The sequence below is a fragment of the Lacrimispora xylanolytica genome, from assembly GCF_026723765.1.
GTDB classification, from domain to species: domain Bacteria; phylum Bacillota; class Clostridia; order Lachnospirales; family Lachnospiraceae; genus Lacrimispora; species Lacrimispora xylanolytica.
Map to the genome: position 1 here is coordinate 1,664,729 of NZ_CP113524.1, position 115,343 is coordinate 1,780,071.

Sequence of the window (115,343 nt, forward strand, 5' to 3'; positions counted from 1 at the left end):
GCACAACACCGGCCATGCAGAAACAGTCAAGGTGGAGTATGAGGACACGGTAATAGGGCTTCCCTATATTTTAGAACTGTATTATGATGTGATCAATCCAGTCAGCATAAACCGCCAGGGCGGTGATGTTGGATCTCAATATCGAACCGGAATCTATTATACAGATGCAAAGGATGCACCTGTGATAGAAGAATCCATAAAAAAGCTCCAGAATCGTTATCAGGAGAAAATAGCCATTGAGCGGCTTCCTCTTGAAAATTATTATAAGGCAGAAGAGTATCATCAGAAATACTTAGATAAAAACCCAGGGGGATATTGCCACATAGGAGCAGATAAGTTTGAAAAGGCAAAAAAGGCAGTAGATAAGGATAAAAAGTTTGCAAAGAAACCGGAAAATGAACTAAAACAGGAGCTTACGAAAGAACAGTTTGAAGTAACTCAAAACAGTGCAACAGAGGCTCCTTTTCAAAATGAGTATTACAATGAATTCCGGGAAGGAATCTATGTGGATATTACCACTGGAGAACCTCTTTTTATGTCGGCGGACAAGTTTGATGCCGGCTGCGGATGGCCCAGTTTTTCAAAGCCAATAGAATCAGCGGCGATTAAAGAACTTCTTGATACCAGTTACGGTCGGATCCGAACAGAAGTAAGAAGCAGTCATGGGGATGCTCATCTTGGTCATGTGTTTACCGATGGCCCTAAGGAAACGGGCGGACTTCGTTATTGCATCAACAGTGCTTCCCTTCGGTTCATACCAAAAGAGAAGATGGAAGAAGAAGGCTACGGAGTGTATCTGGGATTGTTTTAAGTTTGTATAATTTAGAGAACCTGGAATATAATGTACTAAAATATTTCCAGGAGAAGTGAATGTTTCAAGGCGTAAATAGAAACAGAATTCATTCTTGCAATGATGATGATACTATGTTGGAGCGGTTTCTGGATCCATCCGATATCTATATCATAAGAGGCTACGGAGTGGAGGTTTTTATCAACAACTTAGATGCCCCCTCCAGCATGGTTTTCGACGAAGAAGGAAATATTTTTATCTCCGATTCCGGAAGGGCTACAGACCATCCCAGAATTCTTAAACTGGTGAACGGACAGTTTGAGACCATTGCAGATGATTTTGTTACTCCTATATCAGGAATCAATTATCTGCATGGGATTCTCTACGTATCTCACAGAGGCTTCATCACCAAAATATATAAAGACGGTACAAGACAGAATATTATTATGGGACTGCCCAGCAATGGGGACCATATAAACAGTCCGGTCGCTTTTTCTCCGGATAATAAACTATACTTTGGACAGGGTACTGTTACCAACAGCGGAGTGGTGGGTAATGACAATAAATGGGTGACCGTTTCTCCATTGTTATGTGATTATACAGGTGATTATGTCATGCTCTATGGCCAGAATTTCATGACAGATAATATACTAACAGAAGCTGTCACAGACGACCCTGCATTTACCGGTGCATTTTCCCCTTATGGGATTCCTAATATTGAATTTGAAATTAGAAAAAGATATATAAAGGCGTCAGGAAGCATCTTACGTGCCAATCTGGACGGTTCTAATTTAGAGCAGGTCGCATGGGGATTTCGTGATCCTGCGTTTTTAAGGTTTGATAACAGCGGGCAGCTCTACGTGGTGAATAACGGCTTTAATCCAGTCGGTTCCAGACCCATTGAGAATGCCAGCGAAGATTTTTACTATGTCACACCGGATCAGTGGTATGGCTGGCCTGATTATTCTGGTGGAGAACCTGTAGATTCTCCCAGGTATACCCCGGCAGGAGGAGTCCAGCCCACCCTGATTTTTAAAAACCAGCCCAATGTGCCGCCCAGACCTTTTGTGCGGTTTCCGCCTAGTTCCACCTTATCAGGCTTTGAATTTAATTATAATCGAGCCTTTGGTCCTTATGGAGATGTTTATGTGACCGAGTTTGGAAGCACCATTGACGGCCGTATGGGGGAAGGAACGTCATATGCAGGTTCTGGGCACCGGGTGTCCAGAATCGATATGAAAGCCAGAACCATCAGTACCTTTGCCATTAATAAAAACGGATTTCCCTCATCCATTGCAAGAAGTGGTGGATTTGAACGTCCGGTTCATCTTCTTTTCGGACCAGACGGAGCCATGTATATTGTTGATATGGGATATAATCTGGATGGGGATCCCAGCGTGTTTATACCAAAGACCGGTGTTGTATGGAGGGTTTACCGAACGGCAGAAGCCTTATGAAATTTTAAGGTTCCACAATTTAGCAGGAGATGAATCAACGATGATTGATGAGATACTTGAATATAATGAAGAATTTGTTAAGAATAAAGGATACGAACGGTATATAACAAACAAGTATCCCGATAAAAAAACAGCTATAGTATCCTGCATGGATACCAGACTGACGCAGCTCCTTCCAGCCGCACTGGGCATAAAAAATGGCGATGCCAAGATAATTAAAAATGCCGGGGGCATCATTTCCCATCCCTTTGGAAGCGCAATGCGAAGCCTTTTAATCGGTATTTATGAGCTGGGAGTGGATGAGATTCTTGTCATTGGACATACGGACTGTGGAGCCAGATATACGGACAGTCAGGGAATGATTCAGAAGATGAAGGCCAGAGGTGTGGAACAAAGAAATATTGATTTGATTAAATATTACGGCATTGATTTTGAAACCTGGCTGGGCGGTTTTTTAGACTTAGACCAGTCTATTACGAAATCCGTGGATATCATTCGTAATCACCCGCTGGTACCGGATACCATTAAGGTCTACGGTCTGGTGATTGATTCGGTAACAGGTGCACTGCGCCGTGTGGTGTAGGGCCGGGGTTTATGGACAAAGGAGAGATTCTGTATGAAGCTTGGTATTGCAGGAACAGGAATGATAGTAAAGGATTTTTTATCCGTCAGTGACCAGATAAAAGGTTTGCTTATAGGGGCAATTTTAAGCACTCCTAAAAGTGAAGCTTCGGCGAGAGAGCTTGCGGCTCAATATGGAATCGAGAAGGTGTACACCCAGTATGACCAGCTTTTAATTAGTGATGTGGACACGATTTATGTGGCATTGCCCAATCACCTTCATTTTCCGTTTGCCAAAGAGGCTTTAGAGGCAGGAAAACATGTAATTGTTGAAAAACCCTTTACTACCAATGTTTCAGAAGCTTTGATATTAAGTGATCTGGCTCGGGAAAAGGGTTTGTTTCTGATAGAAGCGGTTACCACGCTGTATCTCCCGAATTATAAAAAAATAAAAGAAATGCTGCCTGAGCTTGGAGATATAAAGATAGTACAATGTAATTTCTCTCAGTATTCTTCTCGTTATGATTCCTTTAAACAGGGCATGGTCCTTCCGGCCTTTGATCCCTGCTATTCCGGCGGTGCTCTCATGGATATTAATATCTATAACCTGCATTACGTGACCGGTTTATTTGGAGAGCCAAAAGGGGTAGAGTATTATCCCAACATCGAGAGGGGGATTGATACCTCAGGCATATTAATTCTCAGCTATTCTGGTTTTCAGTGTACCCTGACAGGTGCTAAGGACTGCTCCAGTCCGGCTGTATACAGAATACAGGGAGACAGAGGATATCTGTTTCAGGAGACAACAGCCAATGTATGCGGAGAAATAAATGTTGTGTCCAATGATGGGACAAGGGTAGTAATGAATGAAAACCACAGGAATCACCGCATGATAGATGAGTTTACAGAGTTTCAGGAAATGATAGATAATCACAGGCTTTTAAAGTGCTATGATCTTCTGGACCACACCCTTTTGGTCAGTAAAATTCAAACGGAGGCAAGAAAAAAGGCAGGAATTTATTTTTACGGGGAGAAAGAAAATTTATAATTGACAATTATTCCCCCCTGTGCTATGATTGCGGAAATAGTGAAAAGGCGATGAAGAGAAATAGTACATATTCGCGGAATTTCAGAGAGAAGATGGTTGGTGCGAATCTTCATTCCAAGGTATGGAAGCAGTCTCGGAGCTTTGGACCGAACGGTGATTTTTTCCTTAGTAGGCTCCAACGTATTCCCACGTTACAGGGACTCGGTATGATAGTACCGTAAGAGTGCAGAGAATTCTCTGAATTTAGGTGGTAACACGGATTGTATATTCGCCCTAAGCGTTTCGACGCTTAGGGCTTTTTTTTATTTCATATTACGCAGAAAAAGAAGGAGAGAAAATTATGAAGACATTTGAAAAATCTGCAAAACTGAACTACGTGTGTTATGATATCAGAGGGCCGGTTATGGATGAGGCCAACAAAATGATTGACCAGGGGATTGATATCCTGAAGTTGAATATAGGAAATCCTGCTCCCTTCGGATTTCGGGCGCCGGAAGAGCTGTTAAGACTTATGAATGAGAATCTATGCAACACAGAAGGCTATTCCGATTCCAAGGGTCTTTTATCTGCGAGAAAATCCATTGTGGAATATTGCAGAAAAAAAGGAATCCATCAGGTGACCACTGACGATGTCTATACAGGAAACGGAGTCAGCGAGCTGATTACCCTATCCATGCAGGGACTTTTAAATCCTGGTGATGAGATTTTAGTTCCCTCTCCGGATTACCCCTTGTGGACTGCTTCCGTCACACTTGCAGGCGGAAGTGCAGTTCATTATATCTGCGATGAGCAGTCAGAATGGTATCCGGATATTCAGGACATTAAAAGTAAGATTACAAGCAGAACAAAAGGCATTGTTGTCATTAACCCAAACAATCCAACAGGAGCCTTATATCCCAGGGAGCTTCTTTTGGAAATCACAGAGCTGTCCAGACAGAACGGACTGATCATCTTTGCCGATGAGATTTATGACAGACTGGTGCTTGATGAAGAGGAGCACGTATCCATCGCATCCCTTGCACCGGACCTTTTGACCATTACCTTTAACGGTCTGTCCAAATCCCATCTAATCGCAGGTTATCGCTGCGGCTGGATGTGCCTGTGCGGAGATAAATCCTTTGCGAAGGGATATGTGGAGGGAATCAATCTTTTATCCTCCATGAGGCTATGCTCCAATGTTCCTGCCCAGTCCGTCATCAGTGCTGCCCTTGACATGGAAGAGGAGACAAAACAGCTCCTTGTACCAGGGGGTAGGGTCTACGAGCAGAGAGAATACATATACCACGCATTGAATGCGATTCCAGGAATCTCTGTGGTAAAGCCGAAAGCTGCCTTTTATATGTTCCCGAAAATCGATACGAAACGGTTCCAGATTGAGGATGACGAAAGGTTTGTTTTAGACTTCTTAAAGGAGAAGCAGATCCTTCTGACCCATGGCGGCGGCTTTCATTGGGAAACGCCGGATCATTTCCGGGTGGTCTATCTGCCGGAGATCAATCAGCTGAAAACTGCCTGTGAAAAGCTGTCTGATTTCCTGTCTTATTACAAGCAGAAACACTGATTCAGGCAAAAGGAGGGCTATGAGATATAGAAAATTAGCAGTGCCGGTGATGTTAGTATCTCTGCCGGTGATTATGTTTGAAGGTCTTTTTCCGCTTTACACAAAACAGCTGGGTTACTCAACGTTTCAAATGACCATTTTTTATTCTGCCTTCGCTCTGGCAGGGCTTGTGATGAGGTTTTTCATGGGAAAGCTTTCTGATAAGTATACCCGGCGAAGGGTGTTCCTTTTCGCGGTCTTATTGTATGCAGCTGCCTATATATCCCTGTCCGGGGCGGTATCCATGCCTCATATCATGGCAGCAAGATTCATTCAGGGAGCCGCCGGCATTTTACTCACCCTTTCTGTGGTTGGAGTTATTACCGATGAAAATGATAAGTTCGCCCAGACCATGGGCCGGTTTGACAGTAACCGGAACCTGGGGGGAATGATTGGGGTAGGGCTTTGCTTTCTGATTTTCACCAATTACGATTTGCTCTCAGGCTGGAACATATTCTTTCTATGTTGTTTTGGAGCTTCCCTGTCCGCATATTTATATAGCCTTGTGAAAGTCAGAAAGCAGGAAAAAGCAAACGTCCCCCGGAAGGCTAAGGTTGTATTTTCAGTTGAAAAGAAGAAGCTATGGATATTTAACCTGTTTTTCTGCCTCTTTGCAAGCATGACCGGAGTTCTGCTGATTCCATATGTGACAGCAGCTTTTGACTTAGGAATGGAATCCCTAATATCTGTTTTCTTTTTTCCTATGGTTGTTTCTTCCTTTGCAGGCCCTCATCTTGGGCGGCTGGGAGATACCTTTGGCTACCGAAGGGTCATGATTTTATCTGCCTTTTTATTAGCCCTTATAGCTATTTTAGTTCCCATGATTCATACCCCTGACAGCTTTACCATCATCTGGACCCTTTATGTTTTATCCATCTCTGCGCTGGACTATTCCATGGATGCTTTGTTTGTTCAGGGAATAGAGGAACATGTGATAGGGGATTATTATGGAAAGTATGCCTTTGGCTCGAACATTGGTCATATTCTGGGACCATTGGCGGGAGGATACTTATTTGACCATCTGGGAATCAGCACTCCCTATATTACCTTTTCTGTGTGCATGTTATTCTTTGCAGCGGCGTGTATCCGGTATATGCCAAAAGGGAACAGAACTTAATCATCTAAGAGTGTTTTAACGCGATTGAAATAATATGCCTCATGGACCAGCATCTGATATCTGTTGGTCTGTGGGGCATTTTTAAACTTTTTAGGGAAGCATGGAAGAAAGGTATGAACAATATAAAAAAACCAACTTAATTAATAAAAAAGTAAACATACATGCATGGTATTATTTGTTATAATAAAGAAAATGTGTAAAGTTTACAGTGAAATAGGGAAGGCGTATGGCTAAGATGGGGATAGAAAGGAGGGCAGAAGCACATATCCCTGAAGATATATGATCCGTAACGAAATATAGAGAGGAGGGAGACCAGTTTCAATTATTTTAAGATAGCATTTGATAATGTTAGAAAAAATGGAGGGTGTTTATGAGTAAATTATGGAAGCTTTTAGGCTTAATGCTTGTTTTGCTAACGTGTTTTCCTTTTGTAAGCTATGGGGATAATCCCATAATTACTGATGTCTTTACCGCAGATCCGGCAACGCTTGTGTATGATGGAACCTGCTATGTATACGTTGGGCACGACGAGAATGATGCGCCCAATACGGGATATAAAATGGTGGACTGGAAAGTCTATTCCTCTACCGATATGGTAAATTGGACGGACAGGGGAACCGCTCTTACCGCCAAGACCTTCAGCTGGTCAGGCGGAGATGCCAATGCAGCCCAGTGTATCTATCGGAACGGAAAGTTTTACTGGTATGTCAGCACCCATGACAAAACCAATCCGGGAGTGGCTATCGGTGTTGCGGTATCCGATAGCCCCACAGGTCCTTTTAAGGATGCCTTAGGGCGTGCTCTCATTACCAATGATATGACCAAATATGCGTCTCACTCATGGGATGATCTGGACCCTACCGTATTTATTGACGATGATGGACAGGCATATTTATACTGGGGAAACAAAGCCTGCTATTGGGTTAAGCTGAATGATGATATGATTAGCTTAAAGGGGGCAATTACAGCCATTCCAATCACAAAAGAAGCCTTTGGACCAGGGTTTGAGGAGGCTCCCTGGCTGTATAAAAGGAATGGATTATACTATCTTTTATATGCCTCCGGATTTCCTGAGAGCATCGCATATTCTACCAGCAGCAGCCCTGCAGGTCCTTGGACTTACCGTGGGATTATTATGAAACCGACTCCTACAAGCACCACCATTCACCCGGCAATTGTAGATTATAAGGGAGCTTCTTACTTTTTATACCACAATGGATCATTGCCCGGAGGCGGGAGCTATAAGCGTTCCGTCTGTATACAGAAGTTTCAATATAATTCAGATGGGACCATACCCTTACTTACAGATACAACCACAGGCCTTAACGGGACCATGAGCCGTATGAAGTCCTATAATTTCCAGAATATGTACTGGAGGAATTCAGACTTTAACGTGAAAATAGAAGCAAACGTAACTCCGGCAACGGATCAATTCTGGCAGGTGGTACCTGGACTGGCAGATTCTACAGATGGCAATGTATCCTTCCGCTCGGTTTACTATCCTGGGTATTACTTAAGACAAAATAACAATGAACTGAAGCTGGAGAAACAGGACGGCAGTACAAAATTTTCAAAAGATGCCACCTTTAAGAAGGTTCCTGGTCTAAAAGATTCAAGCTGGTCATCCTTCCAGTCCTTTGCTGCACCTGATTTATATATCAGACATAGTAATTATACCTTGAGGATGAGTACTATAAGTACGGATCTGGACCGACAGGATGCCACCTTTCTAATCGGTAAGTAAAAGCTAATAAAAAAAGCCTTGTCTTTGATTCGTAAATAGCCCGTTTAAGGGCATATCAAACAATCAATGACAAGGCTTTTTCCTTTGACAGGGATAATAGCTAAAGCAACGGAAGTTACTTATGATACGCTTTGTTTAATGCATTCAGAATGTAATCAGGGCTTTGAGCACCAGATATTACATATTTGCCGTCAATAATAAAGTGGGGGATGCTGTTAATTCCAAGCTTTGCGGCTTCTTCTTCGTCTCTTTGTACCTGAGAGGATAGGGTACCATTCTCATACTGGGATTGGAAGTGGGTCAAATCCACGCCCAGGTCTTTGGTAAGCTGAAAGAGAACTTCTTTGTCTTCTAAGTGGAGTCCCTGAGTGAAGACCCCTTCAAACAGGCGGCGGATCAGTTCCAGATTCTTTCCCTGACCAGCAGCATAGTGTACCAATTCATGGGCCAGCCTGGTACGTTCCACTTGAAACAAGTCAAAGCGGATATTGAGTCCCACCTGTCTGCCTGCTTCTGTAATACTGTCATTGTTGGCTTTTGCCTGGGCATAGCTGACATGATACTTATCTGCAATAATCTGGTTAATGTCTTTGCCTTTGGTGGAATCGGATGCCATATTAAGCTCAAAGCTTTTGAAAATCAGTTCCACCTCATCACGGTGTTCAAATTTTTCCAGTGCAAGTTCCAGCTTCCGTTCTCCCAGATAGCAGTACGGGCAGACGAAATCAAACCATAGTTCAATTCTCATAAAACAAACTCCTTTCTATTCCAGAGGAATGGAGTGACATTGTTTAAGTGTAACTAATAAAATTACAGTTATTAATATCATTATAAAGTTCTATGAGAATTTTGTCAATACTGGAAGCTTAAATTAGGGGTTACTCTTGTTTGGTCAGCTTTTTATATGCCACCAGGTCCTGGTTCCAGGAATCATAGGTTTTGTCCTTACGGTGATCGGTCAGAATTCCTTGCTTCGATAAATAAGAACCGATATAGCCTGATATTTTAACACTGCCGAAGTAATTTGGATGATCTCCCTCATCTCTGGTATCCTTATTCCAGTCCATAGGAACTTCAGAAGTCATAAGATTAAGATCAAGGAAGGTAAGCTGGTTCTTTTCTGCAAGGGAAACTGCGGTATTGTGCTTGCCTGGAGTCCAGTTCTTAGGGGTAGGTACAGAGTAAAGAACCAGTTGAATGTTCTGTTCCCTGCAAAGCTCAATAATTTTATTAATATACTCCATAGGCTGGTCACCAATGGGATAAACGGAATCACTTTCCCTTATATAGGGTCCGCCTTTGTAGGGATTTATTACTGGTACATATTTAAAGCCCTTATAGGTGTTGACCGGTCCGTCAGCCGCCTTATTTTTTAAATTTCTCAACATATTTAAGTGGAAATATTTCCAGTTGCTGTGGAATTTGTAAACTGGGAACATATTCTTCATGTTCTCGTCCACCATATTATCCAGCGCACTTAGATATTCAAAATCCCTGTAAAATGCGTTTGTTTCCAGAAAAACAATTTTAGGGGTTTGCTTTTTTAAGACCTTCTCAAATAAGTAATAAGTATCCTGGAGCCGCTGTCCTGGTACTCCACAGTTATAACCTGTATAGCCGTAATCCTTCCAGATTTCCATGGGGGATATACTGGATACGGCTTCGCTGTCACCGATAACGATATAATCAATGGTATTTTCAGCCTCACTTGTAATGCTGTTTGTTTTTTTATATAAACCGCTGTCCATGGTGTTGTTTGGAAGGATCAGATACGATAATCCATACAGCAAAATAAAAAGTCCGGATAGAAAAAGAACTATTTTGACCTTGTTATTGATTTTCATTTCATCACCTCTTAAAATCCGGCATAAATTAATTTCACCGGTAAATATCCCTCGCCGTAAGCACCAAAAATAAGCACCACAAAAATTGCGGCATAAAGAAAGGCAAAACGGGCGGGCATGCGCCATGCAGAAACTTTATCACGAATGGAAATTCCCCGCTCATGAATCACTCCCACAATAAGAACCGTAAGGAGGCCAAAGAATGCGGCATAGAAATCCTGAATGGATACCCCTAGCTTAAGGAGAGAACCGTCAGTCAGTACCGACCAGTGAAAACCGGTAAAAATGGAAGCGAACATCTGAAACCCTAAGGTCAAGTTTCTTGCAGCAAAAAACAGCTCGCCGACGAATACAATGATGAGAAGCTTTATAGTCTGAAACACACGGTAGAGAATACCTTCCCTGTTCATGTGAAGGGCATTTGTCACTGTCACGACCCATGGTTCCATAAGATTTTCCAAAAGTATGATCACTAAATAATACATTCCAAAAAAGATGTAATGCCAACCAGTTCCATGCCAGAATCCATTGGCCAGCCAGACTCCCAGCAGTGGAAGTGCGGAAGATAATATCTGACCTAAGTGCTTTCCAAATCGTTCCCGGGATTTTTTTCCCAGCTTTTTTCCGAATTTTGTCAAAGAGATGGGATAGAACACGTAATCCTTTAACCAGGTGCCAAGGGTAATGTGCCACCTCCTCCAAAATTCAGACGCATTTTTTGCAAAAAAAGGCTGGCGGAAGTTTTCCGGTATAATAACACCAAAGATTTCTCCGGTACCAATGGTCATATCAATACAGCCTGAAAAGTCAGCATAGAGCTGGAACGTATATAAAACGGCACCAATAATAATCGTAATACCGCTGTAATTGCCAGGTGTATTAAAGATATTGTCCACAAGAGGATTTAATCGATCTGCGATGATAAGCTTTTTAAACAATCCCCAAAGAACTCTTTGAAGACCATAGGTGAGGTTTTTATAATCCAGAGGCTTTCCGCTATAGAGAGAATCTGCTGTCTGATTGTAACGGCAGATGGGTCCTTCCATTAAAGAAGGGAAGAAGGCAAGATAAAGGGCAAGCCGCTCTAAATTATCATCAGGCTTGATTTTTTCGTAATAAACATCAACCAGATAAGATACTGCCTGCAAGGTGTAAAATGAGATTCCAATGGGTACTACAAAATGCAAGGCAGGCACTACTTCTTTAAAAGAAAAGATATGAAGTATGCCATTGATGTTCTTCACAAAGAAATTAGAGTATTTCAGCACAAGTAAAATGCCAAGCTGAAAACCAATGGAAAGCCATAGAATGCGGCGGCGTTTCCTTGCATAGACTGCTTTCAATGCCTTTTTGTCCTGGGAAGCCAAAAGCTCCCGTTCCCCCTCTGCTTTGCAATAGCCAAGCCACAAACCACCATGATGGATGAGCAAGGTAGACAGCAGCAGGTATATCAGGAGCTTTCCACTGATGGAATAAAAGAAGATATAGCTGGCCAGTAAAAGGACCTTTGAACGGTGGCGCTGGGGGCAGAAATAGTATGCCGCCAGCACCAGTGGGAAAAATGCAAAAAGGTAAAGGGGGGAAGTATACGTCATCTTTTATTCCTCTTTCAGACGGGTGATCATACTCCAGATTGCATCTGCGGAATTAAAGTTTGCAGGGACCATTTCACCAGGGGTAATTTCAACGTCAAAGGCCTCTTCTAATTCAGGAATGAGAGAGAGGATGGAAAAAGAATCTAACAGTCCTCCGTCAATGAGTTTTGTCTCTGTTTCATAATCAATGCCTGGGTTAATTCCATTTAAAATTTCAAATAACTGTTCCATAAGTTTTCTCCTTTATGATTGAATATAATTGAATAAATTGGTTGGTGTAGAGGGTCTGGCTTCTATATACTGATCCTTCTCAGAATAGAGAAGAACGGTGGGTAAATCCCGGCTTAAGAATAATGACATTCCTTCTGTGACAGAATAAGCTCCAGTCTTTTCAAATGACAGATAATCTCCAGTCTTTAAGCCTGTAAGAGGATACTGCTTGACAAGCATGTCATTTACCGTGCAAAGAGAGCCGCAGATGGTCCACTCACCTTTTTCTCCATCCTTTTCTCCCAGATGCTTTATGAACGGCTTTTTCATGGCGAGCATCTGTCCGTAATAATTCACCTGATGACAGCCGCCGTCGACGATGCAGTAGGATTGGCCCTTGTTTGTTTTCATATCCACTACCTTTGTCACATAAGAACCGCAGCAGGCGGCCATAAAGCGGCCCATTTCCAGGGTGACAACTCCTCCAAAGGTCATTTCCTCAATGGCCTTTGACAGCTGATGGAGCATTTCATCCTCCTGATTTTCTTCCTCTTCAAAGTAGCAGACGGGGAGTCCTGGGCCATATTCGATTTTCTTAACAATAAAGCCGTATTTTTCTTTCCAGGCATCACAAAGACCATCAAGTCTTTTAAGCTCTTTAAAAAGTTTAGAAGAAGATTTCTTTTGAGTACCAGAAAAATACTGAATTCCTTCCATGGTGATCCACTCATAAGGACCTTTCCGGATCAGTTCCTCCAAAAGCTCCTCATCCATTCCAAACTGGTTTCCGCTGGTAAGCCTTAACAGTACATTCACATGGGTCTTGTACTTTTCTGCACAGGCTGTAATCATCTGCCAGTGGGAAAGAGACTCTACGGTATAGGTAATGCGTTCACCGAAGGTTTTTACGGCATGGTCTACGTCTGATATGTTCTTATGGACACCAGACATGACGATTTTTTCGCCGGGGACATTGGCTCTTTCGCAAATAGAAAATTCTCCGGGAGAGCAGACCTCAAAGAAATCCACCTGATCCACCAGGCTTTTTATGAGAAATGGATTGGCCTTCATGGCATAGCACAGCTCCACCTGATGGCCAAGGATTCCTCTTATTTTTTCAATCTGTCCGGCCAGGGTATCCAAATCAAACAAATAGAGAGGCGTTTGATAAGTGCGGACAGCGTTAGTTAAGGTTGTGTGATTGATTGAATTTTTCATATACACATCTCCAGTAATTTTTTTCTGTCAATTTTCCCATTAGGGGTAATGGGGAATTCGGTGAGAGAGTGAAAGCCAGTGGGTATCATATAGGAAGGAAGCGTGCTTCGCATCTTTTCAGAAAGTTCCTTTCCGTCCATGGTGCCTACATAAAAGGCTGTAATTCTGTTTCGTTTCTCATCGAATACACAGCAGGCCCGTTCCATGGAGGGGTAGCTGTTCATAGCCATTTCGATTTCTTCCAGCTCAATGCGGTGTCCCATATGCTTGATCTGAAAGTCTTTCCGTCCGGCAAAGCAAAGGTCCTTGTTTTCGTTATAAAAGGCCAGGTCTCCGGTTCGGTATATCAGCTCCAGATAATGATTGTTCAAAGGATTCTGGACAAAGGCACGCTTTGTCTGTTCCGGGTTATTATAGTAACCAAGGGCAAGGGCAGTACCAGCCACACAAAGCTCTCCGTTTATTCCCGGACCTGTCACCTGCTTATCCTCCTCATCAAGGAGAAATACCTTTTCATTGGGAAATGGTTTTCCAATGGGTATTTTTTCATCGGTCTGAAACTCCCGGTCTATCTCATAATACGTGCAGTTACAGGTGATTTCCGTGGGGCCGTAGAGGTTTACATACCTGGCATCAGGAAGATACTTCTTCCAGGTGTTCAGCTGCTTGACCGGCATGGCCTCTCCGCTGAATAACACCTTGTTAATCTGATCAGGTACCTTGTAGGTGAATCCCTTCAGCTGGGATACGAGGCAAAGTGCAGATACTGCCCAGATTAAGGTAGTCACCTTCTGCTCGCACAAATAATCCAGTAGCAGAGTGGGAATGGAAAACATTCTTTTTGGTATGATCACCATGGCAGCGCCCGTTTTTAACGTGGAATAAATGTCTTTTACGGATACATCAAAGTCAAAGGGTGCCTGATTTCCGATGATGTCCTCCTCTGTAATGTGGAAGAGATCAGGGAAATATTCCATGAAATCTATGACGGACCGATGGCTGACCAGGACGCCTTTTGGAATGCCGGTAGAGCCAGAGGTGAAGTTACAGTACAATGGATCCACATCAAGGGAATGATTACGAATTTCTCTTAAAGCCGTTTCCCTGATTTCGTGTTTCACCATCTCATGATAATCAAAGCATTTCCCCACATAACCGGCTTCCTTAAGAACGTTTCTATCCTCACCCAGGGTGATGACAGAGCCTGCATTGGAGGTTTCTAATATCTGACGGATTCGAACGGGCGGCTGGTCCATGTTGATGGAGATATAAAAGCAGCCTGCAGCCACAATTCCCATAAATGCGGTCAGTGCCTCCACACTTTTATCCATGAAAACGGCCACTGGACGCCTGGGAGCTTCCTGCTCCGATAAAAAGCTTCCGATGCGCCTGGCATTGTGTAACAGCTCTTCATAAGTAATACTTTTTTCTGGATCCAGGACTGCTGTTTTGTCAGGGTACAACTTAGCGGATTGTTCCAGGTATTCTAATACATTTTTCATACGTTACGCTTCCTTTCCTTGGGCTGACACTGGAAAGCTGGCCCTGGCTTCAAACCGAGTCCGGTTTTTTCTTATCTTAAAGGTCCCTTTCATCTGCTCTGTTATTTTGCGGCAGGTCTTAAGACCGATTCCAGTACTTTCCGCCAGAGAATCATCCTGTCGGATATCATTGCTGATGCTGATGATTATGTGTTGTCCATTGCATTCGGCATTCACAAGAACTGGCCCACTGGTGCTTGCATATTTTCTTACATTGGAAAACAGGTTATCAAAGAGACGCTTAAAGTATTGAATATCACCTGTCATCATACAGGACTGCTCCAAAAGCCCGGTCCTCACATCAAACCCCTGATTGCTTAAATCAAATACATGCTCGCTGATCAGCTGTTCTAAAAGGATGCGCGCATCAAAGGTCTCTTTCTTCATTAGTATGGTCTCCTTGCCAAATACAAGGAAGTATTGAAACAGCTTATCGGACAGCTCCTTAAGCTGCAGGGATTTTTCTTTGCAGCTTTTGATATATTTAGAAAGCTGTTCTTCTGAATGATATCCCTCCGTTTCCAGAATCTCCAGATAGCCGATGAGAGCCGTGAGAGGAGTTCTGATGTCATGGGACATGGAAGTAATCAGCTCGCTGTTAGCTTCCCATGCCTCCTTTTCGCTTTTGTAACGTGTAATAATGGAATTTCTCATATTGTCAGCATTTATGGCAAGTAGAGCTATCTCATCATTCCCTTTATGGTAAATGGGCTGTTCTAGATTTCCCTGTTCAATCAGGGAAACTTCTTTTGACAGGAGCATGATCCGGGCAATGATTTTGTGATTATAAAAGATCACAATGCCGAACAAAAACAAAAAGAAAACTCCAAGGGATATATAAAAAACAATGCTGTACCATTTGATTTCCGAGGAATCGATAATGGATACAGAATAGACCCCGTCGGTAAATGCAATGTTTCTAGTCAGCTGCTGGCTTTCTTCCAGGAAGGTTCCTGTGGACTCGTAATTGTAATAAGCATCGTTCCAGAAGCCGGATTCATATAAAATCTCATCGCCGCTGTAAATGGTCAAATACGTGTATTTATGGCTTTTGACCCATTTGGACAAAGCCCTTACATCTTTCACCGAAAGTTTATTTTTCCTGATATAAGCTTCCATGGAATTTTGATAGTTTTCCAGCCGTTTTGTGGAAGCATCTGCATTCAAATGATTCTTGGAAATCAGGTAATCTCCCAGAGACTGAGTCGCAAGATACATGAGAAAGCTGATCAAAAGACCTAAGGCCAATATATAGACCTGTTTGTAACGGAGGGAAGATCTTATACTAAACTTCATCAATCTGATAGCCCTTTCCCCAAACGGTGCGTATGATCGTTGGATTATTGGAATCAAGTTCCAGCTTCTTTCGCAGCTTCAAAATGTGAACCATTATGGTATTGGTAGAGGAGGGAAGAAACTTATCATTCCAAACGCCCTCGTAGATGGCTCTGGCATCCTTTGCACTGCCCCTGTTTTTTACAAGATACATGAGAACCTGAAACTCTGTATCCGTTAGGTCGATTTTTTGGTTCTCCCGGTACACCTGACGGCTTTGGGTATTAATAAGCACATCCTGAATCCGGATTTCTGAATTACTGATGTTTGGCTGGGATTTTCCTTTGTATATCACGTATCTTCTTAAGAGTGAATGAACCTTCATAAGAAGCTCCGACTGGGAAAATGGTTTTACCAGATAATCGTCCCCGCCAGTTTCATAAGCTTCTGTCTTATCACTTTCCTTTGATTTGGCGGTGAGAAAGAGTATGGGTGCGGAAGAGGTTTTTCTGATTTCCTTGCATACATCGATTCCGGACAGACCGGGCATCATGATATCAAGAATAATTAAATCAATGTCCTGATTTTTTGAAACGGTTTGAAGTGCTTCCTTACCGTTAGAGGCATCCCAGACAGAATAGCCTTTATTCTCCAAATGGATGCGGAGTACTTCCCGAATATCGGCATCGTCATCCACAATTAAAATCTGCTGTGCAGTCTCCATGGTCCGCGGCCTCCCTCTTAGTAATTTGAATATGAAAAATTATAACATTTGGGTCAAGAATAACAATGTGTTTTAGGAGGATTTAAGAATTATTAAGAAATGAAATACGGCTTTATTTCCTGTTATTTTCCCACCATACGATTCTCCTGCTTTCTACCGTATTAGCATGTCCATGATTCTTTTTGTTTTCTTAAATTTCACTGACAATATGAGAAAGATAAACGGAAACAAATCATAGGAATTGAATGTGAATTACATATATTTAACAAAAGATAAAAAATAAGGATTATTTCTCACTTATGGGGAAAGAAAGTCATAGGATATAATTAAGTAACACCTTTGGAGATAATAAATGAAAGAGTATGATTTTTCTGGAATGACCTCTGAACATTCTCCTTTTATGAATTTTACAGAAACCATTTACGATCAGAAATTTATGGATATGGACATATACAATTATCCGGAGAATCTTGCCAATGCCATGGAGCTGATGAAACAGGCATTGAATGGAGAAGTTGAAGATCAGATGTTTTATATGTGGCTGATCAGCAACGCTAAAACCGAAGAAGAAAGGCAGATTATTGGAAGCATCCGTGACGATGAAGTGGGACATTTTGAATTATTCCGTCAGATTTATTATGATCTGACCGGTATGGATCTGCGTCAGGTGTCAGAAGAGACATTTATACCACCGGAAAGCTATTGCGAAGGAATAGCCAGAGCGCTTTTAGGCGAGCAGAATGCAGTGCGGAACTACAGAAAGATTCTTTACGCCATGCAGTCCCGTATTCATATAAATATGCTCATTGATATTATTACCGATGAGATCAGACATGGGATTCTTTACAATTATCTGTTTAGTAGAAATGGCTGTTAAGGAAGCCAGATTGATGCGTAATGCATGCACATAGCAGGGCTTTTTTTACAGCCCTGTGTACATAAAATACGAAAGAAAACAGCACAATAAAAAGAAAAACATTCAGGAGGTACCTATGCCAAAAGACAGTCAGCCAGATAACAAAAAGGCCAGAATGGAAAAATGCAACGGACAAACACCCATTACAAGAGAGAATCAAAACAAGAACAAAAATGCCAAAAGAAAGTCCATTGAGCATAATGATGTATAAGCTTTATTCCCCTAAAAAGATATCAGAAGTGTCCCAAAAGGCCTTCTGGTATCTTTTTTATCATAAAGTTTCCTTAGGGAAATCCCACATTGACTCCCGTATGGTTCCTGTTATATAATGATAGTTAGTTATATCTAACTAAAGTGTAATTCGTTCAGAAATGTCGGTTGCAATAGCAGCTTGGAGGTAAATATGAAGGAAACCAGATGGGGGGGAACATTTGGCAGTTTTTATGGAGCCGTTTCAGAGGATGAAGTAAGGCAGTTTTCTCATGTTTTAAAGGAGTGCAGCTGTTTTGAAGGAATTCCGGAATCTAAATACACGGCAGTGTTATGCTGTCTGCGGGCCAGACATAAGACATTTTCAAAGGGCAGTATGATATTACAGGTCAGTGACCGGGAAAACCTTGCCGGGGTTGTATTAAAAGGAACTGCAGAGCTGACCTTATACAGTGAAAATGGAAGTCAGATCAATATCAACCACTGTTCCTGTGGGGATATGTTTGGAGAAGACCTTGCCTGCTCAAAATCCGCAGACAGCTCTATGCAGATCTGGGCGGTAACGGACTGTGAGATCCTTTTTCTGGACTTCGCCTCATTGTTTTCCATGGAAGGTGGAACCTGTCCCTTTAAAATGCGGGTATCCACCAATCTCCTTCGGGAATTTGCAGACAAAGCCAGATTTTTAAATGATAAGGTACGCATTCTGGCTCAAAAGCGGCTGCGGGATAAGTTAAAGGTTTATCTGCAGCTGCAAACAGGGAGCAGGGAAGGAAGGATTGAACTTCCATTCCGGAGAAATGAACTGGCTGAATTTCTTTGTGTGGATCGAAGTGCCTTATCCCGTGAACTATCAAGAATGCAGCAGGAAGGAATTCTATCCTATGAAGGAAGGAAGATTCACATACACGATCAAAGCTTTCTTAAATAGCAAATGACGCAGTAAGCGATTTTTAAAATTGAAACAGCCTTTGGAAAGAGCGCTTCCCTGGCTGTTTTTTTAATTACCAGATGATAGATGTGATTTTAAGGACAAACAGCTCCCATGAACGAATCTGTGGAAACGATAATATAGTGGTAGCGTAGGCTCTAAATCCTATAATTTTTTTTAGAAAGGTAAAGATATATGATGAAAAAATGGGAAACAATCACGGGAACGTCTATTTCTGCAAAGGCAGAGGGTATTTCACTGACAGAGAGCGGAGGCTGGTTTGAAAGCGCATATCTGAAATGGAAGCCTGTAGACAAAGCGGTATCTTACCAGGTTTTAGTAAAATCTGCTGGAGCAGGCGACCCGGCCTACGTGCAAATCGATGATACACTGATTCGTAAGTATCCCTCGTATTTCAGGGCGGATGCATTGGGGCTTTCTGCTGGTCAATACACTTTTAAGCTGGAAGTGAATTTTGCCAATGGTTCCAGCAAAACCATAGTCTCTGAACCAATCGCTGTAAAAGCAAACAGCAGGACCGGATTTGCTTTTTCTGGGGAATCTCCCTCCCAGACAGGGTCCGGCGCTTATGAGGAAAATGGAGCTTTAAAAAATGGGGCGCAGATTGTATATATCACGGCTGCAACGGCAAAAACCGTAACTCTTGATGTCATAATAAATAATTCTGGGAAAAAACAGACCGCAACTGGAATTGGGGAGATTATGACCCTGCGTCAAAAGGGCTATGATAAGACCCCTCTTATCATTCGTTTTATTGGTCAAATTACAGGAGAGGATATGTCCGGCCAGCTAAACAGCAGTGGATACCTTCAGGTAAAAGGCAAATCAGCCTATACAGAGATGAACATGACCTTAGAAGGCGTAGGAGATGATGCAACGGCATATGGCTGGGGCATTCTCGTTAGAAACTGTAAGAATCTGGAGATCAGAAATTTAGGCATTATGCTGTTTCCTGATGATGGAATCTCCCTTGATACGAGTAACTGCAATGTATGGATTCATCACAATGATATCTTCTACGGAGCAGCAGGTTCTGATGCGGACCAGGCAAAGGGGGATGGTTCTATTGATGTTAAAAATGCATCCACCTATGTCACCGTATCCTATAATCATTTCTGGGATTCCGGGAAGTGTTCTCTTTGCGGCATGAAGGACTCTGAAGAATTTTTCGTCACCTATCACCATAACTGGTATGATCATTCCGATTCCCGCCACCCAAGAATCCGGCAGGCATCGGTTCATATCTATAATAATTATTATGATGGTATCGCAAAATATGGAGTTGGTGTGACAAATGGAAGCTCTGCATTCGTAGAGGAAAACTATTTCAGGCATTGCAAATATCCAATGATGAGCTCTCTACAGGGCACAGATACCCTGGGGAAAGGAACCTTTTCCGGTGAGAACGGAGGAATAATAAAAGCTTATCATAACAGGATAGAACAGGCAGACAGCCTTATTTATGCCAATACCAACCATGGAACAACAAGTGGAAATGAAACCTCCTTTGATGCTTATGAAGCTTCCAAACGAGGTGAAATCGTTCCAGCCACCTATAAGACCATGGCAGGAAATACTTCCTATAATAATTTTGATACCTTAAAAGATCTGGGTGCTAATCAGGCAGACATTGACGATGTAACAGCAGTAGAAGGTATCGTAACTAAGGAAGCCGGCCGTATGAATCAAGGTGATTTTACCTGGAAGTTTAATAACGAAACCGATGATACTTCTTATGGTTTAAACAGTGAGCTCATGTCTAAAATAAGGAATTATAAGACCCAGCTTATATCTGTGGGAGTGAAATAAATTCCCTGAGAATCCGCATTAGAATCACTGGTTTCAACCTTAAAATGGAATTAAAAAGTCGTTAGAAAACTCTCTTTCAAGGTTTAATTACTGGTTATTTTGCTCTGAAGTTTGTATGAAAAGTAACAATAAAAACATCTGAAACCATAAAAAAGAACAGCCTGAGAAGATTTTATTTCTCAGGCTACTTTTTCGGTTCTCCAAAAAAATTAATGCAAACAACTCCTTTATGCCCCGTTTTTCAGTACAAATTCTTGCTATTTCAGGCACTCCAAGCAGGAAACAATGCCTATACTTTCTGTCTTTTTTTAAGTACAATCCTAATTTACGCAAAAATATGATCTTATATTGTCTAAAAGTTAACATGTCCTTGTATTTATTTTAGTACATATCTCTGCATTCTCATTTTTTTTATGAGAATTAGTTAAAAATTTGTCAAATACAGAGCTTTTGTGTAAAATGTACACATAATAAAACATTGACAAGAAATTTTAGTGTGATAGAATGAGAACATATAAATCGATAATGCGGTTGACATCGCTTGTTTGTACTATTTGAATAGCTTTATTGATGAAAACAAGGCTTGTTTTGGCAAATACTATAAAACAAAGATAAGGTGATGAATGTATGGTTGCAATTACTGTTTTCCTGTTGTTTCCTATGTTGGCTGCATTAGCTGTTTTTTTGGTTAAACATGATGCAGCAAGAAGTATGTTAGTCAGAATCAGTGCTGTCATAACAGCCCTTCTGACGCTGGCAGTGGTGGGAATCTTTTTTAAGGACGGAATCCGTATGGCTTGTCCATGGGAAGAAAAAATTGATCTCATCATTGTAGCAGCTGAAGTTATCATAGCTGCTTACATTATTACTCTTGGTATCCGTAACAAAAAGTACGTCATTTCTATTCTGTCATTTCTGCAGACAGCAGCAATTCTGGTTTTTGAGTTTGGGTTTAAAGAAGGAATCACCGTTCAGACAGCCATCGTTTTTGATAAGCTGACTGCGATTATGGCCTTGGTAATCGGACTGGTGGGAAGCCTTATTTGTATTTATGCGGTGGGATATATGAAGGATTATCATAACCATCACAAGGAATACAAAGAAAGGAAAAGCTTTTTCTTCTCCATCCTGTTTTTATTCCTTTCCGCCATGTTTGGAATCGTTTTGAGCAATAATCTCGTGTGGATGTATTTCTGTTGGGAGATTACGACTCTTTGCTCTTTCCTTTTAATCGGCTATACCCAGACAGAAGAAGCAAAGAACAATTCCCTACGTGCCCTTGTCATTAACTTAGGCGGCGGAGTTGCCTTTGCAGCTGCCATTATTTTCATCGGCATGTACTATCACACCCTGGAGCTTTCCGTGCTGATACAGAAGAATCCGGATGCAGTCATTATGATTCCGGTCTTCCTTCTGTCCATCGCAGCACTGACAAAATCTGCCCAGCTTCCCTTTTCCTCCTGGCTCCTTGGAGCTATGGTGGCACCGACGCCTACCTCTGCGCTGCTTCATTCCGCAACCATGGTTAAGGCTGGAGTCTATTTAATTATCCGGCTTGCCCCCTTATTAGGCCCTACCAGTGTCGGCAGAGTGGTAACCTTTGGCGGCGGTGTAACATTCCTTGCCTGCTCGCTGATGGCTATATCCCAAAGTGACGGAAAGAAGATTCTTGCCTATTCCACACTTGCAAACCTGGGACTGATTGTAATATGTGCCAGTGCCGGAACCCAGGAATCCTTATGGGCAGCAATTTTACTTATAATCTTCCACGCAGTATCCAAATCCCTCCTTTTCATATCCGTAGGATCTGCAGAACACCAGATCGGAAACCGAAATGTGGAAAATATGGATCTGTTAATGGGAGTGTCCAGTAAGCTGGCATTCTACATGATGATCGGTATTGCAGGCATGTTCCTTGCACCCTTTGGAATGCTGGTATCCAAATGGGTAGCCATGAAAGCCCTCATTGATTCCGATAATGTAATCATTGTTATTATCCTGGCTTACGGAAGTGCAGCGACCTTGTTTTATTGGGCTAAGTGGATGGGCAAACTGGTATCCAAGGTCAATATGGGCCACAAGAACCATCACGATTTATCCTTAGATGAAGAACTTCCCATTACAGTTTTGGCTGTCCTGGTGGTGATTTCCTGCTTTACCTTTCCTCTGGTTTCAAGGTATGCCCTGGAGCCGTATCTTACCGAAGTCTATAAAACCACAGCACTGATTCCTATTGAGACGAGTGACATTAAGCTGATGCTTTGTATGCTGAGCATGCTCATACTGCTCCCCATCAGCTTTATCCCCATCTATAAGAATGACAAGAGAAGAAAGGTTCCCATTTATATGGCGGGAGAAAACACAGGAGACAACCAGACGTTTTACGGAGCAATGGGCGTAAAACAAAAGGTGGAGATGCGCAACTGGTATATGGAAGAATTCTTTGGAGCCCATAAACTCACCTTCTTAAGCAACGCACTGTGTACAGCAATCCTGGTAGTGGGAGTCATACTGTTGATAGGAGGGTTGGCATAATATGAACATTGTTAAAATCATTGCAATTATTATATTCACACCTTTGGTTGGCGGACTTCTTACGGGAGTAGACCGTATCATATCCGCAAGACTTCAGGGAAGGCAGGGGCCGCCCCTGTTACAACCCTTTTATGATGTATTAAAGCTGACGGAAAAGGAATCCATAGAGGTCAATTCCATGCACCGTTTCTTTGTTTACGTGTCACTGGTATTTGCTGTATTTACGACCCTGATCCTGTTATCCGGCGGAGATATCCTTTTAGCTATCTTTGCCCTGACCCTTGGGTCCGTGTTCTTTGTGCTGGGCGGCTATGCTTCCAATTCCCCGTACAATACCATAGGATCGGAACGGGAACTTTTGCAGATTATGTCCTATGAGCCTATGGTTCTTCTTACCTGTATCGGCTTATATTATGCAGAGCACAGCTTTTTCATCCGGGATATCGTAGCGGCTGAGAAGCCCTCCATACTTTATCTTCCCGGAGTATTTATCGGTCTTGTATTTGTCCTTACCTTTAAGTTAAGAAAATCGCCCTTTGATTTAAGCATGTCCCATCACGGACATCAGGAGATTGTTAAAGGAATCACAACGGAGTATTCCGGCAAGGATTTAGCTGTGATTGAGGTGACCCACTGGTATGAGGTCATCATTTCCCTGACTTTAGTCTATGTGTTTTTTGCAACAGCAGCACCCATAAGCCGTGTTTTTGCAGTCATCGCCTGTCTGGTCGTCTATCTTTTTGAAATAATCGTAGACAATGGTTCTGCCCGGGTCAAATGGCAGCAGGCCTTAAAATCAGCCTGGGTCGTAACTGCAATTATGGGAACGGTTAATCTTTTGATCCTTTCCTACTTTTAACTGGGATTCATGAAAAGAAACCAAATTTTGCGGTATGGAGGATACTATGGATGGAATAAAAAAATCACCCTGGATTTTGCATTATGACGGCACCAGCTGCAATGGATGCGACATTGAGGTGCTGGCCTGTCTGACTCCCTTATATGATGTGGAGCGCTTTGGCATGATCAACACAGGAAATCCCAAGCACGCCGATGTTTTTTTAATTACCGGAAGTGTCAATGAACAGAATATTCCTGTAGTAAAGCAGCTTTACGAACAGATGCCTGATCCAAAGGTGGTCATAGCAGTAGGAATTTGTGCAACCTCAGGAGGAATCTTTGCCGAGTGCTACAATGTGGCAGGTGGAGTGGATAAGGTAATTCCAGTGGATGTATACGTACCGGGCTGTGCGGCCCGTCCGGAATCCATTATAGACGGCGTGGTAAAAGGTCTTGAGATTCTGGGAGAAAAGAAAAAGAAGGCCGGAAAAAAGCAATAAAACTGGCTAAGGAGGGAAAATATGGCGAGTGAAACCTTAAAGGAGATTTCCGCTTCTGATCTTCTGACGGAGACTCTAAAACTTAAAAATGCAGGATACCGGCTCGTTGCCATCAGCAGCACCTATAAAGAAGAGATGGAGCTGACCTATTCCTTTGATTTAAATTATGAACTGGTGAATCTAAGGCTTCATATTGATACGGAAGCAGAGCTTGACAGCATCAGCATTATTTATCCTTACTCCTTTTTATACGAAAATGAGATCAAGGAATTGTTTGGAATAAAAATAAATGGAATCACACCGGATTATAACAATTCCCTTTATAAGATTCCGGTCAAAGCGCCATTTGGTGTACAGGAGTAAAAAAGATGCTCTCACGCATCGGATTGGAGGTTACTTATGGGAAACAGGACAATTGTTCCTTTCGGTCCCCAGCATCCCGTCCTTCCCGAGCCCATTCATCTGGATCTGGTTCTGGAGGATGAAACGGTGGTGGAGGCGATTCCTAGAATCGGATATGTTCACAGAGGGTTAGAAAAGCTGGTAGAGAAAAGAGATTTTCAGCAGTATACATTTGTCGCAGAACGAATCTGCGGAATCTGTTCTTTTATGCACGGCATGGGATATTGCATGTCGGTGGAAAGTATTATGGGAGCAGAGATTCCCGATCGGGCTAAATTTTTAAGAACCATCTGGGCAGAATTTTCCAGACTCCACAGCCATCTTATGTGGCTGGGACTCTTAGCGGATGCCTTTGGATTTGAAAGTCTGTTTATGCAGTCCTGGAAATTAAGGGAAGAGGTTCTTGATGTATTTGAAGAGACCACCGGCGGCAGAGTTATTTTCTCTGTCTGTGATATTGGCGGTGTGAGAAAAGATATTAATAAAGAGACCCTTCATAAAATCCTTGAAGTCCTGGACCGTATGGAAAAGGAACTTAAGGAAATTGCAGCCGTATTTATCAATGATTCTACGGTAAAACTGCGGACACGGGGCGTTGGTAAATTATCAAAGCAGGCGGCCTTTGAGCTTGGGGCATTAGGTCCCATGGCAAGGGCGAGCGGCATCGAGATGGATATGAGGACTCAGGGCTATGCGGCTTACGGAAAACTGGACTTTAAGCCCATTATTGATGAAGAAGGCGATTGCTATGCAAGAACCAGGGTCCGTATCGGAGAGATGTTCCAGGCCATGGATTTGATTCGCCAGTGCATCAGGCTTATGCCGGAAGGAGACATCAAGGTAAAGGTGACCGGAAGTCCAAAGGGAGAGTATTTTACCCGTCTGGAACAGCCTAGAGGAGAGGTCCTTTATTACGTGAAAGCAAACGGAACAAAGTTTCTTGACCGGGTCAGAGTAAGAACGCCTACCTTTGCCAATGTACCGGCCCTGCTTGAAACTTTAAAGAACTGTTCCCTGGCCGATGTGCCCATACTGATACTTACCATTGATCCATGTATCAGTTGTACGGAACGGTAACCGTTTTACCTGCAGAAAGCCAGAGCTGCCATAAACAGCGGAATTGAGGGTGCTATGTCAATATTAAGAATGACAAAAACATTGATTAAAAATTTATTCCACGGTCCATTTACCGTATCCTATCCAATTGAGAAAAAGGAGACTTTTGACAGGACCAGAGGAAGTATCGGTATTTCCATCGATGACTGCATTTTCTGTGGCATGTGCGAGAGACGGTGTCCTACCAATGCCATTCATACGGATAAGGCGAGGACCTCCTGGAGCATTGAGCGGTTAAAATGCATTCAGTGCGGCTATTGCACGGAAGTCTGTCCGAAAAAATGCCTCATGATGGAGAACCACTATACGGAACCGTCGTTTGGAAATGTAAGGGATGTACACGTAAAATGCACGAATACCCAATCACCCAGCGAATCATAGAGATAGCCTGGGAATATGCAAAGGAACATCAGGCCGAAGAGATTAAGGTCATCAATCTGGTGGTAGGAGATTACTGCGGCTATGTGGCAAGCTCCATAGAGCTGTATTTTGGCCTGATTGCAGAAGGAACGCCCTGCGAACATGCAGAGCTTCATATGGAAAGGGTCATACCTAAGCTGAGATGCAAACGCTGTGGAGAATTATTTGTCCGCAAGCCCTTTCATTTTGAATGCCCCATCTGTAACGGTGATGGGGAACCCACAGAGATCGGACAGGAATTTTATATTAAATCCATAGAGATATAAAAAGAAGGACAAAAGGAATTAGCCTGAGGCGGAGGTACATATGTCTGAGAATAAAGAAATAGAGATCATGCAGTCTGTATACGATAAGAATGATGAGACTGCATCACGGATCAATGCGTCACTGACGGAAAAAGGGATTTTTGCCGTCAATGTAATGGGAGCTCCTGGAGCAGGAAAGACCACGTCTCTCATTCAGATCATCAAACAGCTTGACGGTATCAATTCTTATGTCATTGAGGGAGATATTGAGGCTGATTTTGATACAAAAAAACTATTGTCTCTTGGAGTGCAGGCCATTCAGATCAATACTGGTGGTGCCTGCCATCTGGATTCCCCTGTGATTGGGGAAGCAGTGGAAGAGATGGAGCTTCAAAAAGGAGTTCTTTTTATAGAGAATATTGGAAATCTGGTTTGTCCTGCTGAATTCATGATTGGGGAGCATGTAAAGATGCTGATATCCACAGTCACCGAGGGAAGTGATAAGCCATATAAATATCCCCTTGCGTTTGAAAAGGCGGATATCATTCTGATTAATAAATGTGATCTCATCCCATATCTTGATTTTGATGAGGACTTCTTTATGAAAGGAGTCCGTGCGTTAAACAAGTCAGCCCCTGTCATAAAAGTATCAGGAAAGACGGAAGAGGGCTATGATCAGGTAGCAGCATGGATCAGGGAAAAGATCAATCTATGACATTAAAAATATATGCTTACGGTATTGTTCAAGGGGTTGGTTTCCGACCCCTTGTTTATCATATGGCAAAGAACGAAGGAATCTCAGGAACGGTACGAAATGTAGGCGGATACGTGGAAATCATTGCTCAGGGGGAGAAGGGGGCAGTGGGCCGGTTCCTGACAGTACTTACGGAAACAAAAGACATGGGATATGAGATCATTAAGTTTGAGAAAGAGGAGATCTCTCCCCTTGCGCTTAATGATTTTGTCATCTTAAAAAGCGGTGCGCTTGGGGAGTCCTCTGTGATTCCGCCTGACCTTCCTGTCTGCCCTGCCTGCCAGAAGGAGCTTTTAAATGGAGGGGACAGGCGTTTTGGGAATCCGTTTATCAGCTGTATTTCCTGCGGTCCCAGATATACCATTATGGAGCGGCTTCCTTACGACAGGGATCACACAGCCATGATTGATTTTAAGATGTGTGAGGAATGTGAAAAAGAGTATACGTCTCCGGAAAGCAGACGTTTTCATGCCCAGACCATTTCCTGTAATGACTGCGGGCCTTATCTTATATACCGGGACAAAAAGAAAGAGGAAAAAGAGTGGCTGGAAGGAGAGGCACTGGATCAGGCAGCAGCGGCGCTTTTAGAAGGCGGGATTTTAGCTGTGAAAGGAATTGGAGGCTATCACCTTGTGTGCTCTCCCTTTCGGGAAGATACCGTAAACAGGCTTAGAATCTTAAAGGGCAGGGAAGAAAAGCCCTTTGCTGTTATGTTTTCTTCCATTGCCGAAATAAAAAAGTATTGTCATGTCTCTAAAGAAGAACGTTCTCTGTTAGAATCCAGGCCAAGGCCCATTGTGCTGTTGCGTCGGGAGGGAGATTACATGGCTCCTTCCACCAATAAAGGGAGCATGTACTGCGGAGCCTTTCTTCCTTATACTCCGCTTCAGATCTTGCTTACTGAAAAACTGGGACCTCTCATTATGACAAGTGCCAATATATCCGGTCAGCCAATCATTCGGGAAGATGAGCCTATGCTCTCTCTTTCTTCCAAAGAGCTAAGGGGCGTTCTCTATAATCATAGAAGAATACTCCGCTCCGTAGACGATTCGGTGGCAAAAATCGTGGATGGAAAGCCCCAGCTCATCAGAAGAAGCAGAGGCTATGTGCCTTATCCGGTTTTTCTCGCCACAGAGGTAAAAGAAAGTCATGGGGAGAAAGAGCCCTCTGTGTTTGCAGCTGGTGGAGATTTAAAGGCTTCCTTTTGCTTCTATAAGAATGGAAGCGCAGTGGTATCCCAGTATTTTGGTGATCTGGAGGAAAGTAAGGTGATGGAGGAGTATGAACGCTCCTTTGAGGATATGAAAAAGCTGTTTCGGTTCCAGCCAGAGCTAGTTGTCTGCGACCTCCACCCAAACTATCATTCAGCCCGGTATGCCAGCTCTCTTGGGCTTCCTCTCATAAAGGTGCAGCACCATCATGCCCATATAGCTTCTGTCATGGCGGAGCATCACCTGGAGGGGCCTGTCATAGGCGTTGCCATGGATGGAACCGGCTATGGAACCGATGGAACCATATGGGGAGGTGAATTCCTCATCTGCCAGGATAAGGAATGTAAGAGAGCCGGCCATTTAAGCCCCTTTCCCATTCTTGGAGGAGACCAGTCCATGCGGGAGGCATGGAAAACAGCCATTTGCTGCCTGATTCATTTTGGTCTCCAGGAGTATATCACGGATGAAAGAAGCGATCTCATAAAGGCGGCTCTTCGTCATCACATAAATGTAGTATCCTCCTCCAGTGCAGGACGTCTCTTTGACGCAGCATCTTCCGTTCTTTTAATCGCCCATGAAAATACATATGAAGGAGAATGCGCCTCCTTATTTGAAAAAAGCGGACTATCCGCCATGGAAAGACAGATAAAACCTGCCTCCGTGCCTTTTGAAGTTTCAGAAAGAAAGGGCATATGGGAGCTTGATCCAAAGAGTGCATTTGCTGCTCTATGTAAAGAGAGAGGAAAAGAAAATATCAGTGCTTTAGCTCTGGGATTTCACATAGGGTTTGCAAAAGGAATTGTTTCTATTTGCGAAAAGCTGAAAGATCAATACAAAATTTCAGATGTCTGTTTAAGCGGCGGTGTTTTTCAGAACACAGTCCTTACAGAACATGCGGCCAGATTTCTTAGAGAAAAAGGATTTAAAGTCTATATGAACTTGTCTGTTCCTCCCAATGACGGAGGAATCAGCCTTGGACAGGTGTACCTTGGACGGAAATATTTAAAAGCATTTTATCAGACAAAATAGAAAGGCGGGAGCTTATGTGTGTTGCAGTACCGGGAAAGATTGTTAAGATCGATGGGGACTATGCAAAGGTCAATGTATTAGAGAACCTGACCGATGTAAATATAAAGCTGGTAGAGGCCGGAGTAGGAGATTACGTGCTCATCCATGCCGGGTGTGCCATAGAGGTTTTAAAAGAGGACGCAGCAAAAGAAATCATTGATTTGTTTCAAGAGCTTCAGGAGGTCTTTGATGATGAAGCTTGAACAGGTGATAAAGGCGCTGAAAGAATATGACGGTGAGCCGGTAAAGATCATGGAGGTCTGCGGGACTCATACAAAAAGCATCTTCCAGCATGGAATCCGGTCCATTATCTCGCCAAAGATTCAGCTGATCTCAGGGCCGGGCTGTCCGGTCTGCGTTACCGCACCATCTTATATTGACCGTTTGGTGGAGCTTTCTCTAAAGGAAACGTATTGTGTCCTCACCTTTGGAGATATGATGAAGGTAAAGGGCACTCAGATGTCCTTAACAGAGGCAAAGGCAATGGGAGCGGAGGTAAAGGTGCTTTATTCTCCCTTGGGAGCCCTGAGTGAAGCGGAAAATCATAAGGATATCCAGTATGTATTTGCAGCAGTGGGATTTGAAACCACGACTCCCGTATACGCTCTGCTGCTTGATGAGATTCAGAAACGAAACATCAAAAACCTGAAATTAGCCACCTCCATTAAAACCATTCTGCCCGCTCTTTCCTTTATCTGTGAAAATGAGACCAGCATCGATGCCTTCTTAAGTCCCGGACATGTCAGTGTCATTACCGGAAGCAGGATTTATGAAGAGCTGGCAGCTGCATATAAAAAGCCTTTTGTGGTGGCTGGCTTTGAGGGAGAGCATATTCTGGCTGCCATCTATGAAATCATGACCCAGTTAAAAGGGAAACGGTATCAGGTCGCGAACTTATATTCCAATGCAGTGACAGAGGAAGGGAATCAAAAGGCGGAAGCACTCATTCACCAGTATTTTGAACCGGCAGATGATGCATGGAGAGGCATTGGGACCATAAAGCAATCGGCTCTTAAGCTGAAAGAGGAATATAAGGAATACGATGCAGGAGGAAGTCAGGAGGAAATCATAGAAACGCTTCCGCCAGGCTGTAAATGCACCGATGTGATTCTTGGCCGGATTCAGCCGATGGACTGCCCCTTGTTTCAGAAGGTGTGCACGCCTTTGCATGCGGTTGGGCCTTGTATGGTCTCTTCCGAAGGGGCTTGTGGAATCTGGTATCAGAATTCGTAAGGAAAGGGGCTTAAGTATATTATGAAAATAGATATGACATATGGAAGCGGAGGAAAGCAGACCGGCGACTTAATCAACCAGGTGTTTTTAAAGCATTTTTCCAATCCGGTCCTTAACCGGTTAGAGGATGCGGCTGTTCTTTCTATCTCTGGAAAGATTGCTTATACAACGGACTCCTTTGTGGTGACTCCTTTGTTCTTTCGAGGAGGTAATATTGGTAAGCTGGCAGTGTGCGGAACTGTCAATGATTTATCCATGATGGGGGCAGTTCCCAAATACCTTACCGCTGGATTTATCATTGAGGAGGGTGCGGAGCTTAAAGATGTGGAGACCATTGCAGAGACCATGGCACTTGCAGCCAAAGAAGCTGGTGTCAGTATTGTGGCTGGTGATACAAAGGTGGTGGAAGGTAGTGGTGGTATTTATATCAACACCTCTGGAATCGGAGAGATAAAAAAGGAGGGCATCACCATATCCGGATGCAAGCCTGGAGATGTCATCATTTTATCCGGCAATCTTGGGGATCATCATGCTGCCATTTTATCAGAGCGGATGGGGATTGAAAATGAGATTGCCAGCGACTGCGCCCCCCTTTGTACCATTGTGGCAAATTTATTCGAGGCTGACATCGACGTCCGTTGTATGAGAGATGTGACGAGAGGCGGGTTAGCTACGGTGTTAAATGAAGCCGCAGACCAGTCGGGATGCAGCGTGGAATTGTTAGAGGAAGCCATACCCGTCAGCAGGGAAGTAAAGGGCTTTTGCGATATTCTGGGGCTTGATCCTCTCTACATGGCAAATGAAGGGAAGATGATAGCCGTGGTACCAGAAGGACAGGCAGAAGAAGCCTTAAAGGCGGTAAAGAAAAGTCCTTATGGAACGAATGCCAGAATTATTGGAACCATCCTGGAAGGAAAGGGAGTCCGGATGAAAACAAAGTTTATGGGAAGCAGGACCATTGACGTTTTATATGGAGAGGGCTTACCAAGAATCTGCTGAAAAAGCAGGATAAATTCTAATAATATGTAGCATCCACCTGAAAGATGAATATATTTATTATAGTTGAGTAGGAAAGGAAATGCTTACATGGCTATTAAAATATTTATTGATCAGGGGCATAATCCAAGCGGGTCCTTTAACAGCGGCGCAGAAGCCAATGGACTTTATGAATCGGAAATTAACTATCAGGTAGGAATTTATCTTCAAAACTTATTAGAGAGTGATCCCAGATTTGAGGTTCGGGTATCAAGACCAGAGCCTTACACTACTTTAGGAACCAACAATACTACCAGTCTGGCCGCGAGAGTAGCCCTTGCCAACAACTGGCCGGCAGATTATTTCATCAGCATTCATTGTAATTCAAACCCCAACCCTGCCATTAATGGTACCGAGGTATACATCTATCAGTACAATACCCAGGCACAATGGCTGGCAGAGCAAATCATGGCAGGAATTACCCAGACGGTGGGAACAAGAAACAACGGAATCCGGGAAAATCCCTCTCTGTATGTGTTAAGGAATGCAAACATGCCTGCAAATCTGGTAGAGCTTGGATATATCACCAATCCGTCGGATGCCAATAAATTCAGAAATGATTTATATGGATTTGCTTATGGAATTTATCTTGGACTGTTAAGATACTTTGGATTTGTATAAACGGGACCACCTGGACTTTTCCATCGCCTCCATGATATAATGAATGATAATACTAGATTAGAGAAAAGATTTGAGGGAAAAGGATATGGCGTTGTTTTCCAATCAGGTACTGAGCCAGTTTGGCGAACTGGATTATGAAGTATATAACTTTATATTAAAGAACAGTGATAAGATTCCTTATATGACCATTAGGGAGGTGGCAAAGGAGGCCCATGTGTCAACTACCACCATAACCCGTTTTTGCAGGAAAGTACAATGCAGCGGTTTTTCGGAATTCAAGGTGCGTTTTAAGATGGAAAAGGAGAAAAAAACGGCAGCCAGCAAAACATACGACCACAGCTCAGTCTTTGAGTTCTTTCAGAGAGTGGAAACAGAAAGCTTTCAAAAGCAGCTGGAGGCCATTGCAGAAGTTATTGCCGGAAAGAAGCAGATCATATTTCTTGGAACGGGTAATTCTGGTATCATGGCAGAGTATGCCAGCCGTTATTTCTGCGATATCGGTATTTTTTCCACAGGAATTAATTCTCCTATGTTTCCCATTAATTTAGAGTTCCCGGAAGAAAGTATCATTATCATTCTTTCTGTAGAGGGAGAGACCGAAATACTCATTGACAATTCTTCAAAGTTAAAGGAAAGCAGCAGTACCGTTGTCTCCATTACCAACAGCAAGAACAGCACCCTTGCCAAGATTTCAGATTATAACATATCGTATTATATACAACGGGAGTTAAATGCCGTGGAAAAGATGAAGGTGGATATTACCTCTCAGATTCCGGCTGTGTACATTGTAGAGTCTTTAGCCAGACTCACTGTGCAAAAAAAACAGGGATAAGGCAATCTGCCATGAGACAGTATCAGAATACGATATTATTTATTGGTACCTGCCAGGTGAGACATCTAAAACAAGCGTATTGGGATTAGAACGATACGCTTGTTTTTTTGTCTAAACATGATTCATTATTTCAAAAAATCATAAATCTTGATATAATATTTGCAATGGGTATTTATGGTAATTACTTTTATTAGAGTCTGATATGAACGGTGTATTTAATATGATATTTGATACATTGGATAAAAAAGAGCAGACTGGGTTAAGCATTTGTTTTTCGTCTGTGATATATTGCTTTAGAGAGAGGGATTAATATGCACGCATGGGAAGCCATACAAAAAACTTTGGACCACATCGAAGAACATCTCGGTGAAGAGATCCACATCGAAGAACTGGCAGAAACTGCCGCACTTTCAGTGTTTTATTATCAGAGGTTATTCACACGGTTAGTAAAGACATCGGTTAGAGACTATATAAAATTACGCCGCTTGGCAAAATCTCTACCGATGCTGCGTGATAAAAAAAACCGGATTATTGACATAGCAATGGAATATGGTTTTGGCAGTCATGTAACATATACCCGAGCGTTTAAAGAAACCTATGGGATAACCCCTTCCCAATACCGGGATGAACTTATTGGCTTACAGAATTTTGTTAAACCTGATTTATTGCTCAGTTATATTGTGGTTGATGAAGGGGTACCACTGATTAGTGATGGACTGGTTTTGGAAATGAACCGAAAAACTCTTAAAGACCCCCTTCATTTTGCTGGTGTTGTAGGATATTATCCATTTAAATATGGTAAAATGTCTGGCGAAAGAACCGGTGTTGACAGAGTTGGTGAGATATGGGACAAGTTCTTTAAGGCCCTTCCAAATATCACTCACATTTCAGGGGGACGCTGGGCTGGCGTTTCTTATCACGGCGATGCAGCTGAAGGTTATTCCAGTTATTTTGTGGGTGCCGAAGTAGACAAAGACGAGAAAAACCAAGGATTTACAAATTGGCAGCTTCCTATACGGGAATATGTCGTTTGTGGCTTTGAATCGGAACATCACGAACACATGATCATTAATATGGGTAAGGCAATGAAATACACACGGTTTTGGCTTAAAGAACACAATTTGATTGCTGATGGATTTTTCCCTGAGCTGTACTATCAAAGTATGTCCGATGTCTCTTATGCAGAATTATGGATTCCTTTTATAAAAAGAGAAAACAAATAATAATTGGTGGAGGAAAAACAAATGAACAAGTATGAAGAAGGATTTAAATTAATCGAAGAGAAGTTCGGAAATGGCAAAGACAATGTGATTTCCCTGGCAACGATTGCGCGGGAACCTGGGGCTAACGGAGAGCCTCGCCCAGTTGTCCGCAGTGTAGACGCTTATTATGAAGATGGCGTTTTCTATGTTGTAACAAATGGAAAATCAAATAAAATGAAGCAAATCGCAGAGAATTCTCAGGTTTCGGTGGCTGGTTGTTTCGAGATGTTTACCGCCAATGGAGTAGGTGAAAACCTGGGCTGGGTTCTTGATCCAAAAAATGCAGAACTAAGAACCAAGCTTCGTACAGCTTTTTCAGAATGGTACGATTCTGCAAATAATGAAAAGGATGAAAATTGTTGTTTTTTAGCAATCCGTCTCACCAGGGGAACATTAAACATTAATCATTGGGAAAAGTTATATCATATGGATTTTGTGAATAAGACAGATATGGAAAATGGGGGCATTTATTAAACTGCCACTTAAAACACCCTGTTTTTTTTGTGGTACAATTGCCAAGAAGATCCCATTTGTCACCAAATAGGCTGAAGGTATATCCCTGCTCCTCTTTTTCTAGTATGATCGTATCATAGAGAAAAGAAGGAGGAAGGCTTATGAAAGGAAATATCAAAATCGTTACCATTGGAGGCGGCTCCAGCTATACTCCGGAGCTTATCGAGGGTTTTATAAAAAGAAAGGACCAGCTTCCCATCGGCGAAATCTGGCTTGTGGATATTGAGGAAGGAAAAGAAAAGCTTGATATTGTAGGAAATCTGGCAAAGCGAATGATTAAGAAAGCAGGACTTGACTGGAAGGTTCATTTGACTTTAGACAGGAGAGAGGCCCTAAAGGATGCAGATTTCGTATCCACCCAGTTTCGGGTTGGCCTTTTAGATGCCAGAATCAAGGATGAGAGAATTCCGCTGTCCCATGGTGTCATCGGCCAGGAGACCAATGGAGCAGGAGGCATGTTTAAGGCGTTTCGTACCATTCCTGTGATTCTTGATATCGTAGAGGATATGAAGGAGCTTTGCCCCAATGCCTGGCTTGTGAACTTCACAAATCCTTCCGGCATGGTGACAGAGGCTGTTATTCGCTACGGAAAATGGGATAAGGTAGTAGGTCTTTGTAACGTTCCCATTATGTGCCGGAAGATAGCTGCGGGCTCTCTTCAAACAGAGGAAGAGGATTTATTCTTCCGTTTTGGCGGACTCAATCATTTTCATTGGCACAGGGTATGGAATAAAGACGGGGAAGAAAAGACAGCAGAGGTCATTGAGAAGGTTTACGCCACAGAAGGTGGACTGAAAAAAGCAATGCAGGGGCTTAAAAGCTCCGGTGTCCAGAACATTCCAAACATTTCCTTTCTGGCAGGCCAGATCAGAAACTTAGGGATCATTCCCTGCATGTATCACCGGTATTATTACATCACCGATGACATGCTAAAGGAAGAGCTGGAGTCCTATGAAAAGGGTGAGACCAGAGCAGAGCTGGTGAAAAAGACGGAAGCCGAATTATTTGAACTTTATAAAGATCCGGATCTGAATGTAAAGCCCCCTCAGCTTGAGAAACGGGGAGGAGCATTTTATTCCGATGCTGCCTGTGAACTCATTTCTTCCATATATAATGATAAAAAGACCTATATGGTGGTCAGCACGAGGAATAATGGTGCAATCACAGACTTGCCTGATGATGTAGTGGTAGAGGTAAGCAGCATCATTACAGCCCATGGTCCCGTGCCCATTTCCTGGGGAAGCTTTGATGCTTCCAGCAGAGGTCTGTTACAGCTGATGAAGGATATGGAGCTGACTACCATAAAAGCAGCTGTAACAGGAGATTATGATACGGCTCTTCAGGCATTTACCTTAAATCCACTGGTTCCAAGCGGAGCCATCGCCCAGACCATTCTTGATGAGCTATTGGTGGCTCATAAAAAGCATCTGCCTCAGTTTAAAGAAAAAATTGAAGCTCTGGAGGCAAAATAGATTCAATGATACCGGTCGTTATCGATCGTGAGAGAGGACAAAGGAGCGTTTTAGCATAATAAGACGCTCCAATTGCTTTAGGATATAGAATAAGATGGCTCTAGCTTCAAATTCTTCCCGGCTGACAGGCAGCTCATGTTGCTTTAAATCAGAAAGCAGAAGGTTTAAATCCTGTAAAAGCCCTTCCCCTGTATTGTATCTGTGATAATTCTGTTCAATGTTCCAAAAGAGTTTTGCAACCTCTTCTCCCTGACGGGGAATCAGAGATATGTTTTTAATATTTTCATAGATTCCTTCTAAAACAATGCTTTGCTGCTGACGCATTTCAATGTAATCAATTTCATAGGTGTCCTTTTTCCAGATGGCATTGTTGTAATTGTTAAAGGCGCAGGCTCTGGCCAGATCAATTTTTTCTCTAAGACTGGCAATGCAGCTTAAATCAAATCCGCTTTTATCCTCAATGAGAAGCAGGTGAGCCATATGGTTTAAGATGGCTTTGGCTTTTTGGTCCACTTCATCGGAGAGCTTTTGAAACTCATCTCCACGTTTTCTTAAATGGAGGTTTACAAGCACTCCCACTGTGGTGCCGATGAAAAAGAGAGCAGCTTCGTTGCCGATGAGATGGAGAGACATGGATTTTTCTGTTAGAAAATGAGTAATCAGAACGGAATCCATGGCAATGGCTTCTCCCCAGCCTGCATACAGGCAAAGAAGAGAGAACAAAAGGAGATAAAGGGCAAAGCCTAGGAGGGTAAAGCCAAGAAAGTAGAATACAATACCCGAAAGGAGCAGAGCACCCAGGAAAGCAAAGGTCCTGTTTCCAGCACTTTTAAAGGTCTCCCGCTTTGTATTTTGTATGCTTAATACGGTAATAATTCCAGCCGTGGCAGAAAATTTGAGGCCAAGCTCTGCGGCAATGGCAATGGCTAAAACAGCAGCCAAGGCAATTTTTATACTTTTAATAATATTTTCGTGTTTCATAGGATTTGCCTCTTTGTTTTGATTTTTTCCTATCATATCATATTTGCTTTCTATTTTATACCCATAAAACATCCAAACTATAGGGAGAATATGTTGACAAGCTGGTGAAAAATGTGTATGTTATCCCTGATAAGGGTAAGCAGAAGGCTCATAAAAAGGAGAAAAGCGATGGAAAGAAGAATCACAGGAAAAACAGGATTAATGGGACTCATCGGCTCGCCGGTAGGACACTCCGGTTCCCCGGCTATGTACAATTACAGTTTTGAGAAATTAGGACTTGATTATGCCTATCTTGCTTTTGATATTAAGGTAGATGGAGTAGAAAAAGCAATTGAAGCTATGAAAACGTTCCAGATGAGAGGCTGCAATGTGACCATGCCCTGTAAAAATGAGGCGGTTAAGTATATGGATGAACTGTCACCAGCCGCCAGAATCATCGGTGCGGTCAATACCATTGTAAATGAAGACGGAAAACTCATTGGACATATCACAGATGGACAGGGCTTTGTAGACAGTCTGCGGGATCATGGAATTGATATTTTGGATAAGAAGATTACTGTCTGCGGAGGCGGCGGCGCAGCTACTGCTATTCAGGTGCAGTGCGCACTGGAAGGTGCCAGAGAGATATCCATTTTTAATATTAAGGATGAATTCTTTGAACGAACAGTCATGACCGCTGAAAAAATCAAAGAAGAAAAGCCTGGCTGTATCGTAAACGTGTTTGATATTTCGGATCAGCAAAAGATGAAGGAAGAGATGGATTCCAGTGATATCTTTACCAATGCCACGATCGTTGGTATGAAGCCCATGGATGGAGAAAGTGTGGTAAAGGATCCTGCCATGTTCCATGAGGGACTTGTGGTGGTGGATGCCGTTTATAATCCAAAAGAAACCAGAATGCTTAAGGAAGCAAAGGAAGCAGGCTGTATCTGCATCAATGGACAGGGCATGCTTTTATGGCAGGGAGCGGCTGCTTTTAAGCTGTATACCGGCCAGGAGATGCCAGTAGAAGAAGTAAAGGCTTTGTTTTTCAACTAGCCGGTCAAAACTCCTTTCGTGAGAGTTTGACGGCAGCTTAAAATAATCATGAGTAAGGAAAGGATTGATAACATGAGAAAAGATTTTTTATGGGGCGGTGCTACCGCTGCCAACCAGTGTGAGGGTGGTTTTAATGAAGGAAACAGAGGTCTTGGAACTGTAGATGTGATACCTTGGGGAGAAAACCGCTTCCCGGTCATGCTTGGAGATATGGATTATAAGAGCCTTCCCGAGGATTCCTATTTCCCCGGCAGAGAAGCCATTGATATGTATCATACTTATAAGGAAGACATTGCTCTTTTTGCTGAAATGGGTTTTAAGTGTTACCGCTTCTCCTTTTCCTGGTCCAGAATCTTTCCAACAGGAGAAGAGGAAAGGCCCAATGAAGAGGGACTTAAGTTCTATGAGGATTTTATTGATGAACTTTTAAAATATAACATTGAGCCTGTGGTCACCATCTGCCATTTCGACGTGCCTCTGGCTCTGGTAGAGAAATACGGTTCCTGGAAAAACAGAAAACTCATTGACTGCTACGTAGCTTACTGCGATGCCATTTTCCGTCGGTTTAAAGACAAGGTCAAATACTGGATCACCTTTAATGAGATCAATATTCTTCTTCATCTGCCATTTATGGGGGCAGGAATCCAGTTTAAGGAAGGCGAGAATAAGACTCAGGTAAAATACCAGGCAGCACACAATGAGCTGGTGGCTTCCGCCCGTGCAACCAAGCTTGCTCATGAGATCAATCCAGACTTTATGGTGGGCTGTATGCTGGCCGCCGGTAACTTCTATCCTTATAGCTGCAGGCCAGAGGATGTCTTTGATGCCATGAATAAGGATCGTGACAATTATTTCTTTATTGATGTTCAGGCAAGAGGCGAGTATCCAGCCTATGCCAGAAAGATGTTTGAACGGGAAGGAATCGTTCTGGAAACAGAGGAAGAGGACTTTACCATCTTAAAGGAGAATACGGTAGACTATATTACCTTCAGCTACTATTCTTCCCGCTGCACCACCACAGATCCGGAAGTGCTCGGTAAATCCACGGCAGGTAATGTGATGTCCAGTGTGAAAAATCCATACCTGAAGGCTTCTGAGTGGGGCTGGCAGATCGATCCTCTTGGTATCCGGATTACTCTTAATTCCCTATATGACCGGTATCAGAAGCCTTTATTTATCGTGGAAAATGGTTTAGGTGCCATTGATAAGGTAGAGGCAGACGGAAGTATCTCTGACGATTACCGAATCGATTATTTAAAGGAGCACATTCTTGCCATGATGGATGCGGTAGATGAGGATGGCGTAGACTTACTGGGCTATACCCCCTGGGGCTGTATTGACTTGGTCAGTGCTTCCACCGGTGAGATGAGCAAGCGGTACGGCTTTATCTACGTGGATAAAGACGATGCAGGAAAGGGAAGCTTAAAGCGGAGCCGGAAAAAATCCTTTGAATGGTATAAAAACGTGATTGAAACCAATGGAGAGGCATTAAAAAACCAGGCTTAGATTATCGCCACCCGGTTTCTTCCATCATTTTTTGCCTGATAGAGGGCAATATCGGAACGGTGCATTAAGGATTCCAAAGTATCTTCACCAGGACGGTATACCGTCAGGCCAATGCTGATATGAAGGGGGATTTTTTCCTCCCCTTCATGTCGCAAATTGATGTTTTCTACGCTATATCGGATGTCATCTGCAGCTTTTTTGTATTCCTCCTGGCTTTGGGCAAAGATGAGGGCACCAAATTCCTCGCCTCCGATCCGGCCAAAAAGATCTTTATGCTTGATCATCTTCTGGCACTGTCTTGCTACAATCTGAATGGCTTTATCCCCCGTAATATGACCGAAGGAATCATTGATATCCTTAAACCGGTCAATATCAATCATTAAAAAGACTGCTTTTTCTTGCAGCGTGTTCATTTCAGATAATCTTTTTTCTGCTTTTTCTATAAAATATCTTCGGTTCATCACCCCTGTAAGCATATCGGTTCTGGCCTGTATCTTTAATTCGTCCTCCTTAAGCTTACGGTTTGAGATATCCTCCTGGACTCCAAGATAGCGGATAATGTTCCCCTCATCATCAAGAATGGGAGTAAGACTTACGTATTCCCACATGATTTCTCCATTTTTTTTACGATTGCGGATTTCACCGCTCCATTGGCATCCTGAGGTAATGGTATTCCATAAATTATGATAAAACTTTCTTGACTGATAGCCGGATTTTAAGATTCTTGGATTTTTTCCAATGACTTCTTCTTCCTGATAGCCTGTCAGCTCCAGGAACTTATTATTTACATATTCAATCTCTCCGTTGGTTTTGGTAAGCATAAAGGAAACAGGGCTTTGCTCCATAATGGCCTTAAAGGTTTCTTCGCTGGTGTTAAGCCTTTTTGCAAGCTCTTTGCTTTGGGAGATATTTCGTATCACGCTGATGATGAACAAGTTCTGGTCCATCTTCATTAAATTAGCTGAAATGAGGACAGATATCTTTTTTCTGGTTTTTGTCATTATATGTATTTCCACATTTTTGCAAAAGCCCTGCTTTTGTATCATATCCATAAAGGCATCCCGTTCCTTGGAACATAACCAGAGATTTAATTCCATGGGAGTCTTACCAATGGCTTCTTCCCGGCTAAAGCCAGTTTCCTCGGTGAATGTTTCATTGGTCTCAACGATTTCACCAGTTTCAAAGCCGGTAATAAGGACTGTATCCGGTATGGTCTCAAAGATCAGCTGAAACTGTTCATTGGCCTGCTTCTTTTCCCAGTGCTCTCGCTGTACTGCCATGATTATGAAGCAATAGGAGCATATAATAATGGTAGCGATGGAAATAAAAAATACAAGAAGCTGGAGCGGGGTAGGCACAAAGATATCACTTGTTTTGTGAAAAAATGTAATAACAGCCCGGATAACAAAAAACGCTCCAAATATAAGCTGAACAGCGGAAGCCAGACGGGTAGTCTGACGGACAGAATCTATTTTGTGGTGAAGAAGGATTCCGGCATTGGAAAAGGAGATTCCTGAAATAAGCAGGGAAAACAAGATGATACGCCAGCTCACATCATCAATGGCTAATGTAAAGATAAAAAAACTGATGAAAAACAGAAGGAATGTGGCAAGCAGCCATTTTTTTGCAATGGATAGTCCGAGAAATTTTGAAAATCCAACATTTAATGCAATCACTGCAAGGAAGGTAGATAAATTGGATATCAAGATAGCCGGAGCGTCAGAAATAAAGCTGCCCCGGAGCGCAAAAACAAGACCGCTGAGCGCAGTAAAGAAGCAACTGGCAAGAAGATAATTCATGCCCGGATAGTTATGTATAATGCGAAATATGAATAGCATAACGATTGCCTGGATTGAACTGATAAAAAAAAGTACAATCGACAGTGTGGCTAAATCAAGAGCCATGAAATCCCTCCAACCATAGATTTATGGAATTATATTAATATGATTTGAACCAAAATGCAACAACTACCCATTGAAATATGAGGTTTTATTCTCAATTAACTGATTTTTGATGACTTAGTGATTCTATATAAGAGTAAATGAAATCTCTGGTTGATAATTTAATGCTTACCGTGTATGATTATAAAAAATTGTAACCATTGTTGCCGGGAGCTGAAAGCCGGTTTTTACAGATAGGAGAGCAGATATGATTCGGGAAATGAGAAGAAAAGACAGAGAAATCGGTCAGGAGAGAATATTAGATATTTTAAAAAGGCAGCAATACGGTATCTTATCAACCGTTGATTCAGAGGGACAACCCTACGGCCTGCCAATCAGCTACGTTTATCATCATGAGGCGATCTACATTCACTGTGCGACAGAAGGACATAAGCTTGATAACCTGTTAAAAAATCCCAAGGTATCTTTTTGTGTGGTAGGTGATACCAATGTAATTCCGGATAAGTTTACCACAGATTATGAAAGCGTTATTGCATTTGGTGAGGCGGGGTTGATAACAGGGGAAGAAAAAGAAGCGGCTCTCATAGAAATTCTTCATAAATATTCTCCGGATTTTCTGGAAAAGGGAAAGCTTTATATAAAAAATGCAGCGGATAAAACAAAGGTCATGAAGATAAGCATCAGTCACATGACAGGTAAAGCAAGAGGCTAGAAAGCATTTCTCTTCTTTATATAAGTATCTTTAGCCTGTTCAAATCTTATTCTTTAAACCTTTGTTAAAATATTGACATTTAAAATATAGAGGAGTATATTTGACATAGCTAAAATATTTACATAAGAAGAGAGGAGTCTACTATGTTAAAGCTGATGAGGTCACCATTAAAGTATGTACAGGGTCAGGGTGCCCTTCTTCATGTCTATGAAGAAACGAAAAATCTGGGGAAGTCCTTCCTGTTTATATGCAGCAACAGCGGGTATAAAAGCTGCCATGAAAAGCTTTCAAAAAGCTTTGAAGGAACGGATGCCAAAATCTATTTTGAGATTTTTGGAGGAATCAGTTCCATTGGTGAAGTAGAAAAGATGCGTGCCATTGTAAAGGAGAAAGGAATTGACTGCGTTGCAGCCGTAGGCGGTGGGTCTGCCATTGATACAGCAAAGGCAACGGCTCATTATGAGAATCTTCCAGTCCTTATCATTCCTACTGTGGTCGCCACCGATGCACCCTGCACCGGCTTGTCAGTGATTTATCATAATGACGGAAGTTTTTCCAACTATATTTTCTATCCAAAGAATCCGGATGCGGTCATTGTGGATTCTGACATCATAGCAAACGCCCCGGCCAAATTCCTTGTGGCAGGAATGGGAGATGCCTTGGGTACTTATTTTGAAGCCAGAGCCTGCGAAAAGGCAAAGGCACCCAGCCTGGAAAATGGCGGAATCACAAAATCTGCCATGGCTCTTTGCAGGCTATGCTATGACACCCTGCTGGAGGACGGCTACAAAGCCCTTAAGGCTTGTGAAAATAAAGTGGTAACCCCCGCATTGGAATCGATTATAGAGGCCAACACATATTTAAGCGGCGTGGGTGCTGACAATGGCGGACTTGCTGTTTCTCATTCGGTATACAATGGATTTACCGCTTTAACAGAGTGTGAAAGCACCATGCACGGCTGTGTTGTTGCATTCGGCACCTTAGCACAGCTCATCCTTGAGAATGCACCAGAAGAAGAATTTTACGAAGTCATGGAATTTTGTACAAGTGTAGGTCTTCCGGTGACTTTAAAAGAGCTTGGGGTAACGGATCAGGAACGCGTCCGTATTGCAGCAGAGAATGCCTGCGCAGAGGGCGAAAGCATACATAACATGATCGGAGATGTAACTCCAGAGCAGTTATATAACGCTCTGATTGTTGCAGATGCTCTGGGACAGGAATATTTGAATCAGTGACAAAAGTAAGTATATCAGACCATTTACATGATTATAGCCAGATCCCTCTATTTGCAGGAATCGAAGGAGAGGATTTACTCTCCGTATTTCAGTGCCTGGGAAGCTTTATTAAGACGTACCAAAAAGGAGAATACATTCTTTTATCAGAAGAAAAGGTACGATGTGTGGGAGTGATCCTGGAAGGCACCGTCAAGATGATAAAAGAGGATTTATGGGGCAATAAGACCATACTGGCAGTGATGGAGCAAAAGGAGCTCTTTGGGGAATTGTTTGCCTGTGGAAATACCATTGCGGCAACCGTAACCTTTGTGGCAGGCAAGGATACCAGAGTTTTGTATCTGCCCTTTGAGGGAGTGATGCATTCCTGCACCAAATCCTGTCTGTTCCATCACAGGCTTATTGAAAATATGGTGACTCTCATTGCGGATAAAAGCGTACAGCTGATGGAAAAGCTGGAGATTACCACAAAAAAGACTCTCCGGGAAAAGATTCTCTGTTTTCTGGACAATCAGGCCAGGAAGCATAACAGCAGATATTTTACCATTTCCATGGGAAGAATTGAGCTGGCAGAGTATCTCTGTGCAGACCGAAGTGCTCTGACAAGAGAACTGAATCTGATGAAAACGGAGGGAATTATTGATTTCGATAAGAACACATTTAAAATATTAAGGTTATTTTAATTAAAAAGCGGTCTTTATGTTGTTTCTACAACATACTGAGGCCGCTTTTTTTGGTACAATAAGGAATAATTAGTAAAATTATTACCAACAATAATGAGGTATCATGGTCCAGGCCGTTTAAATGTTGCCAGGACCCGAAAAGAGAAAGGAGTTTTGATATGAAGGCAGAGGTAGACAGAGAAGGATGTATTGAGTGCGGATTATGTGCTTCCACTTGTCCGGAGGTATTCCGTATGGGAGACGATGGACCGGCAGAGGCATACGTGGACGAAGTACCAGAGTCTGTGATAGATTCAGCCATAGAAGCTCAGGATGGTTGTCCGGTAGCAGTAATCAAAGTAGAATAAGACATAAACGCCTCTTTCTGATTGAACTTGAAAAGCATACTCAGACTGGGGCGTTTTCTGAAAAGGAGGAATTCATGTGAGCGAATACATCAACAACCGTGAGATGAGACAAAAAGCCATTAAGGATATTATCAGGAAGCTGCATGAAGGAAAGACGGTAGAGGAAGTAAAGGCCATCTTTGAAGAAGCATTTCATGGTGTTTCTGCTTCTGAAATCTCTGTGGCGGAATCAGCACTGATTGCTGAAGGGCTTCCTTTGGAAGAGGTACAAAGGCTATGTGATGTTCATGCCGCTGTTTTTAAAGGCTCCATTGAGGAAATCCATCAGGAAACCGACCCGGCTCTGATCCCTGGTCATCCGGTGAATACCCTGGTGAGGGAAAACAAAAAGATCAATCATATTATGGATAAGGAGATCCGACCCTATTTATCCCTGACCATGTTTAATGATATGGACGCCTATCAAAACCTTCTTAATGGGATGGAACAGCTTAAGGATTTAGCCATTCATTATCAGAAAAAAGAAAATCTTCTGTTTCCTTACATGGAAAAGTACGGAATCACAGCACCCCCGAAGGTAATGTGGGGAGTGGATGATGAGATCAGAGCTCAGGTTAAGGAAGTAACGGATATGCTTCTTAACAGAGTGGAGAAGAATGAGACTCTTATAAGTAAGACAGAGGAAGTCCTTGATAAGATTGGGGAAATGATATTTAAAGAAGAAAATATCATGATTCCCATGCTTTTAGAACAGCTTACAGAGGAAGAATGGAAAGTAATCGCAGACGAGAGCCTGGAAATCGGATTTATCATTGATCATGTTCCAACCTATCAGCCTGGAGCAGCAGACAAGAAGAAGGCAGAGGAAGAAAAGAAAGAAGAACCTGAGGTATCAGGGCTTATAAAGCTTCCGTCTGGAGAATGGACTCCAGAGGAACTGACAGCGACCTTAAATACTCTTCCCTTTGATTTGACCTTTGTGGATAAAAATGACCAGGTGAAATATTTTTCAGAAGGAAAAGAACGGGCCTTCCCGCGGACCAGGACCATTCTTGGAAGAAATGTTTCCAACTGTCATCCTCCGGCAAGCGTCCACATCGTGGAGAAGATTGTAGAGGATTTTAAAAATGGTGTAAAAGACCATGAGGACTTCTGGATCAAAATGGCTGGTAAATACGTATTGATTCGTTATTTTGCAGTAAGAAACGAACAAGGGGAGTACCTTGGCGTATTAGAACTGACTCAGGATATTAAGCCCATTCAGGAAATTGAAGGGGAGAAACGGCTGATGTCTGAATAAATAGAATAAATGAATGAATAAATGAAAGTCCAGGCATCTGCCCTGGACTTTTTTTAGTTTATATCCATATTAGAACTCAATTACCTTTGGATCTCCTGTGAAAGAGTAGATGGCAGCAGTTGCATTTTTCAGGTAAAGAACCTCAAAGATGCCATCATCAACAGAATACAGATTACTCAGTGAAGCTTTGTTGTCCTCCATCATGGCTACACGGGCCTCTCTGCGATCATCGTGGATGGCTTCTGCTTCCAGTCTCAGCCAGGTTCCCTTGTTCATGCAGGAGATTTCAATTTTTGGATTCTTTTTCATCTGCGCAAAAACAGCTTTTTTATTATTAGTTGTGATGTAGAGCTTTCCTTCAAATTCACAGACAGCGCCAAATGGGCGCACTCTTGGCTGGCCCTCCTCATTGGTTGCTAAATAAAAGGTACCACATGCTTTTAAGTAATCAAGAACTTCCTTCATCGTTGTTGCTCCTCTCACTTTTTTATGATATAATGTGTCCACCAGTTTATTATATAGCATAGAACACAATTGTAAACTACGATATTTTATGATACCTAGTATCAAGGAGGGTACTATTATGGCGAAAAAAGATTTATATGGCTTATGTCCTTACGTTACCTCTCAGAAGATTCTTTCTGGTAAATGGTCCATATATTTATTATACTTATTGCAGGAAGGCCCGGTCAGATTCAATGAGCTGCAAAGGAAGATGCCGGAAGATATCACCCATACCACTCTTTCCAGACAGCTTAAGTCCCTGGAAGAGGAAGGTCTCATCATCAGACGGGAATACTCCCAGATTCCTCCCAGAGTAGAATATTCCTTAAGTGAGATCGGCTTAAAGTTTGAGTCCGTGTTAGAGGCTTTAGGGAATTGGGGAAGTGATTATATTGAGTTTGTAAAACACAAAAATCATACTATGGAAAAAGACGGAGAAGCCATATGAGAGAACTGAAGGAAATAAACCGCGATCTGGAACTTAGCAATCAGAATATGTTGGAGCTGTTACATCAGCATTTAAGCCTGAAAGCGGAAGCGATGGAGGCAAAGAAAGAAGGCCGGCTTCCGATTCTGGAAGACCAGTCTAAGATGGATGGAGAGAAACGTATTACTGGGCTGAAAGACAGTCCTTATGAGGAAGAGCTGCAGGAAATATTACATACCATTGAAACCGCTGGGAAACGGGTGGGGAGCAAATGTCTCTTTGATTTTAACATTGCTTTAATTGGTTTTATGGGTGCCGGAAAAAGTACGATATCCAGATATTTAAAGGATAAGCTTGCCATGGAAGAAGTGGATGTGGATGCCATGATTGTTAAGGATCAGAACATGGCTATTAAGGATATCTTTGCAGAGCATGGGGAAGAGTATTTCCGTAAGTGTGAAAGCGAGGCCATTATCCGGTTAAAGGATTGCAGACAATCCGTTATTTCCTGCGGAGGCGGTGCCGTAATCCGGGAAGAAAATGTAACAAATTTAAAGAAAATCAGCCGGATTGTGCTTTTAACAGCAGCTCCGGAGACCATTTTAAGCCGCGTAAAGACAAGCGACGAACGCCCCATCTTAAATGGAAACATGAATGTGGAATTTATAAAGGAACTGATGGCAGAACGGGCAGATTATTATCGTAAGGCAGCAGACATCATTATAGAGACCGATCATAAGACCATGAACCAGATCTGTGAGGAACTGATTCAAGCCCTGATTCTTCTGAAAGAACAGGAAAAAAAATAGAGCTATTTACATAAAGCATGTATTCTCCCTTATTTTCAGGTGGGATACATGCTTTTTTTCATAAATATTCTCATCTACACAACTTCTACATATCGTCCTGCTATTCTTTTCATCAGAAATCATAAGGAGGATGGCCATGGGATCTATCGTAAAAACAAGAGTGCTGCGCGTTGGCGGCATGACCTGTGTAAGCTGTCAGAACAAGATCGAAAAAAAGCTTAAGAACACGGCCGGGATTATCAGTGCAGAAGTAAGCTACAACGAAGGAACAGCCAATGTGACGTATGACACAGATATTATTTCTTACAAGACCATTGTAGGTGTGATTGAAAATCTGGACTATATGGTGCTTACGGATCAGGATAAAAAGGGAACGGATGCCAGCCGGATTACGGGAATCCTGCTCATCATCGCTGCTCTTTACATGGTAATTGAAAATACCGGTCTGTTAACCCTTTTGACACCAGGTCAGCTTGCAGATCAGACCATGAGCTATGGAATGCTTTTTGTCATCGGTCTTATTACATCGGTCCACTGCGTGGCCATGTGCGGCGGCATAAACTTATCCCAGTGCATTCCATATACGGCTGGAGATTCTACGGAAAAAGGCCGTTTATCAGCTCTTCGTCCTACCTTTCTTTATAATCTCGGAAGAGTATTGTCTTATACCGTCATCGGTTTTGTGGTAGGAGCGTTAGGGTCTGTATTTACCTTTTCCACCACCCTGCAAGGAATTTTAAAACTGATCGCAGGTCTTTTCATGGTGATTATGGGAATCAATATGCTTGGAATTTTTCCCTGGCTGCGAAAGCTGAATCCCAGAATGCCCGGATTTTTGGCTAAAAGAGTGTATAAGGAGAAAGCAAAAAGCAACAGCCCTCTGTTTGTGGGGCTCCTAAATGGCTTTATGCCCTGCGGACCTTTGCAGGCCATGCAGATTTACGCCTTATCCACAGGCAATCCATTTTCCGGCGCTCTTTCCATGCTTTTATTCAGCCTGGGAACCGTACCATTAATGTTCGGATTAGGTGCGCTTTCAACGGTGCTTGGGAAAAAGTTTGCCGGTAAGATCATGACGGCGGGAGCGGTTCTTGTGGTAGTACTTGGTTTGTCCATGGTGACTCAGGGCTTTAGCCTTTCCGGGGTATCCGTGCCAAATCTGGCGTTTGCACAGGAAAAGGATAACGGGGCTGGCCAGGAAAACCAGCCTGCCCAGAAGATAGAAGACGGCGTTCAGATCATTAACAGCACCTTATCCTCCGGCAAATATCCCAATATAAAGGTACAGGCAGGGATTCCTGTCAAATGGATCATCGATGCGCCAAAAGGCAGCATCAACGGCTGCAATAACCGTATGATCATCAGGGATTTCGGCATTGAACACACCTTTCAAACAGGAGAGAATATTATAGAATTTACTCCCGAAAAGACAGGAAAGGTTTCCTACAGCTGCTGGATGGGAATGATACGGGGAACCATATCTATTACAGAAGAGGCAGCTGGCACCGGAACTATTGAGAATGAGGCAGAAAATCTCCTTGATAAGCCAGTTCCGGCAGGGGTTACGATTCCCACCGATGATGTTGCAATAGGGGAAGAATCTGTAGATGAGAATGGCAACCCCATTCAAAAAATTACCATGGAGCTGACAGATAAAGGCTTTCAGCCAGCAGCTGCAGTGGTAAAGTCTGGCCTTGACGTGGAATGGAATATCATAGACAGCACCACTGGGAATAACTATGGAACGACCATACTTGTGCCTGATTTTGCAACTCAGGTTCCTCTGGAACCGGGAGACAACCGGTTGTATTTCACACCGGCAGGAAGCTTTGATTTTTCCAATGGAGATAATACCTCTTATGGCTATATTAAGGTAGTGGATGATATCAGCAAGATGGATTTAAATGAAATCAAGAAAGAGATAGGGAACTTTCAAACTCAGATCTGGCCCGATACCACCTTTCAGGGGGCAGGAGGCTCCTGCTGTCAGTAGGCAGCCCGTAAAAATTTGGGAAAGGAGCTTCGTTCATGAACTTAATTTTAAGCCATTGGCATTGTATTATACCGGCCGCCTTTTTGATTGCCGCCATGTTCTTTTTAAGAGGAAAATCGTAAACCATTAAATAAATTCATATTCAGGAGGTTTGTAAATGAATCAGATCATGACACATAAAACTAAGATATTTTTCCGTTCCATCTTAATTATGGCCCTGGCCCTCATCGCCCTGACTGCCTGTTCTGCCAAGGATAAGAAGGAGAGCGGTTCTTCGGATAAGGCAGCCCAGTATCAGAATGCCTCCGGAGATCTGGTAATCCCCGTAAGCGAGATCAGTGACAAAGCAAGCTTTTATCCAGTGACAGCTGATGGAACCAAAATGGAGGTTTTAGCAGTGAAGGCACCAGATGGAACCATCCGTACCGCATTTAATACGTGCCAGATCTGTTTTGGTTCAGGAAGAGGCTATTATAAACAGGAAGGTGATAAATTAGTTTGTCAAAACTGCGGAAATCAGTTCTCCATGGATCTGGTAGAGGTGGAAGCAGGCGGCTGTAACCCATGGCCCATCTTTGATAAAAATAAGACTGTGACAGACGAATCCATTACCATTCCATCAGATTTTCTAAAGGAGTCAGAGCAGATATTTGCTAACTGGAAGAAATCTTATTAATTCGTAACTCTCCTGAATCAAAAAGCTTCATCTTGTAAGAAGAAAGGCAGGCATGGTATACTGTGATCATGCATTGGCTATATCACAGGAGAAGGAAATAATACAGCATGGAGAATGAATTAGTTACAATCAGTGAAATGGCAAAGCTACATCATCTCACCCGCCAGACCCTTATTTACTATGATCATATCGGCTTATTAAAGCCCACATTTATCAATGACCACGGATACCGCTATTACAGCGTTTACCAGATTCCGGTATTAAGGGAAATCTGTCTCTTAAAAAAGCTTGGGGTAAAGCTTGAAGATATTAAAAAGAACATAGAATCCAGAAATTTAGAATCTGTCATCAATCTGTTGGAATTGCAGAAAAATGTCATTGATGAACAGATGAAAGAGCTGAACCGTACAAGGATGTATCTGCAAAAAAGAATTAATTTTTATGAGGATTCGAAAAAAACTTATAAGGCGGAGACTCCTCTCTTGAAACAGATTCCTCAAAGACAAGTGTTGTTTGTACCGTTTGAGGAGCGGCCAGGAAAGAATGTTCTTCATCTTACTCTGATGAAGGCATGGAACAAGCTATTTGATTCCGACACCATTCCCTCCTGCGGATTCGGTACTCTCATTCGTTATGAACAGTTTTATAGTGAAGATCTCTATGAGAATTCAGGGATATTTGTGGTGCTTCCATATCCACAGCCTGATCTGCCAGGAGTAGAAGAGATTCCGGGAGGAACGTATCTTTGTATGTACAAATACTCCTATCCCTATGAAGAAAAGGATTTTCATTATTTGAAGGAATGGGCCGAGAAGAACAACTACAGAATTACCGGGGATGCCCTGGATCTCTGTCTGCTTGATACCACCTTTTATAATTCAGAGCACAATGTAGATTATTGCTGCTTACAGATTCCGGTTGTAAAGAATTGAATCGAAACAAAAGGGCTGCCGTTTTGGCAGCCTTTTTTTCGTTGAGATTTTTTAAATGCGCTCAGGGTGAAGATAGCGGTACGTGAGGTAAAATAAAAATATTTTATACATAATAAGAAAAACCTCTTGACTGTATAGCCGCAATATAGCTCATAGTATCCTTAACGGCCGATGAATGAAAAAGTACAAGGAGGATTATTTATGTCTAAAATTAAAGTGAATGATTTGCGTTCTGCCTTAGAGCTTCTGGAATCAATTCCAGGACAGCTGATAGAAACTGATGTGGAGGTTCATCCTCATGCTCAGTTATCCGGTGTCTATCGCCATGTTGGAGCAGGCGGTACGGTTATGCGCCCCACCCAGGAAGGGCCTGCCATGATATTTAACAAGGTAACAGGACACGAGGATGCCAGAGTCGCCATTGGCGTTCTTGCAAGCCGCAAACGAGTGGGATACCTTCTTGATGAGGCTCCAGAGCGTCTGGGCCATCTTTTAAATGAATCTGTAAAGAACCCGGTGAAGCCAGTAGTAATCAATCAAAAGGATGCAAAATGCCAGGAAGTGGTTCATTATGCCACAGATCCTGATTTTGATATCAGAAAACTGGTGCCTGCACCTACCAACACAGAAGAGGATGCCGGACCTTACATAACTTTAGGTATGTGTTATGCCTCTGACCCGGAAACAAAGGAATCCGATGTGACCATTCACCGCCTCTGCCTTCAGAGTAAAGACGAGATTTCCATGTACTTTGTGCCAGGCTCCAGACATCTTGGTGTATTTAGAGAAAAGGCAGAAGCAGCCGGAAAGCCGCTTCCTATCTCAATCAGCATCGGTGTAGATCCTGCCATAGAAATCGCTTCCTGTTTTGAACCGCCTACAACGCCTCTTGGCTTTAATGAGTTAGAGATTGCCGGAGCCATTCGAAAAGAAGGAGTAGAGCTTACCCAGTGCCTTACCATTGATGAAAAATGCATTGCCAATGCAGAATATGTCATTGAAGGAGAGCTTCTTCCTGGAATCCGTGTGAGAGAGGATCAAAACACCAATACCGGAAAAGCTATGCCTGAGTTCCCTGGTTATACAGGACCTGCAAACCCGGAGATTCCCATTATTAAGGTAAAGGCAGTAACCCACAGAACCAACCCAATCATGCAGACCTGTATCGGTCCAAGTGAAGAGCACGTAAGCATGGCTGGTATCCCGACGGAAGCCAGTATATTACAGATGGTAGAAAAAGCAATGCCAGGAAAGCTGTTAAATGTTTACTGTGCCTCCAGTGGCGGCGGTAAATACATGGCTGTGCTGCAATTCTGCAAAAAGATACCAAGTGATGAAGGAAGACAACGCCAGGCAGCACTCCTTGCATTTTCTGCATTCAGTGAATTAAAGCTGGTGGTCCTTGTAGATGAGGATGTAGACCCATTTGATATCAACGATGTTGTCTGGGCTATGAATACCCGTATGCAGGGAGATTCCGGTATAGTATGCATTCCTGGGGTACGCTGTCATCCGTTGGATCCTTCCAATGACCCAGCTAATTCCCCATCCATCCGCGATCATGGAATTGCCTGTAAAACAATTTTCGACTGTACCGTGCCATTCGATCAAAAGCATCGGTTCCAGCGGGCAAAGTTTATGGATGTAGATCCTTCCCATTGGGTCCCGGACATGTTTAAAAAATAGAAAATACAACATAAGAGGTGGCAAATATGCCGATTGGAGTAATCGTCAACAGCCTGGCAGTGCTGACAGGGGGTGCTGCAGGCGCCTTATTGGGTAATAAAATACCAGAGCATCTGCGCAACAATCTGACCCTGATTTTTGGTGTGGCTTCCATGTCCATGGGAATTACGGCCATTGTAAAATTAACCTATCTACCAGCGGTGGTCTTTGCCGTTATTATTGGAACCGCCATTGGTGAACTTGTTCATCTGGAATATGGAATCACGGTAGTAGCAAAGAAGGTACAGGCCCCTATCTCCAGAATTTTTTCCGGGAAAGATTCAGACATGAGTCAGGAAGAATTCATGCAGAAGCTTGTAAGCATTGTGGTACTGTTCTGCGCAAGCGGAACCGGTATTTTCGGAGCGTTGCAGGCAGGTATGACCGGAGACCATACCATATTGTTTTCAAAATCAATCCTTGACTTTTTTACCGCAGCTATTTTTGCAGCCAGTCTTGGATATATTACCTGCACCGTCTGTGTGCCTCAATTCGTGGTTTTGGTACTCCTGTTCTTTAGTGCCTCCATTATCATGCCCCTGACCAACAAGGAGATGCTCAGTGATTTTACAGCCTGTGGAGGTATATTAATGCTGGCGACCGGACTTCGAATATCCGGTATCAAATCCTTCCCCATTGCCAACATGCTTCCTGCCATGGTACTTGTCATGCCCTTTTCTTACTTCTGGTCCCATGTCATCATGAGCCTGTTATAAGCCTATGGATAAAAAGAGAATTGTAGTTGCAGTAAGCGGGGCAAGCGGGGCCCCTCTGGCAGCAGCCTGCATCAGACAGTTAAAGAAGCTGCCGGATTATGAGATTCATCTGGTGGTCAGTAAAGGCGGGGAGGAGACCATTCTTCATGAGCTTGATATGAGGCTGGAGGAATTTAAAGGACTTGCCCATGTGTGTTACGACAATAAGAACATCAGTGCCAGCATAGCCAGCGGAACCTATGAAACAGAAGGCATGATCGTAGTCCCATGCAGCATGAAGACGATAGCAGGAATCTGCAGCGGTTATTCCGATAATTTGCTTCTTCGGGCAGCAGATGTGACCATAAAGGAAAGAAGAAAGCTGATTCTGGTGGCAAGGGAAACGCCCCTTAGTCCCATTCATTTACGGAATATGGAGTATTTATCCAGGCTTCAAAACGTGGTTATCCTGCCGCCTGTCATATCATACTACAGTAAGCCAAAGTCCCTGGAGGACATTAATTTCCATATCGCAGGAAAGATTCTGGATGCAGCAGGAATTAAGGTGGAAGGCTTCAGACGGTGGGAATAGGCATGGATAAGGAGTCTCATGAAAACGTATAAAAAGGTTATTAACGGCACAGAAGTTCGCTGTGATGTAATTGCCATGGGGGACGATATCTGCGTTCTCCTATATGGAGGCGACCTTCCTCATATTGGAAGTACAGCGCTATCCGTCCCCCGTCCCAGCCTGACGGGGGAGGGGATTAGTGCGACCACTTCCATATTAAATTGCATTGGTCATAAGGACGACGTGCTGGCCAAGCTGTTTGCAGAAAAGATAGCTGCAAAGACAAACCATGTGACGGTATGCGTCTGTGGCATACATGTGGACCAGTTGTCTTTTGAGGATCTTCAGATGTTGTATGATGGCTGTTGCCAGTTTCTGGAAGATATTAGCCATTCATTTAGTTCCAAGGAATAAGAGCCGAGGACCAAAGCTTTGTAACAGGAAGAGATCAACGACATATGACAGAATAAGCATATGAAAATGATAATAATAACTATATTTACATATTAAATAAAGCCTGTTATAATAGCGGTTACAAAAGGGTCAAATCCGAATGGATCTGCATAAGACATTGGAGGATAAGAATTATGGCGAATGAGAAACACTTCTGTACCTGCAACGAGACAACATGTAAGCTGCATCCTACAAATCACGATATGGGCTGTGATCCCTGCATTCGTAAGAATTTAAACAAAGGTGAGATGCCAGGCTGTTTCTTTCATTTGATAAGTGACGATACTTCTGAGCTTAAGGAGTTCACCATCGACAGCTTTGTAAAGTTCTATCTGGATCATAAAAAATCGAAAACTCAATAAATAAAAGAGGAAACCCTGAAATGAATCAGGATTTCCTTTTTTAATTTCATTCTTATAATGTTATATTTTTTCTTCTTACAATCAGTGCACCAAACGCCATCACCACTAAATACACAATTAAAAATGCCACAACCGCCATTCCATGAGCAAACCATGCAGCAATAATCATAAAGATACTGCCTAAAAGAGAAAGGCTTGGCATGAGAAACCGATTGAAAAATGTAAGCTCTTTTTCCTTCTTCATAAACATGATAAAGATAGGAATATAAAGCGCATAAATCGTAACAATGGGAAGCTCAGACGAGTCAAAGCTAAAGAACCCGAACCAGCTATTCGTTAAGTTGGCTCCGTAAAAATAAAGGAGCCATAAAGCACATAAAAATAGACCAAGAATTGCAGAGTTCACAGGCATATTGGTCGTAGGATCCACCTGGCTGAAAACCTTTGGATTTGGTCCAAGACCTCTGGCCGCGATGGAATAGATTCCTCTGGTACAGCCAAGCATCAGACCATTTAAGGTCCCAAGGCATGAGATAATAACAAATACAAATAACAGAGAACCGCCAGCAGAAGAGAAGATGGTCTGGAATGCAAGCTTGGCACCTGTTTCTCCGCCTGCCATCATGACTTCATTCTTAATGGTTCCAGCCAGTCCGATGTAGTAAAGGATATAAACGGACATGGTAATAAAAGTTCCGGCAATGAGCGCCAGAGGAAGGTTCTTTTTTGCATCCTTTAATTCTGCATTGATACTGGTGGCAATGATCCAACCCTCATAAGCAAAGCTGGCTGCAACAATGGCAGTAAATAAGCCGCCTTTTGAACTTTGAGACACATAATGAGTGAAATTGTAAGCAGTCATACCGCTTTTCACTCCCATAAAGGTGCCCACCACTGCCATTAAAAATAAAGGAATCAGTTTAATGACGGTTGTGCTTACCTGAAATTTACCTGCAAGGACAGGAGATAAGGCATTGAGTGTAAAACTGGCAACCAGGTACAGACATGCAATTGTCATACATTCGCCGCCGGTTATGGAAAAACCCAGAATTACACAGGTATACCGGGCGGATACCCAGGCTAACACTGAGGTAATGGTAGGATAATAGATGATTGCCATAAACCAGCCTACATAAAAAGCATACTTTTTCCCCATGGCAGCTTCTGCATAATCCACCACTCCATTGACATACTGGTATCTGGTAGCCATCACAGAGAAGGTGTAAGCACAGGAAATCATAATAATGCCGCCGATTACCCAGGCCAGAATTCCCTGTTTTAAATTGCCTCCCGTTGCTGTAAGGATCTTTTCTGCCTTAAAAAAAACACCGCTTCCGATCACGATGCCCACAACCATGGCAATGGCTGTAATAAGACCGTATTTTTTTTCTAACTTTGGTTCCATCGTTTGACCATTCCTATTCTTCAATAGAATTCCTTTGTCTTTATTTTTTCACCATACATAAATAAATTACCCCGAAATCTAATTTTATATCGTTTGGGCCCCCATTTTTGTTGACGAAACTCTTATTATTTTAACACAAAATCAGATATAATTCATCAAGATTTTTGCTTTTTAGGGTATAAAAATGCACAGGCGGCCATAATAGCCATCCTGTGCAAAATGATTGTGAACATTCCTCTAATTTGTTTCCTCCAGCTCCCATAGATGCCGGTCCAGACGAAAAGGCAGACAGGATAAAGCGCCTGTAATACCGATAAGAAAAAAGAGAAGGGCAGCGCCAGAGCCTTTTCCTGATCCAAAGACTTGTAAAAGAAAACTGCCTGGAGCCTGATGCGCCATCAAGGGCTCAAAAACCTGATCGATGAGTATGCCTCCGCATAAATAGCCCAGAGGTATGGTGAAAAACTGCAGCGTATTTCTTGCAGAATATACCCGTCCCTGCATGGTTACCGGTATTTTCGTACGAAGCAGGGCATCCATGTTAGCTCCCATAACGGGGATTAAGATCCAGCCAAGGACAGAACCAAAGCACCAGACGGGAGTAGTTCTTCCAAGGGCCAGAATAAAGTTTTCAGTGCTCATGGAAAAGAGCAGGCAGTTTAAAATCACTCTTACCCGGCTTTTCGGTGCCGGAAGGAGGGTTACCAGAATGCTTCCTGCCAGTGTGGCAAGTCCTGCGGCTGTATTTACCATACCAAGCTCCATTTTACCGCCTCCGCTCCTGGAAAGCATCATAGGCGGAAGAGCGGCATTAAAAATAGAGGCTGTAAAATTAATCACGGCCAAAAACAAGATAAGGTCAAGAATACCCCGTTCCTTCTTTAAATAAGATAATCCACCATTTACAGACTCCAGAAGAGATTCCCCCTCCTGTGCCTTGTCTGGCTCTATTTTGGGAATCTTTATGAAGCATAAAAGTGAGACAAAGGCTGTAAAAAAAGTGATTAAGTCAAACAGGATGACCAGCCGTAAGCCTGCAAAGGAAAGCAGGGCAGTAGACAGCACAGGAGCCAGAACCGTAACAAAGGAATTTGATAAGGAACGAAGCCCGCTGACTTTCTGATAATACTTGTTCGGGGTGAGTAAACTGACTGTCACATCTGCGGCAGGCTGCTGCAAGGTGTTCATAAGTCCGTTCACTGTGTTAAGGAAATACAAATGCCAGATCTTAAGCCTTCCTGTAGAAAACAGGATAAGAACTAAAACGGTACAAACAGCAGCCAGGCTGTCGCTAGCCAGCATAATAAGCTTTTTGTTCCTCCGGTCGATAAAAGAACCGGCAAATATGCTGAATATCACATAAGGCGCATAAGAACAGATGGTAAGTAATGCCGTAGTCAGTGCAGACCCCTTTTGTTCATATGCCCAAATCACTAAGGCAAGGCTCGTCATGGAGCTGCCCAGTGAGGAGAAGGACTGTGTCCCCCATAAAATAAGGAATGTTCGAAGTTCCTTTACGTTTTCTCTAAAATGATGATACATGACTTTGCTCCTTAAAATTTTATTTTATTTAAGAAGTGCAAAGTCCGCAGGACGTGTGTAATCTCTCCGTGTAAATTCGTCCCTCTCAGACCTTACACGGAGCAGAGCCAATGCATAATCTCATATCTATCTTCCTCTTAATTTCATAATTTTTATTACTAAAAGTATACCTCTCCATATCTTTTTGTGTCAAGCAAACAGATTCATAGATTTATAAGATTCTGGGAAAAATAAAAACACCAGCTTTTCATTGTCATAGGAAAGCTGGTGTTTTTCTATATGGCTAAGAATCAATGAATCAGGAATGAAACGTCATGGAACAGCTGGCTTCAAGCCCATTCTGATGCAAATAATCGGTACCCCAGGAATAAATCGCCTCTAATATAGGCCGGATGCTGATTCCCAGCTCGGACAGGGAATAGTCAACTCTTGGGGGAACCACAGGATAGACGGTGCGGTTGATTAAGTGGTTATCCTCCAATTCTCTTAACTGCTGGGTGAGCATCTTTGGAGTGGCCTGAGGAATCAGTTTTCGTAATTCTCCAAAACGCAGGGTTTTATCTGTTAAGTGCCATAAAATAAGGGCTTTGTATTTACCGCCAATCATATTTAAGGTAGTATCTACAGGGCAATGGTAAACGGTACAGTTGCAATCCATAAGCGATGACCTCCTTCTTAGTATCCTTTTGGGTACTATATTACAATAAAGTACATACTTGCAAAAATCATAATAACTGTCATAATAATATCATGAGTAGCAAAAAACTTCAAGGCAGTTCTTAAAAATAAAGGTGAGGTGAACGAGAATGGCAAGTGAAATGTTAAATATACGTGGTATGACATGTGCTGCCTGTGCACAGAGAATTGAAAAAACCGTGCGAAAGGTTTCTGGAGTCAACCAGGCCAATGTTAATCTGGCCAGTGAAAAGCTGTTTGTGGAATACGACAGCGATAGTGTGGATCTTTCTGCTGTTAAGGCAGCAGTTACCAAAATCGGATATGAGGTCGCAGAAAGAACCGAGCATGCGAAAGTAACCATACCAGTTGGAGGCATGACATGTGCCGCCTGTGCAAGAAGAGTGGAAAAGGCCATTGGTAAGCTGGAAGGAATTGATGAGACCTCCGTAAACTTTGCAACGGAAAAGGCAACGGTAACTTACGACCCTCAGACGGTAAGGCTGTCTGCGATTCGTGGGGCCATTGAAAAAGCAGGCTATCAGGCTTTGGAAGTGGATAAAGCGGATGCAGCGGATGAAGACCGGGCCAGAAAGCAAAAGGAGATTAAGACACTATGGACCAAGTTCATTGTTTCTGCTGTTTTCTCCCTGCCTCTTTTCTATATTGCCATGGCTCCTATGATATCCTTTGTCCGTCTGCCATTTCCGGCAGGAATTGAGCCTATGCGGTACCCGTTAATTTATGCACTTTTAGAGATGCTTTTGGTGATACCGGTAATTGCAGTGGGATATCGGTTCTATACCGTAGGATTTAAAGCCCTGATCCAGAGAAGTCCCAATATGGATTCTCTGATTGCCATCGGTACCACAGCAGCTGTGCTTTACAGTGTTTATAACACCTTCCAGATTGCAGCCGGTCATTTTATGGCTGTGGATGCACTTTATTATGAGTCAGCCGGTGTTATCATAACCCTGATTCTTCTTGGAAAATCCCTGGAGGCAGTATCAAAGGGCAGAACCAGCGAAGCCATTAAAAAGCTTATGGGCCTTGCTCCTAAGACAGCTACTGTATTTATGGATGGGATAGAAAAGGAAATTCCTATTGACGAAGTGGAGATAGGGGATGTTATTATAGTAAAGCCAGGAGAAAAAATTCCCGTAGACGGAACTGTTTTAAGCGGCCATACATCCATTGATGAATCCATGCTTACCGGTGAAAGTATGCCGGTAGATAAAAAAGAGGGGGATCCGGTCTATGCGGCCTCTATAAACACCACTGGTGCCTTCCGTTTTAAAGCAGAAAAGATCGGCAGCGAAACAGCCCTGGCTCAGATCATTAAGCTGGTTGAGGATGCACAAGGCTCCAAGGCACCCATTGCCCAGATGGCAGATATTGTTTCCGGATATTTTGTTCCTGTTGTCTGTGCCATTGCACTGGTGTCCGGCATTGCCTGGTATTTCGGAACCGGGGGAGATTTAAAATTTGCGCTTACCATCTTTATTTCCGTTCTGGTAATTGCATGTCCCTGTGCTCTTGGTCTTGCCACACCAACTGCAATTATGGTGGGAACAGGAAAGGGAGCTGAGAACGGAATCCTTATTAAAGGCGGAGAAGCACTTGAGACCGCTCATAAAATAACGACTATTGTATTTGATAAAACTGGTACCATCACAGAAGGAAAACCAACGGTAACGGATGTTCTTACGGCAGAAGGTATTAAAAAAGATACCCTGTTACAGCTTACCGCGTCCGCGGAAAAGGATTCAGAGCACCCCCTTGGTCAGGCTATTGTGCTGGGAGCTAAGGAAGCCGGACTTGAACTTTTTGCTACAGAACGGTTTGAAGCTTTAACAGGCCGTGGAATCGAGGCCCGTATTCAGGGAGAAGACATTCTTGCCGGAAACAGAAAGCTGATGGAAGAGAGAAATATTTCCATGGCTGGCATGGAGGAGATCTCCGATCGTCTGGCAGAGGAAGGTAAGACTCCTATGTATGTGGCTATGAATGGAACCTTAGCCGGAATCGTTGCAGTGGCTGATGTGGTGAAGGAATCCAGCCGGGCTGCCATTGAAAGTCTTCATAAGATGGGAATGGAAGTGGCTATGATCACCGGAGACAATTCAAAAACTGCCGCTGCCATAGCAAAACAAGTAGGCATCGACCGTGTGCTTTCCGAGGTACTTCCAAAGGATAAGTCAAGTGAAGTGAAAAAGCTCCAGTCAGAAGGCAAAAAGGTTGCCATGGTAGGAGATGGAATTAATGATGCACCAGCGCTTGCACAGGCTGATATTGGAATTGCCATTGGTTCTGGTACTGACGTAGCCATGGAATCCGCTGATATTGTACTCATGCGTTCTGATCTTATGGATGTGCCGACAGCCATTCATTTAAGCCGGCAGACCATACGAAACATCAAGCAGAATCTGTTCTGGGCCTTTGGTTACAACGTAATTGGAATTCCCATTGCAGCAGGACTTCTTCATCTGCTCTTTAACGGCCCGCTGTTAAATCCTATCTTTGCAGCTGCCGCCATGAGCTTAAGCTCTGTTTCCGTACTGACTAACGCATTAAGGCTTAAGAGATTTAAGCCAGTGACAGGAAAGAGGTGAACCAGCCATGAATAAAAATGGAAAGCTGATTGCATCTGTTGCAGCCGCAGTGATACTTACAGCGGCCATAACAGCAGGTGTTGTGAAAACGGCAGAAGGCAATTTAGATGTAATAGGAAAAGGGTCAGAAAAATCCTTTGAGGCAGTAATCGGTGCACTACCAGATGCTGTTAAGAGTGATGAGACGAGTGGAGGCTGGTCCCTAGCTTCACCTGATGACAGCGTACGGGTTATCTGGAGTGAGGATTATCAAAAAAGCCCGGTATACGATGTTATGCTTAAGTTTGATGCAAAGCCGTTTTTAGACGCCGGACTTGATGAAAGTAAGCTGCCTGATAATTATAAAAAAGATGGGGAAGCATTCCTCGTAGGAAGTAAGCTTAGTAAGGGAGGATCGCCGTTAAGTGATAAGGCAGATGCCATATCCGCCTACAGGCTGATTGAAACACACAACCCAGATATCATTAATTATCATTCAGCTATGGATCATTACGGCTTGAAGCTGGGAGATGGTAACATGTTTGAATGGGCCAAAAATATGGAAATCAATACCGCATCAGGCAAAGACCAGGATAAGGATATTGTATTCGTTTTAAATCCAGAGCCTCTGCTGGCAGCGGGGGTTGACCCTCAAAAGGTAGAAGGCTGGGTCTATGCCACGGTTCCTGTTATGGACCACGGGAAAAATATTGAGGTTTACAAATTTTTAAAGCCCTTTAATATAAAATAAAAATAATGGAGGTATTGCAAATGGCAACAACAATTTTAAAAGTAGAAGGTATGTCCTGTCAGCATTGTGTGAAAGCAGTGACAGGTGCAGTTGGAGAAGTAGATGGAGTGTCTAACGTTTCCGTAGACTTAGAAGCAAAAACAGTAACTGTAGATCATGATCCGGATAAGGCTCCTATTGACAAAATCAAATTTGAAATTGAAGATCAGGGCTACGACGTAGTGGAATAAAGAAGTCGGGAATCGCTTAAGGGCGGTTCCCGCTTTTCCTGCTTATTTTGGATATGGATTGAGGTGTTCGGATGATTAAGAACTTAAAAAATGTACTTGTGGTGGACGATGAGCCTAAAATCCTGGAGGTCGTCTGCCTTCTTTTAAAAAGCAAAGGCTTTTGCCCCATCCCTGCGGAAAATGGGAAAAAGGCACTGGAGATATTCGAGGCCGAAAACATCTCCCTTGTCCTTCTTGACCTGATGCTTCCTGATCTTTCGGGAGAAGAGGTATGCAGCGCCATAAGGAAAAAGTCCCGGGTTCCCATCATCATGCTTACGGCAAAGGTAGAGGAAAATGATGTGGTAGAAGGCTTTTCTCTTGGAGCCGATGATTATGTGATTAAGCCCTTTGGTTTAAAGGAGCTTTATGCCCGAATTGAAGCCGTTCTTCGCAGAACAGAGCCTGATTTAATCCCATTGACCAGGTTAAATTCCTGGCGGGACGGAGATCTCATCGTGGACTTTGAGAAGAATGAAGTAAAAAAACATGGAACGCCTGTGACCCTGACCCCCAGTGAGCGAAACATATTATCCGCCCTCATCAAATACCCTGGAAAGGTATTTACAAGAGAAGAGCTGATTGAAACTGCCATGGATAAAGGCTTCGCAGGATACGACAGGGCCATTGACAGCCATATCAAGAACATAAGAAAAAAGATTGAAGACGATCCTAAATCCCCAGTCTATGTCCTGACCATACCAGGTCTTGGATATAAGTTTGGAGGGTAAAGCCATGAAAAGCTTAAGAAAACAGCTTTCACTATCCATCTTTCTCATCCTGTTTCTTACCGTCTTCTTAACGGGAATTCTTTCCAACTGGCTCATCAGCCGGGAGTTTGAAAAGTACATCATTCAGCTGGGAGAAGAGAGGCGGGAAAATATTGTTGATGAGCTAAGCAAGCAGTATGATGGATTAAAACGGGTCTGGAAGCAGGATTATGTTCATGCCATTGGAATGAATGCCTTATATGACGGTTATATCATAAAGCTGTATGATGCAGGCCATAACGTAGTATGGGACGCTGAAAATCACGATATGAGTCTTTGTGGACAGATCATGGATGAAATATCCGTACGAATGGAAGAGAGAGGCTCCAAAGGCGGCTTTGTGGACAATGTCTATGAGCTGAACCAGAATGGAAAAGAGATTGGAAGTCTTTCCATTAAATATTACGGACCATTTTTCATGAACGAAGCTGATTTTGATTTTATCAATGTCATGAATAAGGTGCTGATCTTCATAGGTATCTTATCTGGTGTTTGTTCTATCATTGCTGGCTGTTTGCTTGCCAGGCGGATTTCCCGTCCGGTTACTAAGACGGCCTACATTGCAAAAGAGATTTCCGAAGGGAATTATAACATAAGGTTTGAGCCTGGTACCAGAATCAAAGAGCTTGATGATCTTGCGGAAGCCATCAACCAGCTGTCAGACGGTCTGGGAAAGCAGGAGAGCTTAAGAAAGCGTCTCACTGCTGATGTAGCCCATGAGCTTAGGACACCCCTTACCTCCTTAAGCTCCCATCTGGAGGCAATGATGGAAGGCTTATGGGAACCTACCTACAGCCGGCTTAGCAGCTGCTTTGAAGAGGTAAAGCGTCTTGGTACTCTGGTTGCTGATTTAGAGCAGCTTGCCAGAATGGAAAGTGAAAATCTGGTGTTAAAGAAATCAAAGGTAGATCTTTTAAACCTTGTTCAAATTGTATCCGACACCATGAACGGGGAATTGGTAAAGAGAAACCTATCCTTTGATTTAGAGGGAACGCCCGTAATGGTGGAAGCAGATAAGGACCGGATCAGCCAGGTCGTTGCAAACCTTCTTTCCAATGCAATGAAATATACGCCTGAGGGCGGGAGCGTAAAAGTGGTAGTTTCGGAAACTCCAAATGACGGCATCATAAAGGTAAGTGATAACGGAATCGGAATCCCGGAACGGGAGCTTGCCCTCGTCTTTGAACGGTTTTATCGTTCCGATAAATCCAGAGATAGAAAGACAGGAGGTGCAGGAATCGGACTTGCCATTGTAAAGTCCATAGTCACAGCTCACGGTGGAAATGTAGTGGCTGAAAGCACCCTGGAGAAGGGAAGCAGCTTTACCGTAAGCCTTCCAAAAACAATCAATAAGGGGAAGATGCAATAAGAGAGACAGGAAGAAATAGTTCCTGTCTTTTTTTGTACACTCAACATGATATTTACAAGTGTTTTTCATAAGATTTCCAGGTGTAAGGAAGGCTTAATTATCATTTTAAGCTGTTAGATATGTTACAGGAAGGTGAAATATTACTGGCAATAATCAACACAAAATATGGAAAGAAATAGAGGTTTTATAAGAAAAGAGAAAAATATCGTTTTTTTCTATATTAACAGTCAGATTTCATTGGTATGCTTCGAAAAAAACGGAATGGTATAATAAATCAAACAAAGTAAGGTTCAGCAAAACGTGAAGGAGTGAAAGGAATGAAAAAATCTGTAACAACAAAAGCATCTAAGACCACGTTGCAAAGCCGCAGGTTGTTTTACTGTATTGTACCGTTTATCATACTGAGTTTTCTGTTTTCCTATTTTCCGCTGCATGGCTGGATTTATGCGTTTTACGATTATAAGCCACCCCTTAAATTGTCACAGTGTGATTTTGTAGGCTGGAAATGGTTTCAAACGCTTTTTGCAAATAAAACTCAGGTAGCGCAGATCGTTCAGGTCATGAAGAACACACTTGCAATGAGCCTATTGGGGATTCTTACCTCTGTATTTCCCATTGGATTTGCCTTATTTCTCAATGAGATAAAATGCAAATGGTTTAAGAATGTGGTACAGACATTAACGGCACTTCCCAATTTTATAAGCTGGGTATTAGTCTATTCTGTGGCATTCAGCCTGTTTACAGATGGCGGTATGGTAAATTCTCTGCTTCTGCATCTGGGTATCATCACCCAGCCAATTAAATTTTTAGACAGTGATGCTCATATCTATTCGTGGATGACCTTTTGGAATGTGTGGAAAGGACTGGGCTGGGGGGCAATCCTTTATCTGGCAGCAATTGCCGGAATCGATTCAGAGCTTTATGAGGCAGCCCGGGTCGATGGTGCCAACAGGTTCCGCTTGATGAAGGAAATCACCCTACCATCCTTGATGCCGACGTTTTTTGTTTTGCTGATGATGTCGGTTGCCAACTTCTTAAATAATGGAATGGATCAGTATTATGTATTCCAGAATTCTTTTAACAAAGAGCATATTCAGGTATTGGATCTGTACGTGTATAATATAGGCATGACAGGAAGCAGCTTGTCCCTTGCCACTGCTATCAGTATGTTAAAGAGCATAATCAGTTTAATCTTGCTTGCCATAGTTAACTTTGTGTCCAAGAAAACACGTGGGGAGTCCATTATTTAAGGGGGGAATGTTTCGTGGGAACCAGGAATAAGAAACGCAAAATAATAAAATGCAACGATTTGACTTTTAACATAATTAATTACTTCGTATTCTTCATAATCACTCTCATCTGTTTTTATCCGTTTTACTATATGATCATCAATACCATCAGCGCCAATGATTTAAGCGCCAATGGCTCCATTCGTTTTTTGCCCAGATCCATTCATTTTGATAATTATAAACAGGTATTATTAATTAATGGCTTATTAAGATCGGCTCTTGTATCAATTGGAAGAACTGTGATCGGTACGGCCTTTACGGTATTGGCCTCTGGGTTTTTGGGATTTATATTTACCCAGGAGAAGATGTGGAAAAGGAGGTTCTGGTATCGGTTTTTCATCATTACCATGTATTTTAATGCCGGACTCATTCCAATGTTTATCACCATGAAAACACTGCATCTGACCAATACTTTTTGGGTATACGTCATTCCGGTCATTATACAGCCATTTAATATCATTCTTGTTAAGACATATATAGAATCCATACCAAGATCCTTACAGGAGGCAGCAGAAATGGATGGCGCGGGGATTTTCACTGTATTTAGAAGGATTATACTTCCCACAGCAAAACCCATACTGGCGACTGTGGCGATTTTTTCAGCAGTCGGGCAGTGGAATTCATTTCAGGATACCTTGATTTATGTGACGGATCAAAAATTATATTCCTTACAGTATTTACTATATACGTATATCAATCAGGCCAGTTCACTGGCGGCAATGGTAAGAAATAATGGAACCTCTGCTGTGAGTGCTGTTGCCCTGGCCTCCCAGCAGACGCCAACTTCCATCCGCATGACGGTGTCTGTCATCGTAGTGCTTCCAATTTTGTTTGTTTATCCGATTTTCCAGCAATTTTTTGTAAAGGGAATTATGATCGGATCGGTAAAAGGTTAAAAGGAGAGAGAGAGAGAGAGAATGAAAAAGAGGATTACAAGTTTACTGCTCTGTACGATTATTGCAGCCACGACCATATTGGCAGGATGCGGCAAGGAAACCACCAGTTCATCTGGCAGTGGCAATGAAAAAAAGGATGAATTTATCACCGTAGATGTATTTGATACCTTGGCGAATTATCAGGGTATTCAATCCGGCTGGTTTGCAAAGGTGGTAAAAGATAAATTTAATATGGAGCTTAATATTATCGCTCCTAATGTGGCAGGAGGCGGAGATACTTTATTCCAGACCCGCTCTGCCGCAGGGAATCTGGGAGATCTTATCATTTCTAAAACAGAGAATGGACGCTTTGAAAATATGGTAAAAGCCGGGCTTCTTATGGATATGACCAGTCTTTTAAAAGATAAAGCAGTTTTAACCAATTATAAAGATGCAATTGATATTATGAACGGAGACTTGGAGACCAAGGGAATCTATGGCATTCCAGGCGAAATATCCAATCAGTCACCGTTAGTATCTTCAGAGGGGATCGAGCCGCTGGTATCTCCATACGTGAGATGGGATTCTTATAAGGCCATCGGATATCCGGCGATGGAATCGTTAGAGGACTTTATTCCGGTGATGAAATCCATGCAGGAGAATACACCGAAAAGCGATTCTGGCAAAAAGACTTATGCCATCTCATTATTCAAAGACTGGGATGACAACATGATGGTAGGAGCGAAAAACTACGCCTCTTTATATGGTTATAATGAAATTGGCTTTGTATTAGTCAAAGCAGACGGAAGTGACAGCCAGGATATTACCTCCAGTGATGGCTATTATGTAAAAGCATTGAAATTTCTGTTTCAGGCAAATCAGGCTGGAGTGATTGACCCGGAATCCACCACACAAAATTACGATATTTTATCCGATAAATACCGTGACGGTCAGATTCTGACCTCTCTCTGGTCCTTCCAGGGATCGTCCTATTATAACACAGTGGAACACAAGAACATGGGAAAAGGGTTCATGCCAGCCTATATAAACGGAAGTTCTCCGTTTTCCTTTGGCTGCTATCCAAGCGGCAATGGAAAGACGATTATAGCCATTGGCAGCCAGACAAAGCATCCGGAAAGAATCGCAGAATTTATTGACTGGCTGTATTCACCGGAAGGAATGGAGCTGGCAGGGCAGGCCAATGGGGCAGCAGGAATCGAAGGCCTGACCTGGGAGATAAAAGATGGGAAAGCAGTCTTTACAGACTTTGGGGAAAAGGCACTGCCTAATAATGATGTATCTGTCCCAGAGGAGTGGGGCGGCGGCTCCTGGAAGGATGGAGTATGTGCGTTAAACTTTAAAACCCTGTCTATTGTTGATATTGATCCGAGAATCAACGAACCTTATCTGACCAGCATGTGGTCTTCGGAATTAGCAAAGAGAACAACACCCCTGGATCTTGACTGGCAGGAAAAATCCGGCGGGGCAAAGACCACCATTGAATTTTTGGAAAACAACCATGCACTGTCAGTGGCTCCGGGGACTTCCTATCTTCAGCCGGAAGAAGGCTCTGATATTACTACCCTTCGTGGACAGTGTAAGGCTGTGATTGTAGATGATTCCTGGAAGATGATCTTCGCCAAGGATGAGACAGAATTTAACAGTATCTTAAAACACATGCAGGATACCGTCAAAGGTCTTGGATATGAACAGGTGCTGAATGTGGATATGAAGAATGCAAAAGATCTGGCGGCTTCCAGAATTAAGGCGGTGGAAGACTACAATAATAAGGGAAAGTAGAGGTTCTGGCATTGACAAGAAAACGGCGTTAAAAATAGCGGACATCGAGAATCGTTCCATCTCGATGTCCCCTTTTTATCCCTCTTTGGATAAGCCCCTGCGAAATTCGGCAGGACTTATCCCTACATATTTCTTGAATTTCTTATGAAAATAATTAACGTCTGTATAACCTGCAAGGAGAGCGATTTCATAAACCTTGTTTTCCTCATTTAAAAGAAGCTTCTTGGAGTTTTCGATGCGGACTTCATCGAGGTAAGCATTAAAGCTCTTCCCGGTAGTTTTATGAAACACTTTTCCCAAATAGGAACTGTTGTATCCGAACAGCTCTGCAATGGTTCCCAGCTTTAAATTCTCCTGATAATTGTACTGGATATAATGGAGGATTCCATCCATGACGCTTTCGCGGGTGGGTGAGCCGATGGCGTTCATGCACATTTCAAACTGGAGGGTAAAAAAATCCAGTATTTCATATAGATAGTATTTTTCTTCTATGGTACTGATAATAGCAGCATTGTTTGGAAATGGTATCTCCATTCCCCCATAAGTATGGGTGAGGATGGATTTTACCTGAATCATGATATCTGCCAGGGTATGCTTCACGATGGGAACCTCAAGGTCTGCATAATAGAGGTCCTTTTTTAGTTTCTCTAAAACTTCTTGAAGCATTTGGCGGTTAGCGGATTGAATGTAGTTTCCCATCTGCTCCGGGTAGGTGTTCTCCATAAAAGCATTGGCATTTATCGTGGGAAACTCCTTGGGTAAATCCATATAGCCCAGGACATGCTGATTAAAATGGCAAAAAAATCTGCGCTTCATAAGAAGTTGTGCGTCCTCGAAGGAGCTATGAATGTGCTCTGCTAAGTAAACGGGTCTTCCATAGGTAAGGAAAAGGGAATCCAAAGGAGACCCTTTTTGTGGCTGGCTGATATAATGCTCCATCAGCTCCTGAAACCGGTTCAGTGCAAAATTTCCTTTTAATATAATCACATTCAGATGGTCCTGTTTCAAATATTCCAGAGAGTTGTGATTTTTATTTGCAAGCCGTAGAATTTCTGCAAAATCCCATGTGGCCTGGTACGAATCCTGATTGTAATTTGCATATAAGACAACCTGATAAACATAAGACTCCAGCATCATATCGTGATAATCCAGAAATGAATCATTGGTTTTATTAAAAAGGATGTCATGTAAAATAGAATCTCTGGCCTTGTCTCGGTATTGCAACAGCTTTTTCTGCATAATCTGTTCATTTAGTATGGATTCCTTTGCTTCCAGAACGGCTTTTTGAAGCTCCTCCTCATCAATGGGCTTAGTAAGGTAGCAGGTCACTCCGTATCGGATGGCTTCCTGGGCGTAGGAAAAATCAGAATAACCGCTTAACAAAATAAATTTTCCTATAAATCCCTGTTCTCTTGCTTTTTTTATGACCTCCAGGCCGGAAAGCTTGGGCATGCGGATATCCAGCAGGACAACGTCTGGCATAAGCCTTGTAATCTGCTCTAAGGTATCCAGTCCGTTCTTTCCCTCACCGCAGATATGAAAGCCCAGTTCCGACCAGTTAAGCAAATACCTTATTCCTTCCCTTACATCAATTTCATCATCGGATATAAACAGCTTCATTCTCCCATCCCCCTACTATATTCCTGTGCTGGTAAAATCAACGTTACCAAGGTCCCCCAATGCTTCTTGCTTTTTATCTGAAACCCAAAATCTTTGCCATAATATAATTGAATTCGTTGATAGATATTATATAGTCCGATCCTTTTTGCTGATTCCCGTTGGAGCTTATAAATACTTGGGTTTATCCCGTCAATCTCTTCCTGCGTCATACCACATCCATTGTCAAAAATTTTGATATGTAGCTTCTCTTCTTTTTTTATAATGTGAATCATGATAGTTCCGCCTTGCTCCATTTCCTTCAGTCCATGAAGAACTCCATTTTCCACAATCGGCTGTAAGAGAAGAGGCATGATCTCATATTCATTTAAATCTATCTGCGGTGATGTCTTTAAGGAATAATTGATGCTGTCATGAAAACGCAGTTTTTGGATTGATAAATAGGTATCAATATAATCCAGCTCTTTTGCCAGAGTGATGAAGGAGCCGGTGGTGTTTTCCAGTACATAGCGCATGGATTTTCCAAGGAGCTTTACCGCATTTGCCACATCTAAATTACCGGCTTTTAGTGACCGCATACGAATGGTCTCCAGGGTGTTATAGAGAAAATGGGGATTGATCTGACTGGAGAGCATCTTAAATTCCATTTGCTGCTGCTGGTTGGTCAGTTGCTGCGTCCGAATCTGGGCTTCATATACAGAGGCCTCTTTCTGAAGAATATCGTGTATCATGACATTTAAGTCTGCAAATGCCTCAGAAATTTCATCTTTTCCGTGGAAGGTGTCAATAATGTTATAGTTCCCCTGACTTGCATTGTGCATGGTCTCCCGAAGTGTAATAATCCGGCGGCTGAAATATCGGGAGTATGTGTAGATGAATGCACTGGTGATTAAGAGAATCAGTATAAGAATTCCAAGATAAAGACAAGTTATCTTGTTCATATATGGGTAGCCATTCTCATTTAGTGACGCCAGATAGAATAAGTCATTGGAGTATGTAGTAGAAAGGGTAGATACGCAGCCGATCACTTTTTGTTCCGGTAGATTGATTCTGCCAAGATAGGACCCATTGGGGCCGGCAGCATATGCTTTTAGAGATTGCCCCATGGTCTGTTTCTTGCTGCTATAAAATATTTCTCCCTCATTTAACCACAGAACGGTGTTCAGTGAGCTGTTTTCAATTCGATTTTTCATATGATTGTTGCTCACAGATAAATTCAGGATTGCGAAACTATGTATCTGAGGGAGAAAGATTCTGGTGTGGAGACATAAGATGTGAGAGTGATTGCCAAAGTTATCTGTGACAGCTTCTGCGGTCCAAAAAGGAGTAACGGTCGTATAAGCCTGTTCAAACCAGTTTTCTTTTTTTAAGTCAGAAGAAATTGGGTGAATATATTTGCTTTCTGGCAGAGAGTTGTTTTGAGTATAGATTGAAATCTGCTGGATTGACATATCCTGTGATAAAAGCGTCTCAAAGCCCTTATAATTTTCCATTGCCCTGACAGCTTCATCCGGTGAGGGATAAACGGTGCTTAAAAGCTGGATTAATTCTTTATCGGAAGATAATGACTCCGCTTTTATATATATATTTGAGGTTAAATCAAGGAGTAGAGACTTGACACGAAGATTATCGGAGCGGGACTGATCTTCATAATGGCGAAACAGTAAAGAGCGTGTATTGTATACAAGATAATTACCGATAGAAATAACAGGAATAAAAATAGCAATAAAAAAGATGATGGAAAGCTGTTTTTGTACCTTAATTCTTGATATTGCTGTAAATATTTTTTTGATTGCCATGTAAAGTCCCCCCCCCATTTCTTTTCTTATTCTAATTATATCGGCCTTTGGCGGGAAATAAAAGTAATAGATGAAAACTCACGAATTCTTTCCGTGATTTATCTATAATTATACCTGTATGCTTCATGAGGACTCTCGCTTATAATCGAGCATAAAGAGAAGATTTTAGAAGGAAGGAAGTAATGCCATGGAAACACAGATCAAAAAGACGGCGGAGGAACTACTACAGAAGCTGACTCTTGATGAAAAGATCGGTATGATACATGGGGCACAGCTTTTTCAGACGGCAGGGGTACCACGCCTTGGAATCCCGCCCCTTAAGATGTCAGACGGACCAATGGGAGTACGTCAGGAATTTGAGCCGGACCGCTGGAATGCCATTGGTCATTCCGATGATTATGTGACTTATCTGCCGTGTAATAGCGCATTGGCTGCAACCTGGAACCGGACACTGGCTTATGATATGGGCAGTGTCCTTGGTGAAGAAGCCAGAGGTCGTGGAAAAGATGTGATTCTGGGTCCTGGGGTTAATATAAAAAGAAGTCCACTGTGCGGAAGAAATTTCGAATATTTCAGCGAAGATCCCTATCTGACCAAAGAAATGGCAGTGCCCTATATTCAGGGAGTTCAGCTTTGGGATGTGGCAGCATGTGTGAAGCATTTTGCAGCCAACAATCAGGAAACGGGACGTTTATGGGTGGATGTAGAAATCGATGAGCAGGTGCTAAGGGACATTTATTTGCCTGCCTTTTACGAAGCAGTAACGAAAGGCGGCGTTTATACGATTATGGGGGCTTATAACAAATTATATGGGGAGCACTGCTGCCAGAGTAATTTTCTTCTTCATAAGATTCTCCGTGAAGAATGGGGATATGATGGTGTAGTAATCTCTGATTGGGGTGGGGTTCATGATACCAATAAGGCTGCATTGTCCCAATTGGATATAGAAATGTCTGTCACCTATGATTTTGATGATTATTTTCTGGCTGATCCACTGAAAAAGAAGATTCAGGCGGGAGAGGTCAGGGAAGCGGCTATTGATGAGAAAGTGCTTCGCATTCTTTTACTGATGATGCGCCTTCATATGCTGGACGGAGAACGGAAATCAGGAGCCTACAATACTCCGGGACATCGTAATAAAGCCCTGGAAGTGGCAAGGGAGTCCGTGATTCTGTTAAAGAATGATAAGAATCAGCTTCCGCTTAAAAAAGAAGAATTAAAAAGCGTACTGCTGGTGGGAGAGAATGCAGAATGCTTACATGCTGGCGGAGGTGGAAGTGCAGAAATCAAGGCACTATATGAAATCTCTCCTCTGATGGGACTGAAAACTCATTTAGGAGGAAATGTTACCGTGGGCTATGCCCAGGGATACTGCCGGGAAGAAAAGATGGAAGAAGGTCAGGTGAACTGGCAGGAAACCAGTCTGGAAGATGGCGGCGCCCCTGCGAAATTGTCTGTTACCCAAAATGATAAACTGGAAATGAAAAGAAAGGAGCTTCGCCTGGAGGCAGTTCGGCTGTCAAAAGAGTATGAGACGGTAATCTTTATCGGTGGATTAAATCATGACCTTGATTGCGAAGGATTGGACCGGGAGGATATGAAGCTTCCCTATGAGCAGGATACCCTGATTCAGGAACTGCTGGCAGCAAAGCCGGATACGATTGTAATCATAATTGGCGGAAGTCCGGTGGAGATGGAGACCTGGATTCATCAGGCTCACACGACTTTATGGGGCTGGTATGGTGGTATGGAAGGAGGGAATGCACTGGCGGAAGTACTCCTTGGAGAAGTGAATCCTTCTGGAAAACTGCCGGAAACATTTTATAAATCCCACAAAGACTGTTCCGCATATGCCCTTGGTGAGCTGGTCGGAGATAAAAAAGTCGTTTATAAGGAAGGAAAATATGTAGGATACCGTTATCTTGATCAATATTTAATAGAACCCCAGTTTTGCTTTGGCCATGGGCTTTCCTATACCAGCTTTGAATATAGTAATCTGGAAATTGACAGAAGAAACAATTCAGTCTTATGTTCTGTTAAGAACTCCGGACATGTGGCAGGTGGAGAAATCATACAGGTATATAAGCGCAGTGAGAAGAATGAGGATTCCCTCTATAAGGAACTGATTGCATTTGAAAAGGTGTTTTTAAAGAGGGGAGAGGAGAGGCAGGTTGCACTCCATATTCAGGAGGAAATGGAAGAAGATTATAAGATCCTGGTAGGAAGTTCATCAAGAGATATCCGTCTTACAGGAAACGTTCATACGTTTTAAATACATTAAGCACATTTTCTGTTTAGTCAGAAAATGTGCTTAATGTAAATTGGTTTTTATTATAAGTAAGAATTCCTTCGGTCTGAAGCTTACTAAGCTCACTGGACAGGGCGCTTCGGTCGATGGAAAGGTAATCTGCAAGCTGCTGTCTGTTAAATGGAATATAAAACGTGGAGGAATTGCTCTTGATGGATTCAGCTGATAAATAGGAAAGCAGTTTTTCCCGTATGGTCTTTTTTGACATGTGCTGCATCTTCTTTGTAAGAAGCAGATTCTTTTTTGCGATGGCAGAAATAAAATTCTGGACAAGCCTTGTATGGAAGGCGCAGGCAGAGCTGCAAACGTTCATAATGCGGTTAAAATCCATAAAGATCACGTCGCATTCCGTATCGCAGATGACACTCATCTCAATGGGAACCGAGGAGATACAGGCATAAGTCTCCGCAAACAGGCTGCCGGGAAGTGCTTCGGAAATAATGGTCCGCTTTCCCCAAAAGTCCTCCTGAATAATCAGTGCAGCTCCGGAAACCACCATTCCGATGGAGCGGATGTAATCACCGCTGTGTATGATGAATTCATCCTTTTTATAATGTTTTATACGGGCGGATAAGCAGCTTAGCATGGACTGGATTTCTTCTTCTGTGACGCCCTGAAACAAGTGTGATTTTTTTAAAATAGGCAGATATTGCTGCATTAGTCCCGTCCTTTCAAAAAAGTTTTAAAATGTTGTAATAACAACCGAATTGTTGTAGATATTATATTATAATTTCCATGTAAAGGCAAGAGATTTTAAGGAGGAGGCCATATGTCAGAAAAGATCCTGAAAAATATAGGACACGAAGAAGTCGTGACTTTGTCTAGTCTGGTTCAGATTCAAGAGGGACAGATCGTTAGCAAAACCCTTTCACAAAATGAAGCAGTCAGCATTACACTGTTTGCTTTTCATAAAGGCGAAGAAATCAGCACCCATGAATCAAAGGGTGATGCCATGGTTACCGTACTGGAAGGTACCGGTAAGTTTACAGTGGATGGCAGGGAATATATACTTGACGCAGGCCAGACCTTAGTCATGCCGGCGAATAAACCTCACGCAGTATATGCGGAGGAAAGCTTTAAGATGATGCTGGTCGTAGTTTTTTAGACGAATCACATAAAAGAGGAATTAAGAGAGGTCATAGTAGAAAGATGGATAGCAGAATGTCATGGGTACAGAGTGGGAAGGAAGGCGACAAAGAAAGAGGCAAGGAAGAAATGAGAGCATCGGGAATATCCACTGACTCCATGAAGCTAAGGGATGAATTGACCGGCGCATTAATTGGTCTTGCCAAATCTTGTGGAATGCATCAAAAGCTTCCCATGACGACAGTCATTTTGATAGAAGGGCTGTTTGCTACCGTAAACAATACAAGCGATGATGGCCTTAAGGATATGATACGCAGGGTCCGTGAGGAAAAGCGAAAGGTAGCCCCTAATTGCAGCACCTGCCTTTCTGTTTGCGGAAACACCTCTGATGTAGATATGAAGGAAATGTGGAATGAGGATCCGGATGTCCGGTCGTTACAATCCACAATTCTTTTGGGAGTCAAGGGACTGGCGGCCAATGCTTCCCTTGCACTGGCACTTGGATATGAAGATGAGAAGGTGAATCATTTCTTCTACAAAGCATTATGTATGATCAGCTATGATCTGACCATGGAACAGCTTCTTCCCGTAGCACTTGAATTGGGAGAAGTAAATTTCATATGTATGGAACTTTTGAACAATACTAATAATTAGGAGGAATTTATTATGATAACAAAGGAAATGACAATCGGAGAAGTTTTAAGAATGAACCCTGCTTCTGCAGAAGTATTAATGAGCTGTGGGATGCACTGCCTTGGCTGCCCTTCTTCCCAGATGGAATCTTTGGAAGAGGCCTGCATGGTCCATGGACTTGACGCAGACGGCTTAATCGAAAAACTGAACAATATCTAAATCTAAGAGAGAAAAGAGGAGCAGGATGAGCGCTTTTTTAGGACCGATTCATATTTGGTTATATAACAAAATTAAGTTTCAGGATGCAATGGCGAATGCAGTGTTAGACCTTGCGAAGGAAAAAGGTCTGGCTTTAGACTTAAGAGAAAAGACGGATAATCGTTACGGAACTCTTCCAGACGGAAACCTGGAAGATCTTGTGGATACAGGTAATATCCACGGCTGGCTTCAGGAGAGAGTAAGCCTTGTAGAGAACAGACTTGCTTATGCTGTGACCGAAGTACTTGAGGCAGATGCCAATGCCCTTGCTGATATGGAAGAAGCTATTAGTAAGCTGGGAGAAGAAAACCCGGTGGAGCAGGGTGTTTCCGCAAGAGAAGCATTTGATGCTTTGGATGCAAGACTTTTAAACGGAATGCCTTGTGACCATGTAAATGCAATGGTAGAAGATTCTGAGGATCGTGTGGTCTGGAGACAGGCTCAGGACATTCATGGAACTTATTGGAACATGATTCATGGAGACGTGAAGCATTACTACACCTTAAGAGCAGCGCTGATCAAAGGAATGTTAAAGGATTCCAAAATTCAGTTTAGCCAAATCGAAGATCAGGTGTACGAATTAAGGAGATGACGCTATGTACGGAATTGACTTATTAATGAAAGAGCATGAAAACATTCTTGATTTTACTGCTTTTTTAAGAAAAATATGTGCCGGTATCTTAAACGGAGAACCTGTAGACGGCAAGCTTTTAAGAGAATGCGTTGATTTTGGTAGAAATTACGCGGACAAGCATCACCATGGAAAGGAAGAAAAAATCCTCTTTCAGTTCATGCTTGACAATATGGGCCCGGTTGCAGAGAAATTAATCCGCAATGGTATGCTGGTTGAACATGATTTTGGAAGACTCTATCTTTCTGAGCTGGAAAAAGCAGTTGAGGAATATGAGAAGAACCCCCTTGATGACTACAAGCTGGATATCATTTCCAATGCAGTTGGTTACGGCGCCTTATTAAAGCGCCATATAGATAAAGAGGATGAAGTGGTTTATACCTTTGCGGCACGTGCCCTTACCGAAGAGCATAAAAAAGCAGTGGATGAACAAACAGAATCTTTTGAGAAACAGGCAGACGGAGATGGAGTCCGGGATCATTACTTAAACTGGCTCCATGAGAAGTTAAATCAGCAATAATTATGAGACGGTCTGGGAATGCAGGCCGTCTTGTCTGTTTTTGGAACGTACAAAAGAAGGGAGCACCAATCATGGAATTAAAGCATTATATGGATCAGCATGAGCGGATCTTGGAAGAACTTAACGTATTAAAAGCACTCTGTAAGAAACGGGATTTAGAGCAGGAAGCGGCGGAAATTGCACTTCATATCAACAGTCTGGCGGGTAAGCTTAAAATACACTTATCCTCAGAGGACCAGTATCTGTATCCTTCCTTTCTTCAGTCCAACGATAATAAGCTGGTTACCATGGCAAACGAATACCAGAAAGAAATGGGAAATCTTATGTCTGTTTTTACAGAGTTCAAAGAAGGCTTCAATACAAAGTTTAAAATCATGGCAGAAAAAGATCGTTTTTACATAGAAGCGGATAAAATTATAAGAGCCATCGAGATGCGTATGCAGAAAGAAGAGAATGGTTTATATCGTTTGGTGAAATAGAGGGAACCATTCAGTGAGTTTGGTCGTACCAGCAAAATTAATAATAAAAAACAGCCAGTACGTAAGCTTTCGGTTACGCACTGGCTGTTTGCTTACCAGCACCACAGTTGCTTTTAATCCATATCTTCATTTAATAATACCATATGAATGTGGTCTTCCCAAACACCATTAATCTTCAAATACCGGCGTGACAGCCCTTCATTAACAAAACCCAGCTTTTCCGTCACTTTTATAGACCTTTGATTCCGCGGCATTATACTTGCTTCAATTCGGTGCAGTCCGTAGTCTTCAAATATAATTTGTATTCCCCGTCTTAATGCTTCTGTCATATACCCACGATTGATCTCCTTCTCATCAAGCTTATAACCTAAGAAACATGACTGAAATGCACCTCTTGAGATGCCTGTAAAGGCAATGCAGCCAATGACTTTGTTTGGTTCCTCTTTCTTGAAAATCCATAGCCTTAAAGCGTTCTGATTACAGGAATCGGCAATTAATTCTTTTTCCTGAAATTCCTTCGAATAATATTCGTCACTTCTTATTGGTTCCCATATCTGTAAAAAATCCTTATTTCTTAATTGATAATCAAGAATAGGATTTATGATAGAGACATCTGAGGTGCGAAGTATTAATTGTTCTGTTTCATAAGTAGTTTGCATATTAATTCCTCCTTCTATTACAATATTACGTGTATAAGCGGACAAGCAGTATAACACAGGTAAAATACGATTGCAAGAAGTTTATGGGAACTGTTATTGAGAAATATGGTAATTTTTAGTACAATAGAAAAAGAACAGGAGAGAGGTAATATTATGGAAGAAGACAAGACATATCATACCCATGTATCGGAGGACGGAACAGAGTATACCCATAGTCACCATGGACATACCCATACCCATAAAAATACGAAGGTAGTTGAGAACCGCTTATCCCGTGCCATCGGTCATCTGGAGTCAGTCAAGCGGATGGTAAGTGAGGGAAGGGACTGCAGTGAGGTTCTTATCCAGCTATCAGCGGTCATATCAGCACTTAATAATACGGGGAAGGTTATTTTAAAGGATCATATTGAAAATTGTATTGTGGATGCGGTGGAATCCGGGGACAAAAAAGCGATTGACGATTTAAATCATGCCATTGAGCGTTTTATAAAATAATATCCCCTGGGGAGGCTTGTGTGGAAGGCTCTATTTCTACTATACTAAATACCAGAATGATGTATGGAGAGAGGGAGCATATGATGAAAAAAACTATGGCTGTCATTATGGCAGCTGTCTTTATGGCTGCTTCGCTGACCGGCTGCAACACCGGCAATTTAGCTGGGACTGACACCACAGGACAAGCACCTGATAAGAAAATAATACGGGTATCGGAATCTTTTGCCCTTCAGACCTTAAATCCCCACCTGGATTACCAGGGCTGGTATACTTCGATTTACGGTGTAACGGAGACTTTGTTCTATATGGATGACCAGTCGACCCTGACGCCTCTTCTTGCAGAGAGTGCCAAGGCAGACGGTACCCTATGGACAATTACGCTTAAGGAACATACCAGCTTTTCCAACGGGGATCCGGTGACGCCGGATATGGTAATACGTAATTTAAAAGCAGCTGGGGAAATCAACACCAGATTTGCTGATTTTAAAGACTATACGTATGCGGTTGTGAATCAAAAGACCTTTACCATTGATACAAAAAAGGTATATCCAATGCTTCTTAACGATTTAGCAAGTCCTGAACTGGCAATTACGGACCTTGACCATAGCGGCGATATGAAGTCTGAACTAGTGGCAACAGGCCCGTTTGTGGTATCCTCCTTTGAACCAGGCGGCACCATAGAGGTTGCAAGAAATGAACAGTATTGGAACGGAAGGGCAAAGCTTGACGGTGCTGTATTTTATTACATGCCAGAGGCAGGCACTTCCATGATGGCGATGCAGAATGGGGAACTGGACGCTTATACCAGCGTAACCTCCGATGCGGCGGAGCAGTACCGAAAAGAACCGGAAAAATATAAGCTGACCACAATACCAGCCACCAGACTTCAGTTTTACATATTGAATGAAAACCGGCAGAACGAGGCAGTTCGTAAAGCAATTAATTTAACTGTAGATGCAAAAACAATCGAAGGGTATTTAAATGGTACTGTTTCTGAAACCGTCGGTCCTTTTAGCCCGACGGCGCCTTATGGAAAAGTGACCAAGGCAAAGCCGGACGTAACTGCTGCCAAAGCTTTGTTAGAAGCGGACGGATACACCTTAAATTCCGATGGCTATTATGAAAAGGATGGAAAGGTATTGTCCATTAAACTGGCTTATTATGCCGCAAGGAGTCTGGACACTCTGGCGGCCCTTATGCAGGAGCAGCTAAAAGAAGCAGGAATTATGGCGGTGCTCACCTGCGAGGAGGACCCGGATGGAACTTATATCGCCACCGGAGATTTTGATATTGGTTTGTTCTGTATGATTGCAGATAAGGCAGGAGATCCCTATTATTTCATCAGCTGTACCTTAAAAGACGGGGCGCCATATAACTGTGGCGGCTTTCAGAATGAACAGGTCCAATCAGAGATTTTAAAGCTGGAAACAGAAGCTGATACAAAAGAACGGGCAAGACTGGCAGACCAGATTATCCAGACGGCCATAGACGAGAATGCTTTTGGATACGTGGCATTGTTTAATAAGATTACAGTCACCAGAAACGGAGTCAGTGGAGTTGCAGAGAACAATCCCTTTGATTTCTACTTCCTGAATGCAGATACGGACATGGATTAGGATATGAGCATGAAAAAATATATAGCAGGGAGATTTCTACAGCTGATTCCGGTTTTACTTGGCATCACCTTTCTGACCTTTGCTCTCCTTTCCCTGACTCCTGGTGATCCGGCTCAGAAAAAGCTGAGTGCCCAGGGGGTGGCCGTCTCAAAAGAGATCCTTGAAGAAACGAGAAGGGAAATGGGGCTTGACCGCCCGTGGGGGCTGCGTTATTTCAACTGGCTTTCCGATCTCATTCATGGGGATATGGGGAATTCCTATAAAGATGGGACATCGGTTGCAAAAAAGCTTATAAAGGCCATGAAATACACCGGCATTCTCTCTTTTAGTGCCTTTCTTTCGGCCCTGGTGATTTCCATACCACTTGGAGTTTACTGCGGAGTAAAAAAGAATGGGGCTTTAGACCGGGTGATGAAGTGGTTCTGCCTGGCAGGCAATGCTGTTCCTGGGTTTTTATTAGCCGTGCTGCTTATGTACTTTTTTTGCCTCCGCATCCAGGCATTTCCCGTAATTGCAAAGGGCAGTGTCAAAGGACTTTTTCTTCCCACGCTGACTCTGGCCCTTCCTCTGTCTTGCCGGCTGATCCGGCAAGTAAGATCATCTGTGCTGAATCAGATAGGAATGGAGTATATTGATGGGGCTAAGGCCAGAGGTGTATTAAAGCCATATATTCTTATCTTCCATATCCTTCAAAATGCCATGATCTCAATACTCACCGTTGCAGGTCTGTCCTTTGGAACACTCCTTGGCGGAAGTGTGGTGATTGAGACTATTTTCATGTGGCCTGGAATGGGGAAACTGGTGATGGATGCCATCACAGCAAGAGACTATCCGGTTGTACAGGGATTTGTCATGGTTATGGCGGTGATTTATGTGGTCATCAATTTGATTGTTGATATTTGCTATCATCTATTGGATCCCAGACTGGAGGAGTTATAGATGATTAGATTAAAAAGTATAGAGAATAGAAGTTATATAAAAAGAAACGTGATTCTGCTTCTGTTATTGATTTTAATGATTGTAGTCATTAGTCTTTTGGCGCCCCATTTAGTGCCCAATGATCCCTATGAGACCAATGCCCTATACCGAAAGGGAGCCCCGAATCTTAAGTATTTCTTCGGGACAGATAAGCTGGGCCGCTGTATTTTTTCCAGAGTTATCATGGGGACAAGGACTTCCATTGTATCCGCTCTTTTGGTTGTGGCAGCTTCTCTTACAACAGGCACAGTTCTCGGTGTACTGGCAGGTTATTACGGAGGATTCTTAGACCGGGTGGTTACTGGAATCTGCGACATCTTCCTTGCATTTCCCCAGATGATATTGGCCATAGGGGTTGCAGGTCTTATGGGCGGAACCATGACAAATGCTATCCTTGCCCTCGCCTTAACTGGCTGGACCACCTATGCAAGGCTTTCCAGAGGACTTGTGATGGCACTTAAAAATGAGGCATATATCAGTGCTGCCAGATTAAGCGGAAGCACTGGCTTGGAAATCATGGTGGAACACATTCTGCCAGGAATTGCAGGAGAGCTGCTCGTCAATGCCTCCCTTCAGATTTCATCGGTAATGATTGGCTTTGCTGGCTTATCTTATCTTGGTCTTGGAGTTTTAGTACCAGAAGCAGAATGGGGGTCCATGATCAGCGAGGCTGTCGGCTATATGCAGCAGGCACCCTGGGCTGTAATGGCACCTGGAGCCGCTCTTTTTATCACGGTGTTATTGTTTCAGCTGCTTGGAGATTCCCTTAGGGATTATTTTGGAGTGGGGAGAGGCGCATATGAGTGAAACAGTTCTGTCCATAAAAAATCTGTCTGTAAATTATGGAAACCAGCCCATTTTACAGGATGTATCATTTGAGGTAAACAGAGGAGAGATCATAGGAATCGTGGGAGAGAGCGGGTGTGGGAAAAGCACCCTGTTACGAGCGCTGTTTCCTAAGAAACCTGTTAATCTAAACGTATCTGCGGATCGTATCTTATTTGAAGATCTGGATATGCTGGCCGGAGAAAAGAAGCAGATTGAGATGTTATGCGGAAGAGGGCTGGGCATGATCTTTCAAAATCCCAAAGCCTCATTTAATCCCATTCGAACCTACAGAAGCCAGTTCATAGAAACCTTAAAAAGCCATGGGATGTATCAAAAGGATACGTTTGAGCCACTTGTTCTTCGCACGTTTGAAAGCATGAACTTATGGGGAGCAAGAGAGCTTTTAGACAGCTGCCCTTACGAGATGAGCGGCGGTATGAATCAGAGAATTGCCATTGCACTCTCCATTTTGTTAAAACCTCGTCTCCTTCTGGCCGATGAGCCTACCAGTGCCCTTGATGGGGAATCACAGGAACATGTAATGAAAGAACTTTTAGGAGTACGGTCCCATACAAATACCTCTATCCTTTTAGTGACCCACAATATAGGCCTACTGGCAGGAATTGCAGATAAGGTAGGGGTCATATATGAGGGAAAGCTGGCGGAATGGGGACCTGTTTCTAAGGTACTGAAAGCGCCGGAGCATCCTTATACAAAAGCCTTGTTGGAGGCAGTACCAAAAGTAAGAACGGCTGGTCACATCATAAAAGAGAGAAGCTCTGAAAGTATATTAAAGCTTCAGGAAGTGAGCAAAGAGTATAAGAGAAGGAAAATACCATTTTTAGCCCTGTCCCAGATTGGGTTAGAAGTAAAGGCAGGAGAAATACTTGGCGTAGTAGGAGAAAGCGGAAGCGGAAAGAGCACCTTACTCAGCATGATTGCAGGCCTTTGCTCCCCTACGGACGGATCGGTGATTTTTAAAAATAAGATCATGAAGAAGCGGAGAGATAGAGCGGATTTTGGCAAGCTGCAGATGGTGTTCCAAAATGCATCTGAATCCTTTGACCCAAGATATACCATTGGCCAGACCATTGGAAAAGCCATAAAAAACTTATGCGACGTAAAAGACAAAGAGGATAGGGACAAAAGAATCCATACACTCATGAAGAGGGTAGGGTTATCCCCGGAGCTTGCTGACCGGTATCCCTTTGAGCTTAGCGGAGGCCAATGCCAGAGAGCTGCCATTGCAAGAGCGATTTCTGTTGGCCCGGAGCTGCTTTTGTGTGATGAAATTACAAGTGCCCTGGATGTATCCACACAAAATGGAATCATTGAATTATTAAAAGGGCTTATAAAGGAAACTGGAATGGCAGTCATTTTCGTTTCCCACGATCTTGTGCTGGTAAGCAGCTTTTGTGATACCATCATGGTGCTTTGCAAGGGAGAGTGCGTAGAGGCTGCGGCGGCTGGAGATTTAATAAAAAATCCAAGTCAGGATTATACTAAAAAATTACTGAGAACTGCAAGAATGGATGGGGGCATTTTAATTGGAACAGATTGAAGAACGGGTTAAAAAGTATTGGACCAGACGGGCCCATGATTTTTCGGCTGTACGAAGAATGGAACTGGAAGATGAAATCAGTAAGCGATGGCTGACAGAAATCAGAACATATTTACCGGATAAAGCTCCCCTTAGAATATTGGATGTTGGGACTGGGGCCGGATATTTTGCGGTACTTCTTTCCATGGAAGGGCATGAAGTATGTGGAATTGATCTTACTCCTGCCATGATTGATGAGGCAAAAAGTCTGGCAGAGGATTTGAAACGTTCCATAAGCTTTCAGGTGATGGATGCCCAGAACCTGGAGTTTCCGGATGAGTCCTTTGATGTGGTCATTGCCAGGAATTTGACCTGGACCTTACCAGATCCTAAAAAAGCATACGGAGAGTGGCTGAGAGTTCTGAAAAAAGGCGGGCTTTTGTTAAACTTTGATGCCGATTATGGACAAGAGGTCTTAAACCTGGATCCTGGGGAGGAAGAAAAGGAATATGTCGGCTCCGGCAGCCATATGGGCGTGACCAGGGAACTTCTTTTAGAATCAAACCAGATTACAAAGTCTATGGAAATCAGCCAAAGCAAAAGACCGGATTGGGACCTAAAGGTACTAATAGAGACTGGATATATAAATTGCAGGTGCGATAGGAATGCCGGATTCAGGATTCTCAGGGAGAAGAATGGGGAGAAAGCACCTACTTTTCTATTAGCAGCAGAAAAAGCGGGGGAATGAAATCATGTTGTTGGAAGAAAATAAAAAATACTGGACCAGCCGCACCATGGGGTATTCCCAGGTAAATGAAAAGGAGCTCTCTTCCAGCCAGAAGGAAAAATGGCTGGACGTCATCACCCATTATTTGCCTGGAGACAGAAAAAACATAAAAGTGCTTGATATGGGCACCGGGCCAGGCTTTTTTGCCATCATATTAGCAGAGGCCGGTTTTCAAGTGACTGCTGTGGATTGTACAGAATCTATGCTTAATCGGGCTAAAATAAATGCAGGAGAATTAAAGGATCGGATTACCTGGGTGCTTTCTGATGCAGAAAATACAGACCTTGAATCAGAGGCATATGATGCAGTTGTCAGCAGAAATGTGACTTGGAATTTAAAAGAACCAGAGAAGGCTTATAGAGAATGGCTGAGGGTCTTAAAAAAGGGCGGAGTTCTTTTAAACTTTGATGCGAACTGGTATCAGTATTTATTCGATGATGAAAAAAGAAAAGGCTATGAAACGGACAGAAAGCGAGTCAAAGAGCTGTGTGTGGAGGATCATTACACATGCACAGATATCGATGCCATGGAGTCAATTGCCAAAAAGCTGCCCTTAAGCAGCAGGTGCAGACCCCAGTGGGATCTTGAGATACTAAACAGCTTTGCCGTATCAAAGGTAAAATCAGACCCTGATGTGTGGAAACAGGTGTGGTCGGAAGAAGAAAAAATCAATTATAACTCCACACCCATGTTTTCCATTTATGCAATAAAATAAGATTCTGCAAATCTCCAATAAAAATCATTTGCCCAAAAGCACATTTCGAAGTATAATTACTTGAAGTGTGTTTTTTATTCCTACTAAAATGATATAATATTGATAAGAAAGAGGTAGAATCAGTTGTTGAATCAGTTTTCAAGAACCCAGCTTCTCCTTGGCGAAGGAGCCATGGGTCAATTGATGGAAGCAAAAGTTGCTGTTTTTGGTATTGGCGGAGTGGGCGGTTACGTCGTGGAAGCTTTAGTTCGAAGCGGAGTCCGTTCCTTTGTGCTGGTAGATGATGATAAGGTATGTCTGACCAATTTAAACAGACAGATCATTGCCACAAGAAAAACAGTGGGTAAATATAAAGTTGAGGTTATGAGAGACCGAATTCTGGAAATTAATCCAGATGCTCAGGTTGAGATGCATCAGTGCTTCTTTCTGCCGGAAAATGCGGCAGATTTTAATTTTAAAGAATATGATTACGTTGTAGATGCCGTGGATACAGTCACCGCCAAGCTTGAGCTGATTATGAAGGCCAAAGAAGCCGGAGTTCCGGTCATCAGCTGTATGGGAGCAGGAAACAAGCTGGACCCTACCAGCTTTTTAGTGGCTGACATATATAAGACAACCATGTGTCCCTTAGCGAAGGTCATGAGAAGAGAGCTGAAAAAAAGAGGGGTCAAAAAATTAAAGGTGGTTTATTCCAAAGAGAAACCCACAAGACCCATTGAGGATATGTCCATCAGCTGCCGGACAAACTGTATCTGCCCTCCGGGAGCCAAGCATAAATGCACGGACCGCAGGGATATTCCAGGCAGTGTTGCCTTTGTTCCTTCCGTGGCAGGTCTGATTATTGCTGGAGAAGTGATAAAGGATCTGGCTAGGATGGCAGATGATTCCACGAGGAGGAATAAAGATGCCTGATTTAAGCCTGTCATTGGACCAGATGAAAGAACTTGATGAGAACGAATGCCTGCTTATCGATGTCAGGGACCAGACCGCATACAATCACGGTTTTATTCCAGGAGCCATTCAGGTGGATCTGGAAAAAATCTTAGAGGGTGAGTACGTTCCTCCTGCTGGTAAAAAAGTGATTTTATACTGCTTAAAAGGCGTTATCAGTGTGGAGGCAGCAGAATATCTGACTCAAAAAGGCTTTGAAGCCTATAACTTAGAGGGCGGCTATGGAACATGGCTTATTAGCTCTATGGAGAAGGAAAAAGAAGAGGATAGCGCTGTCCGTCTGGACGAAATTGAACGAAGCCTGCGAAAGAAATTTCACAAGAACATATTCAGCCGGTTTGCTAAGGCCATTAATGAATATCAGCTGGTAAAGGAACATGACAAGATAGCAGTCTGCATCTCCGGCGGCAAGGATTCCATGTTAATGGCGAAGCTGTTTCAGGAGATAAGGCGCCATAATAAATTTCCCTTTGAGCTTGTATTCCTTGTTATGGACCCTGGATATAACGGGATGAACCGGGAAGTCATAGAGAACAATGCAAAGCTTCTTAACATCCCAATCACCGTGTTTGAGACCCAGATCTTTGATGCCGTTTACGATGTGGAAAAATCCCCCTGCTATCTCTGTGCCAGAATGAGAAGGGGATATCTGTACAGCAAAGCCAAGGAGCTGGGCTGTAATAAGATCGCATTAGGCCATCATTATGATGACGTCATCGAGACCATACTTATGGGTATGATGTACGGCGGCCAGATTCAGACCATGATGCCGAAGCTTCACAGCACGAATTTTGAAGGAATGGAACTCATCCGTCCCATGTATCTGATTCGGGAAGATGATATTAAGGCGTGGAGAGATTATAATGGTCTTCATTTTATCCAGTGTGCCTGCCGGTTTACTGATACCTGTACTACCTGCAGAACCGATGGGAACACAGGATCCAAAAGAGTGGAAATTAAGGATTTAATTAAAGAACTTAAAAAAGTAAATCCTTATATCGAAGGCAATATTTTTAAAAGTGTGGAAAACGTGAATTTAAATACCATAATTGCTTATAAGGAAAATGGGACTGTCCATCATTTTCTTGATGAATATGATGAAAACAAGTAATTTTTAGGCCGTATTTCAAAGTCATCCTTGAAATACATACTAACCTTGTGGTAAATTATGATTAAGGAGGTTATATCTTATGAAAATTTCAACAAAGGGCCGGTATGCGGTCAGACTAATGATAGACCTTGCAGAGCATAACAACGGAGAATTTATAACGCTTATGGATATCGCAGAGCGCCAGGAGATTTCGGAAAAATATTTGGAATCCATCGTATCCATACTCAGCAAGAATGGCCTTCTTATTTCCTTAAGAGGAAAAGGCGGCGGATATAAACTTGCTAAGGATCCGGAATTTTATACGGTAGGCAGCATTTTAAGACTGACGGAAGGCTCCCTCGCTCCTGTTTCCTGCATGGAAGGGGAGGCGAATAACTGCAACCGGGCATCCCATTGCCAGACCCTCGAGATGTGGGAAGGGTTAAACAAACTGATCAATGATTACTTTGATGGAATCACCATTGCAGATCTGGTTCGTAAGAGTGATTACAGCGACAATTACATCATATAGACATTGAGCGTAAAAACAGCAAGAAGTCTGATTCTTTTATCAGGCCCCTTGCTGTTTTGTATTGTGTGACAGCTCTAAATCAACCAAGGAATTTCTTTGTGGAAAAGCGGCCAAGGCTTCGATACAATCCAACAGTGATTGCTGCCAAAATAAAGGTGGCGGCAACAGTGATGTACTGGTTCCACTGCGGAAGTGAAAGCCCCAATGCTACCGGAGCTGCAATTGCTGCTAATCCAATAAGCATGGTCACCATGACTGACATAGACTGTTTGACCGCCTCCTGAGGACTCTTCCAGTCATACTTCAGGAAACGAAGATTGACGGACAAACCCACAACTGCAATAAACAGGGCGTAGACGGTTGGCGTTATAAAAATCATCAGTACGGTAATGAATTTAAATGGAAAGGTCATGGATAAAATAGCGCTGCTAAAGAGAATGGCTGGCAGCAGAACCGTTAAATTCACCATGATCTTGGAGTCAAAAACTGCCTTAGTGCTCACTGGAAGAGAGTTTAGTATCCAGCGGTGCTTCCCCTCCATATTAAGGGAAGCAGCGGTAGTGGATGACATAGTAACAAAAATGGCTGGAAAAAAGGGAGCCATGTGCTGCAGCATATCTGAAAGCCCCGGCAGTTCTAACATGTCGGAAATTTGTCTGGAACCGAACACCTTAAGGAGCAAGATGGACCCCACCATCATCACAGAACCGAAACAAGTGTTAAGCAGGTATACCGGATAGGAGGTCAAAAGCTTTAACTCTCTGCGGTAAAGTGCCTTGTTTGGGGTTTTCGCGTATAACTGGGTAACCCGGTAAGCGGAGCGGGTATGCTGGGTAAATAACGCGTTATTGATATTTGTGTATACTTTGGATAGAAGAAATACAAAGAGAGCAGAAGCAGTGATTGACAAAAGAGCAAAGCCTGTCAATGCCAAAACACTTCTCTTCCACAGTGCAGCAGTGACCAATGCTGCCGGTGGATATAAATGACGAATTGCATTCCCCAGCTGCAGGCCAAGGTCAGCAAGCAAATCCATATCCATGGACTGTATGGAAAAGGAGAGTGCCAACGTGCCAAGGGTTACTGTAAGGCTTAAGAGAGTGATCACAAGGTTTTTGTGACGGAACCGAACGCTGATGGCCGTGATCACCACTCCAATGAACATGGATACAATCATGGGAAGAAGCGGAGCTAACAGCCAGATGAGAAGCGCCGACAGCCAGAGGATGACCGGTGATCCGGTGACGTTCATAAAGACCACCAAAGCCGGAATCATAACCACACCGCCAAAGATCACATTGCCTAAATACACCGTCAGTAATCTGCTTAGAATAACAGATGACTTGGAAACCGGAAGGGACATAATTATGTCAAAGTCTGAAAATCCAAACAAGGTTGTGCTGCTGTGGATCAAAGTGTAGACCAGGGTAATTAAGGAGAATAGCAGCAAAGAGATAGCAGGCACCAGTTCCACCAGCCCAATCGCAGCGTAACCTGCCGAAATCATATAACTGAAAAAGACCGCCTCGGCCCCTAGCATCAGGAACACGATTCCCATGCCCATGGCCTTAAGCCCTGCCCGAGTATCCTTGGTATGGATCAGTTTATTGATACCAAAAAGTCCAAGGAGCTGGATTTTACTTAGTAAAAACACGTCAGTCATTGTCTAACACCTCCAAAAACGCGTGCTCAAGGCTTGAATCTCCCCGCACCTCTTCGGTGCTTCCGCAGGCAATCAGCCTGCCGCCTTTGATAATGCCGATGCGGTTGCACAGCTTTTCAGCCACGTCCAATACATGGGTGGAAAAAAAGATGGCACCTCCCTGGTCACACATCTCTTTCATCATCTCTTTAAGCCGAAAAGCTGCTGATGGATCCAGTCCGACAAAAGGCTCGTCAAGAACCAGTAAACGCGGTTTATGCAAAAACGCGGAGATGAGTGCCAGCTTTTGCTTCATTCCATGAGAATAGGAGCCAATTAAATCACCCAGATTTGCCGTTAGCTCCAACCGTTTGGAATAATCAGCAATTCGTTCCTCCCGTTCCTGCTTTCCTACACGAAAGATATCGGCTATAAAGGAGAGATATTGGATTCCTGTTAAATAGTCATAAAGATCAGGATTATCCGGCAGGTAGGCAATCACCTGTTTGCAGGCCAGAGGTTCATCCTCCAGGGAATGACCGTCAACCATAATGCTTCCCTGTTCAAAATCCAGTATCCCCACTGCTGAGCGGATGGTGGTGGTCTTTCCTGCTCCGTTATGTCCAATAAAGCCAAAAAGATCGCCTGCATGTATGGTGAGGCTTACGTCATCCACTGCTTTTTTACCTCCATAAGTCTTGGTTAAATGATCAATTCTCAGTATTTCACTCATTTTTTTCTCCTCCTTGTTTGGGTGGGGTAACGATAAGAGCCAGGGAGTGCATCTTTCTTCCAGATTTTGCGGCTTGCTCCGGCATTCGGTAAGGAGCAATCAGTTCCCCAATTTGAATCATTAAAGTTTCTAACTCCTGAGAATTTACAGCAATGGGGCCGGTGGAAAAGCCGGAACCATCTTTTAGAATATCAATACCATCACGGGCGGTATAATCTGCGAATTCCCTCATGAGAGCGGCGGAAAACTGAGCGAACAGACTCATATACACATCTCCCCGGTTTTCTTTCAGCAGACGGGGAATGTCCAGGTTTTCGTCCATGTTTAGTGCATAGACCTTTTCCATTAATGCCCGTACCGGCCGTTCTTCCGCTATGATCAGAACTCCATGCTTGACCATCTTTCCCAGGTGACGATACAGAGACGCCTGGGAGATGTCGGTCAGCGTCAGGGCCAGCTCTTTTGCAGTAGCTGTTTTTCTTTCTTTTATCTCAAGAAGAATTCTTGAGTCGACGGGATCTACGAAGCAGGATATCATATGTTTCATTATTTTTTTGTCCATGTGTACCTCCTGATACTAGAAAATATTATCATCTGTAATAATATTATCATAGATGATAATATTGCAGCAATGGTGATATTTGGATATAAGTTGTATTTTATTTTAAGTTCCTATCAATTTATATAATATGATTGATACAGTAGGCAAAGAAAAACCAGAAGATAACCTCTCTTATTTCGTGACCTCACAAGAAATGAGAACAGGCTTATTTCCAAAAATATCAATTTATATCATATTAATCACTTTTAAACGAGCAAATTTGCGATATAATTACCAGAAGTCTGAATCATTACCCCTTTTTACCAAAAATTTAACAGGTTTTTACTTAATAGGAAAATCCCAATTCTTTCCACTGGTAAAATGGGAAATTCGGTGCTATCATATAAATGTAACATAAACGTAACACAAATGTAATAATTCAAAGGAGGCAAATGAATTGAGAAAATTAACAGCACTTGGATTGATGACACTGACTTTAACAAGCATGATCCCATTAACGGCAAACGCAGCAGTGAGGTGTAATATCCCTTCATTCTCAGGAAGAAATGTAATTTCTATCAATGGATTCTCCAATTCCGATGATTTAAAAACAAAATTACAGCAGATGGGTATTAATTGTAATAATATCAATATTAATGATATTAACAAGTATTTAAATAGCTGCCAGAACGGCGGAAATGGTACAAACACCAATACAAATACAAATACTAACACCAATACAAACACCAACACCAACACCAATACAAACACCAATACCAACACAAACACTAATACCAACACAAACACTAATACCAACACAAATACCAATACCAATACCAATACCAATACCAATACCAATACCAACACCACTAACAAGACTTACACACAGCAGGTAGTTGATCTGGTAAATACAGAAAGAGCAAAAGAAGGTCTTGCACCTCTTACCATCGATCCAAGTGTTGAAAAGGCAGCTAGCGTAAGAGCCAATGAGATTCAGTCAAACTTTGACCACACTCGTCCTAACGGAAGTTCTTTCTCAAGCGCATTAAAAGAGCAGGGGGTAAATTTCCGTGGAGCAGGTGAGAACATTGCCTGGGGCCAGAGAACTCCTCAGGAAGTTGTAACTGCTTGGATGAACAGCCCGGGACATCGTGCAAATATCATGAATAAGAGCTTTACACATATCGGTGTAGGCAATACTCAAAACGGAAGCGGAACACAGTACTGGGTACAGCTGTTTACATATTAATATTTACTTTTCATTGCATTTTTAAAATTCCCAAAATCAAGATCCTGGAATCTCTCATTTTTTGTCAGAGGTCCCAGGGTTTTTTATTGCCTCTAATTAGTAAGTGCATATAAACCCATTGACAAAGTATGTTTTAAAAAGTAAAATTAGATTAGTAATTCTTTGAAATAATAGCAGCGTAAAGGAGACAAAACATATGGCAAAAATATATACTTCAGCGGATCAGCTTATTGGAAGAACTCCGCTTCTTGAATTATCTAATATAGAAAAAGAATTAGGCTTAAAGGCAAAGCTCTTAGGAAAGCTGGAATACTTTAATCCTGCCGGTTCTGTAAAGGATAGAATAGCCAAAGCAATGATCGATGATGCGGAGGCTGCCGGAATTTTAACTTCGGATTCTGTCATTATTGAACCAACTTCCGGGAATACTGGTATAGGACTTTCATCCGTGGCAGCAGCCAGAGGGTATCGGGTCATGATCGTTATGCCGGAGACCATGTCACTGGAACGGCGCACCTTGATGAAAGCTTATGGGGCAGAACTGGTTCTTACTGAAGGTTCCAAGGGAATGAAAGGGGCCATTGCAAAAGCAGAGGAATTAGCGAAAGAAATTCCTAACAGCTTTATTCCCAGTCAGTTTAACAATATGTCTAATCCCCGGGTTCACAGAGAGACCACAGGTCCCGAAATATACGAAGACACGGACGGCAAGGTTGATATTTTTGTCGCTGGTGTTGGTACTGGCGGCACAGTTACCGGTGTGGGAGAGTATCTAAAATCCAAGAATCCATCGGTAAAAATTGTTGCGGTTGAACCTGCAACCTCTCCGGTATTATCAACTGGAACAGCCGGTCCTCATAAGATTCAGGGAATCGGTGCTGGTTTTGTACCAAATGTTTTAAATACGGATATTTATGATGAAGTAATTCCGGTTGCCGATGGAGACGCCTTTGACACCGGTAGAAAAATTGGAAAAATGGAAGGAATCTTAGTAGGAATTTCTTCGGGCGCAGCTGTATGGGCTGCCATTCGTCTGGCACAGAGGCCAGAGAATGAGGGGAAGAATATTGTTGTGCTTCTTCCCGACACAGGTGATCGTTATTTATCAACAAGTATGTTTGCTGATTGATTTTTGTCAGAATATAGGGGTACGATCAAGAATGATACTTGACAATGAATTTCAGTTTTAATTATAATAAGACTAATTCCTTTATCATGAAAAGGATTACTGCCCCATACTGATTGTAAAGAGCAGATTTACAGAGAACGGGTCAGTTCAAATAAAATAAGATGGGAGAACTAATTATGAGTACAAAAAAGATTGGTGTTATTGTCGGAAGCCTTAGGAGAGATTCATTTAGCCTTGCGGTAGCAAAGGCAGCAGTTTCAGTGGCTCCACAAGAGCTTTCCCTTAAATTTATCGAAATAGGTGATTTACCAATGTTTAATCAGGACTTTGATGATGATGGAACCACTCCTGATTCCTGGGTCAGATTCCGTAACGAAATCAAAGAACTGGATGGAGTTATCTTTGTTACACCAGAATATAACCGTTCATTCCCGGCAGTACTTAAGAATGCCATTGATATCGCTTCCAGACCATACGGAAGTAATGCATGGGATGGAAAGGCAGGCGGTATCATCAGTGTAACTCCAGGAGGTCTTGGAGCCTTTGGTGCGAACCATCATTTACGTCAGCCAATGACATTTTTAAACGTTTTTATGCTGCAGCAGCCAGAAGCCTACATCAGCAATGTTGCTGACCAGTTAAATGATAAAGGCGAATTCGCAGACGAGAGCAGCCTGGAGTATTTAAAGAATTACATGGAGGCGTTTTCTCAGTGGGTAAATAAAGTATCTGCTTCCTAATATATAGAAGTAAAAGGAGAAGAGAAATTGAGCAGGCGAAATATCAAAAAGCAGATCCGTGGCCAGAGAGCCGTAGACGGAGCAGGTGTTCATATGGTACGTGTGTTGGGATATCATGATGTGAAGGAATTTGATCCATTTTTAATGATGGATTCCTTTGATTCTACTAATCCGGCCGATTATATAGCAGGTTTTCCCATGCACCCTCACAGAGGAATTGAAACCGTTACTTATTTGATTTCCGGTCGAATGGACCATAAAGACAGCCTTGGAAACAAGGGCACGATCAATTCCGGGGAATGCCAGTGGATGACAGCAGGCAGCGGAATTCTCCATGAGGAGATGCCTCAGCCATCAGAGAAGATGCTGGGCCTGCAGCTTTGGCTTAACCTACCCCGGGAAGAAAAGATGGCGGATCCGGCGTATCTTCCTATTACAAAGGATATGATTCCAAGAGTACCAAGTGGAAATGCCACAGTGGGAGTACTATCTGGAAGCTTTCAGGGTGCAAAGGGGGTAACTCCAAAGCATATTCCTGCTACCATCTATGATGTAGAACTTCCAAAAGGAGAGGAAATCACCTTACCAACCAATTCCGAAGAAACCGTTTATATTTTCCTGATTCAGGGAGATGGCGTAGTTGAGGATCAGAACATTCCTGAAAAAACAGCCATTTTATTTGGGGAAGGAGATGAAATCACGGTGAAAGCCTCAATAAGCAGAGACCTTCGGTTCATTCTCTTTTCCGGCAGGCCGCTTCATGAACCCATTGCCTGGGGAGGGCCAATTGCCATGAATACCCAGGAAGAACTGGACCTGGCATTTGATGAGCTTCGCAGAGGAACATTTATCAAACACAAATAATGAATCTTTGGCAGATCCACAGTTTTTTTATGAACTGTGGATCTGTTTTTATGCATTTCTTCTTATCTTATTAATAGTCCTTGTTTTTCATTAAAATATTGATAATAAAATGCAGGTTACTGTGTTGACTTGTTATTTTTTAAGTGCTATGCTTAAATCGGTTACCCATAAATGGAGTATAACTGAAAGCCTCTGACTTAAAAATTCAAAAGCCGGTTCCTTCCTGATTATGCTTCATTTAGAAAAACATGGAGGATACAAAAGTGGAAAAAGAGTCAAAGAATGAAATACCCCAGAACCTGAACGGCGCAGGTAAAACAGTCAATAAGCAACAATCAATAAAAAAGAATCTTTTAAGGGGCATTATAGGATTGGCAGTTGTCATTTCCGTTTTCTTCGGAATTGCAAATGCCATTGTTTTATATAATGATTCGAAAAACAACATGGAGACCCGTTTGATTGAAAATCGTAATGCATACTGCGTGGCGGTACAAAATGCCATCAATGTATACCGGTTCCAGGTTGAGTCCTTTGCACAGAACGAACTGATTACTGACGCATCAAGACCACAAATAGCAAGAAAACAGGTCATGGATGAGCTGGCAAAAAAGAATGGCTTTTTAGAGATTGCAGTTACGGATGCAAACGGAAAAGCAACCAATGGTGCCGATGTCAGTGATCGTGAGTATTTTAAGCAGGCAATGGCAGGAAATACATATTTGTCCTCCACCTTGGTAAGCACAGTGGATGGAAAAGTAATTATGATTATAGCGGCACCAATTACCAAGGGCGGTCAAAAGGGGATTGTCTATGCAAAACTGGACAGCAATACCTTTAGTGGGATGATTGATGATGTGTCTATAGGCAAATCCGGATACGGTTTTATCGTGGACAAGGAAGGAAAGTATCTGGCTCATCCTGATACCAGCATAGTCACCGACCAGGTAAATTACATAGAGAAGGCAAAAGAGGACTCTTCCTTTGCCCAATTAGCAAGCCTTATTAAGAAAATGACCTCTGGTAAGACAGGACTTGACACAGTTATGCATAAAGGTGCTAAGCAGGTTGTTGGCTATATGAGCATTCCAGGAACAGATGGCTGGTCTATCGCAGTTACTGCAAAGACTTCCGAGATGCTATCAAGCTTTTATACATCCATTGGAATCACCGTATTACTCTCAGCCTTATTTGTAATTCTTTCAGTTGTTATGGCATTTCGGATTGCCGGCCCCATTGTAAATCCGATCATCTCCTTGGTTCGGAGAATTGAAGATTTAGCTTTGGGCGACCTACATTCAGAAGTGCCCCAGGTGGATTCTGAAGATGAAATCGGAAAGCTATCCAAATCCTTTACAACCACAGTCAATAAGTTAAATGATTATATTCAGGAAATCTCCTATGTTTTAAACAGTCTGGAGCAGGGAAATTGTACGGTAGAGACTGTTCAGGATTATACCGGTGACTTTACAGCAATCAGAGACGCTTTAAATAAGATTATCAACAATTTAAATTCAACCTTTACCAATATCAAAGGTGCATCCGATCAGGTAGCCAGCGGCGCGGATCAGGTTTCCAGCGCTTCTCAGGCACTGGCCTCTGGCGCCACAGAGCAGGCCTCCTCTGTAGAGGAGCTGAATGCCTCGATCACTGGTGTTGCGAATCAGGCGGAGGAGAATGTGGTTCACGTACAGAAGGCGACAGAATACGTGGTTCAAGCTGATGAAGGAATCAAAGAAAGCAACGGCCGCATGAAGGAATTAAACTCTGCTATGGGTGAAATCAGCCAGTCTTCTGCTGAGATTTCAACCATTACAAAGGTCATTGAAGACATTGCATTCCAGACTAATATTCTGGCACTTAACGCTGCAATTGAGGCAGCCAGGGCTGGAAGCGTAGGAAAAGGCTTTGCCGTGGTCGCAGATGAGGTTCGGAATCTGGCGGCCAAATCAGCCGAGGCTGCGAAAAAGACAGCAGAGCTTATCGACCATTCCGCGGCAACCGTTTCCAAGGGAGAGAGGCTTGCAGAAGAGACCACCCAGATTCTAGTGGATGTAGCAGAGAAAGCCAGACTCGCCAACGAATCCATACAGCGGATTGAAAAAGCTTCCTATGACCAGGCCCAGTCCATTGAACAGATCAATCAGGGACTTTTCCAGGTGTCTGCAGTGGTTCAGACCAATGCAGCAACAGCAGAAGAGAGCTCTGCCTCCAGTGAAGAGCTTGCAGCTCAGGCGCTTATCCTTCAGCAGGAAGTGGAGAAGTTTACTTTAAAAGATACTCCGGCAGTATCTTACCAAACGATGCAGCAGACAGATGATTATTTTGTTGATACACCAGAAGAAGCATTTGGTACCGGTAAGTATTAAGATTTTTATATAGAAACCCTTAAAAGATAGGCGGATTGTTTATAATCCGCCTAATGCTATAAGTAAAAAGGAGAGTGGTGGCATGAATTTACGATTGGTTCCATTGGATGAAAAGTATAAAAAACAATTATTTGATATGATGGAAGAATGGAGTGGGACAGGTGAGCAAATTGTACCCTATGCGATAAGACGATGTGATTATCATGATTTTGACAGTTATAGAGATAATTTAGAGAACAAAAATCCTACGCCTGCTACAGTGCCGGATACTACACTTTTTTGCTTAGATGAAGAAAGAGATATATTTGTTGGAGCGGTGAATATTCGTCATTATTTAAACGATGCACTTCTGTTAAATGGCGGACACATTGGTGATGGAGTCAGACCCACGGAACGAAGAAAAGGTGTGGCAACCAAAATGATTGGTCTGGCACTGCAGGAATGTAAGAAAATCGGGTTAGATCGAGTATTGATGGTATGTGACAAAAACAACATTGGCTCTTCTAAAAGTATACAGAACAATGGTGGTATTCTGGAAAACGAAATTCTGGTGGATGGAATTGTTGAGCAAAGATTTTGGATTGATCTTACATAAACGCAATACTCTTATATGGTAAACAGTTGCTTGAGCAAATTGGATAAAAATATTATGCCTGTTTTTATTGATTCTTAGCTCCTGTATTTGTATATTTTATATCCCTACAAACTGGAATTTGTCATTTCAATAGTGCAATTCCTAAAGCACACAATACCACACCAATAATCTTTTTAGCATCTATTGATTCTTTAAACAAAACAGCCCCTAAAATCAAAAGTAGACCTGCCAGAACAATATTTGCAAATACCGAAGCTTTACTCACTTCCCACCCTGTTCGATACATCAGCATATATCCTCCTTCCACGCCTATAATAATCAATCCAATGACAAGATTAAAAATATTAATGCTGTTCTTTTCATTAGCAAATATGGTGTTTTTAGTAATCAAGAAGAGAATCATGCTACCAATAAACGCCACTCCATAGGTTGCCACCAGTCCTATAAACGGATTGGTATTTCCTGGTAAATTTTTGCTTAGCAAGTGATAACAGAGATTACAAAAAATCACAAGTAATAGTGGAGCAATATATCCCATACTCAAATTATCTCAACTCCTTCTTCATCCAAACATGTGGGCATCCTTCATCAACATGAACTTCGTCCATTGCAATATATCCATTTTTCTTATAAAACGCAGACACTCTGACTTGTGCAGATAAATGGGCCGTTTTCCCTTGCATTTTTACAATTTCTTGTTCTGCCATTTTAATCAATTCAGCTCCATAATTTTTCCCTCTAAATTTCTTTAAAACTGCAATACGTCCTATGACATGGCTTTGCCTTTCATCATTATAATAAAGCCTGCATGTAGCAACGGGAATAGATGATTCATATATCAAAATATGTGTAGACATATCATCAATATCATCAAATTCGTTTTCAAATCCTTGCTCCTCAATAAACACGTTTCTGCGGATGTATTTTGCATCCTCTGGTAATTGTTCGTATACTTTAATATCCATACTTCTTCCTTTCCAACAAAATAGGCATCCAAGACTAAATCTTATAGTGTCGAAACACCGTACCTACGATTAAGTCTTGGATGCCTTATAATCACTCACCCGGTGATGAGTGAAAGCGTTTATTTAATTTGTAAATCAGATTATATTATAGTTCCAATGTTATGTCAAGAAAGAAATTGTCTTGTCTTCTTGCATGGAGGTAATACGCCTGTAGAATATAGCGATTACGGCTGATTATTTAGTTTGTGCAGGAGACATGATGAAAGTTAATATTGAAAAAACCTTATTTTTCCTATATTTTATAGGTTGGTCAAATAATATTGATAGGCACTAAAATATAAAAAAAGGAACGCAGTATACTTGATACTGTGCTCCTAAATAATTGCATATTTCATCCAATTTTATTATACAATATCTGTCATAAATTGTCAAACCAGTGGATTACATGAAGAAATGCGTCTATATACACAAATTATGCGATATTATAACGGTTCATACTATGAAATTATAGTGTTTATTGACTTATTCGCCGTCAAAGGAAACGTCATAAAAAATACTACATCAGTGAAAGGAGATTAGCAATGGCACGAAGAGGAGAAAACATTTATAAACGGAAAGATGGACGTTGGGAGGGGAGGAGTCTAAATAAAAATGGAAAATATCATTATTTTTATGCCAGAACATACAGGGAAGTTAAAGAGAAAATGAAGGATTTTAAAGAAGATAATATAAGCAAAACATCTGTAAAAAGTAATAATGCCACGGAACTTTTCCTTTGCTGGCTTACGGGAGAAGTTTCGATGCGTGTAAAGCCGTCTACATATGAGAGTTATTACCGATGTGTCTACAAACACATAATACCCTTTTTCACAAAGAAAGAACATAATAATATAACAAAAGAATCAGTTTCCAGCTTTGTAAAATACATAAGAGAAAATGATACTTTGGCAGATACGTCGAAAAAGAAAATATTTTCTATCTTTAAAATTGCTTTAAAAGAGATATTAAAAGCCTCCCCTCAACTACATGAACTTTTGGATCTTATAAAGCTGCCAAATACAGAATGTGGAGAAGTGCAGGTATTTACGACAAAAGAACAGCAGAAGATTGAACAAGGAGTGCTTAAATGTGATGATTCAAGTGCCATTGGTATAATTTTATGCTTTTATACCGGGATACGATTGGGAGAACTTTGCGCACTTAAGTGGGACGATATTGATATAGAATCAGGAACTATGTCTATTATGAGAACTGTATCCAGGATAAGAGTATTTGAGAACAATGATAGCAAAACAGCCTTACATATAGGCGTTCCAAAGAGCCGTAAATCGATCAGAAAAATCCCTCTTCCTGAATTTCTTCTGAAGCTGTTAATTAATAGCAGTTTATATAACGGTACGAATAACTATTTTCTATTTACTGGAAATGATACTCCTTATGATCCTAGGAGGTTTCAGAATCTGTTTAAAAGAATATTAAAGGATAATAAAATCGCTGACCGCAAATTCCATACGATCAGACACACCTTCGCCACCCGAGCCTTGGAGTTAGGGGTAGATATAAAAACCGTCAGTGAATTATTGGGACATTCCGGAGTTTCAATTACTCTTAATGTATATGCCCATTCGTTAATGGAGCATAAAAAGGCAGCCATAAGTAAATTTAACAATTTATATATAATGAATACACAAGAAGCACCATTCGCCGTCGATTACTCCGTCTTAAATTTGGAAAGTATGTGTTTATAAAAGGATATTCTAGTAAAACGCAGTATCAAGTATACTGCGTCACATCAAACAGGTAAACAATATTAACATTTCTGTTAGCAGGAATCAAGAAGCATTTCAACAGGAGGAAGAGGAAATACAATACTACGTTTCCTGAGTAGGTAAATAACTAAGAGGAGAAAAAGTCATGTCTGAACGTAAGAAAAAAAGGAAAAGTAATGAAGAAAGCAGTTCTTCTGGTGCCAAGGCCAAAGCAACTGGCCTAAAAAGTCTACTGGCTAAAATTCTTATTTTTATAGGAGTTCCAGTCGTCTTATCCTATTGTATCGTGGGGCTTATTTTACTGAATCTGGTGCGGGTGAATGTGGATCAGCTGACAGAGGAGAAGCTGGAGGCAAAATCAGAGACAGCTTCCATTGAGATGGAGAAATTTTTCGACCGGTATAGAAACAGTGCCGATCAGCTCTCCAAAAGTGTGCAGATACAAAAATTATTTACAGACTTAAAGCCAGGTACTAAAATCCAGGATAGTCAGGATTTTGCAGATGTAATCCAGTCATTGAAAAACAATAGTGATACGGATCAGGAAAATATTCTTAGCATCTGGATTTCTGATTTTGACAGCAGCCAGCTTGCACAATCCAATGGGTTTGTATCCGATGCAGACTATCAGATATCAGATCGGCCCTGGTACCAGACATTGTTAAAAGAACAGAAAACAGTAATGACGGAGCCCTATGAAGATTTTACCACAAAGGCCCAGATCGTAAGCATCATATCCCCTGTGTATTCAGGAAATGGCGGTCAGATCGTAGGAGCAGTAGGCATTGATTTTTCCTTGGATGGACTTAAAAAGACCATCGGTTCTTATCAGCTTGGAAATACCGGATTTTACATAGTTACTTCCGCAGACGGACAGATCATCTATCATCCCAAGGAGGAGATGATCAATAAGAAGGTCAGCGAACAGGATATGTCTGATGGCATTAAACAGGCACTTTTAACTTCTTTAGAAGGTAAAATTCAGTATGCTTCCCATGGAGTAGAGGTACACGGATATGTAAGTAAGATTGGTGATACCGGCTGGATGGTAGCAACAGGACTTCCCTTAAAAGAGTTTTATAGTGAGTATAATAAGATTACTGCTGCAATGGCCGTTATATTCCTGATTGCAGTATCCCTGGTAGTGGGAATGATCTTCCTTGTATCAAAGGGAATTGTTGCACCATTAAAGGCACTGACCAATACCGCGAATCAGATTGCAGATGGAAGGCTTGATATATCAGCAGATGTCAAATCTCAGGATGAGACGGGACAGCTTGCCAATGCCTTAAACCGTACGGTGGTCCAGCTAAACCGCTACATTGGATATATAAAGGAAATCACCTCTGTTCTTGAAACCATGGCAAGAGGAGATATCAAAATAGATCTGGAACAGGATTATGCAGGAGAGTTTCAGCCGATTAAAGAAGCGTTGTTACAGATATCTCATTCCTTAAATCAAACTCTCACAGCCATAAAAATTACGGCCGATCAGGTGAATACTGGAGCAGAGCAGGTTTCCTCTGCAGCCCAGGCCCTTGCTTCTGGATCTACGGAACAAGCGGCTACTGTAGAGGAGCTGAGCGCTTCTATTATCAGCATTTCCATGCAGGCAGAACAGAATGCAGAGAATGTAAGAAAGGCTTCCGATTATGTTCGCCAGGCTGGAGACGGTCTGACAGAAAGCAATCATCATATGAAAAGGCTTAACGCAGCTATGGATGAAATCAGTCAGGCTTCTGAGAAAATATCAAGCATCACTAAGGTGATTGAGGACATTGCTTTCCAGACAAATATACTTGCACTAAATGCTGCGGTGGAGGCAGCCAGAGCAGGCGAAGCAGGTAAGGGATTTGCAGTGGTTGCCGATGAAGTCAGAAATCTTGCTGCAAAATCAGCAGAGGCAGCCAAACAGACCTCGGAACTGATCGGACTTTCTACCGTTACAGTAACAGAAGGCGAGAAAATGGCTGCTGAGACCTCAGAAACTCTTCAGGATGTAGCATTAAAATCACAGCTGGTAGTAGAAGTGATTCAAGAGATTGACAAAGCCTCCTCGGATCAGGCCGCCTCTATCAGTCAGATTAATCAGGGACTTTCCCAGGTGTCTGCTGTAGTTCAGACCAATGCAGCTACTGCAGAAGAAAGCTCTGCATCCAGTGAGGAGCTTGCAGCCCAGGCCCAGGTTCTTAATAATGAAGTGAGCAAATTTGTTCTCTATTAAGTATAGGGAGACAAAAAGTAAATAGAGCAATTGAGTAAAAATATCAAGAAAACGCCGGTCAGATGGATTTGGACCAGGCGTTTTCCTGTGTTTATAAGAGTTTTTTATTAATGTTGCTTTAAATGTGTGTAAATTGCATGTCGAATACAAAAGAGTTCAGTTGCCGAAATTTGCCATTTATGGTATACTATGCAAAATACAAGTCGAAAAACATAGTACGATAGTTTTTGATACCGTAAAAATACTTCTTGATCCGGATGAACTATGACAGCAGGAAACCAGCCTGTCACAGATGCTTCCGCCAGAAAATGAGGGTGTTAAAAATGAGGGAGGCTTTTCGGTTATACTAAGGAGGCATAGAATCGTGAAGTATTTAAAAAACAAGCTATTACTTTTTATTTCATTATTATTAGGTTTTACCGTCATATTTCTGACTACCATTTCTTCTTTTCTTTATTATAATAGTTCCATGAAAGAAGCAAAAAAGAATTCCTCATATCTTGCGGCAGCGTATCAGCAGGGGATTGATTCTGTGCTGAATATTTACCGCAGTGAACTTAGTATCACTGCTTCCAAAGGGTTTCTGACCGATGGGAAGACATCTACCGCCGATCAGAAGCTCCTTCTGAGTGAAGAGGCAGCGGCAGCGGGCTTTGACTACATAACCATTGCAGATTCCAAGGGAACCAATGATAAGGGAGACCAGATCGCAGACCAGGAATTCTTTAAGCAGGCAGCGAACGGGGTAACCTATATCTCTAATCCATTTGTAAATTCAGAGAATAAGCTTGTTCTTTATATCGGAGCGCCTATTGGTAATACGGGGAAGGTTTTATACGGAGCATTGCCATACCAGACCATTATGGATGGCTTGACAAAGATTAAAGTGGGTGAAAGTGGATACGCCTTTGTCGTTGACCGCAATGGAGTCACCGTCGTTCATCCAAACCCCGATGATGTAACTAATCCCAAGGATTATATCGAACTTGCAAAGAAAGATTCCTCTTATATCCCTACATCAAAGATATTTAAACAGATGATGGAAGGAAACACAGGGACGGGATTTAGCTTTTATAAAGGGGCCCGCCGTTTAGTAGGCTTCACTCCATTAAGCGGTCCGGAAGGCTGGAATGTTGCAGTTACCATGCCAGTGACTCAGATTGAAGGAGCAGTACGTTTTACCATAGTAATGTGTGCCTTAACTGGAATCGCCCTTATTTTGTTGGCTATTTTAATCACCCGTATCTTTGCCAATAAGATTACAGAGCCTATTGTATTGGCGACACGCCGAATTGAGAAGCTGGCAGAGGGAGACTTACTTTTAGAGGTACCTGAGACAGGCGGAAAGGATGAGATCGCCCGGCTTCTACTGGCACTTCAAAATACCATCTGCGGACTGCGCACTTATATATCAGATATTTCAGCAGTGTTACATGGAGTGGCTACCAAGGATTTAACAATCAGTAGTGAAGTCCAGTATAAGGGTGATTTTGTTCCCATTCAAAACGCATTGGAGCAGATACTTAATTCTCTTAACACTACCCTTTTCCACATAGCGGAATCCACAGATCAGGTAAGATGCAGCTCGGAACAGGTGGCTTTAACTGGTAGAAATCTTGCAGAAAATTCAGCAGAGCAGGCAGCGACTACAGAAGCACTTACCAATTCCTTAGAGATGGTATCCAGTTATATTAAGGAAAATGCACAGCACTCTCTGTCCATGAAAGATGCTACGGAATCCGCACTTTTGGAGACTCAAAGAGGCAATGAGGAGATGGAACGGCTGTTACAGTCCATGGCTAACATTGATGAGTTTTCCAAACGAATTCAAAGTATAGTTAAGATTATCGATGATATTGCATTTCAGACCAACATATTGGCTTTAAATGCTGCGGTAGAGGCAGCCCGTGCAGGAGATGCCGGAAAAGGCTTCTCTGTAGTGGCAGATGAGGTCCGTCAGCTTGCATCAAAGAGTGCGGATGCAGCAAAGCAGACGACAGACTTGATCCACAGCACTATAGAATCTGTGGCACAGGGGAAACAGAATACGGAACAGACAGCAGGTGTATTTAAGACCATAGTGGAGCAGACCGGCAGTATCAATACTTTGGTTGCCAAAATCTCCGAATCCTTAGAAAATCAGTCCAACCGCGTCACAGAGCTTGAGGAGGGAATGCAAAGGATTTCCATGGTTACCCAGGCAAACTCAGCAACAGCAGAAGAGAGTGCTGCAACCAGCGGGGATTTGTTAAACCAGATGCAGCAGCTTAAGGAATTAATTGAAGAGTTCCGCATTAAAAACTCATAATAAGACCGATATAGATAGCATAATCTCTCTGTAAGCAGCCATTGTTTACAGAGAGATTTTAATAAGAAGAGAACGGGAATATAGTTCTAAAATTTTCTATTTAAAGTAAGGATTTAATAAAGTGAATTTTTGTTGCTCATTTCCTGGTAAAATTTAATTCATAAAAAAATATTGACAAATACAAGAGGTCACAGTATAGTAAACATATATATATAGTATGAATAAGGAGATTAGGATATGAAGATGAGCTGCAAACAGAACAAGAATCAACTGATGAAGTGTTGCTGTTGCTGTAGATGCTTCTTAAGAAGAGATACAGCTTATTTGTGTGCGCATCGATATCTGAAATCCTCAAATTTATCTTGTTAAAGAGAAAATAGATGGAAGGAAGCAGGTATGTCGTGTACCTGCTTCCTTTTTATGAATAACAATCAGGGAGGAAGGATTTTATGAGTCAGAGATTAAAGAAAGGAAACGAATATCATGGATTTTGAATTCATTCGTGCCAATGCACCGTTATACGTGGAAGCGGCAGGAATTACACTCCGAATCTCCTTTCTTGGGATTCTGCTTTCAACTGTGATCGGGCTTTTGTGCAGCCTTGTAAAAGTATTTAAGATACCGGTGCTGGGCCTTTTGGTAAATGCTTACATAGAAATATCCAGAAATACACCGCTCCTCATCCAGTTATTCTTTTTATACTTCGGGCTGCCAAAGCTGGGTATCGTGTTAAGCTCAGAGGGGTGTGCCATAACTGGTCTGGCCTTTTTGGGAGGCAGCTATATGGCAGAGGCGTTTCGTACAGGAATCGAGCAGGTGCCTAAGATTCAATCAGAATCAGGCTTAAGCCTGGGGCTTACCAAGGGTCAGGTATTTAAACATATCATTCTGCCGCAGGCCATAGCCACCTCAGTACCTGTATTTTGTGCCAACATTATTTTCCTGATTAAGGAAACCTCAGTATTCAGTGCCGTAGCCCTTGCGGATCTGATGTTTGTGGCAAAGGACTTAATTGGGATCTATTACAAAACAGATGAAGCATTGTTTATGCTGGTAACGGCTTATCTGATCATTCTTCTGCCAATATCCTTACTCTGTTCCTGGGTAGAAAGGAGGGTCCGTTATGCAGAATTTGGGAATTCAAGTGCTGTTCCAGGGAAATAACTTTTTAAGACTTTGCGGAGGGCTTTGGGAATCTTTACGGATTGCCGTAATCTCCATGGCACTTTCCATTGTTCTTGGAATGCTTCTTGGAATTGTAATGACCAGCCCGAAAAAACCAATACGGTTTGTTTGCAGGCTCTATCTTGAGGTTGTGAGAATCATGCCTCAGCTGGTTCTTTTGTTCCTGGTCTACTTCGGCGCTGCAAAGCATTGGAATATTAATCTTTCTGGCTCCTTTGCCGCTGTCATTGTGTTTACCTTCTGGGGTGCGGCAGAGATGGGCGATCTGGTAAGAAGTGCTCTCCAGTCCATTCCAGTTCATCAGTACCAAAGCGGCTTTGGCCTAGGTATGACTAAGCTGCAGGTTTACCGGTATATCATTATCCCACAGACTGTGCGGAGACTTCTTCCATCGGTGATGAACCTCTTAACGAGAATGATAAAAACCACGTCTTTGGTGGTGCTCATAGGAGTCATTGAGGTAGTAAAGGTTGGAAAACAGATCATCGACGCATCCAGGTATACGGTTCCTGATGCAGCTCTTTGGGTCTACGGAGTCATTTTTATTATGTATTTTGCAATCTGTTTCCCATTTTCCAGAGCAGCAGCAATGCTAGATAAAAAAATAAAGGATTGATAAATATGAAGCAGGAAGTAATATTAACAACGGAACATCTGAAGAAATCATATGAGAACGGGCAGCCTGTTTTAAAAGATATCTCCTTTTCTTTGGAAAAAGGAGAAGTCGTCGTCGTTGTAGGCCCTTCCGGATGCGGAAAAAGTACCTTTTTACGATGTCTTAACATGCTGGAGCCCATTGATTCCGGTACCATCCGGTTTAAGGATGAGGTAATTGAAAGTGACAGAAAGGATGCCTATTCCATTCGTCAGAAAATAGGAATGGTATTTCAAAGCTATGATTTGTTTCCTCATCTCACTATTTTAGGCAACATTCTCTTAGCACCCTCAAAGGTTCAAAAAAGAGAGAAGCAGGAATTGATCAAAGAGGCCGAACAGCTTTTAGCGAGAGTCGGGCTTTTGGATAAAAAAGATGCATACCCAAGGCAGCTATCCGGCGGTCAGAAGCAAAGAGTAGCCATTGTAAGAGCGCTGATCATGCATCCGGAGATTCTGCTCCTTGATGAAATTACAGCGGCTCTCGACCCTGAGATGGTAAGAGAGGTGTTGCAGGTAGTATTAGAGCTGGCAAAAGACGGAATGACCATGGTCATCGTTACCCATGAGATGGAATTTGCCAAAGCAGTGTCAGACCGGGTTCTGTTTATGGACCAGGGGCTGGTGGTGGAAGAGGGAAAACCAGAGGAATTCTTTGCTTCCCCCCAGACAGAGCGAGCCAAACAGTTTTTAAATACGTTTCATTATGAAGCGGTATAAATAAAAAAGGAGGATATCATTATGAAAAAGAAATTATTAGGTGCATTATTAGGTATTACTATGGCAGCAGGGCTTTTAGCTGGCTGCAGTGCTCCAGCTAAGGACAGTACAGGTGGTGCTCAGAGCCCATCAGCAAAGGCTAGAACACTTTCTGAGATCAAGGAATCAGGGACCATTAAAATTGGTGTATTCAGCGATAAGAATCCATTTGGATATGTAGATGCCAATGGTAAGATTCAGGGCTATGATGTCTATTTTGCAAAGCGTCTTGCAAAGGACCTTCTTGGCAGTGAGGATAAAGTAGAATTTGTATACGTTGAGGCTGCAAGCCGTGTGGAATATTTAAAATCTGCTAAAGTAGATGTAATTCTTGCTAACTTCACCGTAACAGACGAAAGAAAAGAGCAGGTTGATTTTGCTCTTCCATATATGAAGGTAGCTCTTGGAGTCGTATCTCCTGATGACAAACTCATTAAGGATGCAGCAGATTTAAAGGATAAGACTCTGATCGTTGTAAAGGGAACCACTGCAGAAACTTATTTCTCTCAGAATCATCCTGAAATCAAGCTGTTAAAGTTTGACGAGTACCAGGAAGCATACGATGCTCTGTTAGATGGAAGAGGAGATGCTTTCTCAACTGACAACACTGAGGTTCTTGCATGGGCACTTCAAAACAAAGGCTTCACCGTAGGAATTGAATCTATTGGTAATACAGATACCATTGCAGCAGCTGTTCAGAAAGGCAACACAGAACTGTTAGAGTGGATCAATGAAGAAATCAAGACTCTTGGAGACGAGCAGTTCTTCCATAAAGACTTTGAAGAGACCTTAAAGCCGGTTTACGGAGATGAGATTGATCCGGAAAATCTGGTAGTAGAAGGCGGTCAGGTATAATATAGGGTAAAAACTCAACTACTGAGAAATTTTATTGGCAGGACGTATTGACGTCCTGCTTTTTTTGTTTTATTATAACACTGTTATATAACGGTGTTATAAATAGAAAAAGGAGAGGTTATGAGCGCTCAGAAAAACAATACCCGCCAGGACCTGTTGGAGGCGGGAATGCAGGAGTTTATGAAATACGGGTATGATGGAGCTTCCCTTCGAAGAATCGCGAAAGAGGCTTCTGTGACGACAGGAGCCATATACGGCTATTTTCCCAGTAAGGAAGCGTTGTTTGATGAATTAACAGGGGAAGCAGCTGATGGGCTTTTGGAGATGTACCTGCAGGCACATAAAGAGTTTGCCAAGCTGCCGCCCGAATTACAGGCAAATGCGTTAGATGATATTTCAGACCAATCAGCGCCTGCTATTGTCAATTACGTTTATGATCGATTTGACATATTTAAGCTGCTTTTCTTAAAAAGCAGTACCGGGTGGTGTGACAGCTATCTGGACCAGCTGGCGGAAATAGAGGAAGCCTCAAGCTGGGAGTTTATCAAAGTGATGAAATCACTGGGGCATGAGGTGATGGATATTGACAGTACCTTAATCCACATCATATCACGTTCCTTTTTTCTCCAGCTGCTGGAGTTTGTATCACATGATGTTCCCAGAGAAAAGGCGCTTTCTTATGCCTGCGCACTGGTACGGTTCCAGCACGCTGGCTGGAAGAAAATTATGGGGCTTTGATGCCCCATATTATTATTATGGACGATTAGTTAACACTAACTATGGAAGAACTGATAGATCGTCCGAAAGGGGAAAAATGAAAGATAAAAGTATAATCATGACAAAGCTTCCTGACACGAAAAAGGTTACTCTTATGACCTTTGCAGGAAACTACAAGTATCTCACCTGGCTAGGCTGCATCCTGTCAGGTATTAGTACCATAGTGGGGCTTTTTCCTTATATATACATGTGGCTGGCAGTAAAAGGGGCTGTCACAGAGTGGCCCAATGTGAACCAGACCGGAGATCTGGTTCGGTATGGGTGGCTGGCAGTAGGGGCTTCCCTGTTTAGTATGCTGCTTTATTTTATGGCATTATTGTGTACTCATTTATCTGCATTCCGAACAGCAAGAAATATGAAAACAGTTGCCATGAATCATCTATCCGGGCTTCCGGTTGGCTATATTAAAAGCCTGGGAAGCGGTAAGATAAGAAGAATCATTGATGATGGAGCGGGACAGACAGAAACCTATCTGGCGCACCAGCTTCCGGACCTGGCCGGGGCAATCGTCACTCCGGCAGCAGTCCTTTTTCTTCTCTTTTATTTTGATTGGAGATTTGGACTCGTCAGCCTTTTGCCTGTTGCAATCGGACTCTGCTTTTTAACACGCATGATGGGGCCAGCTTCTGCAGAATCCATGAAGCAGTATCAAAATGCCCTGGAAGACATGAACAATGAAGCCGTGGAGTATGTACGGGGAATACCAGTGGTAAAGACCTTTCAGCAAAGCATATTTTCCTTTAAGAATTTCCATGAATCCATATTGCGATACCGGGACTGGGCAGTAAAATACACCTTATCCATGCGGCTGCCCATGTGCGCCTATACCATGAGTATCAATGGGATATTTGCCTTCTTAATTCCGGCAGGGCTTCTGCTTGTTTCAGGAAAAGCAGCTGGTGCTTCGGATTTGAACGTACTACTTGATTTGATTTTCTATATTTTATTCACCCCGGTTTGCGTCACCATGATGGATAAGATCATGTGGACCAGTGAAAATACCATGCAGGCGAAAGAAGCCCTTCGAAGAGTTATGAGCATTGTTAATGAGGAGCCCTTAACTGAGCCTGAGAATCCAAAGGTTCCTGGCAGTGCATCGGTAGAATTTAAGGATGTCACCTTTTCCTATGGAAAAGAAAACATGCCGGCAGTCAAAGGTGTTTCCTTTCAGATACCAGAAGGGCACACGGTTGCTCTTGTTGGGCCGTCAGGAGGTGGAAAATCAACCGTAGCAAGGATTTTATCCCGATTTTATGATGTGGATAGCGGAAAGATTCTGGTGGGTGGAGCAGATGTACGAGAAATGGGGACAGAGGAGCTGATGAAGAATATAAGCTTTGTGTTCCAGGACAGCCATTTGTTTAAAGATACTCTCTTAAGAAACATACAGGCTGCCAGACCAGATGCTTCCATCGAGGAGGTGGAACGGGCAGTCAAAGCGGCCCGGTGCGAGGATATCATAAAGAAGTTTCCCCAGGCACTTAACACCCTGGTGGGAAGCAAAGGTACTTATCTGTCCGGGGGAGAATGTCAGAGAATTGCTCTTGCCAGAGCAGTTTTAAAGGATGCTCCTATTATAGTTCTTGACGAGGCTACGGCCTTTGCGGACCCGGATAATGAATATGAGATTCAAAAGGCATTTGAGACTCTGGTAAAGGGAAAGACAGTTCTTATGATTGCCCACCGCTTATCAACGGTCTGCAAGGCAGATCAGATTCTGGTAATGAATCATGGGGAAATTGAGGAAGCAGGAACCCATGAGGAATTGCTCCATAAAGGGGGACTGTATGCAACGATGTGGGAAGATTATCAGACATCGGTTTCCTGGAAGGTAGGTGAACACCATGAGTAAATATTTACAGAAACTCTTTGCTCTTAGCGAACAGGGAGGAAAAGATCTGACAAAGGCAGCCATTGCCTGTACTCTTACCAATATAGGTTTTATTCTTCCTATGTCACTCTTTGTCCTGTTAATGGATCAGCTTCTTAGCCCTGTACTTGGAACGGCTGGTCATGGGCTGGGGCTTTGGGGATATGCAGGGCTTAGCATTTTATTTCTCATCCTCATATTTCTGTTTGAATACAATCAGTACAATGCCACCTTTCTTGCCTCCTACGAGGAAAGCGCCAACATGAGGATCGGGCTTGCAGAAAAGCTTAGAAAGATTCCTCTTTCCTTCTTTGGAAAACGTGATTTGTCGGATTTGACTACAACCATTATGGGGGATTGTGCCTGGATGGAGACCGCATTTTCTCATTTTATTCCAGAGCTTCTTGGAGCGTTTGCCTCCACAATTCTGATTGGGGTCAGTCTTTTGATTCTGGACTGGAGAATGGGGCTTTCCATGCTATGGGTGGTACCGGCAGCCTTCCTGCTCTCCGCAGGAATCAGGCCATTGATTGACCGGCTGGAACGAAAGCAAAGAGAGAAGCTTCTTGCGGCTTCCGATGGAATTCAGGAATGCATTGAAACCATTCAGGATATCAAAGCCAATAACCAGAGAGAGGATTATCTGGGACGGTTAGGTCAAAAGCTTGCAGAAGCAGAATCACAGACAATTAAAATGGAAGTGATCAATGGAATCCTGGTCACCTCCTCCCAGATGGTATTAAAAATTGGAATGGCAACCACAGTTCTATGCGGCAGCATTTTATTGGCTCAAAAGCAGATTGGTTTTATGCCTTTCTTAATCTTTATGATTGCAGCTACCCGGATTTACGGACCACTTATCGGCTGTCTTAATAATTTATCAGCAGTATTTTCCACCATGCTTCGGGTGGAACGAATGAGGGAAATTGAAGAACAGAAGGTACAGACTGGGGTAGAAGATACCCATTATGAAGGCTATGATATTACCTTTGACCATGTGGGATTTTCCTATCACAAGGGAGAACCAGTTCTTAGAGATGTATCCTTTCGGGCGGCTCAGGGCCAGGTAACTGCCTTGGTGGGACCCTCAGGCGGAGGGAAGAGTACGGCAGCCAGACTGGCAGCCAGATTCTGGGATCTGGATCAGGGAAGAATTACCATTGGAGGCGCTGATGTCAGCACCGTGGACCCGGAAAGCCTTTTAAAGAATTTTTCTGTGGTATTTCAGGATGTGGTGCTCTTTAATAGCAGCATTATGGAAAATATCCGCATCGGAAGAAAAGATGCCACCGATCAGGAGGTCATGGCAGCGGCCGAAGCCGCCAGGTGCAGTGACTTTATAAACCGCCTTCCCAATGGTTACCATACAAAAATCGGGGAAAACGGTTCCGTACTCTCTGGTGGAGAGAGGCAGCGGCTGTCCATTGCAAGAGCTCTTCTAAAGGATGCCCCGATTATTCTCCTTGATGAGGCCACTGCCTCTCTTGACGTGGAGAATGAGTCCATGGTACAGGGGGCCATATCCAACCTTGTCCGTAATAAGACGGTTCTCATCATTGCCCATCGTATGAGAACCGTTGCAAAGGCCGACCGGATCGTCGTGTTAAAGGATGGACTGGTAGCAGAGCAGGGAAGTCCCAGGGAGCTTTATGAAAGCAACGGAATATACCGGCATATGGTAGACCTTCAGACCCAAAGCCAGAAATGGACGCTTTCCTAAGGGAAAATTCCTCTCTTAAGATTCAGACCGGATGATCGGGTATTTCAATGATAATGCTGTTTTTTAGATATGGAATGCTGGTAAATGATAGTACGGCATCATCTCCATAACAGGTATGGAGTCTTTTGTAAATATTGTGAAGGCCGAAATGGTCTTTTGATTCAGGGGCTTCCGCTCTCATCAGGGTGGAAGCCCTTTTTATGTCTATGCCTTTTCCGTTATCGGATACCTCGATCCTCATCCGGTTATCTCCGGCAGGAGTTATGGTAATGGTAATCTGAGGAGGAACCGGTTCAAGGCCGCGTACAAAACCTTCAAAGCCATGCTTGATGCAATTTTCTGCAAGAGGCTGCAGCAAGACCTTCATAATCATTCCGTTTTTCAGGGAAGGATGGATTTCCGTATGAAATTGTATGCCGGAAGAGGAATGGCGGTTCATGATTTCCATATACAGGGTTACGTGCTCCACTTCCTTTTCCACGGTCACAAAGGTCTTTCCAACGTTTAAGGTGGTGCGCAGATACCGTCCAAGACTTTCTAACATTTCCCCGGCTGTCTGCTGGTGCCCGTTTAATACCTGAAAATGAATGCATTCTAACGTGTTGTAAAGAAAATGGGGATTGATTTGTTCTGATAGCATCTGTATCTCTGCCTGGGCCTTTTTTTGTTCCTCCTCCTTAATCTGTCCCAGCTGAAGCTGTATGGTATCATACATTTTGTTAAGCTGTACCCCCAAAAGACTGATTTCATCGGTATGGGTGAATTCCGTTTTATTGTGGTACGTCCCATCGTTGATCCGACTTATGATTTTTCCTAGGACCTTGATATTTCTGGTGAGAAGATTGGAAAGGGCAAAGGAGAGAAGAGCAGCCGCCAGAAAGCAGGCAAGCCATACAAGTATAAAAAAGGATCGAAGCTCTCTGGTATCCCCCACTAAAGAAGATTTTTTTGTCAGATGTACCACATTTAAGCCACAAAAGGAAACGGCTTCCTTTGTGATCAGAAGCTGGTCTTTTGAAAGACCAATACTCCCGTTTGAGGCAGATGTTTCCGCTTTCACCCAGTCCTTTACTTCCGGTAAAAATGCATCCGGAAATTGACTGCTACGGATATCGAGAGGATTGCCGTTTTCATCTGCAAGATACATGCAGTAGGTATAACGGTTTGACATCCGTTCAAAGTAGGAGCGTATCTGTGCGGTATCAATCATCAGGATAAAGCGGGCTTTCCGGTTTCCAGGCTTGTCCTGATAGATGAGGCTGTTGGAGTTCATATTGGAGGAAACCGGATAGCAAACCGGGATGATTCCACCCTGACGGAATGTAAAGTTCTGACGGGTCGGCAGCACAGTTATCTTTTTTGACGCCCAGATATCCTCTGGAAAAAGCCGGGAGAAGGAGTCGGCGATACCAAGAGACGAGGGGCTGAATACGATGTTATCCTCTCCGCAGATTATCACATTGCTGATCAAGTCGTGATTTTGTAAAAATGGCTCAGTAAGTGCCACGGCACCGGAAAAATACTTTGCATATCCGGTGAAATTCCGGTTATTGATATCCCATATCATTCTGGGAAAGGGAGGGCTCACTAAAAGATGGTTGGTAGCGGTGGAAAGAGAAGTAAGCTGAGAGGAGAGGGAAGCTCCTGCCATGTGGACCGAGCTTTCAGCCTTTTGCATCAGCTCATTGGTATTTCTCCTGTAAAAATAGGAATAGGAAAGCTGTCCAATGAGAAAAAGAGCCGCAGAGGTAATAAGAAGCATTACCATCAGCAGCTGGTAACGGACCTTTAGATTGGCAAACCGTTTGATCATTGGCGGCTCCTTTCTTCGGCGGTGTACTGCTTTTGGTAATCCGTAGGGCTTAGGCCGGTTCTGGCCTTAAACGCCCGGCTGAAGGACCGGTAATCTTCATAGCCTAAAAGCATGGAAACCTGACTGGGCGTGTGCTCAGAGAATTTAAGCTGCTCCTGGGCATAGTTGATCTTTAAATCCAGGGTATAATCCCTGAAATTTAACTGGGTC

General features: G+C 42.7%; 111 protein-coding genes and 1 other annotated feature (2 of these 112 running past the window's edge). Of the genes, 86 read left to right on the forward strand and 25 right to left on the reverse strand.

Features of this window, described 5'->3' with window-relative positions:
- The 7 genes from msrB to OW255_RS07865 form a co-directional block, all read left to right on the forward strand.
- Positions 1 to 811: the 3' portion of a peptide-methionine (R)-S-oxide reductase MsrB gene (gene msrB, locus OW255_RS07835; RefSeq protein WP_024836471.1), read on the forward strand. The gene continues 140 nt to the left of window position 1, outside the view; only the last 811 of its 951 coding nucleotides appear in the window; its start codon lies off the left edge, out of view; its stop codon occupies positions 809 to 811.
- A 59-nt stretch (positions 812 to 870) separates the two neighbouring features.
- A complete protein-coding gene (locus OW255_RS07840; RefSeq protein WP_024836470.1) occupies positions 871 to 2,247 on the forward strand; it encodes a PQQ-dependent sugar dehydrogenase in 1,377 nt (458 codons plus the stop codon).
- Positions 2,248 to 2,287: 40 nt separating this feature from the next.
- Entirely contained in the window at positions 2,288 to 2,830 is a 543-nt protein-coding gene (locus OW255_RS07845) for a beta-class carbonic anhydrase (RefSeq protein ID WP_024836469.1), read from the forward strand.
- 33 nt (positions 2,831 to 2,863) lie between these two features.
- Positions 2,864 to 3,856, forward strand: coding sequence for a Gfo/Idh/MocA family protein (locus tag OW255_RS07850; protein ID WP_268116295.1), 993 nt, complete (start codon positions 2,864 to 2,866; stop codon positions 3,854 to 3,856).
- Positions 3,857 to 3,897: 41 nt separating this feature from the next.
- Positions 3,898 to 4,135, forward strand: a binding site (T-box leader).
- Positions 4,136 to 4,196: 61 nt separating this feature from the next.
- The gene (locus OW255_RS07855; protein ID WP_024836467.1) at positions 4,197 to 5,417 is read left to right on the forward strand and encodes a pyridoxal phosphate-dependent aminotransferase; all 1,221 of its coding nucleotides are present in this window, start codon (positions 4,197 to 4,199) and stop codon (positions 5,415 to 5,417) included.
- A gap of 19 nt (positions 5,418 to 5,436) precedes the next feature.
- On the forward strand, positions 5,437 to 6,573 hold the full coding sequence (locus OW255_RS07860; protein ID WP_268116297.1) for an MFS transporter: 1,137 nt from the start codon (positions 5,437 to 5,439) through the stop codon (positions 6,571 to 6,573).
- A 370-nt stretch (positions 6,574 to 6,943) separates the two neighbouring features.
- Positions 6,944 to 8,317: a family 43 glycosylhydrolase gene (locus OW255_RS07865; RefSeq protein ID WP_268116299.1), complete on the forward strand. Its 1,374-nt coding sequence runs from the start codon at positions 6,944 to 6,946 to the stop codon at positions 8,315 to 8,317.
- Positions 8,318 to 8,432: 115 nt separating this feature from the next.
- Here the strand turns inward: OW255_RS07865 and OW255_RS07870 are convergent, their stop codons facing one another.
- The 8 genes from OW255_RS07870 to OW255_RS07905 form a co-directional block, all read right to left on the reverse strand.
- A complete protein-coding gene (locus tag OW255_RS07870) occupies positions 8,433 to 9,065 on the reverse strand; it encodes a DsbA family oxidoreductase (protein ID WP_024836464.1) in 633 nt (210 codons plus the stop codon).
- A 130-nt stretch (positions 9,066 to 9,195) separates the two neighbouring features.
- The gene (locus tag OW255_RS07875; RefSeq protein WP_024836463.1) at positions 9,196 to 10,161 is read right to left on the reverse strand and encodes a hypothetical protein; all 966 of its coding nucleotides are present in this window, start codon (positions 10,159 to 10,161) and stop codon (positions 9,196 to 9,198) included.
- 11 nt (positions 10,162 to 10,172) lie between these two features.
- Entirely contained in the window at positions 10,173 to 11,756 is a 1,584-nt protein-coding gene (locus tag OW255_RS07880; RefSeq protein ID WP_268116301.1) for an MBOAT family O-acyltransferase, read from the reverse strand.
- Positions 11,757 to 11,759: 3 nt separating this feature from the next.
- The gene (locus OW255_RS07885) at positions 11,760 to 11,987 is read right to left on the reverse strand and encodes an acyl carrier protein (protein ID WP_024836461.1); all 228 of its coding nucleotides are present in this window, start codon (positions 11,985 to 11,987) and stop codon (positions 11,760 to 11,762) included.
- Between the two features lie 12 nt (positions 11,988 to 11,999).
- Entirely contained in the window at positions 12,000 to 13,184 is a 1,185-nt protein-coding gene (locus OW255_RS07890) for an alanine racemase (RefSeq protein WP_268116302.1), read from the reverse strand.
- The gene (locus OW255_RS07895) at positions 13,181 to 14,686 is read right to left on the reverse strand and encodes an amino acid adenylation domain-containing protein (protein WP_268116304.1); all 1,506 of its coding nucleotides are present in this window, start codon (positions 14,684 to 14,686) and stop codon (positions 13,181 to 13,183) included. The genes OW255_RS07890 and OW255_RS07895 overlap by 4 nt, the downstream gene beginning before the upstream one ends.
- A 3-nt stretch (positions 14,687 to 14,689) precedes the next feature.
- Positions 14,690 to 16,021 (reverse strand): sensor histidine kinase, encoded by a 1,332-nt coding sequence (locus OW255_RS07900; RefSeq protein ID WP_024836458.1) that lies wholly within the window; start codon positions 16,019 to 16,021, stop codon positions 14,690 to 14,692.
- Positions 16,011 to 16,724: a response regulator transcription factor gene (locus OW255_RS07905; protein WP_024836457.1), complete on the reverse strand. Its 714-nt coding sequence runs from the start codon at positions 16,722 to 16,724 to the stop codon at positions 16,011 to 16,013. The genes OW255_RS07900 and OW255_RS07905 overlap by 11 nt, the downstream gene beginning before the upstream one ends.
- A 352-nt stretch (positions 16,725 to 17,076) precedes the next feature.
- Between OW255_RS07905 and OW255_RS07910 the strand changes: the two genes are divergently transcribed.
- The 21 genes from OW255_RS07910 to OW255_RS08010 all read left to right on the forward strand — a co-directional run bounded on the left by OW255_RS07910 (position 17,077) and on the right by OW255_RS08010 (position 36,670).
- Complete coding sequence (locus OW255_RS07910; RefSeq protein ID WP_268116306.1) at positions 17,077 to 17,601, forward strand: ferritin-like domain-containing protein; 525 nt, start codon at positions 17,077 to 17,079, stop codon at positions 17,599 to 17,601.
- 115 nt (positions 17,602 to 17,716) lie between these two features.
- On the forward strand, positions 17,717 to 17,851 hold the full coding sequence (locus tag OW255_RS07915; RefSeq protein WP_268116307.1) for a hypothetical protein: 135 nt from the start codon (positions 17,717 to 17,719) through the stop codon (positions 17,849 to 17,851).
- 192 nt (positions 17,852 to 18,043) lie between these two features.
- A complete protein-coding gene (locus OW255_RS07920) occupies positions 18,044 to 18,781 on the forward strand; it encodes a Crp/Fnr family transcriptional regulator (RefSeq protein ID WP_024836455.1) in 738 nt (245 codons plus the stop codon).
- Between the two features lie 195 nt (positions 18,782 to 18,976).
- Positions 18,977 to 20,611 carry a pectate lyase family protein gene (locus OW255_RS07925; protein ID WP_268116308.1) on the forward strand — a complete coding sequence of 545 codons (1,635 nt, stop codon included), beginning with the start codon at positions 18,977 to 18,979 and terminating at the stop codon, positions 20,609 to 20,611.
- 627 nt (positions 20,612 to 21,238) lie between these two features.
- On the forward strand, positions 21,239 to 23,146 hold the full coding sequence (locus tag OW255_RS07930; RefSeq protein ID WP_268116309.1) for an NADH-quinone oxidoreductase subunit 5 family protein: 1,908 nt from the start codon (positions 21,239 to 21,241) through the stop codon (positions 23,144 to 23,146).
- Between the two features lies 1 nt (position 23,147).
- Positions 23,148 to 24,005, forward strand: coding sequence for a respiratory chain complex I subunit 1 family protein (locus tag OW255_RS07935; RefSeq protein WP_268116310.1), 858 nt, complete (start codon positions 23,148 to 23,150; stop codon positions 24,003 to 24,005).
- Between the two features lie 46 nt (positions 24,006 to 24,051).
- Positions 24,052 to 24,486: an NADH-quinone oxidoreductase subunit B family protein gene (locus OW255_RS07940; RefSeq protein WP_024836452.1), complete on the forward strand. Its 435-nt coding sequence runs from the start codon at positions 24,052 to 24,054 to the stop codon at positions 24,484 to 24,486.
- Positions 24,487 to 24,507: 21 nt separating this feature from the next.
- The gene (locus OW255_RS07945) at positions 24,508 to 24,849 is read left to right on the forward strand and encodes an NADH-quinone oxidoreductase subunit C (RefSeq protein WP_024836451.1); all 342 of its coding nucleotides are present in this window, start codon (positions 24,508 to 24,510) and stop codon (positions 24,847 to 24,849) included.
- 36 nt (positions 24,850 to 24,885) lie between these two features.
- Positions 24,886 to 25,965, forward strand: a complete 1,080-nt coding sequence (locus OW255_RS07950; RefSeq protein ID WP_024836450.1) for a hydrogenase large subunit — start codon at positions 24,886 to 24,888, stop codon at positions 25,963 to 25,965.
- Positions 25,966 to 26,019: 54 nt separating this feature from the next.
- Positions 26,020 to 26,385 (forward strand): 4Fe-4S dicluster domain-containing protein, encoded by a 366-nt coding sequence (locus OW255_RS07955; protein ID WP_024836449.1) that lies wholly within the window; start codon positions 26,020 to 26,022, stop codon positions 26,383 to 26,385.
- A complete protein-coding gene (locus tag OW255_RS07960; RefSeq protein ID WP_024836448.1) occupies positions 26,352 to 26,690 on the forward strand; it encodes a hydrogenase maturation nickel metallochaperone HypA/HybF in 339 nt (112 codons plus the stop codon). Before OW255_RS07955 ends, OW255_RS07960 begins: the two co-directional genes overlap by 34 nt.
- A 40-nt stretch (positions 26,691 to 26,730) precedes the next feature.
- Positions 26,731 to 27,384, forward strand: a complete 654-nt coding sequence (hypB, locus tag OW255_RS07965; protein WP_024836447.1) for a hydrogenase nickel incorporation protein HypB — start codon at positions 26,731 to 26,733, stop codon at positions 27,382 to 27,384.
- The gene (gene hypF, locus OW255_RS07970; protein ID WP_268116311.1) at positions 27,381 to 29,663 is read left to right on the forward strand and encodes a carbamoyltransferase HypF; all 2,283 of its coding nucleotides are present in this window, start codon (positions 27,381 to 27,383) and stop codon (positions 29,661 to 29,663) included. The genes hypB and hypF overlap by 4 nt, the downstream gene beginning before the upstream one ends.
- Positions 29,664 to 29,677: 14 nt before the next feature.
- The gene (locus OW255_RS07975; protein ID WP_024836445.1) at positions 29,678 to 29,905 is read left to right on the forward strand and encodes a HypC/HybG/HupF family hydrogenase formation chaperone; all 228 of its coding nucleotides are present in this window, start codon (positions 29,678 to 29,680) and stop codon (positions 29,903 to 29,905) included.
- Positions 29,892 to 30,935, forward strand: coding sequence for a hydrogenase formation protein HypD (gene hypD / locus OW255_RS07980; protein WP_268116312.1), 1,044 nt, complete (start codon positions 29,892 to 29,894; stop codon positions 30,933 to 30,935). Before OW255_RS07975 ends, hypD begins: the two co-directional genes overlap by 14 nt.
- Positions 30,936 to 30,956: 21 nt before the next feature.
- A complete protein-coding gene (gene hypE / locus OW255_RS07985) occupies positions 30,957 to 31,934 on the forward strand; it encodes a hydrogenase expression/formation protein HypE (RefSeq protein WP_024836443.1) in 978 nt (325 codons plus the stop codon).
- Positions 31,935 to 32,021: 87 nt separating this feature from the next.
- Positions 32,022 to 32,591, forward strand: coding sequence for an N-acetylmuramoyl-L-alanine amidase family protein (locus OW255_RS07990; RefSeq protein ID WP_024836442.1), 570 nt, complete (start codon positions 32,022 to 32,024; stop codon positions 32,589 to 32,591).
- 70 nt (positions 32,592 to 32,661) lie between these two features.
- Complete coding sequence (locus OW255_RS07995) at positions 32,662 to 33,423, forward strand: MurR/RpiR family transcriptional regulator (protein ID WP_051464611.1); 762 nt, start codon at positions 32,662 to 32,664, stop codon at positions 33,421 to 33,423.
- 311 nt (positions 33,424 to 33,734) lie between these two features.
- On the forward strand, positions 33,735 to 34,646 hold the full coding sequence (locus tag OW255_RS08000) for an AraC family transcriptional regulator (protein ID WP_035317629.1): 912 nt from the start codon (positions 33,735 to 33,737) through the stop codon (positions 34,644 to 34,646).
- 21 nt (positions 34,647 to 34,667) lie between these two features.
- Positions 34,668 to 35,159: a pyridoxamine 5'-phosphate oxidase family protein gene (locus tag OW255_RS08005; RefSeq protein ID WP_024836440.1), complete on the forward strand. Its 492-nt coding sequence runs from the start codon at positions 34,668 to 34,670 to the stop codon at positions 35,157 to 35,159.
- Between the two features lie 140 nt (positions 35,160 to 35,299).
- The gene (locus OW255_RS08010; RefSeq protein WP_024836439.1) at positions 35,300 to 36,670 is read left to right on the forward strand and encodes a 6-phospho-beta-glucosidase; all 1,371 of its coding nucleotides are present in this window, start codon (positions 35,300 to 35,302) and stop codon (positions 36,668 to 36,670) included.
- A gap of 18 nt (positions 36,671 to 36,688) precedes the next feature.
- Here the strand turns inward: OW255_RS08010 and OW255_RS08015 are convergent, their stop codons facing one another.
- Positions 36,689 to 37,651 (reverse strand): aromatic acid exporter family protein, encoded by a 963-nt coding sequence (locus OW255_RS08015; protein WP_268116313.1) that lies wholly within the window; start codon positions 37,649 to 37,651, stop codon positions 36,689 to 36,691.
- 168 nt (positions 37,652 to 37,819) lie between these two features.
- Between OW255_RS08015 and aroE the strand changes: the two genes are divergently transcribed.
- Positions 37,820 to 38,689, forward strand: coding sequence for a shikimate dehydrogenase (aroE, locus tag OW255_RS08020; RefSeq protein WP_268116314.1), 870 nt, complete (start codon positions 37,820 to 37,822; stop codon positions 38,687 to 38,689).
- 72 nt (positions 38,690 to 38,761) lie between these two features.
- Complete coding sequence (locus tag OW255_RS08025; RefSeq protein ID WP_024836436.1) at positions 38,762 to 40,195, forward strand: 6-phospho-beta-glucosidase; 1,434 nt, start codon at positions 38,762 to 38,764, stop codon at positions 40,193 to 40,195.
- Here OW255_RS08025 and OW255_RS08030 read toward each other — a convergent pair.
- Positions 40,192 to 42,099 carry a sensor domain-containing diguanylate cyclase gene (locus tag OW255_RS08030; RefSeq protein ID WP_268116315.1) on the reverse strand — a complete coding sequence of 636 codons (1,908 nt, stop codon included), beginning with the start codon at positions 42,097 to 42,099 and terminating at the stop codon, positions 40,192 to 40,194. The genes OW255_RS08025 and OW255_RS08030 overlap by 4 nt on opposite strands.
- Positions 42,100 to 42,343: 244 nt before the next feature.
- Here OW255_RS08030 and OW255_RS08035 point away from each other — a divergent pair, with 244 nt between their 5' ends.
- The 5 genes from OW255_RS08035 (at position 42,344) to OW255_RS08055 (ending at position 46,370) form a co-directional block, all read left to right on the forward strand.
- Positions 42,344 to 42,808 carry a pyridoxamine 5'-phosphate oxidase family protein gene (locus tag OW255_RS08035; protein ID WP_268116316.1) on the forward strand — a complete coding sequence of 155 codons (465 nt, stop codon included), beginning with the start codon at positions 42,344 to 42,346 and terminating at the stop codon, positions 42,806 to 42,808.
- A gap of 143 nt (positions 42,809 to 42,951) precedes the next feature.
- Positions 42,952 to 44,043 (forward strand): glycerol dehydrogenase, encoded by a 1,092-nt coding sequence (locus OW255_RS08040; RefSeq protein WP_024836433.1) that lies wholly within the window; start codon positions 42,952 to 42,954, stop codon positions 44,041 to 44,043.
- A complete protein-coding gene (locus tag OW255_RS08045; protein ID WP_268116317.1) occupies positions 44,040 to 44,723 on the forward strand; it encodes a Crp/Fnr family transcriptional regulator in 684 nt (227 codons plus the stop codon). The genes OW255_RS08040 and OW255_RS08045 overlap by 4 nt, the downstream gene beginning before the upstream one ends.
- A 158-nt stretch (positions 44,724 to 44,881) precedes the next feature.
- Complete coding sequence (locus tag OW255_RS08050; protein WP_024836431.1) at positions 44,882 to 45,070, forward strand: ferredoxin; 189 nt, start codon at positions 44,882 to 44,884, stop codon at positions 45,068 to 45,070.
- Between the two features lie 76 nt (positions 45,071 to 45,146).
- Positions 45,147 to 46,370, forward strand: coding sequence for a DUF438 domain-containing protein (locus OW255_RS08055; protein WP_268116318.1), 1,224 nt, complete (start codon positions 45,147 to 45,149; stop codon positions 46,368 to 46,370).
- A gap of 69 nt (positions 46,371 to 46,439) precedes the next feature.
- On the opposite strand, the gene OW255_RS08060 is transcribed toward OW255_RS08055, so the two are convergent.
- Positions 46,440 to 46,835 (reverse strand): pyridoxamine 5'-phosphate oxidase family protein, encoded by a 396-nt coding sequence (locus tag OW255_RS08060; protein WP_268116319.1) that lies wholly within the window; start codon positions 46,833 to 46,835, stop codon positions 46,440 to 46,442.
- A gap of 118 nt (positions 46,836 to 46,953) precedes the next feature.
- Here OW255_RS08060 and OW255_RS08065 point away from each other — a divergent pair, with 118 nt between their 5' ends.
- The 10 genes from OW255_RS08065 to OW255_RS08110 all read left to right on the forward strand — a co-directional run bounded on the left by OW255_RS08065 (position 46,954) and on the right by OW255_RS08110 (position 55,517).
- Entirely contained in the window at positions 46,954 to 47,322 is a 369-nt protein-coding gene (locus tag OW255_RS08065) for a winged helix-turn-helix transcriptional regulator (RefSeq protein ID WP_024836428.1), read from the forward strand.
- Positions 47,319 to 48,110 carry a shikimate kinase gene (locus tag OW255_RS08070; protein ID WP_268116320.1) on the forward strand — a complete coding sequence of 264 codons (792 nt, stop codon included), beginning with the start codon at positions 47,319 to 47,321 and terminating at the stop codon, positions 48,108 to 48,110. The genes OW255_RS08065 and OW255_RS08070 overlap by 4 nt, the downstream gene beginning before the upstream one ends.
- A gap of 136 nt (positions 48,111 to 48,246) precedes the next feature.
- Entirely contained in the window at positions 48,247 to 50,103 is a 1,857-nt protein-coding gene (locus tag OW255_RS08075) for an urease accessory protein UreH domain-containing protein (protein ID WP_268116321.1), read from the forward strand.
- A 157-nt stretch (positions 50,104 to 50,260) separates the two neighbouring features.
- Positions 50,261 to 50,779 carry a DUF2318 domain-containing protein gene (locus OW255_RS08080; protein WP_024836425.1) on the forward strand — a complete coding sequence of 173 codons (519 nt, stop codon included), beginning with the start codon at positions 50,261 to 50,263 and terminating at the stop codon, positions 50,777 to 50,779.
- Between the two features lie 107 nt (positions 50,780 to 50,886).
- Positions 50,887 to 51,711, forward strand: coding sequence for a MerR family transcriptional regulator (locus tag OW255_RS08085; protein ID WP_024836424.1), 825 nt, complete (start codon positions 50,887 to 50,889; stop codon positions 51,709 to 51,711).
- A gap of 201 nt (positions 51,712 to 51,912) precedes the next feature.
- Entirely contained in the window at positions 51,913 to 53,397 is a 1,485-nt protein-coding gene (locus OW255_RS08090; RefSeq protein ID WP_268116322.1) for a UbiD family decarboxylase, read from the forward strand.
- 26 nt (positions 53,398 to 53,423) lie between these two features.
- Entirely contained in the window at positions 53,424 to 54,152 is a 729-nt protein-coding gene (locus OW255_RS08095; RefSeq protein WP_268116323.1) for a DUF554 domain-containing protein, read from the forward strand.
- Between the two features lie 4 nt (positions 54,153 to 54,156).
- Positions 54,157 to 54,723 carry a UbiX family flavin prenyltransferase gene (locus OW255_RS08100; protein WP_268116324.1) on the forward strand — a complete coding sequence of 189 codons (567 nt, stop codon included), beginning with the start codon at positions 54,157 to 54,159 and terminating at the stop codon, positions 54,721 to 54,723.
- Positions 54,724 to 54,741: 18 nt separating this feature from the next.
- Positions 54,742 to 55,116 (forward strand): prenylated flavin chaperone LpdD, encoded by a 375-nt coding sequence (lpdD, locus tag OW255_RS08105; RefSeq protein ID WP_268116325.1) that lies wholly within the window; start codon positions 54,742 to 54,744, stop codon positions 55,114 to 55,116.
- Positions 55,117 to 55,289: 173 nt separating this feature from the next.
- Positions 55,290 to 55,517 carry a DUF6485 family protein gene (locus OW255_RS08110; protein WP_268116326.1) on the forward strand — a complete coding sequence of 76 codons (228 nt, stop codon included), beginning with the start codon at positions 55,290 to 55,292 and terminating at the stop codon, positions 55,515 to 55,517.
- A 52-nt stretch (positions 55,518 to 55,569) separates the two neighbouring features.
- Here the strand turns inward: OW255_RS08110 and OW255_RS08115 are convergent, their stop codons facing one another.
- From OW255_RS08115 to OW255_RS08125, 3 genes are all read right to left on the reverse strand, one after another.
- Positions 55,570 to 56,922, reverse strand: coding sequence for an APC family permease (locus OW255_RS08115; protein WP_268116327.1), 1,353 nt, complete (start codon positions 56,920 to 56,922; stop codon positions 55,570 to 55,572).
- Between the two features lie 237 nt (positions 56,923 to 57,159).
- Positions 57,160 to 58,464, reverse strand: coding sequence for an MFS transporter (locus OW255_RS08120; RefSeq protein ID WP_268116328.1), 1,305 nt, complete (start codon positions 58,462 to 58,464; stop codon positions 57,160 to 57,162).
- Positions 58,465 to 58,762: 298 nt separating this feature from the next.
- Positions 58,763 to 59,122, reverse strand: a complete 360-nt coding sequence (locus OW255_RS08125) for a winged helix-turn-helix transcriptional regulator (protein ID WP_024836416.1) — start codon at positions 59,120 to 59,122, stop codon at positions 58,763 to 58,765.
- A gap of 148 nt (positions 59,123 to 59,270) precedes the next feature.
- On the opposite strand from OW255_RS08125, the gene OW255_RS08130 reads away from it, so the two are divergent.
- The 8 genes from OW255_RS08130 to OW255_RS08165 all read left to right on the forward strand — a co-directional run bounded on the left by OW255_RS08130 (position 59,271) and on the right by OW255_RS08165 (position 68,853).
- The gene (locus tag OW255_RS08130) at positions 59,271 to 61,751 is read left to right on the forward strand and encodes a heavy metal translocating P-type ATPase (protein ID WP_024836415.1); all 2,481 of its coding nucleotides are present in this window, start codon (positions 59,271 to 59,273) and stop codon (positions 61,749 to 61,751) included.
- 7 nt (positions 61,752 to 61,758) lie between these two features.
- Positions 61,759 to 62,481 carry a hypothetical protein gene (locus tag OW255_RS08135; protein WP_268116329.1) on the forward strand — a complete coding sequence of 241 codons (723 nt, stop codon included), beginning with the start codon at positions 61,759 to 61,761 and terminating at the stop codon, positions 62,479 to 62,481.
- 20 nt (positions 62,482 to 62,501) lie between these two features.
- A complete protein-coding gene (copZ, locus tag OW255_RS08140; RefSeq protein WP_024836413.1) occupies positions 62,502 to 62,711 on the forward strand; it encodes a copper chaperone CopZ in 210 nt (69 codons plus the stop codon).
- A 71-nt stretch (positions 62,712 to 62,782) separates the two neighbouring features.
- A complete protein-coding gene (locus tag OW255_RS08145; RefSeq protein ID WP_024836412.1) occupies positions 62,783 to 63,481 on the forward strand; it encodes a response regulator transcription factor in 699 nt (232 codons plus the stop codon).
- A 4-nt stretch (positions 63,482 to 63,485) separates the two neighbouring features.
- Positions 63,486 to 64,889: a sensor histidine kinase gene (locus tag OW255_RS08150; RefSeq protein ID WP_024836411.1), complete on the forward strand. Its 1,404-nt coding sequence runs from the start codon at positions 63,486 to 63,488 to the stop codon at positions 64,887 to 64,889.
- Between the two features lie 317 nt (positions 64,890 to 65,206).
- Positions 65,207 to 66,139, forward strand: a complete 933-nt coding sequence (locus tag OW255_RS08155; protein ID WP_024836410.1) for an ABC transporter permease — start codon at positions 65,207 to 65,209, stop codon at positions 66,137 to 66,139.
- A gap of 14 nt (positions 66,140 to 66,153) precedes the next feature.
- Complete coding sequence (locus OW255_RS08160; protein WP_024836409.1) at positions 66,154 to 67,074, forward strand: carbohydrate ABC transporter permease; 921 nt, start codon at positions 66,154 to 66,156, stop codon at positions 67,072 to 67,074.
- A gap of 21 nt (positions 67,075 to 67,095) precedes the next feature.
- The gene (locus tag OW255_RS08165; RefSeq protein ID WP_268116330.1) at positions 67,096 to 68,853 is read left to right on the forward strand and encodes an extracellular solute-binding protein; all 1,758 of its coding nucleotides are present in this window, start codon (positions 67,096 to 67,098) and stop codon (positions 68,851 to 68,853) included.
- A gap of 75 nt (positions 68,854 to 68,928) precedes the next feature.
- On the opposite strand, the gene OW255_RS08170 is transcribed toward OW255_RS08165, so the two are convergent.
- Complete coding sequence (locus OW255_RS08170) at positions 68,929 to 70,473, reverse strand: response regulator (protein ID WP_268116331.1); 1,545 nt, start codon at positions 70,471 to 70,473, stop codon at positions 68,929 to 68,931.
- Positions 70,470 to 72,269, reverse strand: coding sequence for a sensor histidine kinase (locus tag OW255_RS08175; RefSeq protein WP_268116332.1), 1,800 nt, complete (start codon positions 72,267 to 72,269; stop codon positions 70,470 to 70,472). The genes OW255_RS08170 and OW255_RS08175 overlap by 4 nt, the downstream gene beginning before the upstream one ends.
- Positions 72,270 to 72,456: 187 nt before the next feature.
- On the opposite strand from OW255_RS08175, the gene OW255_RS08180 reads away from it, so the two are divergent.
- Complete coding sequence (locus OW255_RS08180; RefSeq protein WP_024836405.1) at positions 72,457 to 74,541, forward strand: glycoside hydrolase family 3 protein; 2,085 nt, start codon at positions 72,457 to 72,459, stop codon at positions 74,539 to 74,541.
- 22 nt (positions 74,542 to 74,563) lie between these two features.
- On the opposite strand, the gene OW255_RS08185 is transcribed toward OW255_RS08180, so the two are convergent.
- Entirely contained in the window at positions 74,564 to 75,235 is a 672-nt protein-coding gene (locus OW255_RS08185) for a Crp/Fnr family transcriptional regulator (RefSeq protein WP_024836404.1), read from the reverse strand.
- A 111-nt stretch (positions 75,236 to 75,346) separates the two neighbouring features.
- Here OW255_RS08185 and OW255_RS08190 point away from each other — a divergent pair, with 111 nt between their 5' ends.
- From OW255_RS08190 to OW255_RS08215, 6 genes are all read left to right on the forward strand, one after another.
- Complete coding sequence (locus OW255_RS08190; protein ID WP_024836403.1) at positions 75,347 to 75,682, forward strand: cupin domain-containing protein; 336 nt, start codon at positions 75,347 to 75,349, stop codon at positions 75,680 to 75,682.
- A 44-nt stretch (positions 75,683 to 75,726) separates the two neighbouring features.
- The gene (locus tag OW255_RS08195) at positions 75,727 to 76,317 is read left to right on the forward strand and encodes an anaerobic carbon-monoxide dehydrogenase catalytic subunit (protein WP_024836402.1); all 591 of its coding nucleotides are present in this window, start codon (positions 75,727 to 75,729) and stop codon (positions 76,315 to 76,317) included.
- Between the two features lie 12 nt (positions 76,318 to 76,329).
- Positions 76,330 to 76,515, forward strand: a complete 186-nt coding sequence (locus OW255_RS08200) for a DUF1858 domain-containing protein (protein ID WP_024836401.1) — start codon at positions 76,330 to 76,332, stop codon at positions 76,513 to 76,515.
- Between the two features lie 25 nt (positions 76,516 to 76,540).
- A complete protein-coding gene (locus OW255_RS08205) occupies positions 76,541 to 77,146 on the forward strand; it encodes a hypothetical protein (protein WP_268116333.1) in 606 nt (201 codons plus the stop codon).
- 4 nt (positions 77,147 to 77,150) lie between these two features.
- Positions 77,151 to 77,705 carry a hemerythrin domain-containing protein gene (locus OW255_RS08210; protein WP_024836399.1) on the forward strand — a complete coding sequence of 185 codons (555 nt, stop codon included), beginning with the start codon at positions 77,151 to 77,153 and terminating at the stop codon, positions 77,703 to 77,705.
- A gap of 71 nt (positions 77,706 to 77,776) precedes the next feature.
- Positions 77,777 to 78,184, forward strand: a complete 408-nt coding sequence (locus OW255_RS08215) for a hemerythrin domain-containing protein (RefSeq protein WP_268116334.1) — start codon at positions 77,777 to 77,779, stop codon at positions 78,182 to 78,184.
- 113 nt (positions 78,185 to 78,297) lie between these two features.
- Here OW255_RS08215 and OW255_RS08220 read toward each other — a convergent pair whose 3' ends face one another.
- Entirely contained in the window at positions 78,298 to 78,843 is a 546-nt protein-coding gene (locus tag OW255_RS08220; protein WP_268116335.1) for a GNAT family N-acetyltransferase, read from the reverse strand.
- 153 nt (positions 78,844 to 78,996) lie between these two features.
- On the opposite strand from OW255_RS08220, the gene OW255_RS08225 reads away from it, so the two are divergent.
- The 10 genes from OW255_RS08225 to OW255_RS08270 all read left to right on the forward strand — a co-directional run bounded on the left by OW255_RS08225 (position 78,997) and on the right by OW255_RS08270 (position 88,375).
- On the forward strand, positions 78,997 to 79,338 hold the full coding sequence (locus OW255_RS08225; RefSeq protein ID WP_024836396.1) for a metal-sensing transcriptional repressor: 342 nt from the start codon (positions 78,997 to 78,999) through the stop codon (positions 79,336 to 79,338).
- A gap of 80 nt (positions 79,339 to 79,418) precedes the next feature.
- Complete coding sequence (locus tag OW255_RS08230; protein ID WP_268116336.1) at positions 79,419 to 80,954, forward strand: ABC transporter substrate-binding protein; 1,536 nt, start codon at positions 79,419 to 79,421, stop codon at positions 80,952 to 80,954.
- Positions 80,955 to 80,963: 9 nt separating this feature from the next.
- Positions 80,964 to 81,893: a nickel ABC transporter permease gene (gene nikB, locus OW255_RS08235; protein WP_268116337.1), complete on the forward strand. Its 930-nt coding sequence runs from the start codon at positions 80,964 to 80,966 to the stop codon at positions 81,891 to 81,893.
- A complete protein-coding gene (locus OW255_RS08240; protein ID WP_268116338.1) occupies positions 81,894 to 82,739 on the forward strand; it encodes an ABC transporter permease in 846 nt (281 codons plus the stop codon).
- On the forward strand, positions 82,732 to 84,321 hold the full coding sequence (locus OW255_RS08245; RefSeq protein ID WP_268116339.1) for an ABC transporter ATP-binding protein: 1,590 nt from the start codon (positions 82,732 to 82,734) through the stop codon (positions 84,319 to 84,321). Before OW255_RS08240 ends, OW255_RS08245 begins: the two co-directional genes overlap by 8 nt.
- Positions 84,308 to 85,048, forward strand: coding sequence for a class I SAM-dependent methyltransferase (locus tag OW255_RS08250; protein WP_268116340.1), 741 nt, complete (start codon positions 84,308 to 84,310; stop codon positions 85,046 to 85,048). Before OW255_RS08245 ends, OW255_RS08250 begins: the two co-directional genes overlap by 14 nt.
- A gap of 4 nt (positions 85,049 to 85,052) precedes the next feature.
- On the forward strand, positions 85,053 to 85,802 hold the full coding sequence (locus OW255_RS08255) for a class I SAM-dependent methyltransferase (protein WP_268116341.1): 750 nt from the start codon (positions 85,053 to 85,055) through the stop codon (positions 85,800 to 85,802).
- Between the two features lie 123 nt (positions 85,803 to 85,925).
- On the forward strand, positions 85,926 to 86,714 hold the full coding sequence (locus OW255_RS08260; protein WP_268116342.1) for a tRNA threonylcarbamoyladenosine dehydratase: 789 nt from the start codon (positions 85,926 to 85,928) through the stop codon (positions 86,712 to 86,714).
- Complete coding sequence (locus OW255_RS08265; protein WP_268116343.1) at positions 86,707 to 87,864, forward strand: PP-loop family protein; 1,158 nt, start codon at positions 86,707 to 86,709, stop codon at positions 87,862 to 87,864. Before OW255_RS08260 ends, OW255_RS08265 begins: the two co-directional genes overlap by 8 nt.
- 79 nt (positions 87,865 to 87,943) lie before the next feature.
- Positions 87,944 to 88,375 (forward strand): RrF2 family transcriptional regulator, encoded by a 432-nt coding sequence (locus OW255_RS08270; RefSeq protein ID WP_024836387.1) that lies wholly within the window; start codon positions 87,944 to 87,946, stop codon positions 88,373 to 88,375.
- Positions 88,376 to 88,454: 79 nt separating this feature from the next.
- On the opposite strand, the gene OW255_RS08275 is transcribed toward OW255_RS08270, so the two are convergent.
- The 3 genes from OW255_RS08275 to OW255_RS08285 are packed head-to-tail and all read right to left on the reverse strand — an operon-like array spanning position 88,455 to position 91,312.
- Positions 88,455 to 90,038, reverse strand: a complete 1,584-nt coding sequence (locus OW255_RS08275; RefSeq protein ID WP_268116344.1) for a hypothetical protein — start codon at positions 90,036 to 90,038, stop codon at positions 88,455 to 88,457.
- Positions 90,031 to 90,741, reverse strand: a complete 711-nt coding sequence (locus OW255_RS08280) for an ABC transporter ATP-binding protein (protein ID WP_268116587.1) — start codon at positions 90,739 to 90,741, stop codon at positions 90,031 to 90,033. Before OW255_RS08280 ends, OW255_RS08275 begins: the two co-directional genes overlap by 8 nt.
- 1 nt (position 90,742) lies before the next feature.
- Positions 90,743 to 91,312, reverse strand: a complete 570-nt coding sequence (locus OW255_RS08285; protein WP_268116345.1) for a helix-turn-helix domain-containing protein — start codon at positions 91,310 to 91,312, stop codon at positions 90,743 to 90,745.
- A 436-nt stretch (positions 91,313 to 91,748) separates the two neighbouring features.
- Here OW255_RS08285 and OW255_RS08290 point away from each other — a divergent pair, with 436 nt between their 5' ends.
- The 6 genes from OW255_RS08290 to OW255_RS08315 all read left to right on the forward strand — a co-directional run bounded on the left by OW255_RS08290 (position 91,749) and on the right by OW255_RS08315 (position 98,234).
- The gene (locus OW255_RS08290; protein WP_268116346.1) at positions 91,749 to 92,540 is read left to right on the forward strand and encodes a CAP domain-containing protein; all 792 of its coding nucleotides are present in this window, start codon (positions 91,749 to 91,751) and stop codon (positions 92,538 to 92,540) included.
- Positions 92,541 to 92,736: 196 nt separating this feature from the next.
- A complete protein-coding gene (cysK, locus tag OW255_RS08295; protein WP_024836382.1) occupies positions 92,737 to 93,669 on the forward strand; it encodes a cysteine synthase A in 933 nt (310 codons plus the stop codon).
- Between the two features lie 176 nt (positions 93,670 to 93,845).
- A complete protein-coding gene (locus OW255_RS08300; protein ID WP_024836381.1) occupies positions 93,846 to 94,409 on the forward strand; it encodes an NADPH-dependent FMN reductase in 564 nt (187 codons plus the stop codon).
- A gap of 27 nt (positions 94,410 to 94,436) precedes the next feature.
- Positions 94,437 to 95,273 (forward strand): pirin family protein, encoded by an 837-nt coding sequence (locus OW255_RS08305; protein WP_024836380.1) that lies wholly within the window; start codon positions 94,437 to 94,439, stop codon positions 95,271 to 95,273.
- Positions 95,274 to 95,536: 263 nt separating this feature from the next.
- Positions 95,537 to 97,639, forward strand: a complete 2,103-nt coding sequence (locus OW255_RS08310; RefSeq protein WP_024836379.1) for a methyl-accepting chemotaxis protein — start codon at positions 95,537 to 95,539, stop codon at positions 97,637 to 97,639.
- Positions 97,640 to 97,721: 82 nt separating this feature from the next.
- On the forward strand, positions 97,722 to 98,234 hold the full coding sequence (locus OW255_RS08315; RefSeq protein WP_268116347.1) for a GNAT family N-acetyltransferase: 513 nt from the start codon (positions 97,722 to 97,724) through the stop codon (positions 98,232 to 98,234).
- A gap of 121 nt (positions 98,235 to 98,355) precedes the next feature.
- On the opposite strand, the gene OW255_RS08320 is transcribed toward OW255_RS08315, so the two are convergent.
- A complete protein-coding gene (locus tag OW255_RS08320) occupies positions 98,356 to 98,778 on the reverse strand; it encodes a hypothetical protein (protein WP_460647069.1) in 423 nt (140 codons plus the stop codon).
- Position 98,779: 1 nt separating this feature from the next.
- On the reverse strand, positions 98,780 to 99,199 hold the full coding sequence (locus tag OW255_RS08325) for a GNAT family N-acetyltransferase (RefSeq protein WP_268116348.1): 420 nt from the start codon (positions 99,197 to 99,199) through the stop codon (positions 98,780 to 98,782).
- 581 nt (positions 99,200 to 99,780) lie between these two features.
- On the opposite strand from OW255_RS08325, the gene OW255_RS08330 reads away from it, so the two are divergent.
- The 10 genes from OW255_RS08330 to OW255_RS08375 all read left to right on the forward strand — a co-directional run bounded on the left by OW255_RS08330 (position 99,781) and on the right by OW255_RS08375 (position 113,320).
- Positions 99,781 to 100,947 (forward strand): tyrosine-type recombinase/integrase, encoded by a 1,167-nt coding sequence (locus OW255_RS08330; RefSeq protein ID WP_268116349.1) that lies wholly within the window; start codon positions 99,781 to 99,783, stop codon positions 100,945 to 100,947.
- A 166-nt stretch (positions 100,948 to 101,113) separates the two neighbouring features.
- A complete protein-coding gene (locus OW255_RS08335; RefSeq protein WP_024836375.1) occupies positions 101,114 to 103,192 on the forward strand; it encodes a methyl-accepting chemotaxis protein in 2,079 nt (692 codons plus the stop codon).
- 364 nt (positions 103,193 to 103,556) lie between these two features.
- The gene (locus OW255_RS08340; RefSeq protein WP_268116350.1) at positions 103,557 to 105,500 is read left to right on the forward strand and encodes a methyl-accepting chemotaxis protein; all 1,944 of its coding nucleotides are present in this window, start codon (positions 103,557 to 103,559) and stop codon (positions 105,498 to 105,500) included.
- Between the two features lie 483 nt (positions 105,501 to 105,983).
- The gene (locus OW255_RS08345) at positions 105,984 to 106,664 is read left to right on the forward strand and encodes an amino acid ABC transporter permease (RefSeq protein WP_024836373.1); all 681 of its coding nucleotides are present in this window, start codon (positions 105,984 to 105,986) and stop codon (positions 106,662 to 106,664) included.
- The gene (locus OW255_RS08350; protein WP_024836372.1) at positions 106,624 to 107,301 is read left to right on the forward strand and encodes an amino acid ABC transporter permease; all 678 of its coding nucleotides are present in this window, start codon (positions 106,624 to 106,626) and stop codon (positions 107,299 to 107,301) included. The genes OW255_RS08345 and OW255_RS08350 overlap by 41 nt, the downstream gene beginning before the upstream one ends.
- A 5-nt stretch (positions 107,302 to 107,306) precedes the next feature.
- Positions 107,307 to 108,059, forward strand: a complete 753-nt coding sequence (locus OW255_RS08355) for an amino acid ABC transporter ATP-binding protein (protein WP_024836371.1) — start codon at positions 107,307 to 107,309, stop codon at positions 108,057 to 108,059.
- A 21-nt stretch (positions 108,060 to 108,080) separates the two neighbouring features.
- The gene (locus OW255_RS08360; RefSeq protein WP_024836370.1) at positions 108,081 to 108,953 is read left to right on the forward strand and encodes a cysteine ABC transporter substrate-binding protein; all 873 of its coding nucleotides are present in this window, start codon (positions 108,081 to 108,083) and stop codon (positions 108,951 to 108,953) included.
- A 120-nt stretch (positions 108,954 to 109,073) separates the two neighbouring features.
- Positions 109,074 to 109,691: a TetR/AcrR family transcriptional regulator gene (locus OW255_RS08365; RefSeq protein ID WP_268116351.1), complete on the forward strand. Its 618-nt coding sequence runs from the start codon at positions 109,074 to 109,076 to the stop codon at positions 109,689 to 109,691.
- Between the two features lie 97 nt (positions 109,692 to 109,788).
- On the forward strand, positions 109,789 to 111,582 hold the full coding sequence (locus OW255_RS08370; protein ID WP_035317999.1) for an ABC transporter ATP-binding protein: 1,794 nt from the start codon (positions 109,789 to 109,791) through the stop codon (positions 111,580 to 111,582).
- On the forward strand, positions 111,575 to 113,320 hold the full coding sequence (locus OW255_RS08375; protein WP_024836367.1) for an ABC transporter ATP-binding protein: 1,746 nt from the start codon (positions 111,575 to 111,577) through the stop codon (positions 113,318 to 113,320). Before OW255_RS08370 ends, OW255_RS08375 begins: the two co-directional genes overlap by 8 nt.
- Before the next feature lie 22 nt (positions 113,321 to 113,342).
- Here the strand turns inward: OW255_RS08375 and OW255_RS08380 are convergent, their stop codons facing one another.
- Positions 113,343 to 115,133: a sensor histidine kinase gene (locus tag OW255_RS08380; RefSeq protein ID WP_268116352.1), complete on the reverse strand. Its 1,791-nt coding sequence runs from the start codon at positions 115,131 to 115,133 to the stop codon at positions 113,343 to 113,345.
- Positions 115,130 to 115,343 carry the 3' end of a response regulator gene (locus tag OW255_RS08385; RefSeq protein WP_024836365.1) on the reverse strand. Its footprint extends 1,412 nt past the window's final position, so the window shows 214 of its 1,626 coding nt (coding positions 1,413-1,626); the start codon falls outside the window, past its right edge — the gene reads right to left on this strand; its stop codon occupies positions 115,130 to 115,132. The genes OW255_RS08380 and OW255_RS08385 overlap by 4 nt, the downstream gene beginning before the upstream one ends.

Bases quoted from the DNA above. Each gene is read 5' to 3' on its own strand.
- OW255_RS08100 (WP_268116324.1), top strand. From the start codon at position 54,157: ATGGATAAAAAGAGAATTGTAGTTGCAGTAAGCGGGGCAAGCGGGGCC.
- OW255_RS07840 (WP_024836470.1), top strand. From the start codon at position 871: ATGTTTCAAGGCGTAAATAGAAACAGAATTCATTCTTGCAATGATGAT.
- OW255_RS07905 (WP_024836457.1), bottom strand. From the start codon at position 16,724: ATGGAGACTGCACAGCAGATTTTAATTGTGGATGACGATGCCGATATT.
- hypB (WP_024836447.1), top strand. From the start codon at position 26,731: ATGTCTGAGAATAAAGAAATAGAGATCATGCAGTCTGTATACGATAAG.
- OW255_RS08170 (WP_268116331.1), bottom strand. From the start codon at position 70,473: ATGAAGCTGTTTATATCCGATGATGAAATTGATGTAAGGGAAGGAATA.
- lpdD (WP_268116325.1), top strand. From the start codon at position 54,742: ATGAAAACGTATAAAAAGGTTATTAACGGCACAGAAGTTCGCTGTGAT.
- OW255_RS08040 (WP_024836433.1), top strand. From the start codon at position 42,952: ATGTTAAAGCTGATGAGGTCACCATTAAAGTATGTACAGGGTCAGGGT.
- OW255_RS07945 (WP_024836451.1), top strand. From the start codon at position 24,508: ATGGCGAGTGAAACCTTAAAGGAGATTTCCGCTTCTGATCTTCTGACG.
- OW255_RS08190 (WP_024836403.1), top strand. From the start codon at position 75,347: ATGTCAGAAAAGATCCTGAAAAATATAGGACACGAAGAAGTCGTGACT.
- OW255_RS08205 (WP_268116333.1), top strand. From the start codon at position 76,541: ATGAGCGCTTTTTTAGGACCGATTCATATTTGGTTATATAACAAAATT.
- OW255_RS08115 (WP_268116327.1), bottom strand. From the start codon at position 56,922: ATGGAACCAAAGTTAGAAAAAAAATACGGTCTTATTACAGCCATTGCC.
- OW255_RS08325 (WP_268116348.1), bottom strand. From the start codon at position 99,199: ATGGATATTAAAGTATACGAACAATTACCAGAGGATGCAAAATACATC.
- OW255_RS08025 (WP_024836436.1), top strand. From the start codon at position 38,762: ATGAGAAAAGATTTTTTATGGGGCGGTGCTACCGCTGCCAACCAGTGT.
- OW255_RS08155 (WP_024836410.1), top strand. From the start codon at position 65,207: ATGAAAAAATCTGTAACAACAAAAGCATCTAAGACCACGTTGCAAAGC.
- OW255_RS08090 (WP_268116322.1), top strand. From the start codon at position 51,913: ATGTCTAAAATTAAAGTGAATGATTTGCGTTCTGCCTTAGAGCTTCTG.
- OW255_RS08185 (WP_024836404.1), bottom strand. From the start codon at position 75,235: ATGCAGCAATATCTGCCTATTTTAAAAAAATCACACTTGTTTCAGGGC.
- OW255_RS07935 (WP_268116310.1), top strand. From the start codon at position 23,148: ATGAACATTGTTAAAATCATTGCAATTATTATATTCACACCTTTGGTT.
- OW255_RS08285 (WP_268116345.1), bottom strand. From the start codon at position 91,312: ATGGACAAAAAAATAATGAAACATATGATATCCTGCTTCGTAGATCCC.
- OW255_RS08150 (WP_024836411.1), top strand. From the start codon at position 63,486: ATGAAAAGCTTAAGAAAACAGCTTTCACTATCCATCTTTCTCATCCTG.
- OW255_RS08005 (WP_024836440.1), top strand. From the start codon at position 34,668: ATGAACAAGTATGAAGAAGGATTTAAATTAATCGAAGAGAAGTTCGGA.
- OW255_RS08200 (WP_024836401.1), top strand. From the start codon at position 76,330: ATGATAACAAAGGAAATGACAATCGGAGAAGTTTTAAGAATGAACCCT.
- OW255_RS07940 (WP_024836452.1), top strand. From the start codon at position 24,052: ATGGATGGAATAAAAAAATCACCCTGGATTTTGCATTATGACGGCACC.
- OW255_RS07915 (WP_268116307.1), top strand. From the start codon at position 17,717: ATGCCAAAAGACAGTCAGCCAGATAACAAAAAGGCCAGAATGGAAAAA.
- OW255_RS07990 (WP_024836442.1), top strand. From the start codon at position 32,022: ATGGCTATTAAAATATTTATTGATCAGGGGCATAATCCAAGCGGGTCC.
- OW255_RS07875 (WP_024836463.1), bottom strand. From the start codon at position 10,161: ATGAAAATCAATAACAAGGTCAAAATAGTTCTTTTTCTATCCGGACTT.
- OW255_RS07930 (WP_268116309.1), top strand. From the start codon at position 21,239: ATGGTTGCAATTACTGTTTTCCTGTTGTTTCCTATGTTGGCTGCATTA.
- OW255_RS08060 (WP_268116319.1), bottom strand. From the start codon at position 46,835: ATGAAGGAAGTTCTTGATTACTTAAAAGCATGTGGTACCTTTTATTTA.
- hypF (WP_268116311.1), top strand. From the start codon at position 27,381: ATGACATTAAAAATATATGCTTACGGTATTGTTCAAGGGGTTGGTTTC.
- OW255_RS08000 (WP_035317629.1), top strand. From the start codon at position 33,735: ATGCACGCATGGGAAGCCATACAAAAAACTTTGGACCACATCGAAGAA.
- OW255_RS08350 (WP_024836372.1), top strand. From the start codon at position 106,624: ATGCAGAATTTGGGAATTCAAGTGCTGTTCCAGGGAAATAACTTTTTA.
- aroE (WP_268116314.1), top strand. From the start codon at position 37,820: ATGGAAAGAAGAATCACAGGAAAAACAGGATTAATGGGACTCATCGGC.
- OW255_RS08240 (WP_268116338.1), top strand. From the start codon at position 81,894: ATGATTAGATTAAAAAGTATAGAGAATAGAAGTTATATAAAAAGAAAC.
- OW255_RS08255 (WP_268116341.1), top strand. From the start codon at position 85,053: ATGTTGTTGGAAGAAAATAAAAAATACTGGACCAGCCGCACCATGGGG.
- OW255_RS08035 (WP_268116316.1), top strand. From the start codon at position 42,344: ATGATTCGGGAAATGAGAAGAAAAGACAGAGAAATCGGTCAGGAGAGA.
- OW255_RS08050 (WP_024836431.1), top strand. From the start codon at position 44,882: ATGAAGGCAGAGGTAGACAGAGAAGGATGTATTGAGTGCGGATTATGT.
- OW255_RS08245 (WP_268116339.1), top strand. From the start codon at position 82,732: ATGAGTGAAACAGTTCTGTCCATAAAAAATCTGTCTGTAAATTATGGA.
- OW255_RS07925 (WP_268116308.1), top strand. From the start codon at position 18,977: ATGATGAAAAAATGGGAAACAATCACGGGAACGTCTATTTCTGCAAAG.
- OW255_RS08275 (WP_268116344.1), bottom strand. From the start codon at position 90,038: ATGACTGACGTGTTTTTACTAAGTAAAATCCAGCTCCTTGGACTTTTT.
- OW255_RS08380 (WP_268116352.1), bottom strand. From the start codon at position 115,133: ATGATCAAACGGTTTGCCAATCTAAAGGTCCGTTACCAGCTGCTGATG.
- OW255_RS07895 (WP_268116304.1), bottom strand. From the start codon at position 14,686: ATGAAAAATGTATTAGAATACCTGGAACAATCCGCTAAGTTGTACCCT.
- OW255_RS08345 (WP_024836373.1), top strand. From the start codon at position 105,984: ATGGATTTTGAATTCATTCGTGCCAATGCACCGTTATACGTGGAAGCG.
- OW255_RS08220 (WP_268116335.1), bottom strand. From the start codon at position 78,843: ATGCAAACTACTTATGAAACAGAACAATTAATACTTCGCACCTCAGAT.
- OW255_RS08180 (WP_024836405.1), top strand. From the start codon at position 72,457: ATGGAAACACAGATCAAAAAGACGGCGGAGGAACTACTACAGAAGCTG.
- OW255_RS08120 (WP_268116328.1), bottom strand. From the start codon at position 58,464: ATGTATCATCATTTTAGAGAAAACGTAAAGGAACTTCGAACATTCCTT.
- OW255_RS08165 (WP_268116330.1), top strand. From the start codon at position 67,096: ATGAAAAAGAGGATTACAAGTTTACTGCTCTGTACGATTATTGCAGCC.
- OW255_RS07960 (WP_024836448.1), top strand. From the start codon at position 26,352: ATGCACGAATACCCAATCACCCAGCGAATCATAGAGATAGCCTGGGAA.
- OW255_RS07850 (WP_268116295.1), top strand. From the start codon at position 2,864: ATGAAGCTTGGTATTGCAGGAACAGGAATGATAGTAAAGGATTTTTTA.
- OW255_RS08230 (WP_268116336.1), top strand. From the start codon at position 79,419: ATGATGAAAAAAACTATGGCTGTCATTATGGCAGCTGTCTTTATGGCT.
- OW255_RS07900 (WP_024836458.1), bottom strand. From the start codon at position 16,021: ATGAAGTTTAGTATAAGATCTTCCCTCCGTTACAAACAGGTCTATATA.
- OW255_RS07955 (WP_024836449.1), top strand. From the start codon at position 26,020: ATGTCAATATTAAGAATGACAAAAACATTGATTAAAAATTTATTCCAC.
- hypD (WP_268116312.1), top strand. From the start codon at position 29,892: ATGATGAAGCTTGAACAGGTGATAAAGGCGCTGAAAGAATATGACGGT.
- OW255_RS08360 (WP_024836370.1), top strand. From the start codon at position 108,081: ATGAAAAAGAAATTATTAGGTGCATTATTAGGTATTACTATGGCAGCA.
- OW255_RS08030 (WP_268116315.1), bottom strand. From the start codon at position 42,099: ATGGCTCTTGATTTAGCCACACTGTCGATTGTACTTTTTTTTATCAGT.
- OW255_RS08015 (WP_268116313.1), bottom strand. From the start codon at position 37,651: ATGAAACACGAAAATATTATTAAAAGTATAAAAATTGCCTTGGCTGCT.
- hypE (WP_024836443.1), top strand. From the start codon at position 30,957: ATGAAAATAGATATGACATATGGAAGCGGAGGAAAGCAGACCGGCGAC.
- OW255_RS07865 (WP_268116299.1), top strand. From the start codon at position 6,944: ATGAGTAAATTATGGAAGCTTTTAGGCTTAATGCTTGTTTTGCTAACG.
- OW255_RS07855 (WP_024836467.1), top strand. From the start codon at position 4,197: ATGAAGACATTTGAAAAATCTGCAAAACTGAACTACGTGTGTTATGAT.
- OW255_RS07845 (WP_024836469.1), top strand. From the start codon at position 2,288: ATGATTGATGAGATACTTGAATATAATGAAGAATTTGTTAAGAATAAA.
- OW255_RS07860 (WP_268116297.1), top strand. From the start codon at position 5,437: ATGAGATATAGAAAATTAGCAGTGCCGGTGATGTTAGTATCTCTGCCG.
- OW255_RS08375 (WP_024836367.1), top strand. From the start codon at position 111,575: ATGAGTAAATATTTACAGAAACTCTTTGCTCTTAGCGAACAGGGAGGA.
- OW255_RS08335 (WP_024836375.1), top strand. From the start codon at position 101,114: ATGTCTGAACGTAAGAAAAAAAGGAAAAGTAATGAAGAAAGCAGTTCT.
- OW255_RS08075 (WP_268116321.1), top strand. From the start codon at position 48,247: ATGGGATCTATCGTAAAAACAAGAGTGCTGCGCGTTGGCGGCATGACC.
- OW255_RS08110 (WP_268116326.1), top strand. From the start codon at position 55,290: ATGGCGAATGAGAAACACTTCTGTACCTGCAACGAGACAACATGTAAG.
- OW255_RS08130 (WP_024836415.1), top strand. From the start codon at position 59,271: ATGGCAAGTGAAATGTTAAATATACGTGGTATGACATGTGCTGCCTGT.
- OW255_RS08365 (WP_268116351.1), top strand. From the start codon at position 109,074: ATGAGCGCTCAGAAAAACAATACCCGCCAGGACCTGTTGGAGGCGGGA.
- OW255_RS08195 (WP_024836402.1), top strand. From the start codon at position 75,727: ATGGATAGCAGAATGTCATGGGTACAGAGTGGGAAGGAAGGCGACAAA.
- OW255_RS08175 (WP_268116332.1), bottom strand. From the start codon at position 72,269: ATGGCAATCAAAAAAATATTTACAGCAATATCAAGAATTAAGGTACAA.
- OW255_RS07950 (WP_024836450.1), top strand. From the start codon at position 24,886: ATGGGAAACAGGACAATTGTTCCTTTCGGTCCCCAGCATCCCGTCCTT.
- nikB (WP_268116337.1), top strand. From the start codon at position 80,964: ATGAAAAAATATATAGCAGGGAGATTTCTACAGCTGATTCCGGTTTTA.
- OW255_RS08080 (WP_024836425.1), top strand. From the start codon at position 50,261: ATGAATCAGATCATGACACATAAAACTAAGATATTTTTCCGTTCCATC.
- OW255_RS08265 (WP_268116343.1), top strand. From the start codon at position 86,707: ATGCCTGATTTAAGCCTGTCATTGGACCAGATGAAAGAACTTGATGAG.
- OW255_RS08355 (WP_024836371.1), top strand. From the start codon at position 107,307: ATGAAGCAGGAAGTAATATTAACAACGGAACATCTGAAGAAATCATAT.
- OW255_RS07880 (WP_268116301.1), bottom strand. From the start codon at position 11,756: ATGACGTATACTTCCCCCCTTTACCTTTTTGCATTTTTCCCACTGGTG.
- OW255_RS08225 (WP_024836396.1), top strand. From the start codon at position 78,997: ATGGAAGAAGACAAGACATATCATACCCATGTATCGGAGGACGGAACA.
- OW255_RS08065 (WP_024836428.1), top strand. From the start codon at position 46,954: ATGGCGAAAAAAGATTTATATGGCTTATGTCCTTACGTTACCTCTCAG.
- OW255_RS07910 (WP_268116306.1), top strand. From the start codon at position 17,077: ATGAAAGAGTATGATTTTTCTGGAATGACCTCTGAACATTCTCCTTTT.
- OW255_RS08085 (WP_024836424.1), top strand. From the start codon at position 50,887: ATGGAGAATGAATTAGTTACAATCAGTGAAATGGCAAAGCTACATCAT.
- OW255_RS08315 (WP_268116347.1), top strand. From the start codon at position 97,722: ATGAATTTACGATTGGTTCCATTGGATGAAAAGTATAAAAAACAATTA.
- OW255_RS08215 (WP_268116334.1), top strand. From the start codon at position 77,777: ATGGAATTAAAGCATTATATGGATCAGCATGAGCGGATCTTGGAAGAA.
- OW255_RS08070 (WP_268116320.1), top strand. From the start codon at position 47,319: ATGAGAGAACTGAAGGAAATAAACCGCGATCTGGAACTTAGCAATCAG.
- OW255_RS08095 (WP_268116323.1), top strand. From the start codon at position 53,424: ATGCCGATTGGAGTAATCGTCAACAGCCTGGCAGTGCTGACAGGGGGT.
- OW255_RS08300 (WP_024836381.1), top strand. From the start codon at position 93,846: ATGAGTACAAAAAAGATTGGTGTTATTGTCGGAAGCCTTAGGAGAGAT.
- OW255_RS07885 (WP_024836461.1), bottom strand. From the start codon at position 11,987: ATGGAACAGTTATTTGAAATTTTAAATGGAATTAACCCAGGCATTGAT.
- copZ (WP_024836413.1), top strand. From the start codon at position 62,502: ATGGCAACAACAATTTTAAAAGTAGAAGGTATGTCCTGTCAGCATTGT.
- OW255_RS08125 (WP_024836416.1), bottom strand. From the start codon at position 59,122: ATGGATTGCAACTGTACCGTTTACCATTGCCCTGTAGATACTACCTTA.
- OW255_RS07890 (WP_268116302.1), bottom strand. From the start codon at position 13,184: ATGAAAAATTCAATCAATCACACAACCTTAACTAACGCTGTCCGCACT.
- OW255_RS07870 (WP_024836464.1), bottom strand. From the start codon at position 9,065: ATGAGAATTGAACTATGGTTTGATTTCGTCTGCCCGTACTGCTATCTG.
- OW255_RS07975 (WP_024836445.1), top strand. From the start codon at position 29,678: ATGTGTGTTGCAGTACCGGGAAAGATTGTTAAGATCGATGGGGACTAT.
- OW255_RS08010 (WP_024836439.1), top strand. From the start codon at position 35,300: ATGAAAGGAAATATCAAAATCGTTACCATTGGAGGCGGCTCCAGCTAT.
- OW255_RS08210 (WP_024836399.1), top strand. From the start codon at position 77,151: ATGTACGGAATTGACTTATTAATGAAAGAGCATGAAAACATTCTTGAT.
- OW255_RS08370 (WP_035317999.1), top strand. From the start codon at position 109,789: ATGACAAAGCTTCCTGACACGAAAAAGGTTACTCTTATGACCTTTGCA.
- OW255_RS07920 (WP_024836455.1), top strand. From the start codon at position 18,044: ATGAAGGAAACCAGATGGGGGGGAACATTTGGCAGTTTTTATGGAGCC.
- cysK (WP_024836382.1), top strand. From the start codon at position 92,737: ATGGCAAAAATATATACTTCAGCGGATCAGCTTATTGGAAGAACTCCG.
- OW255_RS08330 (WP_268116349.1), top strand. From the start codon at position 99,781: ATGGCACGAAGAGGAGAAAACATTTATAAACGGAAAGATGGACGTTGG.
- OW255_RS08270 (WP_024836387.1), top strand. From the start codon at position 87,944: ATGAAAATTTCAACAAAGGGCCGGTATGCGGTCAGACTAATGATAGAC.
- OW255_RS08135 (WP_268116329.1), top strand. From the start codon at position 61,759: ATGAATAAAAATGGAAAGCTGATTGCATCTGTTGCAGCCGCAGTGATA.
- OW255_RS08145 (WP_024836412.1), top strand. From the start codon at position 62,783: ATGATTAAGAACTTAAAAAATGTACTTGTGGTGGACGATGAGCCTAAA.